Source organism: Rhizobium sp. S163, assembly GCF_030380805.1.
GTDB lineage: Bacteria > Pseudomonadota > Alphaproteobacteria > Rhizobiales > Rhizobiaceae > Rhizobium.
Map to the genome: position 1 here is coordinate 1 of NZ_JAUDSA010000015.1, position 97610 is coordinate 97610.

95 protein-coding genes and 9 pseudogenes are annotated in these 97610 nt (G+C 57.3%); 49 read left to right on the plus strand and 55 right to left on the minus strand.

The features are described from left to right. Positions 1–266 precede the first annotated feature (266 nt). Genes QTL96_RS14540 through gmd form a run of 3 tightly spaced genes read right to left on the minus strand, consistent with a single transcriptional unit; the run spans position 267 to position 3026 of the window. Positions 267–1007, minus strand: coding sequence for a glycosyltransferase family 2 protein (locus QTL96_RS14540; RefSeq protein WP_289728165.1), 741 nt, complete (start codon positions 1005–1007; stop codon positions 267–269). After that, positions 1007–1960 carry a GDP-L-fucose synthase gene (locus tag QTL96_RS14545; RefSeq protein WP_289728166.1) on the minus strand — a complete coding sequence of 318 codons (954 nt, stop codon included), beginning with the start codon at positions 1958–1960 and terminating at the stop codon, positions 1007–1009. Before QTL96_RS14545 ends, QTL96_RS14540 begins: the two co-directional genes overlap by 1 nt. After that, a complete protein-coding gene (gene gmd, locus QTL96_RS14550; protein WP_289728167.1) occupies positions 1944–3026 on the minus strand; it encodes a GDP-mannose 4,6-dehydratase in 1083 nt (360 codons plus the stop codon). The genes QTL96_RS14545 and gmd overlap by 17 nt, the downstream gene beginning before the upstream one ends. A 232-nt stretch (positions 3027–3258) precedes the next feature. Between gmd and QTL96_RS14555 the strand changes: the two are divergent. The 6 genes and pseudogenes from QTL96_RS14555 to QTL96_RS14580 form a co-directional block, all read left to right on the plus strand. After that, positions 3259–3548: pseudogene (locus QTL96_RS14555) on the plus strand (IS3 family transposase); the annotation flags it as partial. Between the two features lie 484 nt (positions 3549–4032). After that, the gene (locus QTL96_RS14560; RefSeq protein ID WP_289728168.1) at positions 4033–5031 is read left to right on the plus strand and encodes a GDP-L-fucose synthase; all 999 of its coding nucleotides are present in this window, start codon (positions 4033–4035) and stop codon (positions 5029–5031) included. Between the two features lie 62 nt (positions 5032–5093). Further along, positions 5094–7022 carry a hypothetical protein gene (locus QTL96_RS14565; protein WP_289728169.1) on the plus strand — a complete coding sequence of 643 codons (1929 nt, stop codon included), beginning with the start codon at positions 5094–5096 and terminating at the stop codon, positions 7020–7022. After that, the gene (locus QTL96_RS14570) at positions 7023–7853 is read left to right on the plus strand and encodes an ABC transporter permease (RefSeq protein ID WP_289728170.1); all 831 of its coding nucleotides are present in this window, start codon (positions 7023–7025) and stop codon (positions 7851–7853) included. After that, positions 7807–9162 carry an ABC transporter ATP-binding protein gene (locus tag QTL96_RS14575; RefSeq protein ID WP_289728171.1) on the plus strand — a complete coding sequence of 452 codons (1356 nt, stop codon included), beginning with the start codon at positions 7807–7809 and terminating at the stop codon, positions 9160–9162. Before QTL96_RS14570 ends, QTL96_RS14575 begins: the two co-directional genes overlap by 47 nt. Positions 9163–9286: 124 nt before the next feature. After that, positions 9287–10279, plus strand: coding sequence for a methyltransferase domain-containing protein (locus QTL96_RS14580; protein WP_289728172.1), 993 nt, complete (start codon positions 9287–9289; stop codon positions 10277–10279). A 491-nt stretch (positions 10280–10770) separates the two neighbouring features. Here the strand turns inward: QTL96_RS14580 and QTL96_RS14590 are convergent. Next, positions 10771–10926 (minus strand): annotated as a pseudogene (locus QTL96_RS14590) (IS630 family transposase); the annotation flags it as partial. Positions 10927–11004: 78 nt separating this feature from the next. Between QTL96_RS14590 and QTL96_RS14595 the strand changes: the two are divergent. From QTL96_RS14595 to QTL96_RS14610, 4 genes and pseudogenes are all read left to right on the plus strand, one after another. After that, a complete protein-coding gene (locus QTL96_RS14595) occupies positions 11005–11469 on the plus strand; it encodes a transposase (protein WP_289728174.1) in 465 nt (154 codons plus the stop codon). A 36-nt stretch (positions 11470–11505) separates the two neighbouring features. Beyond that, the gene (locus tag QTL96_RS14600; protein ID WP_289728175.1) at positions 11506–11889 is read left to right on the plus strand and encodes a transposase; all 384 of its coding nucleotides are present in this window, start codon (positions 11506–11508) and stop codon (positions 11887–11889) included. Then, positions 11886–12230 (plus strand): IS66 family insertion sequence element accessory protein TnpB, encoded by a 345-nt coding sequence (gene tnpB, locus QTL96_RS14605; RefSeq protein ID WP_003495066.1) that lies wholly within the window; start codon positions 11886–11888, stop codon positions 12228–12230. Before QTL96_RS14600 ends, tnpB begins: the two co-directional genes overlap by 4 nt. A 75-nt stretch (positions 12231–12305) precedes the next feature. After that, positions 12306–13909 (plus strand): annotated as a pseudogene (locus QTL96_RS14610) (IS66 family transposase). 135 nt (positions 13910–14044) lie between these two features. Here QTL96_RS14610 and QTL96_RS14615 read toward each other — a convergent pair. Continuing rightward, positions 14045–14188, minus strand: a pseudogene (locus tag QTL96_RS14615) (IS91 family transposase); the annotation flags it as partial. Between the two features lie 83 nt (positions 14189–14271). Continuing rightward, complete coding sequence (locus QTL96_RS14620) at positions 14272–15177, minus strand: LysR family transcriptional regulator (RefSeq protein WP_289728176.1); 906 nt, start codon at positions 15175–15177, stop codon at positions 14272–14274. Positions 15178–15262: 85 nt separating this feature from the next. Between QTL96_RS14620 and QTL96_RS14625 the strand changes: the two genes are divergently transcribed. Continuing rightward, positions 15263–15469, plus strand: a complete 207-nt coding sequence (locus tag QTL96_RS14625) for a helix-turn-helix transcriptional regulator (protein WP_289728177.1) — start codon at positions 15263–15265, stop codon at positions 15467–15469. 222 nt (positions 15470–15691) lie between these two features. Here the strand turns inward: QTL96_RS14625 and QTL96_RS14630 are convergent, their stop codons facing one another. Next, positions 15692–16417, minus strand: coding sequence for a TfuA-like protein (locus QTL96_RS14630; protein ID WP_289728178.1), 726 nt, complete (start codon positions 16415–16417; stop codon positions 15692–15694). Between the two features lie 215 nt (positions 16418–16632). Between QTL96_RS14630 and QTL96_RS14635 the strand changes: the two genes are divergently transcribed. From QTL96_RS14635 to QTL96_RS14655, 5 genes and pseudogenes are all read left to right on the plus strand, one after another. Continuing rightward, entirely contained in the window at positions 16633–18573 is a 1941-nt protein-coding gene (locus tag QTL96_RS14635) for a hypothetical protein (protein ID WP_289728179.1), read from the plus strand. A gap of 25 nt (positions 18574–18598) precedes the next feature. Then, positions 18599–18817, plus strand: a complete 219-nt coding sequence (locus QTL96_RS14640) for a hypothetical protein (RefSeq protein WP_112820222.1) — start codon at positions 18599–18601, stop codon at positions 18815–18817. Positions 18818–19159: 342 nt separating this feature from the next. Continuing rightward, positions 19160–20590, plus strand: a pseudogene (locus QTL96_RS14645) (aminotransferase class V-fold PLP-dependent enzyme); the annotation flags it as partial. Positions 20591–20804: 214 nt separating this feature from the next. Continuing rightward, positions 20805–21683, plus strand: coding sequence for an MBL fold metallo-hydrolase (locus QTL96_RS14650; RefSeq protein WP_289728245.1), 879 nt, complete (start codon positions 20805–20807; stop codon positions 21681–21683). A 4-nt stretch (positions 21684–21687) separates the two neighbouring features. Next, positions 21688–22470 carry a sulfite exporter TauE/SafE family protein gene (locus QTL96_RS14655; RefSeq protein ID WP_289728180.1) on the plus strand — a complete coding sequence of 261 codons (783 nt, stop codon included), beginning with the start codon at positions 21688–21690 and terminating at the stop codon, positions 22468–22470. Positions 22471–22617: 147 nt separating this feature from the next. On the opposite strand, the gene QTL96_RS14660 is transcribed toward QTL96_RS14655, so the two are convergent. Further along, positions 22618–23541, minus strand: coding sequence for a LysR family transcriptional regulator (locus QTL96_RS14660; protein ID WP_289728181.1), 924 nt, complete (start codon positions 23539–23541; stop codon positions 22618–22620). A gap of 139 nt (positions 23542–23680) precedes the next feature. On the opposite strand from QTL96_RS14660, the gene QTL96_RS14665 reads away from it, so the two are divergent. Further along, positions 23681–24010 (plus strand): nuclear transport factor 2 family protein, encoded by a 330-nt coding sequence (locus tag QTL96_RS14665; RefSeq protein ID WP_289728182.1) that lies wholly within the window; start codon positions 23681–23683, stop codon positions 24008–24010. Next, a complete protein-coding gene (locus tag QTL96_RS14670; RefSeq protein WP_289728183.1) occupies positions 24007–24786 on the plus strand; it encodes an SDR family oxidoreductase in 780 nt (259 codons plus the stop codon). The genes QTL96_RS14665 and QTL96_RS14670 overlap by 4 nt, the downstream gene beginning before the upstream one ends. A 137-nt stretch (positions 24787–24923) precedes the next feature. Here the strand turns inward: QTL96_RS14670 and QTL96_RS14675 are convergent, their stop codons facing one another. Next, entirely contained in the window at positions 24924–25295 is a 372-nt protein-coding gene (locus QTL96_RS14675; RefSeq protein ID WP_289728184.1) for a DUF1330 domain-containing protein, read from the minus strand. Between the two features lie 345 nt (positions 25296–25640). Continuing rightward, positions 25641–25961: a hypothetical protein gene (locus QTL96_RS14680; protein ID WP_289728254.1), complete on the minus strand. Its 321-nt coding sequence runs from the start codon at positions 25959–25961 to the stop codon at positions 25641–25643. On the opposite strand from QTL96_RS14680, the gene QTL96_RS14685 reads away from it, so the two are divergent. Together QTL96_RS14685 and QTL96_RS14690 are read left to right on the plus strand one after the other, a co-directional pair. Further along, positions 25866–26321 (plus strand): hydrolase, encoded by a 456-nt coding sequence (locus QTL96_RS14685; RefSeq protein ID WP_289728246.1) that lies wholly within the window; start codon positions 25866–25868, stop codon positions 26319–26321. The two genes, QTL96_RS14680 and QTL96_RS14685, sit on opposite strands and share 96 nt — an antisense overlap. 774 nt (positions 26322–27095) lie before the next feature. Then, positions 27096–27635 carry an acyloxyacyl hydrolase gene (locus QTL96_RS14690; RefSeq protein WP_289728247.1) on the plus strand — a complete coding sequence of 180 codons (540 nt, stop codon included), beginning with the start codon at positions 27096–27098 and terminating at the stop codon, positions 27633–27635. A 237-nt stretch (positions 27636–27872) separates the two neighbouring features. Here QTL96_RS14690 and QTL96_RS14695 read toward each other — a convergent pair whose 3' ends face one another. After that, complete coding sequence (locus tag QTL96_RS14695) at positions 27873–28160, minus strand: hypothetical protein (protein ID WP_289728185.1); 288 nt, start codon at positions 28158–28160, stop codon at positions 27873–27875. After that, on the minus strand, positions 28157–28333 hold the full coding sequence (locus QTL96_RS14700; protein WP_289728186.1) for a DUF3606 domain-containing protein: 177 nt from the start codon (positions 28331–28333) through the stop codon (positions 28157–28159). The genes QTL96_RS14695 and QTL96_RS14700 overlap by 4 nt, the downstream gene beginning before the upstream one ends. Before the next feature lie 278 nt (positions 28334–28611). On the opposite strand from QTL96_RS14700, the gene QTL96_RS14705 reads away from it, so the two are divergent. Beyond that, a complete protein-coding gene (locus tag QTL96_RS14705; protein ID WP_289728187.1) occupies positions 28612–28929 on the plus strand; it encodes a low affinity iron permease family protein in 318 nt (105 codons plus the stop codon). Positions 28930–29260: 331 nt separating this feature from the next. Here the strand turns inward: QTL96_RS14705 and QTL96_RS14710 are convergent, their stop codons facing one another. From QTL96_RS14710 to QTL96_RS14730, 4 genes and pseudogenes are all read right to left on the minus strand, one after another. Next, complete coding sequence (locus QTL96_RS14710; protein WP_289728248.1) at positions 29261–29677, minus strand: low affinity iron permease family protein; 417 nt, start codon at positions 29675–29677, stop codon at positions 29261–29263. A 464-nt stretch (positions 29678–30141) separates the two neighbouring features. Next, a pseudogene (locus QTL96_RS14720) lies at positions 30142–30486 on the minus strand (endonuclease/exonuclease/phosphatase family protein); the annotation flags it as partial. Between the two features lie 3 nt (positions 30487–30489). After that, on the minus strand, positions 30490–30663 hold the full coding sequence (locus QTL96_RS14725) for a DUF3606 domain-containing protein (RefSeq protein ID WP_289728188.1): 174 nt from the start codon (positions 30661–30663) through the stop codon (positions 30490–30492). Positions 30664–30726: 63 nt separating this feature from the next. Beyond that, entirely contained in the window at positions 30727–30897 is a 171-nt protein-coding gene (locus QTL96_RS14730) for a hypothetical protein (protein WP_289728189.1), read from the minus strand. 274 nt (positions 30898–31171) lie between these two features. Here QTL96_RS14730 and QTL96_RS14735 point away from each other — a divergent pair, with 274 nt between their 5' ends. Beyond that, positions 31172–31597: a helix-turn-helix domain-containing protein gene (locus QTL96_RS14735; protein WP_289728190.1), complete on the plus strand. Its 426-nt coding sequence runs from the start codon at positions 31172–31174 to the stop codon at positions 31595–31597. A gap of 145 nt (positions 31598–31742) precedes the next feature. Here the strand turns inward: QTL96_RS14735 and QTL96_RS14740 are convergent, their stop codons facing one another. Then, on the minus strand, positions 31743–32687 hold the full coding sequence (locus QTL96_RS14740; RefSeq protein ID WP_289728191.1) for an aromatic alcohol reductase: 945 nt from the start codon (positions 32685–32687) through the stop codon (positions 31743–31745). Positions 32688–32817: 130 nt separating this feature from the next. Between QTL96_RS14740 and QTL96_RS14745 the strand changes: the two genes are divergently transcribed. Together QTL96_RS14745 and QTL96_RS14750 are read left to right on the plus strand one after the other, a co-directional pair. Next, positions 32818–32973 (plus strand): hypothetical protein, encoded by a 156-nt coding sequence (locus tag QTL96_RS14745; protein ID WP_289728192.1) that lies wholly within the window; start codon positions 32818–32820, stop codon positions 32971–32973. Between the two features lie 290 nt (positions 32974–33263). Further along, on the plus strand, positions 33264–34910 hold the full coding sequence (locus tag QTL96_RS14750) for a Fic family protein (protein ID WP_289728193.1): 1647 nt from the start codon (positions 33264–33266) through the stop codon (positions 34908–34910). 1036 nt (positions 34911–35946) lie between these two features. On the opposite strand, the gene QTL96_RS14755 is transcribed toward QTL96_RS14750, so the two are convergent. After that, on the minus strand, positions 35947–37707 hold the full coding sequence (locus tag QTL96_RS14755) for a PAS domain S-box protein (protein WP_289728249.1): 1761 nt from the start codon (positions 37705–37707) through the stop codon (positions 35947–35949). A 392-nt stretch (positions 37708–38099) separates the two neighbouring features. Here QTL96_RS14755 and QTL96_RS14760 point away from each other — a divergent pair, with 392 nt between their 5' ends. Then, positions 38100–38255 carry a hypothetical protein gene (locus QTL96_RS14760; RefSeq protein ID WP_289728194.1) on the plus strand — a complete coding sequence of 52 codons (156 nt, stop codon included), beginning with the start codon at positions 38100–38102 and terminating at the stop codon, positions 38253–38255. A 795-nt stretch (positions 38256–39050) separates the two neighbouring features. On the opposite strand, the gene QTL96_RS14765 is transcribed toward QTL96_RS14760, so the two are convergent. From QTL96_RS14765 to paoA, 5 genes are all read right to left on the minus strand, one after another. Beyond that, entirely contained in the window at positions 39051–39431 is a 381-nt protein-coding gene (locus tag QTL96_RS14765) for a response regulator (protein WP_289728195.1), read from the minus strand. 803 nt (positions 39432–40234) lie between these two features. Further along, positions 40235–41167 carry an XdhC family protein gene (locus QTL96_RS14770; RefSeq protein ID WP_289728196.1) on the minus strand — a complete coding sequence of 311 codons (933 nt, stop codon included), beginning with the start codon at positions 41165–41167 and terminating at the stop codon, positions 40235–40237. Positions 41168–41189: 22 nt separating this feature from the next. Further along, on the minus strand, positions 41190–43394 hold the full coding sequence (gene paoC / locus QTL96_RS14775; RefSeq protein ID WP_289728197.1) for an aldehyde oxidoreductase molybdenum-binding subunit PaoC: 2205 nt from the start codon (positions 43392–43394) through the stop codon (positions 41190–41192). Between the two features lie 5 nt (positions 43395–43399). Further along, the gene (locus tag QTL96_RS14780; protein ID WP_289728198.1) at positions 43400–44350 is read right to left on the minus strand and encodes a xanthine dehydrogenase family protein subunit M; all 951 of its coding nucleotides are present in this window, start codon (positions 44348–44350) and stop codon (positions 43400–43402) included. After that, positions 44347–44994, minus strand: coding sequence for an aldehyde dehydrogenase iron-sulfur subunit PaoA (gene paoA / locus QTL96_RS14785; RefSeq protein WP_289728199.1), 648 nt, complete (start codon positions 44992–44994; stop codon positions 44347–44349). Before paoA ends, QTL96_RS14780 begins: the two co-directional genes overlap by 4 nt. A 234-nt stretch (positions 44995–45228) precedes the next feature. Here paoA and QTL96_RS14790 point away from each other — a divergent pair, with 234 nt between their 5' ends. From QTL96_RS14790 to QTL96_RS14800, 3 genes are all read left to right on the plus strand, one after another. Next, on the plus strand, positions 45229–45738 hold the full coding sequence (locus tag QTL96_RS14790; protein ID WP_289728200.1) for a lipocalin family protein: 510 nt from the start codon (positions 45229–45231) through the stop codon (positions 45736–45738). Positions 45739–46055: 317 nt separating this feature from the next. Further along, a complete protein-coding gene (locus QTL96_RS14795; protein WP_289728201.1) occupies positions 46056–46346 on the plus strand; it encodes a DUF3253 domain-containing protein in 291 nt (96 codons plus the stop codon). 709 nt (positions 46347–47055) lie between these two features. Next, a complete protein-coding gene (locus QTL96_RS14800; protein WP_289728202.1) occupies positions 47056–47916 on the plus strand; it encodes an HAD-IIA family hydrolase in 861 nt (286 codons plus the stop codon). A gap of 82 nt (positions 47917–47998) precedes the next feature. Here QTL96_RS14800 and QTL96_RS14805 read toward each other — a convergent pair whose 3' ends face one another. Both QTL96_RS14805 and QTL96_RS14810 read right to left on the minus strand, forming a co-directional pair. Continuing rightward, a complete protein-coding gene (locus tag QTL96_RS14805; RefSeq protein WP_289728203.1) occupies positions 47999–48298 on the minus strand; it encodes a DUF982 domain-containing protein in 300 nt (99 codons plus the stop codon). A gap of 73 nt (positions 48299–48371) precedes the next feature. Then, positions 48372–48851, minus strand: a complete 480-nt coding sequence (locus QTL96_RS14810) for an Hsp20 family protein (protein WP_289728204.1) — start codon at positions 48849–48851, stop codon at positions 48372–48374. 695 nt (positions 48852–49546) lie between these two features. On the opposite strand from QTL96_RS14810, the gene QTL96_RS14815 reads away from it, so the two are divergent. Further along, complete coding sequence (locus tag QTL96_RS14815; RefSeq protein WP_289728205.1) at positions 49547–50857, plus strand: diguanylate cyclase; 1311 nt, start codon at positions 49547–49549, stop codon at positions 50855–50857. Between the two features lie 150 nt (positions 50858–51007). Here QTL96_RS14815 and QTL96_RS14820 read toward each other — a convergent pair whose 3' ends face one another. The 5 genes from QTL96_RS14820 to QTL96_RS14840 form a co-directional block, all read right to left on the minus strand. Further along, complete coding sequence (locus QTL96_RS14820) at positions 51008–51421, minus strand: curlin (protein WP_289728206.1); 414 nt, start codon at positions 51419–51421, stop codon at positions 51008–51010. Positions 51422–51593: 172 nt separating this feature from the next. Beyond that, positions 51594–51992 carry a curli-like amyloid fiber formation chaperone CsgH gene (csgH, locus tag QTL96_RS14825; protein ID WP_289728207.1) on the minus strand — a complete coding sequence of 133 codons (399 nt, stop codon included), beginning with the start codon at positions 51990–51992 and terminating at the stop codon, positions 51594–51596. Positions 51993–52052: 60 nt separating this feature from the next. Further along, the gene (locus QTL96_RS14830) at positions 52053–52490 is read right to left on the minus strand and encodes a curlin (protein WP_289728208.1); all 438 of its coding nucleotides are present in this window, start codon (positions 52488–52490) and stop codon (positions 52053–52055) included. Between the two features lie 521 nt (positions 52491–53011). Further along, positions 53012–53326 carry a LysR substrate-binding domain-containing protein gene (locus tag QTL96_RS14835; RefSeq protein WP_289728209.1) on the minus strand — a complete coding sequence of 105 codons (315 nt, stop codon included), beginning with the start codon at positions 53324–53326 and terminating at the stop codon, positions 53012–53014. Continuing rightward, positions 53307–53921: a LysR substrate-binding domain-containing protein gene (locus QTL96_RS14840; protein ID WP_289728210.1), complete on the minus strand. Its 615-nt coding sequence runs from the start codon at positions 53919–53921 to the stop codon at positions 53307–53309. Before QTL96_RS14840 ends, QTL96_RS14835 begins: the two co-directional genes overlap by 20 nt. Positions 53922–54011: 90 nt before the next feature. Here QTL96_RS14840 and QTL96_RS14845 point away from each other — a divergent pair, with 90 nt between their 5' ends. Both QTL96_RS14845 and QTL96_RS14850 read left to right on the plus strand, forming a co-directional pair. Further along, the gene (locus QTL96_RS14845; protein ID WP_289728211.1) at positions 54012–54458 is read left to right on the plus strand and encodes an ester cyclase; all 447 of its coding nucleotides are present in this window, start codon (positions 54012–54014) and stop codon (positions 54456–54458) included. A gap of 10 nt (positions 54459–54468) precedes the next feature. Continuing rightward, positions 54469–55389 (plus strand): NADP-dependent oxidoreductase, encoded by a 921-nt coding sequence (locus tag QTL96_RS14850; protein WP_289728212.1) that lies wholly within the window; start codon positions 54469–54471, stop codon positions 55387–55389. 320 nt (positions 55390–55709) lie between these two features. Here QTL96_RS14850 and QTL96_RS14855 read toward each other — a convergent pair whose 3' ends face one another. Both QTL96_RS14855 and QTL96_RS14860 read right to left on the minus strand, forming a co-directional pair. Further along, complete coding sequence (locus QTL96_RS14855) at positions 55710–56414, minus strand: anti-sigma factor (protein WP_289728213.1); 705 nt, start codon at positions 56412–56414, stop codon at positions 55710–55712. After that, positions 56411–56956: a sigma-70 family RNA polymerase sigma factor gene (locus tag QTL96_RS14860; protein ID WP_289728250.1), complete on the minus strand. Its 546-nt coding sequence runs from the start codon at positions 56954–56956 to the stop codon at positions 56411–56413. The genes QTL96_RS14855 and QTL96_RS14860 overlap by 4 nt, the downstream gene beginning before the upstream one ends. 199 nt (positions 56957–57155) lie before the next feature. Between QTL96_RS14860 and QTL96_RS14865 the strand changes: the two genes are divergently transcribed. Together QTL96_RS14865 and QTL96_RS14870 are read left to right on the plus strand one after the other, a co-directional pair. Next, positions 57156–57944: a DUF4394 domain-containing protein gene (locus tag QTL96_RS14865; protein WP_289728214.1), complete on the plus strand. Its 789-nt coding sequence runs from the start codon at positions 57156–57158 to the stop codon at positions 57942–57944. Positions 57945–59913: 1969 nt separating this feature from the next. Further along, a complete protein-coding gene (locus tag QTL96_RS14870; protein ID WP_113198075.1) occupies positions 59914–60186 on the plus strand; it encodes a hypothetical protein in 273 nt (90 codons plus the stop codon). Positions 60187–60584: 398 nt separating this feature from the next. On the opposite strand, the pseudogene QTL96_RS14875 reads toward QTL96_RS14870, so the two are convergent. The 6 genes and pseudogenes from QTL96_RS14875 to QTL96_RS14900 form a co-directional block, all read right to left on the minus strand. Beyond that, positions 60585–61465 (minus strand): annotated as a pseudogene (locus QTL96_RS14875) (DMT family transporter). A gap of 192 nt (positions 61466–61657) precedes the next feature. Next, positions 61658–62419, minus strand: a complete 762-nt coding sequence (locus QTL96_RS14880) for an SDR family oxidoreductase (RefSeq protein ID WP_289728215.1) — start codon at positions 62417–62419, stop codon at positions 61658–61660. Continuing rightward, positions 62416–63243: an ABC transporter permease gene (locus QTL96_RS14885; RefSeq protein ID WP_289728216.1), complete on the minus strand. Its 828-nt coding sequence runs from the start codon at positions 63241–63243 to the stop codon at positions 62416–62418. Before QTL96_RS14885 ends, QTL96_RS14880 begins: the two co-directional genes overlap by 4 nt. Further along, positions 63243–64109 (minus strand): ABC transporter permease, encoded by an 867-nt coding sequence (locus QTL96_RS14890; RefSeq protein ID WP_289728217.1) that lies wholly within the window; start codon positions 64107–64109, stop codon positions 63243–63245. Before QTL96_RS14890 ends, QTL96_RS14885 begins: the two co-directional genes overlap by 1 nt. Before the next feature lie 89 nt (positions 64110–64198). Further along, a complete protein-coding gene (locus QTL96_RS14895) occupies positions 64199–65362 on the minus strand; it encodes a spermidine/putrescine ABC transporter substrate-binding protein (RefSeq protein WP_113198072.1) in 1164 nt (387 codons plus the stop codon). 21 nt (positions 65363–65383) lie between these two features. Next, the gene (locus QTL96_RS14900; protein WP_289728218.1) at positions 65384–66481 is read right to left on the minus strand and encodes an ABC transporter ATP-binding protein; all 1098 of its coding nucleotides are present in this window, start codon (positions 66479–66481) and stop codon (positions 65384–65386) included. 186 nt (positions 66482–66667) lie between these two features. On the opposite strand from QTL96_RS14900, the gene QTL96_RS14905 reads away from it, so the two are divergent. Beyond that, complete coding sequence (locus tag QTL96_RS14905; RefSeq protein ID WP_113198070.1) at positions 66668–67492, plus strand: LuxR family transcriptional regulator; 825 nt, start codon at positions 66668–66670, stop codon at positions 67490–67492. Positions 67493–67602: 110 nt separating this feature from the next. Next, a complete protein-coding gene (locus tag QTL96_RS14910) occupies positions 67603–68478 on the plus strand; it encodes a sugar phosphate isomerase/epimerase family protein (RefSeq protein ID WP_289728219.1) in 876 nt (291 codons plus the stop codon). A 60-nt stretch (positions 68479–68538) separates the two neighbouring features. Here QTL96_RS14910 and QTL96_RS14915 read toward each other — a convergent pair whose 3' ends face one another. Continuing rightward, the gene (locus QTL96_RS14915; protein WP_289728220.1) at positions 68539–69474 is read right to left on the minus strand and encodes a pirin family protein; all 936 of its coding nucleotides are present in this window, start codon (positions 69472–69474) and stop codon (positions 68539–68541) included. Between the two features lie 90 nt (positions 69475–69564). Continuing rightward, positions 69565–70224 carry a hydrolase gene (locus QTL96_RS14920; protein ID WP_289728221.1) on the minus strand — a complete coding sequence of 220 codons (660 nt, stop codon included), beginning with the start codon at positions 70222–70224 and terminating at the stop codon, positions 69565–69567. 136 nt (positions 70225–70360) lie between these two features. Between QTL96_RS14920 and QTL96_RS14925 the strand changes: the two genes are divergently transcribed. Next, the gene (locus QTL96_RS14925; RefSeq protein ID WP_289728222.1) at positions 70361–71233 is read left to right on the plus strand and encodes a LysR family transcriptional regulator; all 873 of its coding nucleotides are present in this window, start codon (positions 70361–70363) and stop codon (positions 71231–71233) included. Positions 71234–71549: 316 nt separating this feature from the next. Here the strand turns inward: QTL96_RS14925 and QTL96_RS14930 are convergent, their stop codons facing one another. Next, positions 71550–72506, minus strand: a complete 957-nt coding sequence (locus tag QTL96_RS14930; protein WP_289728251.1) for a zinc-binding alcohol dehydrogenase family protein — start codon at positions 72504–72506, stop codon at positions 71550–71552. Positions 72507–72775: 269 nt separating this feature from the next. Between QTL96_RS14930 and QTL96_RS14935 the strand changes: the two genes are divergently transcribed. Further along, complete coding sequence (locus QTL96_RS14935) at positions 72776–73516, plus strand: SDR family oxidoreductase (RefSeq protein WP_289728223.1); 741 nt, start codon at positions 72776–72778, stop codon at positions 73514–73516. A 738-nt stretch (positions 73517–74254) separates the two neighbouring features. Here the strand turns inward: QTL96_RS14935 and QTL96_RS14940 are convergent. Then, positions 74255–74668, minus strand: a complete 414-nt coding sequence (locus tag QTL96_RS14940) for a helix-turn-helix domain-containing protein (protein WP_289728224.1) — start codon at positions 74666–74668, stop codon at positions 74255–74257. Positions 74669–74767: 99 nt separating this feature from the next. Here QTL96_RS14940 and QTL96_RS14945 point away from each other — a divergent pair, with 99 nt between their 5' ends. Then, positions 74768–75682 carry an NmrA/HSCARG family protein gene (locus QTL96_RS14945; RefSeq protein ID WP_289728225.1) on the plus strand — a complete coding sequence of 305 codons (915 nt, stop codon included), beginning with the start codon at positions 74768–74770 and terminating at the stop codon, positions 75680–75682. Positions 75683–75768: 86 nt separating this feature from the next. Here the strand turns inward: QTL96_RS14945 and QTL96_RS14950 are convergent, their stop codons facing one another. Beyond that, positions 75769–76194, minus strand: coding sequence for a helix-turn-helix domain-containing protein (locus tag QTL96_RS14950; RefSeq protein ID WP_289728252.1), 426 nt, complete (start codon positions 76192–76194; stop codon positions 75769–75771). Between the two features lie 117 nt (positions 76195–76311). On the opposite strand from QTL96_RS14950, the gene QTL96_RS14955 reads away from it, so the two are divergent. The 3 genes from QTL96_RS14955 to QTL96_RS14965 all read left to right on the plus strand — a co-directional run bounded on the left by QTL96_RS14955 (position 76312) and on the right by QTL96_RS14965 (position 79425). Continuing rightward, complete coding sequence (locus QTL96_RS14955; RefSeq protein ID WP_289728226.1) at positions 76312–77025, plus strand: SDR family oxidoreductase; 714 nt, start codon at positions 76312–76314, stop codon at positions 77023–77025. A 425-nt stretch (positions 77026–77450) separates the two neighbouring features. After that, positions 77451–78980, plus strand: a complete 1530-nt coding sequence (locus QTL96_RS14960) for an aldehyde dehydrogenase (NADP(+)) (RefSeq protein ID WP_289728227.1) — start codon at positions 77451–77453, stop codon at positions 78978–78980. 328 nt (positions 78981–79308) lie between these two features. Beyond that, entirely contained in the window at positions 79309–79425 is a 117-nt protein-coding gene (locus QTL96_RS14965) for a hypothetical protein (RefSeq protein WP_289728253.1), read from the plus strand. 452 nt (positions 79426–79877) lie between these two features. Here the strand turns inward: QTL96_RS14965 and QTL96_RS14970 are convergent, their stop codons facing one another. Further along, the gene (locus tag QTL96_RS14970; protein ID WP_289728228.1) at positions 79878–80759 is read right to left on the minus strand and encodes a sugar phosphate isomerase/epimerase family protein; all 882 of its coding nucleotides are present in this window, start codon (positions 80757–80759) and stop codon (positions 79878–79880) included. 129 nt (positions 80760–80888) lie between these two features. Here QTL96_RS14970 and QTL96_RS14975 point away from each other — a divergent pair, with 129 nt between their 5' ends. From QTL96_RS14975 to QTL96_RS14985, 3 genes are all read left to right on the plus strand, one after another. After that, the gene (locus QTL96_RS14975) at positions 80889–82379 is read left to right on the plus strand and encodes a GMC oxidoreductase (protein WP_289728229.1); all 1491 of its coding nucleotides are present in this window, start codon (positions 80889–80891) and stop codon (positions 82377–82379) included. Positions 82380–82396: 17 nt separating this feature from the next. Beyond that, on the plus strand, positions 82397–83455 hold the full coding sequence (locus QTL96_RS14980; protein ID WP_289728230.1) for a Gfo/Idh/MocA family oxidoreductase: 1059 nt from the start codon (positions 82397–82399) through the stop codon (positions 83453–83455). 373 nt (positions 83456–83828) lie between these two features. Further along, the gene (locus QTL96_RS14985) at positions 83829–84059 is read left to right on the plus strand and encodes a hypothetical protein (protein WP_289728231.1); all 231 of its coding nucleotides are present in this window, start codon (positions 83829–83831) and stop codon (positions 84057–84059) included. Positions 84060–84449: 390 nt separating this feature from the next. Here QTL96_RS14985 and QTL96_RS14990 read toward each other — a convergent pair whose 3' ends face one another. From QTL96_RS14990 to QTL96_RS15015, 6 genes are all read right to left on the minus strand, one after another. Beyond that, positions 84450–85697 carry an FAD-dependent monooxygenase gene (locus tag QTL96_RS14990; RefSeq protein ID WP_289728232.1) on the minus strand — a complete coding sequence of 416 codons (1248 nt, stop codon included), beginning with the start codon at positions 85695–85697 and terminating at the stop codon, positions 84450–84452. A gap of 78 nt (positions 85698–85775) precedes the next feature. Beyond that, complete coding sequence (locus tag QTL96_RS14995; protein WP_289728233.1) at positions 85776–85943, minus strand: hypothetical protein; 168 nt, start codon at positions 85941–85943, stop codon at positions 85776–85778. A gap of 318 nt (positions 85944–86261) precedes the next feature. Continuing rightward, positions 86262–87623 carry a sensor domain-containing diguanylate cyclase gene (locus tag QTL96_RS15000; RefSeq protein WP_289728234.1) on the minus strand — a complete coding sequence of 454 codons (1362 nt, stop codon included), beginning with the start codon at positions 87621–87623 and terminating at the stop codon, positions 86262–86264. Positions 87624–87946: 323 nt separating this feature from the next. After that, positions 87947–88153 (minus strand): hypothetical protein, encoded by a 207-nt coding sequence (locus QTL96_RS15005; RefSeq protein WP_289728235.1) that lies wholly within the window; start codon positions 88151–88153, stop codon positions 87947–87949. 1 nt (position 88154) lies between these two features. Then, positions 88155–88355 carry a hypothetical protein gene (locus QTL96_RS15010; protein WP_289728236.1) on the minus strand — a complete coding sequence of 67 codons (201 nt, stop codon included), beginning with the start codon at positions 88353–88355 and terminating at the stop codon, positions 88155–88157. 575 nt (positions 88356–88930) lie between these two features. Continuing rightward, positions 88931–89137, minus strand: a complete 207-nt coding sequence (locus QTL96_RS15015; protein WP_289728237.1) for a hypothetical protein — start codon at positions 89135–89137, stop codon at positions 88931–88933. Positions 89138–89351: 214 nt separating this feature from the next. Between QTL96_RS15015 and QTL96_RS15020 the strand changes: the two genes are divergently transcribed. From QTL96_RS15020 to QTL96_RS15030, 3 genes are read left to right on the plus strand one after another with little or no spacing between them, the layout of a single operon-like run. After that, complete coding sequence (locus QTL96_RS15020) at positions 89352–89531, plus strand: hypothetical protein (RefSeq protein WP_289728238.1); 180 nt, start codon at positions 89352–89354, stop codon at positions 89529–89531. A 44-nt stretch (positions 89532–89575) separates the two neighbouring features. Beyond that, entirely contained in the window at positions 89576–89758 is a 183-nt protein-coding gene (locus tag QTL96_RS15025; protein WP_289728239.1) for a hypothetical protein, read from the plus strand. A gap of 48 nt (positions 89759–89806) precedes the next feature. After that, on the plus strand, positions 89807–90106 hold the full coding sequence (locus QTL96_RS15030) for a DUF2934 domain-containing protein (RefSeq protein ID WP_289728240.1): 300 nt from the start codon (positions 89807–89809) through the stop codon (positions 90104–90106). A 699-nt stretch (positions 90107–90805) separates the two neighbouring features. Here the strand turns inward: QTL96_RS15030 and QTL96_RS31285 are convergent. Together QTL96_RS31285 and QTL96_RS15035 are read right to left on the minus strand one after the other, a co-directional pair. Continuing rightward, entirely contained in the window at positions 90806–91060 is a 255-nt protein-coding gene (locus QTL96_RS31285) for an isochorismatase family protein (RefSeq protein WP_354669139.1), read from the minus strand. A gap of 291 nt (positions 91061–91351) precedes the next feature. Further along, on the minus strand, positions 91352–91594 hold the full coding sequence (locus tag QTL96_RS15035) for a DUF982 domain-containing protein (RefSeq protein WP_112819128.1): 243 nt from the start codon (positions 91592–91594) through the stop codon (positions 91352–91354). 255 nt (positions 91595–91849) lie between these two features. Here QTL96_RS15035 and QTL96_RS15040 point away from each other — a divergent pair. After that, positions 91850–92012, plus strand: a pseudogene (locus QTL96_RS15040) (integrase); the annotation flags it as partial. A gap of 296 nt (positions 92013–92308) precedes the next feature. Here QTL96_RS15040 and QTL96_RS15045 read toward each other — a convergent pair. Next, on the minus strand, positions 92309–93037 hold the full coding sequence (locus QTL96_RS15045; protein ID WP_289728241.1) for an IS110 family transposase: 729 nt from the start codon (positions 93035–93037) through the stop codon (positions 92309–92311). A 102-nt stretch (positions 93038–93139) separates the two neighbouring features. On the opposite strand from QTL96_RS15045, the gene QTL96_RS15050 reads away from it, so the two are divergent. After that, complete coding sequence (locus tag QTL96_RS15050; protein WP_289728242.1) at positions 93140–95983, plus strand: autotransporter outer membrane beta-barrel domain-containing protein; 2844 nt, start codon at positions 93140–93142, stop codon at positions 95981–95983. Positions 95984–96102: 119 nt separating this feature from the next. Here the strand turns inward: QTL96_RS15050 and QTL96_RS15055 are convergent, their stop codons facing one another. Next, positions 96103–96525, minus strand: a complete 423-nt coding sequence (locus QTL96_RS15055) for a hypothetical protein (protein ID WP_289728243.1) — start codon at positions 96523–96525, stop codon at positions 96103–96105. Positions 96526–96987: 462 nt separating this feature from the next. Next, positions 96988–97503 (minus strand): annotated as a pseudogene (locus QTL96_RS15060) (LysR substrate-binding domain-containing protein); the annotation flags it as partial. Between the last annotated feature and the right edge of the window lie 107 nt (positions 97504–97610).

Consider the following 97610-nt stretch of genomic DNA (forward strand, 5'->3'; position numbering starts at 1 on the left):
GGCCGGTAAGACCTCAATGGGGGAAATGACTGTAGCGCATGACATAAGGCATGGACTTAAAGCCAATCAGCAAATCACAACAGACGGCCTTCGGCGGAGGGGTACGCCTGTTGCTCACACCGCACCACTTGGCGTATTCAAGACCGCCGGGGCTCCAATCGCCACCGGATGAAAGTTCAGTGGCAGGTCAATGCACTTGCCATGCATGACCTCCGAATCATGGACACCTATAGATCCAGACTATAGCTAGTTACGCAACTGTAATGCTAGGGGACCAAGGTTTTGAACCAAACAGCGTATGGCTGTGCCAGCCACCACTTATAAGGCACTCGGCCGTAATGCTTGCGAACAGTAGCTATTGCTTCGCGATAGTGGCGGCGCCTGAGCGTTTTCGTTTTCGTGTCGCCATGTTCACGATTTACAGCAACGGTAGAGTCGATGTAGGTCAGCGCACCGCCAAACTTGTACAGTCGCCACCAGAGATCATAGTCCATGACCATGTGAAGATTGGGGTCCACCCCGGAGACCGCATCCCAAGCGGATCGCCGGATCAACGTAGCGGGCTGTGAAATAATGCATCGTATTGCCAGCCGATCGATATCGAAGTCTTCCACCCAAACAGGGTGACTTTTACCTGAACCTTGGACATAATTTAAACATCCACCGTATACTGCTGGCGCTTTGCATTCGGCAAAGGCATCGACAAGCGTCCTGAGCCCACCTTCGATGAAGTAGTCATCGCTGTTAAGCCAACAAACATATGGCGCTGTTCCTAAGGCCACGCCCTCGTTAATCGCGGCGGCCTGACCATCGTCCGGTCGACTGCGCCACCCAGCAAGCTTATGCTGCCACTTATGAATGACGCTTAGCGTCTCGTCGGTAGAGCCTCCGTCCAAAACAAAGACTTCGACAGGGAGGTTTTGGTTAAAAATAGAGGAAAGCGCCTCGTCTAGGAACCGGCCCTGGTTGAAGGAGGGGACTGCGATTGTGATCAGCGGCTCGACCATCAGTCGATGTATCCCGTTCGAAAACTGTTGTAGGCTTTCCTAATGCCCTCTCTTAAGGACGTCTTGGCTTCCCATCCCAATGCCCGCATCCGTCCCACGTTCAGTAGCTTGCGCGGAGTGCCATCGGGTTTGCTATAGTCAAATGCAATGTCACCGTCAAATCCGACGATCTCCATCACGGTTTCGGCCAATTCGCGAATCGAAACATCCGAACCCGTACCTACATTATAGACACCATCCGGCATTCCTTTCTCCATCAAGAACACGCAGGCGTCAGCGAGATCGTCGACGTACATGAACTCTCGCTTCGGATTCCCTGACCCCCAAACAAGCAGATGATCATCGCCATTCTCCTTCGCCTCATGCGCCTTCCGTATAAGCGCCGGCAATACATGTCCCGAACTCAGGTCATAGTTATCGTTCGGTCCATAGAGATTGGTTGGCATAACAGAGACGTAATTAGTCCCGTACTGTCGGTTGTAGCTTTCGCATAACTTCAAGCCAGCAATCTTTGCAATCGCGTATGGTTCGTTTGTCGGCTCAAGCGGCCCAGTCAGAAGCTCCTCCTCCCTTATAGGTTGCGCGCAGTCGCGGGGATAGATGCAGCTCGATCCAAGGAAAAGTAACTGTTGAACTCCACTCGCATGCGCTGAATGAATCACGTTCGCCTCCATCACCAAATTTTGATAGATGAAATCCGCGCGGTAGGTATTATTTGCCTGGATTCCGCCAGTGAGAGCGGCGGCCATGAAAATAAAATCTACCTTCTCTCTGTGGAGGAACTCAGAGGTTTGGGCTTGATTCAATAGATCAAGCTCAGCATGGCTCCGTGTTATAATATTATGGTAACCAGCATCGGACAATCGGCGGACAAGAGCCGATCCAACCATTCCACGATGTCCAGCTACAAATATCTTGGATGAACGCTCCGAGTACTTACTCGTGGTAGTCATACGCCGAATATCCGCTCTTCTTTACGAGTTCATCGCGTTCAGCATTCCGGAGGTCCTCCCGCACCATCTCAATAACGAGCTGATTAAAGCTCGTTCTTGGCGTCCACCCAAGTTTCGTTTTTGCCTTGGTCGGATCGCCGAGCAACGTTTCCACTTCCGTTGGACGGAAATATCTTGGGTCAACACGGACGACCACCTTTCCATCCTGATCTTTAGCGATTTCTCCGACACCCTCGCCCTCCCAAGACAAGTGGATGCCAAGTTCAGTTGCAGCGGCGACCACAAACTGTCGAACGCTGTATTGGACGCCTGTGGCAATAACGAAGTCCTCAGGCTCTTCTTGCTGCATCATCATCCACTGCATCTCGACATAGTCGCGTGCATGACCCCAATCTCGCAGCGCGTCCATGTTCCCAAGATACAAGCAATCTTGCAACCCCAGCTTGATGCGCGCCAAGGCTCGAGTAATCTTTCGCGTCACGAACGTTTCCCCCCGTAAGGGCGACTCGTGATTGAAGAGGATTCCGTTACAGGCATAGATGCCGTAGGCTTCGCGGTAGTTGACCGTTATCCAGTAAGCGTACATTTTTGCGACCGCATATGGGCTTCTGGGGTAAAAGGGGGTTTTCTCTGTCTGAGGTGTTTCTTGAACTAAGCCATAAAGCTCCGACGTAGAGGCCTGATAAAACCGTGTTTTCTTTTCCATTCCGAGTATCCGAATGGCTTCTAAGATACGCAGCGTACCAATTCCATCGGCGTTTGCGGTATACTCGGGCGTTTCAAAACTTACGGCGACATGGCTCATTGCCGCGAGATTGTAAATCTCGTCGGGCTGAACGCGCTGAATGATACGGATTAGATTTGTAGAATCTGTAAGATCGCCATAATGCAATATAAAGTTAGCATTGTTAACGTGAGGATCTTGATAAAGGTGGTCGATTCGGTCTGTATTAAAGAGCGATGAGCGCCTTTTGATGCCATGGACCTGATAACCCTTTTGTAGCAAGAGCTCCGCTAGATAAGCGCCATCTTGGCCGGTAACGCCCGTGATCAGTGCAACTTTCATAAATCAGTCCTCTGGGATTGGGATCGGTAGTAGTGGCATAGCAGCCGGCGCAGCTGACGTTGATCCGCGCACGTCACAAAATGCTTTACCTCGAATACATCACTATCGGCGATTTATAGATCTTACGTCTGCCGGTCAATCGCCCAAAAAACTCACTGGCTACGCCCATAGAGCTGGCTCGGGAAATCTGCACAGCGGGGATAAGTGGAATTTCTGCTTGATTCCGGCTTAGATGCCAGGAACCGGAGATACCATGACAAGACGACCGAGCCGGAACCATAGCCCGGCTTTCAAGGCAATTAACGCTCGCCGCCATTCGAGGCGAGGAGACGCTGGTGGAACTGTTCCAGCAGTTTGACGTGCACGCCAACCGGATCAAGCAGTGGAAAGACCAGCTCCTTGATGGGTGCGACAGGCGTTTTCGGCGGTGAAGCGAAGGCGGAACCGGCGGGTGCAACCGTCGATGTCAAAATGCCGCACGACCAGATCGGGGAGCTGACCCTGGAGAATGATTATTTATCCTGAGCGCTCGGGAAGGGGCGAGAGAACGGGATGACCGATGCAGGATCATCATGTTGTTGACGAACCGAGGCGAAACCCGGAAATGCCGAGCGGCTTCTCGGTTGCTATCCCTTCATTTACAAACACAACGACACGCTCACGCAACTGATCGGATGCGGCTTGCCCATGATGTGGGGCTCCCTTACATGGCCACAAGGAATCACCGATCGGCTGATTTGAAAATCCCGAATCTGGTGTGGCGCGACATGCTTCAACAAAAAAGCGCGCTTGATCATATGTCACCGGCATAGTAGCAACGACGACGCAATCTTGGATCATGGCACGCATTTGATCAGACTGACTCGTGGTCTAGCTTTAGTCAAGGGACCAATAGCTTCAATGTGCTACCCAAGACATATGTGCGACACGGCATGTATGTGCTATGGGGCCGGTCACGCAATCTTGGATGCTTGCATTCCTACAAAGCAGGGATTTTACAATCGAAATGATTCAGAGACACACAGCAGCTTCTTCCGGTTCTGGTCCATCTTTTTTCGGACGTCGGGTTTGGGTAACCGGACACAGGGGAATGTTGGGTTCCGCGATGGTGCGGAGCTTTGAGAATGAAAACGCCGATCTTCTACTTACTGCTCGCTCTGAGCTCGATCTGACAGATAAAACAGCCGTGATGAGCTGGATGCGTGCAAATCGCCCGGAGTTAGTTTTTCACATTGGCGCGAAAGTCGGAGGAATTCACGCAAATTCGACCTTGCCGGCTAATTTTCTTTATGAAAATCTTATGATTCAGTCGAACGTCATTGACGGAGCCTATCAATTTGGCGTTGAAAAGTTGGTGTTTGTTGCCTCGAACTGCACCTACCCTACGAACGCTGAGCAGCCGATTCAGGAGGAGGCATTACTAACTGGGCCGCTCGATGATAACATTCGAGCGTATGCAGTTAGCAAAATTGCCGGCATCGAAATGTGCCGCGCGTATCGGAAGCAGCATGGATGCAATTTTGTCTCCATCATACCGCCCAATCTCTATGGACCGGGCGACAACTATCATCCTCAACATAGCCACGTTGTCGCTGGAATTCTGCGGCGCGCCCATGAAGCGAAGATTGCGTCAGCACCAGAGTTCAGTGTCTGGGGAGACGGAACGCCGCGCAGGGAGCTCCTGCATGTGGACGATTTAGCGAGTGCTCTTAAATATGTCATGCTCGCCCCAACTACACATGATCTCTACAATATCGGAAGCGGTCACGATCTTCAAATATCGCAGATTGCAACGATCCTTGCAGAGGTGACAGGATTCGAGGGTCGCATTGTCTATGACACCTCAAAGCCCAATGGCACAATGCGAAAGTTGCTTGATAGCAGCCGAATTCGCTCACTTGGATGGGCGCCGAGAATCGATGAGAAATCTGGTTTAAGAGGCGCTTACGCTGACTTTCTTAGCCGTCATCCGGAACTCGCTCGGAATGGCCTTGCGTCGCAATGACCAGTGTCAGTGGGTTTCCACTAAATAACTCCCTCCACCAAGGTTAAATAGGATTGGTTTTAATGCCTCCGAATTCGTTGCTGCCGGCGAATGTGCTAAAACGTTTTGCGGTCGTCAAGCTGTGGCCTGAACTTAAGACGGCCGAAGACGAGTGCATTGCGCGGCTAAAAATTGCGGCTAAGGCTATTGGCGCTGAGTGCGTGGAAATCCACGCTGACGGGCGCCTGATCATGGATCCAAGTATCATTGTGTCAAAAGCAACCGTGGATTTTGTGATTCACTTACACTACGACACGCCAAAACTTTACGATGCATTCTCGTTTGTTGCGCTCTGGAACCCTATGCGATTTTATCATGAATGGGGTTACCATCGTTGCTCCCGCAATTTGGTGACACACGATGACTTTATTAGTTGCAGCTCCGATACGGCTGACGATCATGTGAAGCGTATGATACGCCATGAGGGCACTCACCGCTCTCCGCGTTTCTATCTCTACCATTCCACACCGGATATTGTTCATCCGCCCTCTTTGGGCGACGGCAAACTTGTATATGCAGGGATTAATTGGGACGCGTTGAAAGGAGGACATTCAAGGCACCAGGAGCTTCTGCAACACCTGGATAAGACGGGGCTTCTACGGATCTACGGACCAACGATTTTTCACGGAGTCAAGGTTTGGGACGGCTACGCGAGCTACGTGAAAGAGGTTCCTTTCGATGGCGTATCCATGATCGATGAGATCTCTAAAGCCGGCGTGTCACTCGTTCTCTCCTCGCAAGCACATAAAGAATCCGGATTGATGTCCAATCGATTGTTCGAAAGTATCGCAGCAGGCGCATTGGTGATCTGTGACGAAAACCAGTTTGCGAAAAAATTTTTTGGCGACTCTCTCCTCTATATCGACACCCGAGCGACAGTAGCGCAGACCTTTGAAGCGATTGTTGGCCATATGGACTGGGCAGCAAAAAACCCAGGCTTAGCTCTGAAGAAGATTCAAAGCGCTCAGGATCTTTTTCGCGAGAAATTCACTCTGATCCGCAATCTCACCGATTTGTACACTGGTTTGCCGGAGCGCAAGCAAGAACTCACCGGCACATTTTGCAAGCCAATAAAAATTCGTCTAGACTGTCTGATGCCACAATTCTCAGAGGAGGTCCTGGCCGCCCACATCAAGAGCGTTTGCGCTCAGGAATATACTCATTTTCATGCGACTTTGTGGACTGACGCTGCCACGGTCAAAACTTATGGCTCGAAGATTCAGGATGCACTGAAAGCATCACCAGTACCAATAGAACTACGCCAAGCTGAGTTCACACGCGTTGGAATCTATCCGGAGATCCAAAGCACGCTCCCGCTGGGGAGCGCGATCCTGGAGATTGTCGACGCTGCGAAAGCCTCCGACGCTCTCGTGATTGTCGCACCGAATGAACGCCTCTTTTCGAACCACCTTGATATTTTGGCCGCGGCTTTACAGCGTGATGTTGATGCTTCTTGCGCGGCAACGGCTGTGATAGTGAAAAACGGCGGAGACCCCATTCATTCCGTCGATGAAATTATCGATTTCGGACACACGGACAGGGTTAGACCAACCGGATACGGCCGATTTATCTTCAGATCAAGCGCGCTACCCGCCGATATTGATATGGCATTGCCTTACCTGCATGGACGGCCACTCGCCGTATTACGGGGGAATAGTAAAGTCACACAGCTGCTGCCCGCGACCATTGTTCTCGACGCGGAACGACCATTTCCAGACGGACAATGCGATGATGCGGCGGAAACAGAGGTAATTCGGTCCTTCAGCGCCAAGGCGATGAACGTTTTAGTCGGAACGATCCCTGTAAGTTCGTCCGGGCAAGTTCTTCGACCCGCTCGTCCGCGTTTGCGCAAATTGTTGGTGAGCCGCAATTGGTGGGTTGCTCAGGTCTACGCAATTCGAAAGAGCGGGCTTCGGGCGCGTCTCAAGGTGCTGAAGCAGAGGCTTTCTTAGATGGACCCACATTCGCCGGCACCTTTTTCATTTGTCTCGCTATTAACTAGCATTTGGCATAATCGTTGGCTTGTTGCGCAAATGGTTAGGCGTGAGATTGTAGGGCGATACAAAGGCTCAGTCATAGGCATTTTCTGGGCATTTATTAACCCATTGATATTGCTCGTGATCTACACGTTCGTATTCTCTGTTGTCTTTAAGGCTAGGTGGGGCAGCACACAGCCAGACGGCCAACCAGAGTTCGCTGTCATTCTTTTCTCCGGAATGATTGTTCACGGCCTGTTCGCAGAGACAATGACGCGCGCTCCAACTCTGATCGTAAGTAACGTGAACTACGTGAAGAAGGTGATTTTTCCACTCGAGATTCTTCCTGTAGTTGCGATGGGCACGTCGATATTTCATTCACTCATCAGCTTTTTGATCCTAACAATAGCAATTTGGCTGGTGAAAGGTTTTGTGCCGTGGACCGCAGTATTCTTTCCGATAGTTTTGTTGCCACTTATCGGAGTCGCACTGGGGCTTGCTTGGGCTTTGGCAGCGATTGGCGTGTTCTTGCGTGATGTTGCCCAGCCAATCGGTCTGCTGATGACAATCTTGCTGTTTTTGTCACCGGTATTTTATCCTGTCTCTGCGCTTCCCCAGCAGCTACAGCCTTGGCTCTTTTTAAATCCCTTGACGTTCATTATTGAGCAAATGCGTACCGTCATGATTGTTGGCACCTTCCCAAATGCTATAGGGATAGTAAGCTATGGAGTTATCTCTCTCGGATTCTCGTGGCTAGGTTATGCGTGGTTTCAGAAGACACGAAAAGGCTTTGCCAATGTGCTCTGACAAAATTGCAATCCGCGTCGACAACGTATCCAAACGATACGAACTCTACGACAGGCCAAGCGATCAACTAAAACAGTACCTGATGCCTCGGTTGAAGCGACTGGCGGGTGGCGAAGCCAAACCGTATTTTCGCGAGTTTTGGGCGTTGCGGGATATCGATTTAGAGGTTGAGCGAGGGGAGGCTTTCGGCATTGTAGGCAGAAATGGAAGCGGCAAGAGTACGCTGTTGCAAATTATTACCGGGACGCTATCGCCTACAAGCGGTAGTGTTGCTACGCATGGTCGTATAGGCGCATTGTTGGAGCTCGGATCGGGTTTCGATCCAGAATTCACTGGGCGAGAAAATGTGTACCTTAACGCCGCGTTGCTCGGATTCTCGCGAGCGGAGACTGACGAAAAATTTGACGCAATCGCTTCATTTGCCGATATCGGTGCTCACCTTGATCAGCCTGTGCGATCCTACTCGAGCGGGATGTTAGTAAGGCTAGCAATCGCTGTGCAGATGCAGGTTGAGCCTGACATTCTCATCATTGATGAGGCGCTGGCTGTGGGAGACGCTCTTTTCCAAAAACGGTGCTTCCGCCAGCTCGATCGACTTAAAGACAATGGCTGCACGCTGCTCTTTGTCTCACATGACCAAGAAATCGTGCGGAGCTTAACATCTCGGGCCATATTCTTAAATGCTGGTCGAGCGCAGAGTTCCGGCCCTACGACCGAGGTTTTGTTTGCTTACCGCGAATTTCTCCAACAGGAGGAAGAGGCTGCATTTGATGCCCTCCAAAAACGCCTCGCCGAGAACGCTCCACGGAAAGCCTCAAAGACTGAGTATGGCAACTTTGACGTGCAAATTCTGTCCGTTAAAGTTGCGGATGGTGATGGCCGTCCGACGAGCGCTCTATACACCGGAGACGCGATGTCGATTACAATTGAATGTCAATGTAACACCGATATCGAGAATCTCAACGTAGCTTTCCGCATTCGCACTAAAGAAGGCGTCAAGATCACCACATGGGGAACATTGAACGAAGACATGGCTTTGTTTCGCGTTTCGGAAAGTGAGACTTTTTGGAGCAGAAAATTTTCGAAAGGACAAACTTTCTCGGTGACCTTTCGCGGCGATTGCAGACTCGGGGCAAACCTATATGAAGTGGAGGCGATCGTTGCATTGGAATACGATCGTTACTACGCCAATCAGCGAATTCTCCATTGGACGGATGATGCAGCACATTTTACGGTCCTGCTCCGAAATAAGGAGTACGTTTTTGACGGTGTCGTAGACATGGGTTTGCGGTCTACAAGGTTGGAGTAATTTCCGTATCGTAGAGATCCGTTAATCGGCTGCGAATTGAAGCTTTGGCGCTGAAGATATGAAACGGAGCCGGACATAATATGAATCATTTTTTTAGCACAAACACCAGCGTGGTTTGCAGGCAATGAGCAGAAATATATGGCGCCTTCTTTTCCCGTCGAGGATTGCGGAGCAGCGTTCGCGGGCGCTTGAAAGAAAACTGGATGATGCCCTCACGCTTTTGGTTATGATCGAAGAACGCTCACGAGTAACCGAGCGTACAATTGCTGACACTATGTCTTTGCTTTCAATTGTCGAAGCGCGAAGCAGAACATTGGTATACCAAGCCAGTCAAAATCATTATATTGGCGACTACCAGATTGACGTAATACAGAAATGGTACACCGAATATGTGCAAAGATCCCGGGTTCTGTTGGATAGTCGCGCGGTGCGGGCAACTGAGAATATTATCCTGGAGACGGAGCACCCGATTGCCTACGAGAGCAACGACCATCTCAAGCCGGATTCCACCGCTGAGGGAGTTTTTCGGCCAACCCGGTTCGTGCGCAATTGCATAGACGTGCTTGGTCCCGGCATTCGATGCTTAGATTTGGGAACAGGCGCTGCAGGACTTCCTTATGAATGGTTGATGAACGGTGTTCCCGCTGTCGGTGTGGACGGATCGGACTATTGCCGTCGCAGCGCAATCGGGTATTGGCCAATTCTGCCGAAGAACCTGTTTACATGCGACATAACAAAGCCGTTTCAGTTCTTGGACGACGGATCTGCAGTCGAGTTTGAGATCATTACTATGTGGGAAGTGTTCGAACATCTCGCGGAAGTGGATCTGGAAAGTGTTTTGAAGAACATCAGAGCTCATCTGACTGCAGATGGCTATGTTCTTGGCTCAATTTCGCTGATGGAATACAATGATGACAATGGCAACCCGTACCACGTGACGTTGAGGCCTAAAACATGGTGGGCTAACAAGTTTAGAGAAAATGGCCTCCTAATGATCGATGATCATCCATTTAGTGAGCGCTTGTTCTGCCGAGGCAATGGTCCGCGGTTCCAAGATTTCCATAATTACTTCTCCAACCCGGCGGACGGGTTTCACTTTGTCGCGAAGCACTGCTGATCGTTCGTCCAACCACCAGATTGTGTGGCTACGCGCCTTTCGGTAATATGACCTGATTTGTTGGTTTCCACGCAGAACTGAGCCTGTTAGGCGCATAATTTCCATTGAGAATTCAGCCATGTGAATCTTCCCCAATGCGGCGAGCGGCGGGGGCAACGGAGTGATCTACAGTATCGCGCCGGCGTGGACCGCCTTGCGAGTTTTTAGCGATTCGGTGATTTTGTGCAATCCATTGTAAGCGCGTAGGCCACCCCACGTATCTTTCGGACTGCCGATCGGCGATTTTCTGCGTGAATCATGCGGAGAACCTATGAGCGACAGTGTGAATCACCCTCGAACCTTTGAGGTTTTGACCGCGGAGCCGGTGCGAAGACGGCGCAAGCCGCGTGAGTGGTCGGACGACGAAAAGGCGCGAATCCTGGCAATGGCGCTGCAGGCTGGGGCGAACGTCTCGGCGGTCGCCCGGTCGGAAGGCTTAAAGCGTGTCGCATCTATTCAGCCTCATATCCTGCTGCCTTGAAGAAGTTTCGGCATTCGGTGACGGAGAAGAGGGTGATGATGTCGCCGAGCGCTTTGGTGATTGTATCGAAGCTTCGAGCGGCCCGCTTTCGCAGGAGTGACTTGAGTTTCGAGAATGCCATTTCGATGGTAAGCGCGTAGGCCACCCCATGTATCTTTCGGACTGCTGATCGGCGATTTTCTGCGTGAATCATGCGGAGAATCCTATGAGCGACAGTGTGAATCACCCTCGAACCTTTGAGGTTTTGGCTGCAGAGCCGGTGCGAAGACGACGCAAGCCTCGTGAGTGGTCGGACGACGAAAAGGCGCGGATCCTGGCCATGGCGCTGCAGCCAGGGGCGAACGTCTCGGCGGTCGCCCGGTCTGAAGGCTTAGATCCGTCACAGCTTTATGGATGGCGTCGCATGGCACTGGCATCGGGCGCTGTTGCGCCCCTGACTGATGGAACGGGCAAGCAGAAGTTCGCACGCGTTGAAACGGTAAGCAGCGGCTCGGTCGATATTGCCATTGGCGATATGGTGGTGCGCGTCTGCGGCGCGTTCAATCCTGATCACCNACCTGCCACTGCGAATTTCCTCCAGAATGGATTAGAGTCCGGCCTATTAAAGGACGGACGCATGAAGAAGCAGCGTAAGCGCGTAGGCCACCCCATGTATCTTTCGGACTGCTGATAGGCGATTTTCTGCATGAGTCATGCGGAGAATCCTATGAACGACAGTGTGAATCAGCCTCGGACCTTCGAGGTTTTGACCGCAGAGCCGGTGCGAAGAAGACGCAAGCCTCGTGAGTGGTCGGACGACGAAAAGGCGCGGATCCTGGCCATGGCGCTGCAGCCTGGGGCGAACGTCTCGGCGGTCGCCCGGTCTGAAGGCTTAGATCCGTCACAGCTTTATGGATGGCGTCGCACGGCACTGGCATCGGGCGCTGTTGCGCCCCTGACTGATGGAACGGGCAAGCAGAAGTTCGCACGCGTTGAAACGGTAAGCAGCGGCTCGGTCGATATTGCCATTGGCGATATGGTGGTGCGCGTCTGCGGCGCGTTCAATCCTGATCACCTGGTGAAGGTTCTGCGGGCGGTTCGCAAGGCATGATCGCGTCTGGTGTGGTGGTTTATGTGTCGTGCCAGCCGGTCGACTTCCGCAAAGGAGCCGCGTCGTTGATGGCGCTGGTGCGGGATGGCGGTCTCGATCCCTTCAATGGCGCGCTTTACGTCTTCCGGTCGAAACGGGCCGATCGTATTCGTATTGTCTGGTGGGATGGCAGCGGTGTCTGCCTCTATTCGAAAACCTTGGAAGATCAAGGCTTCTGCTGGCCGGGTATATCGGCGGCACGGATACGTCTAGACCATTCTCAGCTGATGGCGTTGCTGGCCGGAATGGATTGGAAAAAGATCCGCCCGACGAAGGTCAGGCGACCTTTGTTGACGGGCTGACAGCGCCTGCGACAAGATGAATCATGCCGCTGTAATGGTTGGGAAAACGGCTGTTTTTGTGCTCTACTCATTGCCATGGATTTGCCCCCTCAAGACCTGCCGGACGACGTTGACGCGCTGAAAGCGATGGTCCTCGCGATGGCGCGCGAGCAGGCTGCAAAAGAAGTTCGGCTGAAAGCTGCTGAAGTTGAGATCGCCCGGCTGGAGGCGGTGGAGAAGAGCGCCAACGAGCGGATTGCCAACCTCACATCGATCCTGAAGGTTCTCCAGCGCACCCAACATGGCACACGTTCCGAGCGATTGCGCCTTGGCGTCAATGACGAACAGGTGTCCTTTGCCTTCGAAGAAGTCGAGACTGGCCTTTCGGCAATCCAGAGCGAGCTTGATCATGCGGCCAAGGACAAGCCGAAACGAGCACCACGTCCGCGCAAGGGTTTTGCCGCTCATCTCGAACGCATCGAGGAAGTGATCGAGCCAGAGATCCCGGCCGGCTGCGAGGGGTTGGAAAAGGTCCTGATTGGTGAGGATCGCTCGGAACGACTGGATGTCGTGCCGCCGAAGTTCCGGGTCATCGTGACGCGTCGCCCCAAATATGCCTTCCGGGGCAACGATGGCGTGCTCCAGGCTTTGGCACCGGCACACATTATCGAAAGCGGCCTGCCGACGGAGCGGCTGCTCGCCTATATCGCCGTCTCCAAATACGCCGACGGCCTTCCGCTCTACCGGCAGGAGGCAATCTATCTACGCGACGGTGTCGAGATCAGCCGATCGTTGATGGCTAAGTGGATGGGGCATCTGGGCTTTGAACTGCAGATATGCGCCGATTACATCCTTGAGCGCGTCAAGGAGGGCGAAAGGGTCTTCGCCGACGAAACGACCTTGCCCACACTTGCGCCCGGTTCGGGGAAAACGACGAAGGCCTGGCTTTGGGCCTATGCTCGCGATGATAGACCCTATGGCGGAACCAGTCCGCCGATGGTGGCCTATCGTTTTGAGGACAGCAGGGGCGGTCATCTCGCCGGATTCAGCGGCATCCTGCAAGTCGACGGCTACTCGGCCTATACCAGTCTCGCCAAGACGCGTGCCAAAGACGGCAGCAATGAAACGGTCCACCTCGCAGGCTGCTGGGCGCATCTACGCCGCAAGTTTTACGACCTTCACATTAGCGGCGTCTCGAAGGCTGCAACGGACACGATCATCGCGATGACCGAGCTCTGGCGCATCGAGGATGAGGTCCGCGGTCACAATGCCGACAGCCATTCCGTGCTGCGTCAGGAAAAATCTGCAACCATCGTCACCCGCCTCCTTGATCTTTGGGAGAAAGAGCTGGGCAAGGTCTCTGGCAAGTCCAAGACCGCCGAAGCGATCCGTTACGCGCTCACCCGGCGCGAAGCACTGGAGCGCTTCCTGACGGACGGACGCATCGAAATTGACTCCAATATCGTCGAGCGCGCAATCAGGCCCCAAACAATTACGAGAAAGAACAGTCTATTCGCCGGCAGCGAAGGCGGTGGACGGACTTGGGCGACTCTGGCCACCCTCTTGCAGACAGCCAAGATGAACAACGTCGATCCGCTCGACTGGCTCTCACAGACATTTACCCGCATTGCTCAAGGCTGGCCTGTCTCTGAATCGAGGCGCTTATGCCCTGGAACTTCAAGCCCCACGCCCTCGGCTAACCGCTTACAAACCATTGAGAGCCAGCGCAGGATTCCATCCCTACGATCGCTGGCGCTGCTCGCTCGAAGGCCCAAAGAATTGCGGCAGCGTGTCGCGTCGGAAACGAACCTTCTGGACTGGCACGCAGATGCCGTATTCCGGGGATCGGCAGGAAGCCTGCGCAGCGTCTCGGCGACGGCGCGAAACAGGATAGTGTAAACGGCATTTTTGTTCTGGAGGGCGATTGCGGCGGTCTATTGCGGTAGGGTGTAGACAAAGTGGAAATAGGCGACACGCAAATGCCGCGAAAGCGGCTTCGTTCAATCCCAGCCGATTCTGAAAAATGGGAAAGGCTCTAAGATTAGAATTTTGGTTCCGTTTGTCACTCAAGGCGGTGGTAATCCCCCCGCCGCACCATCGATTTCGCGATCTCGACGATATCATCCCTTGATGCCGTCGGATCCTCCTTCGACCAGGCAATGCCAAGCCCGATCTTGAAATCAATCCCCCTCACCTTCTTGAGCACGAAGCTACGGTTCGGGATATCGGTCGTCCACTCCGGTGCAAAGCCGATGCCGAGCCCGGCAGAGACGAGAGAGACCAGCGAATAGGTGTCGTCACAGCTATAGGCGACGTTCTTGGTCAGATCGTATTCCTCGAACTGCTCATTGAAGTACCGCTCGGTGAAGGAGAGGTTCTGCCGATTAAAGGCGATGATCTTCTGATCACGTAGATCTTCGATCGAAATCTCGTTGAGCGAAGCCAGAGGATTGCTCTCGGCAACAGCTAGCAGATAGCGTTCATGGGCAACGGAGAAGAAGCGCAGCGATCCGATGTTTTCGACAGGCCTGATGAAGCCAAGGTTGAGCTGTCCGGTCTCCAGCCCGCGAATGATGTCTCCGGTGTTGCCTGAGGCGATATGAATGCGGACGTCGGGAAACTTGCGGACGATCTTGCCAAGGAACAGGGGCAGTATGCCCATGGTAGCTGGATAGACAGTACCGATCTTGATCTGGCGAATGCGGCTGCCGCCCGCCGCCCGTGTCAGCTCGGTCGTCAGTTCCATCTCGCTGAGGATGCGAACAGCACGATCGTAGAAGGTCTCCCCTGCCCTCGTCAGCTCAACCCGCCGGGTCGATCGGATGAACAACGGGCAGCCGAGCTCCCTCTCCAGCGCCATGACGTGATTGCTGAGCGCCGGCTGGGCGATGTTCATCTTGATGGCCGCCCGACCGAAGTGCAGTTCCTCGGCGACCGCTCTGAAAAGCGACAGTTGGCGTAGCTCCACTTTCACCCCCAAAGAAAACAAATCAGAAGCTCGTTTGTAGAGTATACTCCGTGGAGAAATACTCCACAAGAATTTTCCTGTTAAAATGGAAATCCGGGAGATATTCGCGCGAAATTTGAGGCGGGCACGTCAGGCTCAAGGTCTGTCACAGGAGGATCTTGCGCATAAAGCTGAAATCGATCGGACGTATGTCAGCTCACTTGAGCGCGGGATCTATAGTCCAACAATCGAGGTCGTTGAACGACTCGCGATCGCGCTGGGTATTGAAACAGCTGACCTCATTCGGCGATAAACCAAGCGCTATCCGCTCAAGGTCATTCGATGCAGACCAGACGCGACCGCGCGCACCGGCAGTGAGATCACCGATCCAACTCGTTTCGACATTGCATCCGTAACGCATCGCTCGAGCATTACGGAGACGCCGACTCTCCTACCAACGCCTCGATCCACCCAAGCTCTGTAGAAGTCGAATGCGAGCCAGCAGAACCCTTCTGATCTTCTAGGCGAACTCGGCTTAGCCGACCTCGCCCGGCTTCCAATCCGGAAACTCAGCCTTCCAAAAGTCCGTCGCCTGAAACGTCCACGCCATATCCGGCGTAAACCGCTGATCCGGCGTCCTTACGACCGCTTCGATCAGCAGCCTGGCATCCCGGAGCTTCAGATTGACGGTGTTCTGGCGCAGTATCGCAAGAACTTGCTCTGCCCGCTCGCCATCGCCGATCGCTTGCCGCGCCAGCTGCCGATAGGTGCGCTCCTTGAAAAACGTATCCTGGGCAACTGCCTGCAGGGCGTCATGCTCCTCACGACTGATGAGAGTTAGTTCCAGACACCGCGATATGGTCGCCCGGACATTCACCAGCGGTTCGCTGAGCGGGAGATAGCCCATCTCGGCCGGCGCATGCGCCTGCGCGACATCGGAATCGTCCTCGAGCCGATTGGATGCAAATCCCTCGTAAATTTCGCCAATGCCGATCATTCCGAAGGCCGCACACTCTGCGGCACGCAAGGCGCCCATGCTGGCTGCGCCCAACATATGGACGCCCTGTGACAGCCCGAACAGGATCTCCTTGTGCCACACCGCGGGCACATGCTCATAGATCCCGTCGATCAGGCCGATGACATTCGCGCCGTCGACAATTGCCCTATAGACGTCGCCCTGCCTTGCAGGCGGGCGGATCTCAAAATCAGGGGAGGACACCTCTGCCCCATAAAGAGTCGGTCCCGCGAAAATCACCCGCATAAAAACACCGCCATCCTCATGCGAGCATCCAATGCCTTTCCACTGTCGACGATCGGAACAGCGGGCTCTCATGCCGCCGATCTCGCGGCCGCAGAATAATGCAACCCCTGCGTCTCGCAACTGCAAATGCAGCTGTTGAATGTCCGCCGGTGTCGTGCCAGACTGGGAGACCGGACGAGCCAGTGCTCAATGGAATCGGGCTAATCAGGGGTGAGATGACGTTCGTTCTAGAGACCTTCGGAAAGCTGCGCCTGGCCGGCGGGGATGGCAAAGCTATTCCCCTGCCCGAAAAGGGACTGCTGCTCCTTGCCTATCTCCTGACTCTGGACGATGGGGCGGCCTATCGCACGACGATAGCCCGGTTTCTCTGGGGCGAAACGGATAATGGCGCATCCGATACGACGCTTAGAAAGCTGCTCTCCCGGCTGAAGGCCTACCAGAGCGAACTCGGATCGAGCTTCCTATCCTTCGAGGGCAGTACCATCTCGATTGACCGGGACTTGTTGACCTCGGACTTCCAGCTTCTACGGGACGATGAAGCTTCAGCACCCTTCGCCAGGCTGCGGCAGCTCGTCAAGCTTCTCGACCAGCCGTTCCTCGGGCCTGTAAAATTTCAGAGCCGGGACCTCAAAAGCTGGGTCGTCGACCAGACAAACCGGCATGTCGCGCTTCTGGAGCGGATACTTCGCCAGGCCCATGGCGACGCGCAGACACGCGACGACGCCGAGGTGCTGCGCAAGGCAGCCATCATTCTGTTCCGTTCGGAACCGCAGGATCCGGAGACGCTGCAGCTTCTCCTGAAGATCTTCAATGCCGAGCAGGACGTAGCATCGCTTCAGAACTACTTTGCAAATCGTCGTAGCTCGATCGAGCTCGGCGGCAAATTTGCAGCGTCCGATGCGACTGAAGCAAATCCCAAGGCGCCTGCTGAACCAAAAGCACCCTCGCGCAACGGCGCGGTCAGCGGCTTGCCGGTCGAAGCCGGAAGCATCGTCCATGCGATCCCGCGCCTTGTGCTGCTTCCGCCGAGCAATCAATCGCTGAGCCCGGAAGCAGGCCTGATGGCCTCCTCGCTGATCGAGGATATCACGATCGGCTTTTGTGCTTTCAACAGTTTACGGGTGATCGCGCCCTACTCAGCAGTCCAGGTCGGCCATAATGTCGAGACCCAGGCCGCCTTCTTCGAGCGGCAGTCCGTCAATTATGTGCTTGAGACCCGCATTAGCGGGAGCAGTGACGATGTCACGCTTTTCGCCCAGCTCATCTTCGTCGACGACGCGCAGGTTTTGTGGGCCGAGCGGTTCAGCCTGAGGCGTCTCGATCTATTGCGCGACAGGCGCGCGATCTCCAGGCAGGTTGCCTTGTCCGTCTCGCGGGAGATTGCCCGCCACGAGGAACAACGCGCCGATATCGAGCTAAATCCCGAGGCTTATCACCGGTATCTGGCCGGCAAGCGCGACATGGCCCGGATGACGCTTCCGAACCTGCGTCGCGCCCGCAAGGAGATGAAGGCGGCACTCGCCGCCAGCCCGGATTTCGCGCCGGCATTGAGCGCCATGGGCCGCACCTATTCGAAGGAGTGGCTGTTGACCGCGCGCGGCGACATCGAACTTCTGAAGCAGGCCGAAAGTCTCTCCAGGCAGGCGATCGAGAAGCGCTCGGATTTCGCGGACGGTTATCGCGAGTTCGGTGTTGCCAAGCTGCTGCAGGGCGACTTCGACGAGAGTGCAGAGGCAATGGAGGTGGCCGAGGCACTGGCGCCACAATATGCCGATGTGATTGCCGATCACGCCGACACACTGGTGCATTGCTCGCGCCCGAGCATGGCGTTGCAGAAGATCGAACGTGCGATCGAATTGAACCCGCTGGCTCCAGATGTCTATCTATGGACGGCCGCAGGCGCCAATTATGCGCTCGGGGAGTTTGCATCATCGATCGATTACATCGGCCAGATGGCCGATCCAAGCCTTGCTGATCGCCTGGCGGCTGCCAGCTGGGCAATGATGGGGCGTGCCGACAAGGCACGCGTGCTGGTGCGCCGCGTGCGCGAGGCAAACCCGAATTTCGACGTCGATACCTGGCTGGCGGCAGTCCCCAGCAAGGAGCAGTGGCATAAGGACCTCTATCGTGAGGGCCTCAAGAAGGCAGGCTTTTAACTGTTTATCCTGGAGGGATAGTCACATGAGCGCAGTCGTTGTCATCAGCATCACCGGCGAAGAAGGTCTTTGGGTCGCAGATCTTACCGCAGGAACCGTCATCCCGCTTGACCCGCCCAAAGGCAGCAAGCTGAGGGAGGTTGCAGACCTCAGAAAAAGCGGCACTTCGATCTCGAAGGGCGTGGACCTTGCCGTCGTGGTGAAATCAGCCAGGGAAGCGGCATCCGGACACTACGAAGGCTAGCAGACCAGAAACCATCTCCATGAGTTGGCCGGCGCCTTGTCATCGCCAAGGCGTCGGCTTTGCTGTGCGTTGTCTCTGGAAGGTCGATCAAACGCTCCAAGCCGGTGCCATGCCCGACTCAGGACCGAACGATGCATGTCCACACCATGAGAGACAGCCGGACCATATCAAAATTCATTCTGGAAGTGCGTAGCGCGATCATTTGATCTAACTTTGATCATTCCGACCAAAAAACAGGTGAGTTTGCTCGGGCCAAACCAGATTACAATCCACGTCGTTACTCAAGGTAGGAGAACGACCGTGGAAAGCCCCCGCCCCGCGCAAAAGCCCACAGCAACAGTATTGTCGAAATTCCGCGACAGTCTGGCGAGAGGCGATACCATCGCGGCCCTTCGTGATGGGCTTGTCGGGGCAAGTGCGACGATCTCCGGCCCCTATGGCGATAAGCCCCTCGTCTATGCCGACTACGTCGCCTCGGGGCGAGCACTGCACCAGGTCGAACGTTTCATCCTCGAAGAAGTCCTTCCCTACTACGCAAACAGTCACACGGAGGCCTCTTATTGCGGAGGCTTCATGACGCGTATGCGCCGGGAGGCGCGTGGATTGATCGCTAACTTCTGCGGCGCCACGGCCGACCATGCCGTCATCTTCACCGGTTCCGGCGCGACCTCAGGCATCAACAGGCTGGTTTCGCTGTTCGGCGTGACCCAAGCGATTGCAGCCGGCCGAAAGGTCCGCGTCGTCATCGGTCCTTACGAGCATCACTCCAACATCTTGCCCTGGCGCGAAAGCGGCGCGGAGATCGTGGAGATTGCCGAGCAGGCGTCCGGCGGTCCCGATCTTGCGCTCCTTCAGGCGGCATTGGATGAGAGTTCTGACGCCCTGACGATCTGCACGCTGTCTGCCGCATCGAATATCACCGGAATTGTCAGCGACGTCCCGACGATCACCGGGATCGTCAAGGCTGCCGGAGCAAAGATGGTCTGGGATTATGCTGGAGCCGGCCCCTATGTACCGATCGCCATGTCCCCAGCACCTTATGCCAGCAACGACGCCCAGATAGATGCGATCGTCGTTTCTCCGCACAAGTTCATCGGTGGACCCGGCGCCTCCGGCATCCTGATCGTGCGTCGCGACGCGGTCGTTGCGACTAAGCCCTCCTGGCCTGGTGGCGGGACCGTTAAGTTCGTCTCGCCCACGGCCCACGACTACAGCGATAGCCTCGAGGCGCGCGAAGAAGCGGGCACACCGAATGTCGTCGGCGACATCAGGGCAGCGCTTGCTTTCATCGTCAAGGATGCGATCGGCGAGCAGTCGATGGCCGAGCGCAATCATGCTCTCACAAAGCGGGCCTTCAGCGCCTGGGAAGACGTCGAGCAGCTGGAAATCCTGGGGCTCACCGGCCCTCACCGACTGCCGATCTTCTCCTTCCGCGTAAAAGACGGCAAAGGCGGCTACGTTCACCAGCAATTGGTCACCCGGATGCTGAGCGACCGCTTCGGCATTCAGGCGCGCGGCGGATGCGCTTGCGCTGGTCCTTATGTCCACCGTCTGCTGTCAATCGACGACGATCAGTCCGAGGCGATCAGAACAGCCATTCTCTCTGGCGACGAGATTATGAAGCCCGGCTTCATCAGGTTGAACTTCAGCGTTCTTCTGAGCGACGACAAGGTCGGTTTCATTCTCGACAGCGTCGCCCAGATCGCAGCCGACGCAACCAACTTCGAGCCAGATTACGATTTCGATCCGAGCCGAGCGATCTTCTTCCCACGCGCGACCGCCGGCGAAGGAGCCCTCGATCACGGCAATGCTGGGCGACTTGAGCCGGAGCCATTTCGTCAGAGTCAAACGGATCAGGGCCACGCTGACCAAGACGAGGCAGACGAGCACCACGCAGAAAAAGCTCGAACGGAGCATGGCCCAGCGCGACAAGGTCCAGCCCTTCGAGACGGTGTCGATCAGGACCAAGTCGATCAAGGACCCGTCGATGCAGCAGCCTGAGGTCACAGGTTTTCACGATGCGCGAACGGGCAGCATCCAGTATGTCGTCTCCTGCCCGACGACGCGTAAATGCGCCATCATCGACCCAGTCCTTGATTTCGACGAAAAGTCGGGTTCGACCGCAACGACCTGTGCCGATCGGCTGCTCGGACACATTGCCATCCATGATCTGACGCTCGAATGGATCCTCGATACCCATCCGCACGCCGACCATTTCTCCGCGGCCTCATACCTTAAGGCACGCACCGGCGCGCCAACCGCAATCGGCGAGCATGTCAAAGAGGTCCAGCGGATCTGGAAAGAAATCTACAATTGGCCAGACCTTGCCTGCGACGGATCGCAATGGGACCGGCTGTTTTCGGATGGCGACACATTCAGGATCGGTGATCTCGAGGCCCGCGTGATGCATTCGCCAGGACATACGCCGGCCTCGATCAGCTATATCGTCGGCGATGCCGCCTTCATCCACGACACACTCTTCATGCCCGATAGTGGATCGGCGCGTGCCGATTTCCCTGGCGGTAGCGCCGATAGTCTCTGGTCGTCTATCGAACGCATTTTGAGCCTGCCTGACCAGACCAGGCTGTTTACCGGGCACGACTATATGCCTGATGGACGCGAGGCCTTGTGGGAAAGCACCGTGGCCGAGCAGCGCCGTGACAACCCACATGTCGCCGGTCGATCGCGCGCCGAATTCGTCGAGATCAGGCAGACCCGTGACAAGACGCTTCCGATGCCGAAGCTCATCCTGCATGCCTTGCAGGTCAATATCCGCGGTGGCGCACTGCCAGAACCCGAGACAGACGGCCGGCGCTACCTGAAGATCCCGCTCGACGCCCTGCCCGGATCTGTCTGGGGGAGATGACGCTGTGGATGGGGCACTCCAGCATGTCCTTTTCGCGCTCGGCTCCGGCTCGCTGGTCGGATGCACGCTGGGCCTGATCGGCGGCGGCGGTTCGATCCTTGCAACTCCTCTACTGATCTATGCCGTGGGCATGCGCGACCCGCATACGGCGATCGGAACCGGCGCGCTTGCGGTCTCTGCCAATGCGTACCTCAATCTGGCAGGCCACGCCGCCAAGGGCCATGTCTGGTGGCGTTGCGCACTGATCTTTGCCGCCGCCGGTGCTTTCGGCGCCTATCTCGGATCAAGCCTTGGCAAGCTCGTCGATGGTCAGAAGCTGCTTTTCATGTTCGGCCTCTTGATGATGTTTGTGAGCTTTGCGATGCGAAAGACGCGCACCGCCCCTGACATCGACGCCCGCTCGCTGACAATGGCCGCACACGGCAAAACGACGGCGATCGCGCTGGTAACGGGGCTTTTCTCAGGCTTCTTCGGGATCGGTGGTGGCTTTCTCATCGTGCCGGCGCTGCTTCTGGCAACCGGAATGCCCCTCATTAACGCCGTTGGCACGTCGCTCATGGCCGTTGGCACCTTCGGTCTGACGACTGCGGCCAACTATGCGACGTCGGGCCTGGTTGATTGGGCAACGGCGGGCTACTTCATTGCTGGCGGCATTGGCGGCGGCATCATTGGCACGATCGCGGCAACCCGCCTTGCCGGGAACCGCAACACGCTGGCGACGATTTTCCGCGCCGTCATCTTCACGGTCAGCCTCTATGTCTTGTGGAAGAGTTATCTTGCGCTTTAGGGCGCGCCTCTTTCCATCAAGAGTCTCTTGAATTGGTATAGTCGATATTTTCGGCTTCAATTGGATCGGCCCCGAACCGGACAACACCTCCCCCAACCGAACTTTCTCCGACTAATTCGCTGAAAGACACAACGGAAGAACGGCAGCTCAGTCTCGCCCCACGCGGCGCGTTGGTTCGCCGTGAGCAAAATCGCGGGCGGCCCGAATGAACGCACTGAACGCAGCGGGAGGGTTCTTCCGCCCCGGATAGTAGAGCGCCAGTGGGGCCAACGGCGGGGTCCAATCCTCCAGCACGCGAACCAATCGCCCGGCCGCGATGTCTTCGCGCACATCTGCTTCCATGACGTATCCAAGGCCGATACCGTTCTGAGCGGCTATTCTGACGAGGCTGGACTCGTCGAGGGTGATGGCGCCCTGAACATCGATCTGGACGGCAATCCCGTCCTTTTCAAATTTCCACCGGAACAGGGCGTGGTTTGGAAGACGTGCCCGGATGCACCGAAACCGATAAAGGTCAGCCGGAATAGTTGGCATGCCATGGGAGCGCAGGAAGTCGGGTGATGCCACGACGGCGTTACTACGCTGCAATCCCAGTGGCACGGCGATCATATCGTCCGGCACGAGGTCCGATGGCCTCAGGCCGAGGTCGAATCCAGCCGCGACGATGTCTACGAGCCGCCCCTCCGTGACCAGGTCGATATGCACCTGCGGATAGCGCTGCAGGAACGACAGGATAAGAGGCTCCATCACTTCCCGAGCTGCAGTGGCGAATGCGTTGATACGCAGCGTCCCGGACGGAACCTCCTGCAGCGACTGGGCCGCCAACATGGCGTCGTGGATGTCGGTCATCGCCGGCCCGACCCGCTCGACAAATGTTTTGCCGGCATCCGTCAGCGAGACGCTCCGCGTCGTTCGGTTGAAGAGGCGGATGCCAAGCCGCTGCTCAAGCTTCCCGATGGAATTGCTCAAAGACGTCGTGGATATGCCGAGGTCCAGCGCGGCGGCCCGAAACGAACCGAGACGAGCGATGCTGAGAACGGCATCGAGTTCAGCAAAAACGGATCGCGTCATTGTCCCTCTTTTCGCAACGTCTCATCCTCCTTTATCCCGCTTATGGCGTCAATGAGTGCGATCTATCTTTGAGGCAGTCGAACTCGAACGAAGCTCGGCACCGCGGCCGATGAGGCTTATCCAGGATTGGAGAAAACGAATGACGATCAAACTGCCGCAAGCCATCAAGGACTACTTCGATGCAGACCGCACAGGCAGTCCGGATGCCATCGCAGCCGCTTTCACCGAAACCGGCATCGTGAAGGACAAGGGCAAGACGCATCGCGGACGCGATGCGATCCGAGAGTGGATGGTAGAAGCCGGACAGCTCTACACCTACACGGCTGAACCCTTCTTTATCGCTACGGAGAACGGCAAGACCCAGGTGACCGCTCATGTCGTCGGCACCTTCCCCGGCAGCCCGATCGATCTGCGGTTTTTCTTTGTGCTGGCGGGCGACAAGGTAGCAGAACTGGAGATTACAGTATGAAACCGTTTCTGACGCTTGAGGGCCGCAGGGCACTGATCACCGGCGGCACCTCGGGAGCGGGCGCGGCGACGGTTGCGCTCTTCAGGGAGCTTGGAGCCCGCGTACTTACTACTGCCCGTTCGAAGCCGGTGAACTTCTCTGGCGCGGCGTTCGTCGAGGCCGACCTGACGACCAAAGCCGGTGTTCGAACGGTCGTCGATGCGGTCAATCGAGAGCTCGGCGGGCTCGACATCCTCGTGAACGTTCTGGGCGGCTCTTCCGCTCCTTCAGGTGGCTTTACCGCGCTCACCGATGAGGAATGGGACAAGGAGTTCAACCTCAACTTCTTTCCGGCGGTCCGGTTGGATCGTGCCCTCATTCCCGGAATGATCTCGCAGGGACACGGCGTTATCATCCACGTCACATCGATCCAGAACCGACTGCCTCTGCCGCAGGCGACCACGGGGTATGCGTCGGCCAAGGCGGCCCTCAACACCTACAGCAAAAGCCTCTCGAAAGAGGTTTCGCCGAAGGGTGTGCGCGTGGTGCGAGTATCTCCCGGCTGGATCGCCGATCCAGGAACCAATGGCTTGGCTTCGCGCATTGCCGAGGAAGCCGGCATTGACTACGACGCCGCGGTGCAGGTGATCATGAATTCGCTCGGCGGCATACCGCTCGGACGGCCGGCCGCGCCCGAAGAGGTCGCCGACCTGATCGCGTTCCTTGCGTCGGATCGAGCAACCTCCATAACGGGGACGGAGCATGTGATAGACGGTGGGACTATTCCGACTGCTTGACCATCCGGAGATCGCTCATTCACTGGTAGAACACCGACCCACGCGGCAGGCGTCGTTTCGCCTGCTGCGTGTCAGAAGCGTTAAACGCTGAACTCCCCACGTCTTCTTGGTGGTTGGACCGACGATCAGTCCTCGCGTCAGGCGAGAGCCTCTGAATGTTTCAGGGGTTGCAGCACAATATCCACCAACGCGGATTTCCCGATCTCGAACGCGACCTGATAGTCCGGATCATCGATCATCGCCTTGAAGGCGGATCTACGCGGGTACTGCACAAGCAAAACGGCATCCCATCCTTCTACCTCTCCCTCGGTGAGCACCGGCAGACCATCGCCGCGGAAGAGTATTTTTGCGCCGAAGCGAGCCAGAATGGGTTCTGCGATTTTCAGATATTCGACATGCCTTTCCCGGCCGCCATCGCGATCGAACCGCAGGAGGTTCAGCATTACGATGGGAGAATCATCGGTGGCAGCTAAAAAGTCGGCGAATGCGGTTTGTGAAAACGAAACCATTCATTTTTCCTTTGATATTCCGTCAGGAGCGAGTGCGCCATCCATGGTATCTTACCTGCGCGTCAGAAACTGTCAGGAGGGAACACCAGTCGCGATCCCGGTCTCGCCAACGCTTTACGAGTGAAAAGCGTGGGACAGCGGAATGCCCTCCGAAGACGGCCCAGAGGTGCTGTGGTCCAACAGACTGAGAGCAATGTCCGCGACGATATTGTGGTATCTTGCCCGTCATCGCACGCGTGTGGATTTGTCAGTCTCGTCATTGTCGGGCGCGCAGTCTCATTGACGACTGTGCGCCACTTGGATGGATCGAGGATTGGTCGAGGGGTCGCTTTGACCATCTTCGGTTTAAAGGGAAGCCTCGTCATGCGCTATAAGGAGCCAGTCACTCGGGCCTGATAACGATGACCTGCTTGACGCGTCGAACTTCGGCAGGTTCCGCTTCGCGCCTTTCGGAATCAAGGTCACCTTTCCTTCCGCGCATCCACTTGGCGCGCAGCCTATCAACTCCATCTCTTCCTTATGATATACTTCACAAGCGACACTCATTTCGGTGACACTCGTGTCCTCAGGATCGACCGCCGCCCGTTCCCCAATATGGTTGCCCATGATGCCGCGTTGATTGAGAGCTGGAACAGGATAATCGGGCCAGATGACGATGTCTGGCATCTTGGGGACGTTATGTCGGCACGTGCCGGAGATTGCAGTGAATTGCTGTCGCGCTTGAAAGGTCGCAAGCACCTGATCATCGGCAACAACGATCCAGGCACGACGACGACTTCCATGGGTTGGGCCAGCGTCCAGCATTACGCCGAGATCAAAGCGGACGGTCACCGCCTAATCCTCTGCCACTATGCCTTCAGGACCTGGAACCAGATGGGCAAAAAATCGATCAATCTGCACGGACACTCACATGGACGCCTGAAACCACTGCCTAGGCAGTTCGACGTCGGCGTCGACGCACAGGAACTCCGCCCGGTGACGCTACAGCAGATTCTGGCCCGAAAACGTTCACCGGAAGGGCGATAGGGCGGCCGACTAAACCTTGCAGACTGCAGCTTCACTACTTCGAAATGATCCGAAAACCATGCGCTCGTACTAGGCTTGGGCGACATCGTTTTCGGTACAGGATTCAATATTCTAAAGCCCCGGCTTCGATTGCGGCCGCTCGGTGACCTGAAAGCCCGTCCGCCCGACACCAACTTCTTGCTGCGTCCGGATTGACATGCGTGCCGATGATGCCCCAATCACCGGGGGTGTCGATGGATTTCCATCAGTCGCATAGATCAGCGACTGCAATCCGAGCGGCTTGCCGTTATCGTCCGCGGTGAGCGAGCACCACATAGATGACGGGTGAGAGATATAGGCTTCCCGCATAATGCCGACGTCCGCCCTCGCCGTTCGCCTTCCGGCCGCAAAGAGCCTCTCGAGCATCCTGCTCATTCCCGCAGCGTCCTGATCGACAGCAGTTCGCACGCTCATTCGTGCCACTTCGTACGGTCGTTTTGTATGCCCGGCGTTAGCTATATCGCGGCATCGTGCATGGCAACGTCATTGGTTGCCTGCCCCAGAAGATCAGCATCATCACATCTATCTTCGAGCTCACGTGCCGCCACCGAAGTCGACCGCTTGATGGCCTAGCTCGGTCAAGATTGTTGCAAAATCGCAGCACCGCCAACAATCCGCCTTTTTAGTCGATCTCCCCGCTTTATGGGATCGATTTGGATGCTACCAATCTCGTAGGTGATTTGCGATGGGGCTGTGGCTGTGGCATCGAATAATATGGGATTAAGTTGCAGCGCGATGTTATTGGCGGCAGGGGTTGCCAGCATCTTCGCCACATCTGGGGCGGCGCGTGCAGATGAACAGATTTTCGACGAATTGCGCTTTGGCGCTTCTGCATCCGTACAGGGCGGCCACAGCCATGAAGATGGCGTCTTCCCCGAAGTCACGGTCTTCTTCGACCCGTTTGGCCAGGATGCGGCAACCGACTGGAAGCAGACGCTGGCACGCCCGCGCATCAACCTCGGCACGTCCATAGGGACCGCGGGTGAAGCAACGCAGATCTTCGGCGGTCTAGTGTGGACCGTTAATTTCAACGAAAAGGTGTTTGCCGAAGCAGGTTTCGGCGGCGTCTGGCACAATGGCAACCTTGACTATGCAAAGGACGGCCCAGAGCTCGGCTGTCGTTTCATGTTCCATGAGTATGTCGGTGCGGGTTATCGCTTCGACGCGCATTGGAATGTCATGGCCCAGGTCGCTCACTCCTCGCACGCCAATCTGTGCGATGGTCCCAATAGCGGCATGACGCGCGCCGGGATCCAGGTCGGTTACAAGTTTTAAGCCTTAGGCTTTGATCAACCGATATTGAGCAATGACCCCGCGCGATCATCATCCGCCTTCGGCAGGGCGTATGAGTGCAGACCAGCCTCCGGTTTTGGACGACTTTTGCAACGACTACGTCTTGCTGTCAGTCGCCGTTGAGTTAGCATAGGCCGTCGCTTGGGAGTTTCTGAATGCGCTTGAGTGACAGGTGAAGGGCGTGTCTCCAGGTTCGCCCTTCGCCACCTTGCTTGCCACTCAGTGTAGCGTCGGCTCCGAGAGCAAATTGGGATGCCTGGCATGGAATGTCATAATCAGGCTCATCGCGCGCACAGCAATATCCTCGGCAAGAGCGACGTCAGAAGCAGCTAAGTCGTCTGCCGCCTCCCGCAACGCCAATCCAACCGAACGCATGACCATCTCAAGCGCGTCCTCGCCCTCGGAAGCCGCCAGTTCCGCGGTATCCGCGAGCGTAACCGCGAGCCCTTCCAGGACAGCACGCCTTTCGAGCAGTGGAAGCCTGCTGAAGTCCGAAATGTCTCTCATTTTCTACCGAGTTCGGTTTCGACCTTCTTGCGTGAGTTGCCCGCCTTCTTGACTGCACCTTTCACGGCCTCCTTGGAGACCCCTTCCTTCTTGGCCTCGTATTTCACTTCGTGGTCCTGGCCAGCGGCGACGCGAGCGCGATCCTGCGTGCGGCCTCTTGATGTCGTTGCCATCTCTTTTCTCCCATTTTAATCACCGTGAAACTCGCAAGGATTCAATAGGTTCCGGGAGGACATGGAAGTTCAAAGGAAGCTGCGATCAGTATTAGCCTCAACTCAAGTAGCAGTTGCGACTTTACTGCCACGTGATATCCTCGATTTGTGCACGACCACTAACCTCTAACCCGGCTTCTGCCGGGTTCTCTTTGAGAGCCCGAATGCTTCCGGCTTCGGAACTCTTGCCCACCGGAACCATTTTATGGGCATGAAGATGGGAGCAGCATTCACTCAATGTGTCGGAGACCGCCGTTTGGCTGGCGGGACATCGGCTTGTCCTTGCGGGAGCCGCCGCTCTCGTCGTCGTGTGGTGTGCAGTCGGGTTTATTCTTGGATGGCCGATTGAATGGCATTTTGTCTCGGCGATGACCGGCACGCTTGTGACGCTCTTCCTTCTTCTTATCATGCAACACAGCCAGAACCGGGACATGGCGGCCCTCCAGGTCAAAGTCGATGAACTCATCCGGTCCAGCGAGGCAGGAAACCACATGATTGGTGTCGAGCGCCTGGAGGCTGAAGAACTCGCGCGACTGGCGTATAACAAGACGCCCTGACGATCACAGCGCCATGACACAAACGCGATCGATCCCATGCAAAACGTCGCGAGATGCCAAACCAATGGCACGGCCCGGCCGTATCACGTCCAACATCGTTGCCGGGTGTACCTATGCTCAAGGAAATCGCTACAGCAGCTGCATGCGCCATACTCTTACTGGAGGCCATGATTACCCTCCAACTATACGGTTTGAATGCGATCTCAGGCGTGCTGGCGGGAGCAACAGTCGGCACGCTTGGCGTTATATTCGCGCGGTTGCGACGAAGAGCGTTCCGCAATAAACAGCGTCGTCCAAAAGGCCGGCGATAGTTGCTGGTACCGGGATGGAATCAGGCAGACTTGCGCTCCCGCTCATCCGCCTTCTCCTGCGCGACCTCTTCGACGCATTCGGCCTTTTCCGCGAGCTTCCTGCTCATCTCGCGAAGCTCCTGCTCGTCAAGCTTCTCAATGCCGACGAACTTGTTCTGGGCCTGCGAACTCAAGATCAATTCGTCGAGCTTTGCCTGTAGCGCCTTGCCATCGCGATTCTGCGAATTCTGGAGGACAAAGACCATCAGGAAGGTGATGATTGTAGTGCTCGTATTGATCACCAGCTGCCAGTTTTCACTGTAGTCGAAGACTGGACCCGACGCAGCCCATGCAATGACGAGCGCGACCGCAAATACGAAGGTCGCGGGCTTTCCGGAAAGATCCGCGATGGTGGTGGCAAACTTGGAAAAACCTTTGGATACGACGTTGTCGCTCATTTGAACCTCACTGTTGCCCGGCCAAAGAAAACGCGAGCCTGCGCACTGCGGTTCCTGGCATGGGACTTCAGTCTGAGGGCGTACAGGTAGCTCTTTCCTGTTATCTGTGCCCATTGGTTACGATCAAGGATCAAATTTCCAGGGCTACGCGTCTGGAGTTGGTCGCTATACGGACGACGTCTGAGGGCTGCCCGAAGAGGGAGAGCCCTACCGGATTTCAATGGATCGAGCTGGACGATCGGGCATTTATCCGCGTCCAAGTTATCCCGACGTAGTTCGAGATCAATGCGGCGGCCATCAATTCCGCAGAGCGGCATCCTTTTTCGTAGAGTTCGATTGCCGCGTCGCACAGGAATGAGGACGCATGGTCGTCCCACCCGACGCCATAGTGGCGGTTACCACGCACTGACTGCTCTCGACATGAGGAGATGGTCCTCGTGAGCCTTGGACATGGATGCCTCGGTGAACTGCGGACCTGGATAAGGATTACCGTTTGGTAGGTATAGGCCGCCTATGACGATGCCATCGACGATCGCTTCGATATAGCGGCTGTGCTCGTCTTCGGGTTCGGCCGGAAGCCCTTTCCGTGTGAGAAGAGGCTCCTGCCCTTTGGCAAGGATCGCGACGCCGTTCCAGGCCTTCTGCCCCTGCCATACCGCGCCGAAGCCCGCAGCCTTGATCGGAAACTTCTGCTGCGGTGCCTTCAGCTCCTGCAGACAAACGACGTCCGGCTCGGCCTCCCCCAGCCATCGTAGGAGGATTTCGAGCCGGCCATTGGCGCCGTTTACGTTGTAGCTCGCAAGCTTCACTGGCTAGTGCCGGATTTCCGCCTCGACCTTCTTGCGCGAATTCCCGGCACTCTTCACGGCCTTCTTGACCGTATCTTTCGAGACGCCTTCCTTCTTGGACTCGTATCGGACTTCGTGGTCCTGGCCGGCTGCGACCTTCGCGCGATCCTGCGCTCTGCCTCGGGACGTGGTAGCCATGCGAATTCCTCCTGATGTTTTCGATCATCGGAAAACGGGCGTCGAATCAGGAAGTTCCATGTCCTATGGCGAGAGGCATTCTTCGCAGATGCCGCATCCGTCGTCGTCCAGGAAGGTTTGCGAGCGCCCACAACAGAGATAGCTACGCGGGCAATAATGATGAGTGTCGTCATGCACCGGCGGCAGGATTTCGATTTCGGGGGTATTGATCATTTCAAGGGCGTCGTCTTCCATCTAGAGTGCGCCAGGTTCGAGGATTCCTTTGAGGTGGTCAGGCTTCAGACCGAAACAAGAAGCCCTTCTTCTCGTCCGGCCATTGCCGTTATGCCGGCCCGACTGACCGGATCGTGGCGATCCTGCAGATCGACGAAGACGATACCGGGACGGCGGAACATGCGTTGGCGCATGCGCGGAAGTTATGAGGCAGACGGCTTCAGAATGCGGTCGATAGGTGAAATGCCCGGCGAAGGCTGGTAAAGCAAGAGGGTTGATGCCCGAGGCGAGACTGATGACCAGAGAAGAAATGCTGAGCTATTCTCAAGCTGTTTGCGACGGCCTTCGCGAGGATGCAGACGGGGTACGACGCGAGGTTCTCGCCCACGCAGGAAACAGGTGGTCGCTCGGCGTCGTACACACGCTCGGCGTCTATGGGAGACTTCGGCACGCGGAAATTGGTAGGCGAATGCACGGAGTGACGCAGCGGATGCTCACTCGGACGCTCCGCCAGCTTGAAAGAGATGGCCTCGTCTCGCGCCACGATCTCGTCGAGATGCCGCCTCGCGTAGAATACGAACTGACTGAAATGGGAATGGAGCTTCTCGTTCGCATGATTCCCTTGTGGACGTGGGTCGTGGAGAATTCCGACAAATTTCGAAAGTCACGCGAGGAATTTGATTCCCGGCAGCCCGAAACGCCTTCCTGGCAGACCTTTTAAGGGGTCAGATCGCGACGCTTCGCTGGTGTTGTCGCGACCCTGACCGTATGGAGAACAGGAGAAGCGGACGAACACGGGAGAGCGAGCACATCGCGCTCTCCCATGTCTCATCACAGCAAGGCGGCTTCGCCCCGAAGCGAAGGCATTACCGTGCGATCAGGTTCTCGTCGATCCAATCGGACACGTCGGTCACCTTGATGTTTTCCCGTACGTTGAACGTGCTCGCTTTGTCCCATGCCATGCCGCGCCCGATACCGAAGGCTGCCCGGTACTTGCGCATCATGTTCTGGGGGTCTTCTGCCAGTTCGTCCATTAGGACGGGCACGGTCCATTCTGATCGGCCAAAGGGTCGGTTGAAGCCCTCTTCCAGCTTGTCCGCAAGTTCGCCATAGGTGACGGTGTCGCCCGCCAGGAAGACGATCTCGTTGCTAATGGTCGGCTCGTAGAAGACGATTTCTGCCGTGAGTACGCCGATGTCTTCGGGCGTCGTTACCGTAACCGCCGTGTCGTAGCTTCCGAGCGCGTTGACCTTGTTCTTCTCCAGATCGACGACGCCGAATTCTGGTTCGAAGAGATAGCTCATGAACATGCCGGTGGAGATGATGACCCATTCGGTCTTGATTTGAGAGCGCAGGAGTTCACGTACATCGAGCTGGGCGTCGAAGATGTCCTGCGGACCACCTCGGCCGATAGCCTCGAAATCGACACCGAACTGCCAGGGGAAATAGCGCGGAATGCCCGACTGGAGTGCCGCCTTGGCGAGCGTCATCGGAGTATTGATTCCCGCCGCGTAGCCAGTGCAGCCGATTACGGTGTCGTACTGCGAGAAGACGGACGCCAGCTCGTCGATCGAACTTTTCACCAGATCGCCCAGGACGATTGCGATACCCAATTCACGGATTTCGGCGATGTCGCGCTGCTTGGCCGGGTCATCGGATTCCACGGCACTGGCGCGCAGCAACACGCTGATCTTCGCCCCTTCGAAATCCTTGGCGCGACGGGCCAGGTTGCGTAGCACCGGCATCCCGAGTTCACCGGCACCAAGCACTAGAATGTTCCGTGACTTCACGTTGGAGATTGCGTTGTTCATCGATTTCAATCCTTCGAAATTCCGTTGTCGCCGCTATCTGGCAAAGCGAAGAGGCGAAGAAAAGAAGGTACACGGATGATACTGCAGCGAAATCGAAGGACGAACGTCCCTCCGTGATCGGTCTTCCGGGATGACCGACAAGGTTCTGCAGTTGGCGGCTGAGATCGAGAAGCTGACCGAGATCGTCCCCGCCGTGGAGGCGAAGGCCTTTCTGAAGGCGCGCTTCAATCTCCTGGTAAGCGAACTATCGACCTATCTGGGATTCGCGCAGACCTTGAAGGGATAGGAAGAAGTCCTTCGAAAGACGAGGCCAACGAGCTTTCACCACCCGGCGCGCGAAATATGGCTTTTAACGGGTGTACTGGGTTATCGGCCGGAACGTTCCATCTGGGTTGGGAGAGCTGCAGCCGTTTTGGTTGGCCCGAATATAATCGTTTATCGGCATAGCGCGAATTTTTTAATCGTTTTACGACCTGAATAAATGGTTTTCGACTTTTTTGACGAAAGTATTTAATCATTTTGCGACTTTTTGCGCGCTAAATAACTGTTTTACGACCTTCATAATTGATATTTGCGATGGAGGCCGCATATAATCGATCGGTGATATCTGCACGGGAGCGAAAAATGACAAGCAACACTGCCAGCCCGCGCGTCTTCCAGGATCGGATTGCACCTCGAGATACTGAACTCGTGGGATATGCAGCACTGATTGAAATGTACGGGATCGAGGCTCCCATCCGAGAGCCGTCCGCGGTCGCCAACGCTTCGGTGAAAGGCGGGCGAAAAACTCAGGACGGATGGACGGTCTTCGACAAACGGTACATGCCCGACCAGACACTGGCGGCCCAGCTCGGTTTTGCTCTAAGGCACGAGCAGATCGATCTCCTCATTCTCAAGAGGCTGTTCCAGAAGGTCTCTCCAAACGACATCGCGTCTATCGTCCAGGCGGAGCCGACCGGTGCGTCGGCACGCAGGATCTGGTTCTTCTACGAGTGGCTCATGCAAGAGCGCATCCAAGTTCCCGACGCGGAGCAGGGCAACTACGTGGAGGCTCTAGATCAGAGGGAATACTTCACCTCGCAGCCCATGAACTCGTCGCGACACCGGGTTCGCGACAATCTTCTCGGAAATCCGTCCTTCTGTCCGATGCTGCGACGAAGCGAGTTCCTGTCGAATACGATTGCCCATCGCTGGAGCGACGCTGCGAAGGAGCTCGTCGGCACTATAGACAGGCAGGTCGTCGCGCGTGCGGCGAGCTTCCTTCTGCTGGCAGACAGTCAGGCATCGTACCAGATCGAGGGCGAGCGCCCGCCACGCAACCGTCTGGAACTCTGGATGCGCGCGGTCGCGCAGGCGGGTCGCAGGCGCCTGTCCATCGACGAACTCGTACGTCTTCAGCACATCGTCATCGAGGAGGACCGGTTCATAAAGCGTGGCCTTCGCGACGCCGGCGGGTTCATCGGAGGCCGTGACTGGAACAACGATCCCAGCCCGGAACATGTGAGCGCCCGTCACGAGGACATCGCCGATCTTCTTCAGGGAATAATCGAATGCGGGCAGCGGATGGCGAAGAGCGACGTCGATGCTGTCCTACAGGCTTCGGTCATGGCGTTCGCGTTCGTCTTCATTCATCCCTTCGAAGACGGAAACGGGCGACTTCATCGGTACATGATCCATCACGTTCTTGCAGAACGAGGCTATACGCCGACGGGCATGATATTCCCGGTTTCGTCGGTACTCTTGAAACGTCAGGCGGAGTACGGGGAGGAACTCCGGGCCTTCACGGGGCCGCTGCTGCCGTTCGTCGAGTGGGTGCCTACGGGAAAACAGAACGTTCGCGTGCTCAACGAGACCGCCGATCTATATAGGTTCGGAGACTACACCGAAATCACGGAGTTCCTGTACGAGTGCGTCGTGACGACGATCGAGCACGACCTGCCGAGGCAGATCGAATATCTCGCCCGCTTCGACGAGGCGAAGGGCCGGATACAGAGCTTCATGGAGATGCCGGACGAGATGATCTCTTCGCTGATCAACTTCATCTCGCAGAACAACGGCGTCCTGTCGAAGAAGCGCCGCCGCCGTGAATTCGAAAAGATGACCGACATCGAAGTCGAGGCGGCGGAAGCGATGGTGAGGGACGTGTTTGATATGGATGTTCCCGGAGACGCTCTGGAACAGTCGGACGACGACGACCCCGCGGCGTTGCCGGGCCGGCGATGACGGACCGGGTGCTCTGCTACGAAAAGACAGGGCAGCGTCCTGCTGCATCTTCAGCGGCGTCCCTACCCTCCTGAAACGCCGTCCGCAGTTCGCTCAATACAGGGTTCGGGAAAGCCGACTTTTCCGCGTAAGGCCGCCACCCGAAGAAGATCCACGCTTCATCCGATATCTGATCCCGTATTGATTCGATTTCTTCGACAACGGGAGTAACCTCCCGCAGGAACGGCAGATTTCTCGACATCCGGTTCAGAATTCTTGTGGCATCAGGTCAGATCCGGCCGGAAGATGGCGAATTGCCGAAGGGAGCGATCTTCATCGGCAAGCCGTTCAGTGCGGGCGTGGTCCATTCGCGGCTACAGGAATTGCTTCCGGACGACATGAAACCGGAACCATTGAAGAAAGCCGTTCGGGACTGAGGGTCCCTCCAGCGCATCTGCCGCTCGTCCTGTCGCCGACAGCTCGAGCGCCCCCTCTGCCACTATCCAACTTCAGCTGAACGGTCAGTCGTTGGACGGCTATTCAACGGTGACGCTCGAAGCGTCCGCGGCAGGATCTGGACCGCGTTCGCATGCCGTCTCTAGCGCGTCGATCTCGCGCTTGATCGCCTTGGCCCCTTGTACGACCAAACTGTCCACGAAGTCTTCAAGCTTGAGCCGAAGGTTTTCACGCCAATGCTCGCTTATGACAAAGCCTCCGTTTGGATGCGCGCGCCGTGGCACAGCAGTCCCCACGTCGGTCAGTTAGCTGCCGTACGGGTCATCGGATCCAGTGGTTCATCGGGTTGCGGATCGGGTGGGGGCTCTTCACCAGGAATACGGCCGGGATCGCTTGGATTCCCGTCTCCAGGCACGGGCAACGGGGGCGGGACAATTGGTTCGTTGGGAACGGACATTGGAACTCCTCCTCGCTGCTCAAACGTTGGGCCGAGTAGCAAGTTCCGATAAAGCTACAAACATGTTTCTCATTAAAGGGAGGTTGCCACTCCTCGCGCTAGGGATTGGTTCGCAGGTCGGCGTGCCAGACTGCTATTTGGACGCTACACGTCTTGTGCAAGAACCGCTTCGATCTCGCAAACGACGCCCTTGGGATCGTATGAGATGGAAGACTGACCGCTGATCTCGGCGGCGAGAAGCCGCTCGATGAGGCGGCTCCCGAACCCTTTTCGGGTCGGAAGTTCCACAGCAGGGCCGTCCCGCTCCACCCACTTGAATTGCAGCCGACCACTGCCTTGCGAATACGTCCAGGAGATCGAGACCCTACCTTGTGGTACAGACAGGGCCCCATATTTTGCTGCATTCGTGGCAAGCTCGTGGATTGCGAGCGAGAACGACACCACGGCTTTCTGCGGGAGAAGCACGGGGCAACCTTCGACCTCGAACTTCTCACGAGGATAGGGGTTCAAGACCTGCTCTACCAGGTCGGCGAGATCGGCACGCTGCCAATCGTTGTGTGTCAGAAGGTCATGCGCATGGGCCATCGACATCAGTCGCGCGTTGAACGAGGCTACACTGTCGCGTCCGTCCCCATCGCGATCCAGGGTCTGCTTCGAGATTGCCATGACCGTCGCGAAGACGTTCTTAACCCGATGGTTGAGTTCACCGATGAGCACGCGCTGCAAGCGCTCAGCCTCTTTCCGCGCCTTGATGTCCTGAGACATCTTCGATGCACCGATTGCACGGCCGCTGCTGTCGTAGATCGGCGACACGCTGAGCTGAACGTCGACCGGACGCCCACCCTTACGAAGTCGCTGCGTCTCGTAGCGATGGATAGTCTCGCCTGCGCGGATCTTGCTGAGAATTTCGGATTCCTCGTTTCGCCTGTCTTCTGGAACGAGCATGAGAACAGATTGACCGATCGCCTCCTCACGCGAGTATCCGTACAACTTTTCTGCGGCAGCGTTCCAGTTCGTGATCTTCATGTCCATGTCGATGCTAAGAATTGCATCGTTTGACGACGCGACTATCGAAGCGAGTTGTCGTTCGGACTCCTGCGCGGTCTTGCTAGCCGATATGTCGATAGCAATAAAGCCGACCTGCCGGACCGCTCCTTGCTCGTCTTTGAGAGCCGAGACCGAGATAGCCGTCCAAACGAGATCACCATTCTTGCAAATGCACCGCTTCTCCATGTCAAAGCTTGCGCCCTCCGAGATCAGCTGCTCGAACCGTCGTTCAGCCTCGGGCAGATCGTCAGGATGCGTAATGTCCTGAAATCTGATGCCGACCAGCTCGTCGCCTTCATAGCCGAGCATTTCGGTAAAGCGCCTGTTGACGAAAACCATTCGACCTGAGAGATCGGTCTGTCCGATCCCAGCGGCCGATTGAGAGAAGAGAGCTCGGAGACGCTCTTCGCTATCCTTCAGGGCAAGCTGCGATCGAACGCGGTCGGTTGTCTCACTTACAATGCAGAAGACACCGCGAACTTTGCCGCCTTCATCCCTGATAGGCGAATAGGAGATGTCGAAATAGACGTTCTCTGGGTGGCCGTGTCGTTCGATGTAGAACGGCCGATCTTTGGCGGATACAGTTTCGCCTGTGTGCAGCACCCGACTGAGCAAGGGCTCCAGATCATGCCAGAGCTCGGACCAATTCTCCTGTGCAGGCCGCCCGAAAGCTCTTGGATGGCGCATGCCGATGCTGGGTGCATAAGCGTCATTGTAGAGCGCAACATACTGCTCGCCCCAAAACATCACGATCTGCGCGTGCGACGGGAGCATGATATCGACTGCGGATCGCAGGCAGGCAGGCCATTCACTTTGCGGCCCCAGGATGGAGTCGTCCCATGCGCCGCTCTCGATCATGCGAGCGATGCCGCCTTCCACACTTTGCCTTTCTAGCCTTACGTCCGACACCCCTGCTCTTCCGACGTTTGAGCAAATTCACCTGCGCACAAAAAGTAAGTCTTTTCTGATAGATCGCAAGAGGTGGCCTCCAAAAGAAAGGCGGTTTTATGCGTTAGAAACAGGTGCCTCTGCGGTGGGACCTACACGTAGAGCCACATTCATCAATCATGGATATTGGGAGCGGGCCTCCTAGCAACGACGCCAGGGCCGAAAGGCGGCTACCGCCTCACAAGAAAATCGGGCGCAACAAGCTTGCTTGACCTCGTCCTCGCCGTCAAAGTCCCTGCGCCCGCCTTCCGATGGGCGTAGATCCGCCAGCGTGCCCCCCCGTGCGGTGCCAAAACTTCACGATGCTGCCGGATGAAGCGGCTTTGCTTCGCGCCGAGTTAGCCAAGGTAGCCATTGCCGATGTCGTCGCCGAGATCACCACACCCAATGAGGAAGATTTGCCGATGCGGCCGTGCTTGCTTGCCATTGAGAAGAGGGGCAATCGTGCCTCGTCGTAGGAGGGGACCACGATGAGTTCCTCCAACAAGTCCGTCGTAAGCGGCTGCACGGGCCTGGTTGTCTCAAAGGCACTCAAGATACTCACGACGCCGACGATAAGACATCTCTTCGCCAGCTCCAGGCAGGGCGTCGATGCTAACACGGGCGAAGAACTGGCTATTGGGCTGAACCGGCGGATGAAGTCATTGATGTGTCGAACGTGATGTTTCGACGAGGCGGCCACCAAGTTTTTTGCGAAAAGAACGGTTCCCACCTTTCAACCGCGACGATAAAAGCCGGCAACGGTAAAACGAACGCGGTCTTACGCAATGCGAGCTGTATGCGTCAAGGCGACGGGAATGTGGAGAGCCAACCAGCGTTGAGGGACTTTAGGCTCTCCACCTGCCGAGCAAGACTTTGGGAGACCATCTCGGCAAGGATAAGAATTCACGCCGCTGCAAAATGTTCCAGCGTCAAGAAATGACAGCGGCGAAGGATGCACGGAGAGTGTAGGGTGATCCTTCGCCTAGCCGATGCGGTCAGATACGCAACTCGCACGAGCTAGCAAGACAACATGAAGATGCCTCTTTAGTTCCAGCACCGCTCCCTTTGCTCTTCAAGAGGGACGGCTGAAGCCAATCGGTCAGGGCGCTCGATGCCGCGCTGGCGCAAGCGTCTACGCCGCCATGAAGGGCTCCCAACAACTCGTTTTAACAGCATGAGTGTTTGCATAGCAAAGAAATGTGCTGTCCGGTGATCAGCTAGGACAGCGAACCGGAATCGGTCTACCAGCCCGGGAAGGTGTGAGACCTTGTCTAGGCAGTCATCCGAAACTCGCTTCGCGCGGTCAGTTCGCCGACCTTTGCGGCCATAACGTCAAGCCCATAGGGCTTTGGGATAAAAATGGCGTCGTTTGGCAACTCGTCGGCAGATAATCTATGTCCGCCCGAAGCAATGATGACTGGCACGTCCATGTGAGTGGATGAAATCATCCATGCTAGATCGAGACCGTTTAGCGCTCCGGGCATGTCTACGTCCGTAACGACCGCGTCGACCTTACGCTGCCCCAGGACAGCCACGGCCTCCAGGACGCTTCCAGCTTCGACGACCTCATAGCCTTCGTCGGCCAGGGTGTCGGCGAGTACCATTCTGATCAGAAATTCGTCTTCGACGACGAGAACCGTACGCTGATACATGGCAGTCTCCTTCGTTGGCACGAGACTAACTCGCTTGTCCAAGATTTCGATCGCCCCTCGAGACCGAGTATTTGCCAACATATTTAATAAAATGCGGACGATCGTCACCCACCTTCCTTGGAGGGGAAACCGATGACCATCCCAAGTCGACATGTACTAACTCGGGGGTCTTCGCCTCGACGAGACGATGCCTGCTCAGACCTCCAGCCACCGAAAGCATCGGCCGCCAGACATCGGCCGGATGACAGGAAAGCCGACTATCCTCTTTTTTCGAGCGCTAGCCTCCCATTCGGAGGATGGGCATATCTCGTGTCCACAAACGTCGCCCGTCCAAACCATAATAGCGTGCAGGGCATGCCGAGGAAACATGGCCTGATGACCGGGAGCCCCACCATTCCGGAACCCGAATGAGCATCTCCCTCATCTAGGAACAGTTTCGAAAGACCGTGAGATGATCTCTCGTCAGGCGGGGCATGTCGGCAAGACAGATCATCAGACCTGACGCTCCGACACCAATCGCTTTCCCGACGCCCGCGACGATCGAAGTCTACATCCCGCAGGCATAGTGAGGGGTTAGGACGACTTGTACGGGAAGATCGGTCCTCTTTGTAAATCTGCTCTTCTAGATGCGCTGCGGCGACGAACACCGGATGCATCCCGATCCGTTAGTATGAAGCGTCGACCAGCGAGCCATTGAGACCTCATTGAATTCTGCGGGGAGCTTACGAGCATCTTTGGTTCGGCTCGAACTTCCCGCGGAAAGAACGAATGCGGCGCGGGGGCGTTGACCGTTGGCCGCGACGTCATGCATAGGCGGCAAGTCTTGAGGCGGCGATGTCGGCCAGTATGGACAGGGCTAGCGATGTCGAATCCTTGGTCGGCCCGAAGATTCCGATCGGCGCCTTTATGCGGTCTATCTGGGCGTTGACAAATCCCGCATGTCTCAGACGCTCGACGCGACTTCGATGCGTGTGTGTGCTGCCGAGCGCGCCTATGTAGAACGCACTCGATTGCAACGCCATGCCAAGGACGCTCTCTTCGGCGTCCAGGTCGTGATGCAATAGTACCACCGCAGAATGCTGATCGAAATCGGATGGGCGCAGATCGCGGCCAGATGCTCCCAAGACCACGACGTCATGTCCGGCCGCTTCGGCAATCCGTTCCAGCGCGACCGCCTCGGAAGACTGCCCCGAAATGACAACGCGTGTCCGCGGCCGGTAGACCGTTTCGAAGCTCCCGTTCCCCCACCCGCATCGCGAAGGCGGCACGATGCGATCGATCGCTTCCTGGGTCGGTGAGTATGAAAGCCCGGCCGTTCGACGGTCCCGCACCGCGGTGACGACGGCTTCCAACTTCTCGACGTCGACGTCGCGCAGGACATGAATTGCGATCGTGATGCCGCCTCCACAAGGAAGGACGACATCGAAAAAGGGCGAACCGTCGCCGAAGAAAACGGTTCGATCTTGGCCCGCCTCCATAGCCAGCAGCGCCTCAGAAGCCACCGCCGCCTCGACGCATCCGCCTGAGACGTAGCCGAAGAAGCTGCCATCGGCCGCGATGGCGAGATGTGAACCAAGGGCGCGGGCCGCGCCGCCGCGGATATCGACAAGGGTTGCGAGCGTCGCCCCGCCGTTCTTGAAGGAAGCGATGGCGAACTGCAGAATGTCCAAAGGGTCGTCGCTGGTGGACGACCGTCTCGGCACGTTCAGCTCCATCGTGTTGAGCACCAGATTCATGCGTCTTGTCCTGTTGGAACCATCATGCGACCTCTGGAAGCCCACTGATGAGCTTGTCGAGGGTCATGGGATAGTTCCGAAGACGGATGCCAGTTGCATTATGGATCGCGTTGGCAATCGCCGCCGAGACTCCGCACAATCCTAACTCGCCAATCCCCTTCGCTTTCATCGGTGAGGAAATGGGATCGGTCTCGTCCATGAAGATGACCTCCTGATGCGGAATGTCGGCGTGCACCGGCACCTCGTATCCGGCAAGGTCGTGGTTGACGAAGAAGCCGCGGCGGCTGTCGACGGCGAGCTCTTCTGTAAGCGCGAGCCCCGCTCCCATCGTCATGGCACCGATCACCTGGCTTCGGGCTGTGATCGGGTTGAGGATCCGCCCGGCCGCGCAAACCGCCAGCATGCGGCGAATACGGGTTTCACCGGTCGCCACATCGACGCCGACCTCGACGAAGTGCGCGCCGAAGGTCGACTGCTGATGGCTATCGGAAAGCTTCTCCCATTCGACCTTGTCCTCGGCCACAAGTCCTTGGGCGCCTGCCACTTCGGCAAGGGGAACCGAGCGCGTGCCTGAGCGAACCTGACCATCTTCGAAGACGACGTCCTGCGCATTGAAACCGAGTTTCTGCACAATAGCCTCGCGGAGCTTGACGCAAGCGGCGTAGACGCCCGTCGTCGAACAGTTGGCGCCGAACTGGCCACCCGAGCCTGCCGATACGGGAAAGCGGGAATCTCCGAGCTGTACAGCGACCTTGTCGATAGGCAGCCCCATCATCTCTGCCGCGGTCTGCGCGATAATCGTATAGCTGCCCGTTCCAATATCCGTCATGTCAGTCTCGACGGTAACGACGCCTTCATTGTCAAGGCGGACGCGCGCGCCCGACGGGATCAGCAGATTGTTACGGAAAGCGGCTGCAACGCCGAGGCCGATCAACCAGTTTCCTTCTCGACGCGATGCGGGGCGAGTTCGCCCATCCCAGCCGAAGCGTTCCGCCCCGAGCTTGAGGCAACCGACGAAGTCGCGATGCGAAAAGGGCCTTTCTGGCTTTTCGGGATCAACCTGGGTGTCGTTCAGGATTCGAAATTGTACGGGGTCGATGCCGAGCTTATCCGCCATCTCGTCCATCGCTATCTCAAGCGCCATCAGCCCCGGCGCTTCTCCCGGCGCACGCATGGCGTTGCCTTCGGGAAGATGGAGCGTTGCCAGCCGCATCGCGGTCATCCGGTTCTCGCCCGCATAGAGAAGCCGCGTTTGCATTGCCGCCGTTTCGAGCTGACCATCGGGCTGGTCGCCCGACCAGCTCTCGTGAGCGATCGCCGTGATCTTGCCGTCACGGCTGGCGCCGATCCGAATTCGCTGAATGGTTGCCGGACGGTGCGTCGTGTTGTTGACCAGAAACGGCCTCGGCAGTGCCACTTTGACGGGACGGTTGGCGGTCTTTGCTCCAAAAGCCGCAAGGACCGCGTCGGCACGCAGAAAGAGCTTGCCTCCAAAGCCCCCGCCGATGAAGGGAGACATGAGGTGGATATTCTCCTTGTCGACGCCAAGCGTCGTCGCGAGGTCTGAGCGCCACCAATCGATCATCTGGCTTGATGTCCAAACGGTTAGTTCATCGTCGTCCCAAGCGGCAATGGACGCATGCGGTTCCATCATCGAATGCGACTGATCCGGGGTCGTATACGTCTCGTCCAACGTCACTTCGGCGGACTTAAACGCCCCCTCGAAATCGCCGACAGCGGTGTCTGGCGGCGCGCCGCCAGCATCCTTCGGCTTCACGGCGGTGTCCTTCGCGTCGGCGAGGTCATAGACGCCCTTTTCCTCAGCGTAGTTGACCTCCACGAGAGCGGCGGCGGCGCGAGCCTGCTCGAACGTCTCGGCCACAACCACGGCAATCGCCTGATGATAATGCGCAATCTCATCGCCACCAAAGAGGTTTGCGGTATTGAACTTGCCCTTCTCCCGCTTGCCGACGTCTAGCGTGGTGACCACGGCAAGAACGCCAGGTGCACGCTTGGCGGCGTCGACATTCATCGACGATATGCGCCCTTTGGCAATGGCAGAACCCACAGGATAGCCGTAGGCGTAAGGTATCTTGGGATCATGCCATTCGTAGGCATACATCGCCCGGCCCGTAGTCTTGAGCTGGCCGTCAATGCGATGGATCGGCTGGCCGACCACCTTGAGCTGGTCGATCGGATTGGTGGTTGCTGGAGTGTCGAACTTCATGACGGTCAGCCTCTCGCTTCGACGATCACTGCGCCGAGCGTACGCTCGACGAGATCGACCTTGAATTTGTTCTGCTCGGTCGGACGGGCATCGGCAAGGAGAGCTCCCGCCGCGGCTTTCGCCCCTTTGGACAGCTCGGTGTCGGCGGCTTCGACGCGCCATGGTTTGTGCGCGATACCGCCGACTGCCACTCTACCCGTTCCGTCCGGCTGAATCACCGCTCCGACGGAGACCAGGGCGAAGGCGTAGGACGCCCGGTCACGGACCTTGCGATAGATATGCGTGCCGCCAATGGGAGGCGGTAGCAGGACGGAAACAATGATCTCGCCCTTTTCGAGGGCTGTTTCGATTTCAGGAGTGTCGCCCGGCAGGCGATGGAAATCGGCGATCTGGATCGAGCGGCGGCTCCCATCCGGCTTGACGGTCTCGACAACCGCATCGAGGGCCCGCATGGCAATCGCCATGTCGCTTGGATGGGTCGCGATGCAGGCGTCGCTAACACCGACTACAGCATGCTGACGGCTGAAGCCCCTAATGGCCGAACAGCCGCTTCCGGGCACCCGTTTGTTGCAGGGTTGAGCCGTGTCATAGAAATACGGACAGCGCGTTCGTTGAAGCAGATTTCCCCCGGTCGTCGCCTTGTTACGAAGCTGGCCGGAAGCGCCTGCCAGCAGGGCTCGTGACAAGAGCCCGTAATCACGCCGGACGGTTGCGTGCGCTGCAAGGTCGGTGTTGCGGACCAGCGCTCCAATCCGAAGACCACCCTCGGACGTCTTCTCGATCTTGTCGAGGCCGAGCCCATTGACATCAATCAAGTGCGTCGGTGTTTCAATTTCGAGCTTCATCAGGTCCAGCAGATTGGTACCGCCGGCAATGAACTTTGCGCCAGCGTTCGCAACGTTTGCCTTGGCTGCAGCCTCTATCGAGGAGGCTTTCTCGTATGTAAAGGCCTTCATGATTTTGTCCCCGCGACTTCAACGATTGCCTCGACGATGTTGGAATAGGCTCCGCAGCGACAGATGTTGCCGCTCATGCGTTCGCGGATTTCAGCCTCGCTGAGCAACGTCTGTGCGTTGAGGTCGCCGGTGACGTGGCTCGGGATGTTGGCCTTGATTTCTTCGAGCACCGCCACGGAGGAACAGATCTGTCCCGGCGTACAGTATCCGCACTGGAAGCCATCATGCTTGACGAAAGCGGCCTGCATAGGATGAAGCGCGCCAGGCTGGCCTAGGCCTTCGATGGTCGTCACGGCTTCGCCGTCGTGCATGACGGCCAAAGAAAGACACGAATTGATGCGGCGTCCATCGACCAGGACCGTGCACGCTCCACATTGACCGTGATCGCACCCCTTCTTGGTGCCTGTCAGGTGAAGATGCTCGCGCAGAGCGTCGAGAAGCGTCGTTCGATTATCGACGTCAAGGTCTCGAACCTGTCCGTTAACCTTTAATGACAGGGTTGAAGCTTGGGTCATGAGGTCTCCTGTAGATTGCGCTGTCGCGTCGCCGGCGACAGTGGTGGCCGCAAGTGTCGCGGCTGAGGAGATAAGTAAGTTGCGGCGTGAAAGTTCAAATTGATTGATGCTTGGCATGATCGCCTCCACGGTTGGTCACCGCCTCCTCTCAGTGAGGATCGGCGCTTGGTCCTAAACCTAGCGCCTGCTACCGATAAGGTTAGGGGCATCCGATTATTCAGGAGATCGACGCAGCGGGAAGGAAGCGCGCTTCCGCGGTTGGATCAAGTTTGGGGGCCGCCGATCGGGGCTTCTGGAGTCGCGTCGGTTTTGGGAACTGAATCACGTGACGTCCGTTGCGAGTGTTCACTGAAGGAGGAAATAATGAGCGACGTCAAAGCAATCTCGAGCCTCGACCTGAACCGCTATCTCGGACGCTGGTATGAAATTGCTCGACTCCCGATCAAATACGAGGACGAACATGCTTCCGACGTCACCGCGAATTATTCCATCAATCCCAATGGAAAAGTTCGTGTCGACAATAGGTGCTTCGACGAACATGACAAGCCGACCAACGCGGTTGGCGAAGCAGATCCTGTCGACGGAACCAAGGCTAAATTGAAGGTTAGCTTTCTACCCGCTGCTCTTCGCTGGATCCCATTCACTGATGGCGATTATTGGGTGCTCAAAATCGACCCTGACTATCAGACCGCTCTGGTAGGCACTCCGGACCATAAGTTTCTGTGGGTCCTCGCGAGAGAGAGCTCTATCTCCGAAAGCTCGCTCGACGACTATCTGGCTGAGGCTCGTCGACAGGGCTTCGACCTTCAAGCGCTTATTAGAACGCCACACACTGGTCGTGAAGTAAGCGACACGATGCTGGAGAGCGGTTGACCGGCGTCTTCCTCTGGCGATGAATCAGGTGTTGAAGATCCCTCTCTGTTCTGGCCCGCCAGTGCAAGATATCCGTTAGTCTTGGCCCGGAGCTCCGCCCCTTGCGTAGCAAGACTGCTTGGCTACGACCTCGAGATAGTGGGAGCGACACTTGGCAAGCTCCGCGGGATCGGCAATAGGCGGGAAGCTTTAAAATGCCGCTCACTGCTCGGATGCAACGCCGCCTTTCTTAAGCTGCACACGCTTTGAACAAACCTAAAGCTCCGCGAAGCATGCTGGGGCAAAACTAGAAGCCGTCCTCGGGGAAAGCGCATTCAATGACGAACGTGAGAGGAGAAAAAAGTCGCACAATGATCGAAAATGCTGAATCGACGATTTTGAAGTGCGTTGCAAGCCGACATGCTGGCACAACGTGTCCGAGCGAAGCGGCGCGCATCCTAGCGACGGGTCACAACATCCCACGCGAATGGCGTAAATTCATGCCGATGGTCCATGAAGCCGTGGATGTCTTGATAGCACGTGGCGAAATTACTTTGACCTGGAAATCTGTTGTAATGAGCAAGCGCGGGGGCCCCTATCGAATAAGCGGCCTCAAGGATAAAAGCTGAAGATTGGAGCTATCGCGCTGATGCGTCGCCGCGCATCGGGCCGCATTTCAATGGTTGAGCGCGGCCAGCCATCAGTCTCCGCAGGCTCTTCAAAAGCCCGTCTTAGAAGGTTCGCAGGCCCTACCGGGTAAGAGAGTTGCTATACAGAGCAATCGTTTCGACGAGGCAGGTTGCCTCGGCAGGCCTTCTTTCGGCCAATGTCCAGCACTCCAGAACGACGCGCACGGAACGTCAAATGTAAGAAGTGAACACTTCGCTATTTTTACCGAGGCTGAGAAGCCTTTATTATCCAGCCACTCAAGAATGCTAGGGCGGCAACGCCGATGACAAGACCCGTGGTCGCGCGAGGATAATCTCGAGCCGCTGCTAGCGCCATTTCAGCATCGTTGCGCCATTGCTGCATCGTTGTCGGGTCGCGGCTGCGATCGTTATTTAGGGAATGGTCGCGTCGGAACATCAGCTTCTCCTTTGGTCGGATAAGTCGTCGATGCGGTAAAGGTTCCCAGCGTGAGATCTGCCTTAGGTGTTGCATCTGTCTACGAGACCTCCACAGTTGGGTCATTGAACGCGACATCCCAAGACCGGCCGTTGGCACCCTAAGATTGGCCATTGCTTCGCTCTTCAGCTGAGGGACCGCGACCGAAATCGGCGTTCCTTCGCCTCGTCGATAGCCCAGTATTAGACTTGAAACTGACGCGCGAAGGTCAATATGGGCAGACTTGACTACCCTTTAGTGGTCTTTGTCGCCGCCGATTTCGACGGGCCCGCACCGCACAGACCAAATCCGCGAGGGATTGAATTGAGCACGAACAATATAAGATCCTGGCTGACGGATATGGACGGAGTTTTGGTCCATGAGAATAAGGCGCTGCCAGGCGCCGTCGAACTCATCCAGCGATGGCAAGCACGCAATACGCCTTTTCTGGTCCTGACCAATAACTCAATTTACACGCCTCGCGATCTTAGCGCTCGGCTGCGCAACAGCGGTCTCGAAGTCCCCGAGGACCGAATTTGGACCTCGGCGTTGGCGACGGCTGCCTTCCTTAAGGACCAGACCCCAGCTGGAAAGGCATTTGTGATTGGCGAGGCAGGCCTCACCACAGCCATACACGAGGCTGGCTTCATCATGACGGATGCCGACCCCGATTATGTCGTGCTCGGAGAGACCCGCTCCTATTCGTTCGATGCCATTACCAGAGCCATTAGGCTGATTGGAAAAGGCGCCCGGTTCATCGCGACCAATCCAGACGCAACCGGCCCTAGCGCAGAAGGTCCGCTACCCGCAACAGGTGCCGTTGCCGCGCTGATTATGCGCGCGACTAACCGCGAGCCTTATATCGTCGGCAAACCGAACCCGATGATGTTCCGCTCAGCGCTCAACAAACTTGGGGTACACTCGGAAGGCACGGGAATGATTGGCGACCGCATGGACACCGATATCGTGGCGGGAATTGAAGCAGGTTTGCATACAGTACTGGTGCTCAGCGGCATTGCCGACCGTGCCGAAATCGAGCGCTACCCCTTCCGACCAAAGACGGTGATCGATTCAGTCGCCGATCTGCTTGAATAGGCGCTGTACTCAACGCGAACACCGGGCAGCGGCAACGATCTCGGCCCTGCTGGCGGCTGTAGCACCATCTCGCGCATCGTCATCAACGAATATGGGGACCCCTATCCCGGCGGCGGCGAGATGCGAGCAATATCTCGGCATCCGACGCAAGCAGATCGTGTTTTTCGGCGAAGGCGACAAACAGCCCGCGCACGGTTTCCGCTTCGATTTCGCCGCGCAATGCCGCACCACATGCCTTCAACGCAATAGAATGGGCGGTGTCCCTCGATGCAGCGGGCCACTCGCACAAGTGCCGATAGGCATCGAGCACGCAACGGATTTCAGCCGGGAAACCCAGGCCGACCAGGATGGAAACTGGCTCTTTGAACATATCGGGTTTCATGACGCTCTCCTTTCCAACTCCGAATGTAACAGGGCGCCGTCGCGACGGCGCCCTCCACCATTACAGCCGAGGACTATGCAGCGTTCTTCTGCGCCTCGATCTGCACCGGGCCGGCCGGCTGCTCCAGAGCCGGGTTGGTCTGGATGTCGATCTTCCGCGGTTTAAGGGCCTCGGGGATCTCGCGAACCAGATCAATCGACAGCAGTCCGTTCTTCAGATCCGCTCCGTTGACCCGAACATGGTCGGCGAGCTCGAAACGATGTTCGAAGGGCCGGCCGGCGATGCCACGATGCAGATAGCCGTCGTTGGCCGTCTCCTGCTTCTTGCCGGTGACGGTTAGAAGATTGGACTGAAAGGTGATGTCGAGATCGGCCTGTTCGAAGCCAGCCACCGCTATCGAGATGCGATAACCGTCGTTGCCCGTCTTGGCGATGTCATAGGGCGGCCAGTCGCTGATAGAGCGGGCGCGCTGCGCGTTTTCTAAAAGACTGAAGACGCGGTCAAAACCGACACTCGAACGGAAGAGTGGTGTATAGTCGTAAGATGTTGCCATAGCCATATCCTCCTTGAAGCAACATGGGTACGGAAGCGCCAAAAGATGACGCTCCCTGCAAGTCCAGCCCTGGTATTTAGCGGCTGGCGGCAAACGATTTGGTTTTGGCGCTGTCGGGATTCAAGATCGAGAAGAAAGAATCTTCCGATGCCTTTACGCGGCGGCCATCGAGCGCCTGCGTTCGATATATCGCTGCGAAGACGACAGCTGCCAGCCAACGCAGTCAGTTCTGCTGAGGGAGCCTGATCGACACTGAGATCGGCTTGATGAGGCCGTGGCTACACTGGTTTCGAGACCGCGGTGAATGCCAGGGCGGACAATCGACGATCGGAGACCTGCAGATACCTGCTTTGATCGCCTGCGTCGTCTGGCGATATCGGCTTCATCCAGCACTTGGCGCAGAACTGTTGCTCGACGTCTTTGGCCTCAGGACTGTTGCTGTGATTCCAGGCCAACATGGACAGACAGAAAGAGCTTGCCCCCAAAGCCCGATTTAAAAAGCGAACTTCGCAATCCTCGTTGAATTAAACCTTTTAGCGTGAAGCGATCCAATTACCTACTTGCTTGTATTCCGCCGCCGCGGCTGGTCTCAGTGCGGGTTCATAACGCCCGATACGATCTGTATTTTCGTTAGAAATCAAATAATAACTTAATTGATCTAGGAAACCCGGATTTGCTAAATATGGAACGCCGGAATGAACTTACGCTCGGGGAATAACGCTGGTGTGGAAGCAGTAGAAGGCGCCAACCATATTCTGCTTATCGAAGATTCAGTCGCACTTTCGACCTTGCTGACGAAGCGTCTCGAGCAGGAGACCGGTGCAATTATCACGCGTTGCGGAAGCTTGGCAAAGGCCCGCGAGGCGTTGACGCTTCATAACTTTACGCTGGCTTTGACGGGGCTCAATCTCCCGGATGCGCCGGCTGGTGAGATCATGCCGTTCCTAACGGAGCACCAAGTTCCGACAATCGTCTTCACAGCAAAATTCGACCCAAATGCCGGCAAGCGCTACGCTGAGCACAAGATTATCGACTATATCGTCAAGGACGGACAGCGCACTGTGGATACAGTCGTTCGGATCGTTGGCCGCATACTGACAAACCGTCAGTTCAAGGTGCTCGTCGTGGACGATGCCCGTGCCGCTCGCTCGGGGCTAGTCGATATTCTGAAGCGTCAGAACTTCAGGGTCTTTGAGGCGCATTCAGGCAAGCAGGCCCTGGAAATTCTGGCGGTCAACCCGGGCATCGAGCTCGTCATTACCGACCATCACATGGCGGACATGGATGGGTACGAATTGACCCGCCGGATTCGCGGATCCCGAAACTCTGAGGAGATCCGTATCATTGGAATATCGTCGTCGAGTGACCGGCTGCTTTCAGCGAGCTTCCTCAAGGCCGGTGCGTCGGACTTTATATACCGCCCGTTCGTGCCTGAGGAGCTTCAATGCCGCATCGACAACAATATCGAGACGCTCATCCAGCTAAAGCGGCTACGGCGGCTCGCTGAAGAAGATCACCTCACGGGGTTGGCAAACCGCCGCCATTTCTTCGAGCAAATGAACCTTCGCGACGAGAGGAAACTCGCGGGTGCCGTTGCCCTTTTGGATATTGATCATTTCAAGGTCGTTAACGACACCTTTGGGCACGACACGGGCGATCGTGTCCTGCAGGCCGTCTCCAGGCTAATGATCGAGATGTGTGTCGCTGACGGATACCTGGCAGCCCGGTTGGGAGGCGAAGAATTTGTCATCTATCTTCAAAACGCAAACGGGTTCCAAGCGCATTCATTTTCCGAGGCACTACGCAAGGCCGTCGAAGAGCTGGTTATTCCCGGCTCCAGCAGCGAGATCAAGGTCACCATATCGATTGGCGTCGTTGAGATCGAAGCGGATGAGCCCTTCGCAAACCAACTGCAGGCAGCCGACCAGCTACTTTATCTCGCCAAAGCGAATGGACGTAATCGCGTTTATTCGGACCTCACGATACCGGAGGCCGTCGGCGCCTGATTGCAGGCCGCTTCATGGCCGGCGAAGAACTTTCAGACTACAGCGCCGCCAACGCTCCATTTGATAAGCACCCTATCAACAAAACGATACTCGAGTGGCTCAGAAGTTCCACGTGGCAAGGTGACATCGTCAGTTGATATAGCGAACGGCCTACCAGCCGTAGCTAAAGGTAGCTCCACTACTATTGTCTCCATTCTGAACCACGTCGGTTTCCGTGTTTCGCCCATACTGGAAAATGCCATAGGCATTGTTCCTGCCATTCTGTTGCAAGGTTGCAGAATGACCGTTACCGCGCTGCTGAATGAAACCAAGATTGCTGCCGTCAGTCTGAGCGACGCCAGCCGTGTTGGCCCGGCCTAACTGCCGAATATTCGCATTTTTTAGACCGCGGTATAGCGAATAGACGCGAAGGCCGGTTGAAAAAAGACCCGCATCCTCGGCATTGTCCGGCGCCAGATTAAACGAGATCCTGCCCCCGGCATAAGCCGGAACGGATAAGACGCCCAGACTAAAGCTACCGGCAAGAAGAGTGACTGTAAAAATCTTGAGAATGTTGCGGGTCATCTTCATCTCCATTTTGCCGGCTGCCTCAGCCGATGACCAACATTCGCATCTCTCGGCTGAACCAGAGGGAAATTAGATGTTCAGCTATTGTTCAGTTATTTCAGGCTGTTAAAACGCAACAAGGGCGCCAGCAGCTGGCGCCCTCGATGTATCTGCAAGGCGCTTAGGTCATCTATTTGCCGTCGACCTTCTTCGCGCAACTAAATCTCTTCCCGGCGATCACGACATCCAATGTCGCCTCGTAGCTGCCCCCTTTGGCGTCAAGCGAGACAGAGCTCAGGGTCGTCGTGCGTCCGGCTGTGGCATCAAAATCACCGCTCTGGTTCACACTCGAGCTTCCCGATTGCCCCAACTTAACGACGTGGAAAGTGTAGTTTCCGCCGAGATTGTGGTCCGCGTGGATGAGCGCATCCAGTCTCACCTCTGACACTCCAGGCGTTGCCTTGATTTCGCAAAGCTGCACCCCGTCGTGTTGGCTGGCGGTCTTCATGGCCGAAACGGTGCCCACAGGAACCAGAACCACCGCAAGAACGGCAAGCAAGCGGTGTCGAAGCCTAAAGATGTTTTGCATGGCCCATCTCCCAGTTGACTGCTGCTGCGATCTAGAGAATTCGCGTCAGTGAGCAGTGGCTCACGGGCAAGTCTGGACGAAGGCCGCGACATTTCCGTTTCCACCCTGACTAACGCTTGCGCTGCAACCATGGCCGACTTGAACACCCGCCGCGATGTTGCCATTGCCGTCCTGGGTTAGTATCGAGGTGTGATTGGAGCCAAACTGGCCGATGCCAGCGACGTTGCGGTTGCCAGTTTGATAGGTCGCGCCGAAGTTGTCATTGCCTTCTTGGCCTACAGCCGAGAGATTATGGCGGCCGTATTGATGGCCGACAATCCGATTATAGCCGCCATTCTGGTAGGTTCTGATGCGGTTTCCATATCCTTCTTGCGCACCGCCAGCTGAGTTCGACCAACCATACTGTTCGATACGCACGTCGTTGGACATGGCAGGGGCTGCGGCCGTGAGGCCAACAAGAGCGACGAGTGCGGCTGCGGTGAAAGATTTAGGGATCATAACTGTGTCTCCTCAAGCGGAAAGAACCGCGGTTGAACGCCCTTTTCTTACGCTTGCCCTTTGCAACGGCAGCTGAAAGCACCATTCAGTTTTAGTTCATTCAGAGGGACCACTAGCTCAAGGGATCGTCGGGCAACTTCATAGGCTTAATCGAGAGTAAGGAGGCGTGTTTCCTCCTGCAACTTACTCAATGCCAGCGGCTTAAATCTTTCGCAGATTCGACGGCACCGCCCGGTGCTGCCCAGTATGTTTGACCAGGCAAAGGACCCGAGGCATGGGAAAATTAGAAACGCACGCTATCGAATTGATCGTTGATCGCTGTTCGGCCGGATGGCAGGGACCGCTACAATCCTTTAGAGAGTCAAAATATGGGTTGGCATGGCTGATTGGTGACTGGAATTACCGCCGTTGCCTTGCCGCGGAAGTCCGCCACCGGCCGCCCACTGCGGTCATTTCCGTGGACGTCAGTGATCGAGCCAACTTGGCGCTTAGATCGCATCGTAATCCAACAACGTGGCCAATCACTTCGTTGTACCGAGAGAAGCGATAAAGCTCCTAAACCACTTCTGCGCTGGATGAACGTCGTTTCGTCGATGCCAAGCCATATTGAATTGAACACTGGGCAGGTCCACAGGGGGATCGATCACGCGCAACTCCGCTTCACGTCCTGACGCTTCTACAACCCCTTGCATGAGTGTTGCGATCAGATCCGACGACGCGACCAGAGCGGGAGCTGCATACATCTGCGGCAGGGTGAGAGCGAGCCGGCGGCGCAGGCCTTGCTTCGAAAGTGCCGCATCCACCAATCCGAAACTGTCATTTTTCGGGCGATACAAGAAGATGTGACATTTCCAGAAACGTGTCCAAGGTCATCGGTTGGTTGGCTTGAGGGTGGCCGCTTCTGACCACGCAGACAAATCGCTCGGCAAATAGAGGCTGGCTTAAGATTCGGCCTGCCGGCGAATGCGGTACGCCGATCGTCACATCGGCTTCTCCGTCGTCGAGCAACTTCACCGCGTCGTCGCGATGCAGAAAGCTGCGAACCAACAGGATCACTCCAGGCGCATCCTGCCTAAGCCTCGCCACCAGTCTTGGTAGGATCAGGTGGGCAGGATGCTCAGCTAAACCGATAGCGAAAGTCGCCGTCGACTGTGCGGGATCGAAGTCCTGCCGGAACTCGAGGGTTCTTTGGATATCGGTCAAAGCGCGGTTGATCGGCTCCGCCAGTTCAAGAGCCCGCATGGTTGGAAGCAGGCCATCGGGGCCTCGCACAAACAGCTCATCGTTCAATAGCGAGCGCAATCGGCTCAAAGCGGCACTCATGGCCGGCTGTGTGCGGCCTATACGGATGCCGGCACGCGTGACGCTGCGCTCTGCAATAAGGGCGTCGAACGCGACAAGGAGATTGAGATCGATACCGTGCAAATCCATTTCATGGATGATACCCCATATGTATTATCAATTTCAATAATGTTTCTCGTTGGGTTACCTCCGTTCCATCAAATGAACACGGAGCCGACAATGACCAATGAAATCGAAATTCGGAGCAGCGGGATCAGCGCAGCGGATCTGCAGATGCTGAAGACCTTTTACCGCGCCTTCGCCGGCCAGCCCGCGCTTCTCGACGATTGCGTTACCGCCGACTGGCAGGACATTCCTCTGGCGCCGGGCCAGGCCACTGGCCGCGATGGCGCAAAGCCTTTGATTGAAGGCTTCGCGACAGTGTTTGCGGAGCTACGTATCGAGATCCTCGAAGTTATCGGCGGACCGAACCGCGCCGCTGTCCGGGCGGTGATGAAGGGGCGCCATGTCGGCAAACTGTTTGGGGTTGCCCCGACCCAAAAGGAATTTGCGCTGCCGATCCACGAATTCCATGCCTTCGATAACGGCCGACTGACCCGCACCCATCACATGGAGGACTGGATGAGCTGGTTTACACAGATGGGCGCAGCCCCGAACGCGGCCTGAGGATATTCAGATGAAAAGCATGATCCTTTCCGCATATGGCAGCATGCCGCAGTTGCAAGAGATTGAAGCCCCTGTTCCTGAGGATGGCGAGGTCCTCGTCCGCATAGTCGCTGCCTCGCTCAATCCACTTGACGTGAAGCTGCAGCGCGGCCTGGCGCATGACTACTTCCCTCTCAACTTCCCCTCTGCAATCGGAACAGATCTTTCCGGTGTAATCGAGAAGACAGGGTCATTGACATCGCGTTGGCGCGCCGGCGACAAGGTCATCGCTCGGCTCGATCCGACACGGGGCGGAGCCTTTGCCGACTTCGCAATCGTGCCGGAAAATCAACTGGTTCTGATACCGGAGCGGATAGCAATGGAGACCGCGGCGGGCATTCCGACTGCGGCTGGAACTTCATGGCAGGCACTGGTGGAATATGCGGGTGTCATCAGTGGGCAGACGGTTCTCATCCACGCCGGTGCAGGTGGCGTCGGGAGTTTTGCGATCCAGTTCGCCCGTGGATTTGGCGCTCGCGTCATCGCAACCGCCTCTGGCGACGGTATCGACGTCGCGCGCAGGCTTGGCGCAGATCTCGTGATCGACTATCGCCACGAAGATTTTGCCGACAAGATTGCTGACATCGATTTCGTTCTCGACACCATCGGCGGCGAAACCCAGCAAGAATCCTACAAGGTTCTGCGTCGTGGCGGCAAGATCGCCTCCATCGTGGCGCCGCCGGACGACACCATGGCGAAAGCCTACAGCGTGGACGCAGGGTTCATCTTTCACAGTTCGAACGGCGCTCGCCTGAGCGAAGCCGTGAAGGCAATCCAGTCCTTCGATGTCGCGGTACTCGTCGACAGTGTGTTGCCGTTGAGCCATTTCGATCAGGCCTTCGCGCGCCAGGCATCCGGTCGCGCCCGTGGAAAAATTATCCTGACGATCTGACCGAGCGACGACGCGGCGACGCATCTAAGGGAATGGGGAGGCAGACGAACTGATTGAGCGACGTCTTTGAAGTTCCACCTTCTCACGTCGAAGATGCGATGCCCCGCCGCGGACCGGCACTCATTACAGAGCTCATGGCCATGCGCGACTTTTCGCAGATTGATAATGACGGCAATTGGCGCTTTGTTGCCGTCAAGTTCACGCGACAGCTTCGGAACGGTCGACCGCGCTTCGTGATCGTGCGGAGAAACAGACAAGGCAGGAGCCCGACTGTGCTGGTGTCAAGCAATCCAAAAGAGGCGACATCCACCAAGATTCTGCTAGCGGGGCAGCTTCGCCAGGCCCTTGGCAAGAATTGGTCCTGTCGGCCTCCCGGTTGGGGAGCCCCCTGCCTGTTCGAGCGTCAATTCATAGAGCTGATCAGGTTGTGGGGCTGGAAGTGCCGGACCGGAAAGTCGAGCCGAGCGCACTCCCTTCAAGAGGCCAAGGGATATGGGCCCCATCTCGCGCGACGGCAACGTCCAGACCTGGATCGTCTTGTCGTTTGGAACATCGAGATCGGAAAGCACGCGCACGGCTGCGTTTTCGTTGCCAAAATCCTCGACGATCGCCCGCATTTCACCCGTCTCGCTGACGAGAACCGCGACAGCCACGGGCTCTACGGTTCGCATCAAGCTGTATGCTAGTCCAATGGCAAGCACGAAGGTCGCGGCGAGCGCCCCCACTGCTGTGTTTCGCCAAATATTCGGGCGGTTCTCATTGGCAGGCCGCCTTAGGGCCGGAGGGTCAAGCTTTTCATGGTCAGGCAAGGCGGATTCGATACGCTGCCAGAGCGCTTGCCCGACGACTGCGGGTTCAAGCGCCATGTCGAGCGGGAGAAGACGATCACGGCTGATTGCCACGGCTGCACGTAGGTTTGCATCGCGGTCCATCGCTTCCTCGACCTCAGCCATATCGCCTGGCTCAAGAAGACCCAGCACGTATTCGTCGGCGATCCGAGATATGTCTGTTTGCTCATATCTCATCCCATGCACTCCCGGAGCGCCGTGAGGCCGCGCCTAATCCAGGATTTGACGGTACCGAGTGGCATGCGCATCCGACCGGCGATCTCCCCATGTGTGTAGCCGTTGACATAGGCCATCAAAATGCCGCGCCGCTTGGTTTCGTCGAGAGTTCCAAGGCACTCATAAAGCCGCGAGTTGCGATCCAATGACTGCCAGGCCGCGATCAGCTCGCTGGCGTCTTCTTCATCGCGGAGCACGCCGACGTCTTCGACCGTCAGTTCGCGCTTCCCATCACGAAGGAGATTGAGAGCACGGTTGCGGACAATCGCGAAAATCCACCCTCGGGCAGAGCCGCAGGCCGGATTATATTGATGAGCATGGGTCCAGATGCGGATGAACGCTTCCTGTACGACCTCTTCGGCGAGGTCGCGCCGCCGCACGATACGTTCGGCAATCGCGACAAGTCGGCCCGCCTCCTGATCGTAAATGCTCCGCAGCGCGTTGCGATCGCCTTTCGCGCATGCTGCAAGCGCTCCTCCAAGATCATCCGGCCTGACGCCCATCAGCATGCAAAAGGTCCCCCATATCGGCTGTGTCGAAGGACACGATCAACTGCCTATACCCACGGCGAGGTGGAATGGATGCGTCCGACAACATTTTTTTTCGCAGCCTGCATCCAAATTGCCTGCTGTCGTGTCCTGATAGTGGGAGCATCTCAGGCAGAACCCTGATCGCCCCGAAGACCAACAACGGGAGAAAGACATGTCCATCATTCGTGCCACACTGATCACCTCCTCCGTATTCGCCATGACCGCAAGCGCCGCCCTTGCCGCACCGGTCCTCGCTCTGACCGGCGACAAGACGCTCGTTATGTTCGACACGGACAAGCCCGCGGTCTCCAAGACAATGGAGGTCACAGGTGTCGACAAGCTCTTGGGTGTCGATTTTCGCCCAGGCACCAAGACCGTCATCGGCGTGACAGCCGATCATCGCATCGTCTCGATCAATCTCGAAACCGGGGCTGCTAGTGAGGTCGCCAAGATGGACAAGACGCTGAGCCTCACCGAAGCGCCTGTAGTCGTCGACTTCAACCCAATGGCAGACCGGCTTCGCTTCATGACCGGGACGACCAACCATCGCGTCCATCCCGATACGGGTGCGGTCACCGTTGACGGTGTCTTGGCTTACGAGGATGGTGACATGCATAAGGGAGAAACGCCGAACATCGTCGCCGCTGCTTATACCAATTCGTTTGGCAAGCCCGAGAAGACGGCAATGTACAATATCGATGCCACGATCGGTGCGCTGATCCAGCAGACCAAGCCAAACGACGGCACGCTGAAAGCGATCGGAAAGCTCGGCATCAAGGACGGCGCTGCGACATATGCCTTCGACATTCAGACAACGGAAGACGGCAAGAACACAGCCTATCTTGCTGCGAGCAAGATGCTCTACACAGTCAACCTCGAGACAGGTGCTGCGACTGAAGTCGGTTCGATCGAGGGGCTTGACGGTGAGGTGCGCGACATCGCCGTATTGACCGCGGGCTGATAATCGTTTCGTTTTGGGCGCGGAGACCGGCGAGCAGCTGGCCTTCGCGCCCGCGCGTCGATCCAAAACCAAGTTCCAGCATCGCCCAAAAAGCAAGTCAACGCGCGCTACGCCTTAAAAGACCAGGAGTGATCGACCACCAGAAACAACGACTCTGTTCTGAAGGCAACCAAATTGAGCCGAGGAGATCGACCAAGGCACTTCAAGAACTGACATCACGGACGGAAGACCATCAAACGTCGAGTGGGAGCGGCATCGTTCTGTCGATCAGGACAAAAGGGCCGCGGGCGACCTATTCCCGAAGCGACACCCAAGCTCTGTGGCTGGTCATGACGCTCGCTTGAACCAAGACGGAAGGCGATCTCTACGGCCTAACTTCTTCATATAGACCAAGTCCACGCCTGCGCTGCCAGCATGCCCCGGCCTGAGCGCCGTCGTTTGTAATAGCGTCAGATGCGGCGTTCTTTGAACTACAGACTGCCGCGGAAAAGCATCCGGCCCTTCTCGTGTTTAATCATTAGGTCATTTGCATAAGTAAGCGTACTGTCGCTCGTCGGCCTATTCTTTGCAGGCGATGCCGATTGGGAGATTATATGCGCTCTTGCCTGACGGTAGGAGTAGCTATCATGACGTACAGAACTTTCAGCGACGTGACGCCCACACTCATTGTTCTCAAGACCACCGCAGACCACCCGAAAAACCCCAATCCTCCATTAGCACAGAGCAAGCTCCACCGGTTCGCGATTAGTGGGCTTCCGGCGCGCGAACGCGTCCACACCAAAGTCTACTCGATGCGCGATTTACGCCGTAGAATACAAGCAGGTTTTGCTTGTCCGGCTCCCACAAATGATCTTGGGACGAGTTTGTGAAAGCGCCCCTGCCATTCGAAACGATGCCTCTCGCCGAGAGAGTGGCCATCCTCCGGGCACTCGCTCAAAAGCTTCAGATTTTCGCGCGTATCGCTAAGCATGATGACGATCCGATTTGGCAGTCACTTCTGGGTCTTAGCGTTCGGCTTGAAACATGCACTGAGGAAGTGGCCGCGGATCCATGCCGTGGCGACGATGTAGTCGAAAAGTCGCTCAGGTTGCTCAGGAGATTCGAGCTTTGTCGATCGCAAGAAACTTTCCCAGAGTTCGCAGTGACGTCGCGACATTGAAGCTTCCGGCATCGAACGACGTTTAGTCGGACAATGCCAAGCCGTCCCACCCTTACTTTTTGAGTCCCGCGCTGATTGAGGAGGAGAAAAAATATGACGAAATCTCCCGAGAATGGCACACGGGGCAAGCCAGGCTTACCGGGCAAGCCGGGCTTACCTGGTAAGCCTGGCAATGGGCATAACCCTGGCAAAGGTGGTTCAGGAGGCAAACCTGGCGCGGGCGGAAAGGACAACCAGAGCCTCGAAGCGGACGACGAGGGTAAACAGTGAGGTAGTTTGCTCGTGGCTGCGAAACGCTGGGGTCAGTTTAGCATTTTGATGGCTTCGGTCAGCTGTCACGAGTTTTGTTCCAGCCGTTCCGGCTAGACGAAGGTCACCCATTCACCTTGCAGCCCTTCGCCGCTGGCATCTTTAGCCCCCTCGAATATTGCAGTGTCCCGCGTATCTCTTCACGGCTGGGATGTATACCCCTTAGTCTTCTCGGCCCGAGCGCGTGTACCTATCGACGGTAACTGACGGGTTGTGAGCGGACTTGCTTCGCGCCTGTCAAGCTCCCCCGGGATTTTTGGGTAGAACGACTAGCCGTGCCGCTCAGCTCGCCTTCTATAGGAGAGCCACGTCGTTTTGTAGGACATTCAATCTACCCATGGCAGCAGCATGGACGAACAGAGCGTGGAGCGCCTGATAAGATCGTCCGCCTACCATTGCCCTTTGTCGGAATTGACCTATCTTAGCTCTAGCTCTTCGAAGGATGGTTGTCACCTATATCCTCGGTCAGTTTTCGGACAGCGCACCCCTGGGGAGCGAACCATGTCTGGAATCGTCGAATTTTCTAAAATGTCCATCAAACAGCGCGAAGCCTATCTTGAGACGTTAGCAAATCGCCTGCACGTATCTGCATCAATCGCTCAGCATGATGGCGAGGAACTGTGGATGTTGCTCGACGAGTTGGCGGACCAGCTTGATCTAAATCTGTTTGCTATAGCCGAAGACTACTCGGCTTCAGCGAACGCTGTCGTTGAGAAAGCTACACTGCTGCTGGCTAAGTTCGAGTGGGACATCCCCAGCGACACATTACATTGACATATACACCGCGGCGGGATTCGTTGTTTCCTCCGTGCCCATCGATTGCCTCACTTTCCGTTCGGTGACGATCGCTCATTGGCAGGGGGATCTCCTGAAATCAGACCCGCCACCGACATTGCTGGACATGAGTAAGAATGCGGGGCTTTGTAACACGCTGCGCCTCGGAGCGGAGAAGCTTCTCAGGGTTTGAACGTTCAAGCGCGCGAAATGCACGAAGTGTGCAGCCGCTTTCGCCCCAAGCTTGGCGGATGACTGGTTCTTCAGCCATGGGGAGCGCCCGAGAGGCGCTGCGCCGGTTCAATCCAGCAAAGCCGCTCGCGCATGTCGCGGATTTGAATTCTAGTGGTCGGAGCTGCAAGCCGAACGATGATTGCAAAGCGTGGCCACGACTGACCTCAAGTGCGCTCCGTGAGCGGGGTGCCAGAGGCAGGACTGTTCTTCGACTGCGCGCGGTGTTCCCGCCACATTGTGAACAGACCAGCGCCAACGACGATCACGGAGCCGATAAGCATGTTCCAGCTCAAGGTTTCGCCAAAGAACATCACCGCAAGCAGGCCCCGACGACCAGCTGCAAATAGGCGAGTGGCTGCACCTCGGAGGCTTGCAGTGAATCGTAGGCCCGGATCAGGCAATAATGGCTGACCGTGCCGCAGACGCACAGGGCTGCAACCATCGGCCAGTCGGAGACAGCAATTGGCGTCCAGTAGAAAGGCCCAAGCAGAGAGATGGCGATCGCGCCGCCGACGGCGGTGTAGGCCAGGCTGGTAAAGCTTGGATCCTTGCGGCTGACGGCCTTCGTGGCGACGCTATAAAGCGCAAACATGGTGGCGCAGGCAAGCGGCAGGAGAAGATAAAGACTGAACGTCCCACCTGTCGGGTTGATGATCAAAAGTACGCCGAACAAGCCGGCGATAACGGCTATCCAACGTCGCCAGCCGACATGTTCTCCGAGGAACGGGATCGACAGGATGGTTACGATCAGCGGCGTCGACTGGAAGATGGCTTGCGTGATCGCAAGCCCGGTATGCGCCAGGCCAAACACGAAGAGCGCGATTTCCGCGACCAGAAGCACGCCGCGCATCACTTGGATGAGCGGATGTTTCGTGGTGAAGGCACCGCGTACGCCGTCTGGCTTGCGCATGGCAAGCAGCATCACGAAGGCTGCAAAGGCCCAGAAGCGGATCATGGTGATGAGGATCGGAGAGTATCGCTCGCCAAGATATTTCGAGAAGCTGTCCTGGACCGCAAAGATGAACACTGCCGCCAAGGTGAACATGTAGCCCTGCAGCTTGGGGCTGATATTGCTGGGAATTGTCGTGCTCTCCGCTGTCACTTAGGCCAAGGGACTAGTCCAGCGAGCCCGATTGCTCAAGCCACGGAATCGTTTGAATCCGATCTATTTCGACGTATTTTATGAGCGGCAGGGAAAAACGGATCAGATCCGAGCGCGACCTCTTTCAGTTCATCGTCAAACGACGGTCTCGCCGCCGTCGACGACGAGGATCTGGCCGGTCATGTAAGATGAGCGGTCAGAGACGAGAAACAGGATGGGCTCGGCGATTTCGGAGACATCGGCCCAACGCCCGAGCGGTACCTTCTCGGCGATATAGCTTTCGATCGCGTCCCTGCCCCCCATCTGGGCGATGAACGGCTCGTTGAACGGGGTGTCGACCCAACCGGGGCACACCGCATTGACCCGAACACCGAACTTCGCATAGTCCCCGGCCATCTGCCGGGTCATCGCGATGACCGCGTGTTTCGTCGTAGTGTAGGCAATCATCTCGCGGTCATAGAGCACGCCTGACGACGACGATGTGTTGAGAATGACGCCTTTGCCGGCACGTTTCATCAGCGGCATGACGAGCCGGGCTGCCATAAAATGGGCGCGCACGTTCAAGGCCCAGGACTTGTCGAAGCCATCGACTGCGACCCCTTCGAGATCACCCGCGACCTGTGCACCGGCATGGTTATGCAGGATATCTATGCGTCCGTGTCTGGCTGCGATTGCGGCAATGCCATCCTCGAGCGCCCTGTCATCGGTGACATCGAGCACCTGGGCCTCGGCGCTGCCGCCGGCAGCAATGATCTGCCTGACACTCTCCTCGGCGTTTTCGGAATTGAAGTCAGCGACAACAACATGGGCGCCTTCGCGCGCCATGATCATTGCCCCTGCCCGGCCGATGCCAGAGCCGGCGCCGGTGACGATTGCAACGCGATTGGCGAGAATCATGGTGTTTCCCCTAAGGTCTTTTGTTGTTTTTCTCGCATCAGGAACCGAGCGATGAGGATCAGTACGAGTGACGCGACCAGCACCATGGTGGCGATTGCGTTGATCTCGGGCGTCACGCCGCGGCGGATCGATGCAAAGACATAGATCGGCAGCGTGGTGTTTGAGCCGGCAACGAAGAAGGCGATGATGAAGTCGTCGAACGAGAAGGTGAAGGCAAGCAAGAACCCGGCCAGGATGGATGGCAGGATCTGCGGCAAAACGATCTCGCGAAACGTCGTGAACGGCGTCGCGTAAAGATCGTTTGACGCCTCGACGATATCACGGCCAAGGCTGGCGATCCGGGCTTTGACGATCATCGTCACAAGCGCCATCGTAAAAAGCCCGTGCGCGGCGATGATCGAGCCGAAGCCGAGCTGGAGCCGGGGCGGCTGTTCGCCCGGCCAGACGGCGGCAAGCAGTGGGTTGAGGATACCGAAGACCTCGACCAGCGCGACCAGCGTCGCAATACCGATTACCACACCAGGAACAACGATCGCTGCGGCAAACAGGCCATCAAATACTGCGCGTGCCCTCGGCCCCAGCCGCTCCATTCCAAGGGCGGCCATCGTCCCGAAGATCGCAGCCAACGTCGCGCTGGTGAAGGCAATGATCAGGCTGTTTCCAAGTGCCTGCATCAGGAAGGTGTTGGAGAGCGCCTTGCCGTACCACTGTGTGGAAAAGCCTGTGAAATCAGAGGCATTGCGCCCGGCGTTAAAGGAAAACAGCACGACCAGCGCGATCGGGGTATACAAGAACAGATAGACGGTGGTGACGAGGCTGCGCATCAGACGAGATCCACCTGGCGGGTTCCGGCAACACGCCATGCAATGCGCATAGCGACAAGCAGCACGATGACGACCACGACAACAAGCGTGACTGCGATCGCCGACCCGAATGGCCAGTTGCGAGACTGCAAGAAGAGATCGACGAGCGCATTGCCGATGAAGAACACCTTGCCGCCGCCAAGCAGCTGCGGGATCAGGTATTCGCCAAGCAGAAGAATCGTGACCAGTGCCACGCCGGTCATGACACCGGGCAGTGACAACGGCAAAGTGATGCCGAAGAAGGTTGAAAGCGGCCGGGCACCGAGATCGGCGGAGGCTTCCAGCAGACGGCGGTCGAGCTTTTCCAGGCTCACATAGATCGGCATGATCATCAGAGGCAGATAGCCGTAGACAATGCCGAGGAGCACGGCGCCCGGCGTGTTCAAGAGCCTGACATTCTCGATACCGACGAATTCCAACAGATGCGGGATGCCGCGCGCACCCAGAATATACATCCAGGCATAGGTCCGCACCAAAAGACTGGTCCAGAACGGCACCACAACCAGCGACACAAGAAGCAGGCGATGCTGCGGGCTTGCCTTGACGGCCAGGTAATAGGCTACGGGATAGGCAACGAGCAGGCAGGCGAAGGCACCGATCGGAGCCAGCACCAACGTATTCTTGAACGCGGCTGCCCGCGAGCCGAGATTGGCGAACTGCGCGAAGGTGAACGCTGCCTGGTAGCCGCCTTCCGGCGCCCGTTCGCCGAAGGAAAAGACGACGATGGCGATGAACGGTAGGACCAGGAAGACGAACAACCATGCGCTCGCCGGCGCGACCAGCGCGGCGGTGACCAGGCGTTTCTTGGTATCCGGTGTCAGGGTCATCTTGGTCCAGACGAGCGTTTGCGCAAAGAACGGTCGAGATCCCGCAAAGAGCACGCCTCCCCTTCTGGCGGCGTGCTCCTCACGAGCGATCAGGCGGACTTGAAACGCGCCATCAATTCGGCACGGCTTGGGTCGGTGAGCGTGACGGCAGCACCGAACTCGAGCGGCGTCAGCGATGCCTCTTCGGGATAGACGATCCTGTTGGAGGTGATCTCTTGCGGCAACAGCGCGATGACGCGGCTGTCGGTTGCCGGCGCGCCGTTGGCGATATGCTCCTTGGCGGCGTTGGCCGGGTCCATAAGGAAGTTGAGGAGCGCATAACCGGCAGCCTTGTTCGGCGCGTCCTTGGGGATCGCATAGTAATCCGTCCAGATCTCGCCGCCATCCTTGCCGAGCACGAAGGCAAGTTCCGGCATGTCGCGGTTAAGCTGGGCGCCGTCATTGGTCCAGCACATGGTCATCCAGGCGTCGCCTGCGCGCATGCCGGGCTGGTAGTCGCTGTTGATCGCGAAGAGATGCGGCTTGACCTTGATCAGGAGCTCCTCTGCCTTGGCGAGCTCGTCGGCCTTGATCGAGTTGAAATCGTAGCCGAGCGACACGAGTGCACTACCGATCGTCGTCAGCTGGTAGTCGTGGACCATGGCGCGACCATCGGCCTCGGTCTGGGCGATCTCGAAGAAATCCTTCCAGCTGGCAAGCTTGGTCTTGACCTTTGACGTATTGACCGAGAACCCGGTCGTGCCCCAGTTCTTCGGCACGGCATAGGTCTTGCCGTCGATCTGCCCTTCCTTGGTAAAGCGCGGGTTCTCGGTCGCCTGGCTGAAGTTCGGGATCTTGGAGAGATCGAGCTCATCGATCAGGCCGAGCTTGTGATGGGTCGAGATCGTGTAGTTGGTCGGCACGAAGAGCGACCAGCCAGAGGCGCCTGCCTGCAGCTTGGCGAGCATTTCTTCGTTGGAGCCGAAGACATTGACTTCGACATCGACGCCGGTGGCAGCCTTGAAATTTTCGAATGTCGCGGGGTCGTGATAGTTCGGCCAGGTGGCGATCGACATCTGCGTGCCGAGTTCACCGGCAGCATAGGCGGGTGTCGAAAGTGCGCCCGGGAAGCGCGACATGACGGCTGTCGCAAGACCGAGACCGGTAATACCGAGGAAATGACGGCGGCTGACGGAGCCGCGCTTCAGGCGCATGAACTCGTCCATGAAGCCTTGGGCGGAAATGGGGAGATTATCCTTGTAGTCCTTGCTCATGATGCTGTTCCCTTGTTGTGGTTATGCTGCATTGGAAGCTGGAAAGACATGGGCGCCTGCCGGATCGAAGCCGAGGAAGACCGTTTCGCCGGGTTCGACGAGATCGCTTTGGCTGTCACGCCGATCCGCGGTGACCAGGAAGTCGCCGAGACCGGGGACCGAAACGGCATATTCTGCCGAAGACCCCAGGAAGATGCGGTGCGTGACCGTGCCCTTGAAGCTTGCGCCATTGCCCGCCTGAACGCGCGTGAGCCTGATCGCTTCGGGGCGGATTGCGACAATCGCCTTGCCGGACAGGACGCCCTCACCCTTTACGACCGGGATGGCCGATCCGTCGCCCAACCGAAGTGTGCGGCCGTCGGTCTCGACGGTCGCATCGACCCGGTTGGTCTTTCCGACGAAATCGGCGACGAAAAGATCGGCCGGTCGGTCGTAGACTTCCTGCGGTGAGCCGAGCTGGCGGATGCGGCCGGCGCTCATCACGCAGACGATATCGGCCATGGAGAGCGCTTCTTCCTGATCGTGCGTGACCAGAACAAAGGTAATGCCGAGTTCGCGCTGCAGCGTCTGCAACTCGATCTGCATGGCCGAGCGCAGCTTCTTGTCGAGTGCTGCGAGCGGCTCGTCGAGGAGCAGCACCGAGGGGCGGTTGACGATGGCGCGCGCCAGCGCCACGCGTTGTTGCTGGCCACCGGACATCTCGTGGATCCGCCGTTTTGCAAAGCCGCCGAGACGCACCATCTCGAGCGCTTCGCCGACACGGCGATTGACCTCGCTAGCCGCGATCTTCGGTCGCATCTGCCGCAATCCGTAGGCGACGTTCTGCTCGACATTGAAGTGGGGAAACAGCGCATACTGCTGAAACACCATGTTGACCGGCCGCCTGTAGGCCGGCACGCCGTTCATCTCGCGTCCGTCGATCAGCACGGTGCCTTCGCTCGGCTGCTCGAAGCCGCCGATCATGCGCAGGCATGTCGTCTTGCCACAGCCCGACGGACCGAGCAGCGCCAGGAAAGCGCCTTTTGGCACGTTGAGGTTGATGTCCGTTACGGCGGTCACGAAGCCGTATTTCTTGGTGACCGAACGGAATTCGATATCGTTCGTCGAAGCGGATGCCACGTCTGTTCCCTGCGGTTGGTTTGGCGGCAGTCTACGCTGCCTTTTGCCACCGTCGTTGCAAAAAGACTAAGCCCGCCCGTCGCCCACGGTATATACCCCGAGAGTGGTATTTCAGCCTTTCCGGGTTCGTGGAAGGTATATACAGGGGTAGGACGATATCCGTGGCCTGATTGGGAGATTTTTGCCATGAGCATGGATCTGGAGGCTCTCCTGCAGGCCTTCAAAACCACCGTCGGCAAGCCTGTTATGAGCGATGCTGAGTTTGGCGAAACATTTCGCCAGATGATGGCGGCACTGGTGCGTTTCGACTATGTAGTCGCCTTTGCCTATCGCGGCAAAGAGCGCCCGATCGATCTCTACAGCACCTTCGACCCGAAGGAGCACATCATCTTTGTCACGCTCTACCAGGCTGGTCCGTATCTGCTCGACCCCTTCTACCACACCGCCCGTGCGCGCCGCAGCGGGTTTTTCCGTATGCGCGAACTGGTGCCGGACCGCTTTTTCTCCAGCGAGTACTACCGAACCTATTACGTGCAGACGGGACTGGCCGAAGAGATCGGCTTCTTTGTCGAACAGGATGACGATATCACCGTCGTTTTGTCTTTGATGCGCCGGGAGGCGACAGGTGTCTTTCCGCCGGCCGAAATCGCACTTTTGAAGAAGGCGGAGCCTCTCGTGACCCGGTTGACCCAGCACTACCTCTCGGGGCTTGCCGAGCGCTTCGATGGCCAGGCGCAATCGAAGAGGCGCACGCGCAAGCGCGGTGAGCAAAAGATAGATGTTCAGCCAGCTGATGCCGTGTGGCAGGATCTCAACCTTACCAGCCGTGAAACGGCAATCGTCGATCTGGTGCTGCAGGGTCACTCGTCGGAATCGGTTGGCCTGAAACTGAATATCTCCACCGGAACCGTGAAGGTGCATCGTCGGAACGTCTACCGCAAACTGGGGATCTCCTCGCAGACGCAGTTGCTGGCGATTTATCTCAAGGCATTTGGGGGGCTTAGCCAGTAGAGAGCTGGAGCCGGAGACGGGAGTGTATCTACACTGACAGGCGTTGATGGCTAGCGACTTCAATGACATAGTGCGCGCCGCACACCCATTTTCTGAGCAGAGACATGAGCATGACCAATTCTCCCGCCTCGCCTTCCCAGCCTGCCTCGAAGCCCTCGCGCCCTCTGGCCAAAATCAGCCTGAAATGGTCGATGATCGAGGAGGATGGTCTCTCCATCCTTGAAAAGTTTCAGCTGCTGCGGGACCTCGGCTTCGATGGTGTCGAACTCGATTCTCCAGGCGACCTGCCTTCACGCGAAGTGCTGGATGCGCGCGATAAGACCGGCGTGGCCATTCCGGGTCTTGTGAACTCCATGCACTGGAAGAGCCCGCTCACCGATGCTGATCCGGCGGTCCGTCAGGCCTGCGTGGCGTCGATGATCACGGCGCTGAACGACGCCAAGCTTTACGGCGCCGATACCGTGCTTCTGGTTCCCGGCGTTGTTCGAAACAGCCCGACGACCTACAAGACCGCCTATAGCCGCGCTCTGGAGGAAATCGCCAAGATCACCCCCTACGCCGAAGAGACGGGTGTCTCGATCGCGCTTGAAAACGTGTGGAACGACTTTCTTTTGAGCCCGCTGGAAGCTGCAGGTTTCGTCGATGCATGCAACCATCCGAAGGTCGGCTGGTATTTCGATGTCGGCAATGTGCTTCGCTACGGGCGGCCTGTCGACTGGATCGAAGCACTCGGCACCCGGATCTTGAAGATCGACGTCAAGGAATACAGCCTCGACAAGATGAACAGCGAGGGTCCATGGAAAGGCTTTGAAGTCGAAATCGGTGATGGAGACTGCGATTGGCCGGCGGTCAACCGCGCGCTCTCCGAGATCGGCTATTCGGGCTGGGCTTCCGTCGAGGTACCCGGGGGCGATCGCCACCGGCTGGCGGCGATCAAGGAGCGCGTGGATCGCATTGCTGCAGCCCGCACTACGCTTTCGAATTGATCTCGCTCGTGCGCCTGGCTGCCGACTTGTCAGGAATTCGCCGCGGAGGCTGGCAAGCGGTCAATCGGGCAAGGGTATGAACTCTCCACGGTCGTTTGAAGGAAGGTCAAAACGTCCCTCGCCCCATTTTCCAGCGCGCCATTCGGCCTTCGCTTCTTCGATACGTTCCATTGATGATGCAACGAAATTCCACCAGATATACCTTGGCCCGGAGAACGTCGCGCCCCCGAGGATCATGATCCGAGCACCCCGTTCCCCGGCCGCGACGGTTATACTGTCTCCGGGACGGAACACCATCATCTGCATCGTGCCGAACTCCTTCCCGGCGACCGAGATCGAACCTTCAACGACGTAGATTGCACGATCCTCGTGCTCGTCCGGCATCGGCAGACGAGCGGCAGGCTCCAGCTTGACGTCGGCGTAGAATGTCTCCGAGAGCATTCTCGCGGGGGCGTTCTCGCCGTAGGCGTTCCCAAGAATCAACCGCGCAGAGACACCCTTGTCTTCGATCAAGGGAAGCGCGTGCTTGCCATAATGCTCAAAGGAAGGCGTCATGTCCTCGTGGCTATCAGGCAGGGCAAGCCACGTCTGTATTCCGAACAGGCTGCTTGGGCCGCTTCTTGCCGCCGCGCTGGTACGCTCCGAGTGCGATACGCCTTTGCCCGCGACCATCCAGTTCAACTCACCTGGCCTTATGATCTGGTCCGCACCGGTGCTGTCCCGATGGTGAAAATCGCCTCGGTACAGGTAAGTGACTGTGCCAAGGCCGATATGCGGATGGGGTCGAACGTCGACGCCCTGCCCGGTCAGGAATTCGGCAGGACCTGCCTGGTCGAAGAAGATGAACGGGCCGACCATCTGTCGGTTCGGCGCAGGCAGCGCGCGTCGGACTTCGAAACCACCGAGATCGCGGGCGCGCGGAACGATCAACGTCTCGATCGCCTCCACGCCGACCTGATCAGGGCAGCCTGGTTCGATCGTGGGGTTCCAGCTCATTTGTGACGTCCTCTTCTTTGGCCAATGATCATTCATTCATTGCGAGGAGCAGGAAACGCATGGCGCCCCTGCTCCTCAGTTTAGGCCTGCTTACGCTCCAGCACCAGCCTTAGGTGGATTGGTGTTCAGCAACTGCTGCTCCCAAAGATAGGCGATGCCGCTGCCGCCAGAATGCTGGACGATGACATCGGTGAGTTTTGCAGCCTGTTCGGCACGCGCCCAATCACGCTGCCATTCGGCCGCGAGCGCGAGCCAGGTCATCATGTTGACCCCGGCTGCGATCATGCGCTGGATTGCGACCTGATGCGCCTCGGACGAGACTGCTCCCGAAGCGTCTGTAATGACTGTAACATCCCAGCCTTCGCCCGCGGCTTGAATTGCCGGCATGGCAACACAAACCTCCGTCCAGAGGCCCGCGATTACCAGTTGCTTGCGGCCTGTGTCCTTCACCACATCGACGACCTTCGGATCCTGCCAGGTGTTGATCAGCGTCCGGTCGATGATTTCCTGGCCTGGGAAGACGTCGGCGATCTGCGAGAACAGGTTGCCTCCGCGCTCCGCGATCACCGTGGTGAGGATGGTGGGAACGCTAAAGGCCTTGGCCACCTTTGCAAGGCCAACCGTGTTGTTGACCACCATCGTCGGTTCGTGACTGTTCACGTTCGCAAGCTGATACGGCTGATGGTCGATGAGGACAAGAACCGAATCTTCGGGGCGGAGAAGCGAGGCGAGGCCGTTACGAAAGGTCATGAAATATCCTTTTGATGGTTCGTCGAAAGATGTGAACGCGTCCGTGGGACGGCGATCCACGAAAAGCTTGTCATTGACATCCTTGATGCGGTAGCCCTCGAAAACGAGAGCTGTGTTGCAAAAAGGGGAACGCCAGATGGAATTCGACGATCTCAGGACCTTCACGGAAGTCGCTGACGCAGGAGGGGTCACACCAGCTGCGCAACGGCTAGGCATCTCCAAATCAATGGTCAGCCGGCGCATCGCTCGTCTCGAGGCGGAACTTGGCGTACAGCTCGTCTCGCGAACAACGCGCGGCATCGCACTGACTGAAGAAGGCGCGACGTTTCGCGATTACGCGGCAAGGATCTCGGCGGAGATCGATGCAGCGCGCGAGACGATCCTGCCTGCGGGCGAGTTGCGCGGGCGACTTAGGGTTGCTGCACCTCTGTCGTTCGGGCCGACGCACTTTGCTCCCGTCCTTTCTCAAATGGCGCGCCGACACCCGCAGCTACACATCTACTCGTGTTACACCGACCGCTTTGTCGATCTGATCACGGAGGGTTTCGACTGCGCTATACGGATTGGATACCTGCCCGATTCCAATCTCGTTGCCAGGCGCGTCGGGCCGCTCTGCGGAAGGTTCGTCGCAAGCCCGGACTATATCGCAGGGAATGGTTCGCCCGAGACGCCAGACGAACTCCTAAAGCATGAGGCGCTCATGCAGGGAACGGAGATTTGGCAGGTGACCGACGGCGACGCGGTGCTCAACATCCGACCACAAGGCCGGTTCAAAGCCGACAATGGAGTGGCGCTGCTCGCAGCCGCTTTGGAAGGGCTAGGCATTGCCAGACTTCCCAACGGGCTTACGGACCCGCACGTTGCATCAGGAGCTCTCGTCGAGGTGATGGCGAAGCACCCACCGCCTACCGCCGGCATCTTCGTTGTCAGGCCCCCAGGGCAGCATCCTGCCAAGAAGGTCCGTGTGCTGACGGAGATGCTGATCGAATGCTTTGACGCCGGCTCTTAGGAGCGCGTCGACCGCTCCGGCGCAAGGTACTGCGAAAAGAAATCAGGCCGGATCTTCGAGATCGCGTGGCCCTCCGCCGCTCTCGCCCTGATGTGAAGGGTCGAAGGTAAGTGCTATGAAGCCCTGTGCGGAGAGCCTCTCGGCGTAGAGCGCTCCGATCTGTTCCTTGACGCTGCTGCCCGGCGTCGAAAGGACGATCGCTGGATATCTGCCACCCTCGTCAAACTCCCGCGGCAGGTAGACATTGCCGACGACCTCGATATCTCTGTTCCTGAACGAAACCTACTTGTTCATACGGTGGCCCTTCTTTCTCTGTTCATGGGGTCATCACGACCCGCCCCAGGGGCCTGGCCGTCTCGGCGTACTCGTGCGCGTGCGCAGCGTCTTCGAGCGCGAAAGATCGGTCGATCACGACGTCGATCTTTCCGGCTGCGGAGGCAGCAAGGAGATCATCGACGCTGCCGTGCACCGAAGGCCGTTCCAAGATGGATCCCATGAATACCCCGTGCAGCGTCTGATTGTTCTGCATCGGCTGCCATAGATCGACATCGAGCTTTCCGCCGCCGGCATTTCCGAGAAAGACGAGACGCCCTTCCGGTGCGAGTGCGCAAAGTGAAGCTTGCAATGTGGAGCCGACTGGGTCGATGACCAGATCGACGCCCTTCCCATTGGTCAGTCGGTGCGCTTCTCCTACGACGTCATTGTGAAGGCGATCGACGACGAAGGCGGCGCCGAGTTCGAATAGGCGAGCCTGCCTTTCGCTCCCGCTTGCCACCGCGATCACGGTCGCTCCTGCCCGCTTGGCGAGCTGTACCGCCGCCAGCCCCACGCCTCCAGCCGCGGCGTGGATGAGGACGGTTTCGCCGTCCCCGACACCTCCTCGGGTGACCACGCTGTGATAGGCGGAGCCGAAGGAGATAGGCAGCACGGCGGCTTTTGCGATATCGAGGCCCGCAGGAACCAGCCACGTTCGTGAAGCAGCGACGGCCCAGAGTTCAGCATGCGATCCCTGCATGCTGAAGGCAGCGACCTTTTCGCCAACGGCACGGGTGGTCACGCCCTTGCCCACGCTCACGACCGTTCCAGCCGCTGCATATCCGACCACCCACCGGGGTACTTGGGACGTCGATCTGCGATTGATCAGATCTCCGCCTTCGATGGAGATCGCTTCCACCCTTATGAGGACTTCGTCCGGCCCGCAGACCGGATCAGGCACGTCGACGTATTTCAGCACTGACGGTGGTCCCGGATTGTCGTAGACGGCGGCCTTCATCTTCACTCCATTCTCAAGAAACGTATTGAGACATGTAGGTAGTCCACAGTCGTGAGAAAGGGCTCCCTGTCGGGAACGCCGTGTTGCGCGACTTGCAACGGGCAGGATGCAAAGCGGTCGCTGTTCCCCGTCGTGCAACAAGCTGTCGCATTCACCGCCACTTCAACCGCTGCGCTGGAGCCACGAAATAGGCCGGACACCCTGTCGGGCGCATCCGCAGAGCCGCGGACCTCCCGAATTCACGGCTACGAAGAAAGGAACCGAATCCTATGATCGATTTGAGTGGAAAGCGCGCCTTGGTCACGGGCGGCTCGCGCGGCATCGGTGCCGCCATCGTGGAAGCGCTTGCGGAGAATGGTGCCGATGTGGCGTTCACCTACCAACGTGCGGCCGAAAAGGCTGCGGCGATTGCCCGGTCCGTCGAAAGCCACGGCCGCCGAGCCGTCGCCGTCCAGGCCGACAGCGCAGACCCGCAGGCAATCGCGCGGGCTGTCGGAGACGCCGTAGCTCGGCTGGGAGGGCTGGACATCCTCGTCAACAGTGCAGCGATCGGCCATTCGGGAAACATCGCCGATCTGGACCTGGACGAATATCAAACCCTCATGGACGTCAACGTTCGGGCACCGGTGCTGTTTGCAAAGGCGGTCATCCCGCATCTGCGAGACGGCGGCCGTATCATCACGATCGGTTCTGCGCTCGGCGAGCGGGTACCCTTTAAGGGTCTAACTCCTTACGCCATGTCGAAGGCGGCACTGACCTCCTTCACGCGCGGCCTTTCGCGTGAGCTTGGGCCGTCCGGCATCACCGTGAACCTGGTGCAGCCTGGGGCGACGGACACGGATGCTAACCCGGCCGACGGCGCGGCAGCAGACTTCCAGCGAAGCCTGACGTCGCTGGGACGCTTTGGCGAGCCGAAGGAGATCGCAAACGCCGTTGTATTCCTGGCAAGTTCCGCCGCGAGCGTCATCACAGGCGCGACGCTCACCGCAGATGGCGGCGCGATCGCCTAAGCCACGTCCCGCTCAAGCACGACCTTTCTTAACGAAGGGCCGTGCCGATCGCGACGTCCGAAGGAGCGCGCGCGATAGAGAGGCGGCCCGAACGGGCTTGCTGACGGGCCTCGTCACGAGACGTTCCGCCTCATCACTCCAAGCAAGCCAGTCAGGCCCGGAGCAGACTTTCTTCCTCGACATTCGCCGCCACGACGTGGGTCCTTGGCCGGCCGGCATGTCTCAAGGCGCTGGGGTCAGGGCTCTGAGCGGATACAGCCACGACAATAAATAACATTCAATGGCGTTATTGTTCGATCATCGCGACGCGCTCACCGCCATTGTCGGCTACCGTAGCCACCTGTTGAAGCTTTGCTCTCCTGAGCTTCAAAAGATGTTGTCCAATCATGAGCAGTAGGCACGTCATGATCGTCAAGGTTACAACAATGTATCCTACCATCAGCCACCACAACATTCGATTTCCCTTCGCCTACCATTCGTTCGTTATAGGCGCTACTTGGAGCGGGAAATTAAAGCGACTATCGGACGAAGGTCCTATGCTGGATCCGCAAAAAGATCGATCTGGATTAGGGTTCCACGCGAAGGTGGCATCGCCTCGCAAGCCGAAGAGCGTCTTCTTTCAGCTGCAAAATTAGATATGCCTCTACCGTCTATCATCGGCCGTCACAGAGACTGAACCCGAACTGTTGCTTCAGTCATGATCGAGATTTGTTCATCGAGATGCCGAAAGCGTCGCTGTCATTCTCGACCTCCTCCTGCTGCATCATATGCCTTCCTGAACTGTTCGATGCGCGGCCAATTCTCGCGGATCCATGACGTGAAGCCTTCCAGCGCCGGAAGCATTCCCGCGCCCATCTCCGTCAACTGGTACTCGACACGTGGGGGAACCTCGGGAAAGTAATGCCTGACGAGCAGCCCGTCTCGCTCCAGGTTTCTCAGTGTGAGCGTCAGCATCCGTTGCGTGATGCCCTCAATACCCTTCTTCAACTCAGAAAAGCGCAGCCGATGGCCGTCAGCGACAGCCAGATGCGACATGACGAGAATGGTCCACTTGTCGCCGAGGCGTGCCAGCACGCTGTTTGGTGCGCATGGCCGAAAGTAGGGCTTGCTGTTTCTTTCCTCGTACGGCCGACCGTGTATCTGCTTTTCCAAAAGTATCACTCCTGTGCCCAAGGCTGAAAAATGTGCCGTCTTCCGGGCTTTTCACAAAGGTATATATGAGTAACCCTTGTTCAACACGTGGGTAATCAAATGATCGACAAGAGCCTTCCTATTTTGGTGTTCGGAGCGACTGGTCAACAGGGTGGATCGGTTGTGACCGCCTTGCTGCGACGAGGATGGTCGGTGCGGGCACTGGTTCGCGATGCGTCTTCTGCCAGAGCGCGTCTACTCGCCGATGCAGGCGTGGAGCTGAAGCACGGCTCATTCGATGACACTCTTTCCATCAAGGCAGCAATGATCGGCGCCTATGGGGTCTTCAGCGTTCAACCGAGCTCTCCTGGGGGTGCGGTAACCGACGAGGAAGAGGTTCGCTACGGCATGACCATCGCCGACCTCACGGCAGAATGTGGCATCGGTCATCTCGTGTACACGTCTGGCGGCGCGGTACGTGACGAGCCATCCGGGGTGGCCCATTTCGACACGAAAATGCAGATCGAGAAACATATGCGCGCGCTTGCGATCAGATCGACCATTGTGCGTCCCGCGACCTTCATGGAACTCCTGACAATGCCGGGCTTTGGATTGAACGAAGGCAGGTTTGAATTCTTCATGCGTGACGACCAGAAAATGCAGTTGATCGCGGTCGACGATATTGGAAAGATCGTCTCGGAGATTTTCGAGCAGCCGGAGAAATTCGCCGGCCAGACCTTCGAGATTGCTGGCGACGCGGTCACAGGGCACGACCTGCAACGGTTGTTTTCCAACGCAGCCGGCCGACAAATTCCCTACGCACGGTTCGGCGAGGCCCGCCTCTGCGAGAGCCCGTTTTTGAAAAAGCTGACGGAGATGATGGACGAAGGCAGGCTAGCAGGAGGCGCAGACCTCGCCGTAATGCGCAAACTCAATCCAGAGCTTCAGTCGTTCAAAGACTGGCTGGGCGGGCCCGGGCGTTCATCGTTCGAGCAGGCGCTGGCTTCCGCAAAACCCTGGGACTTCGAGAAATGATTATCCGCCGAACGGATGGCATCATCCGTGGATCGGTCGTAATGCCCTGGATTGCGCCAACGGATGGGTCGGCGGGCGCAGTCGTGTCAGGACGACTGCGCCATCGAAATAGCCCCCTTGCGATCGTACTCTTCCTGAGAGCGCTCCATGGCGGCAGCGTTATCCGTCGCCCACTGGTAAAGCGCTGCAAACGGCTCGCGCAGGGTTTCGGCCATTGGCGTGATTGAATACTCGACCCCGACAGGGGCTGTCGGCAACACATGTCTTCGAACCAATCCGTTTCTCTCGAGACGCTTGAGAGCGTCCGAAAGCGCCTTATGCGTGATACCGTCGAGCCGACGCATGATCTCGTTGAACCGTGACGGCTTCGTGCACAGTACGCTGAGGATCAGGATCGACCATTTGTTGCCCACCTGTTCGAGAACGGGCCTTGCCCGTCTTGCGTCGATCAGTGCCTCATCGATGCGCCTCTTGGTCGATTTCCCGGATCCTGCAACGGCAGCGCTCGGCATCTTGGTTTGATCGGGCACCGGTATACTCTCCTATATCTGCTTTACGATCGGTGCGTATTCTGCACTAGATATAAGGCATATATCTAACTCCTCGTGTTCAATCGCAAGGAGTTCACGATGAAACTCGAAGACAAGATTTCAGTGGTTATTGGCGGTGGAAGCGGGATCGGAGCTGCGATCGTATCGCGCTTTGCAGCCGAGGGTTCGACGGTATACGCCACCAGCCGCAAGGCAATCGAGGCAGCCCATCCGGAGCGCGTAGTCCCGATCGTTGCGGATGCCGGCCAGGCGTCTAGCGTCAGGGATGTCTACGAAAGGGTACGTAAGGAAAGCGGGCGTATCGACGTCCTCGTTCTCAACGCCGGTATCTCGGAATATGCCGAGCTTGGCGACATCTCCGAAGACATCTACGACAGAATATTCGGCTTGAACGTGCGGTCGCTTCTTTTCGCTGCACAAGACGCGCTGAACCTCATGCAGGAAGGCGGCTCGATCGTCTTGGTTGGATCTATAGCCGACGCAATCGGTCCGAAAGGCTATGGCGTCTACAGTGCCAGCAAGTCTGCCGTTCGATCTTTCGCCCGCACCTGGGCCAACGAACTTGCGCCGAAGGGGATCCGCGTCAACGTCGTCAGCCCGGGTCCAACCGACACGGCGATGATGGCCGCGACGACAGATGAGGTTCGCGCCGCGCTGACCGCAATGATCCCACTTGGCCGCCTCGGTAGGCCGGAAGAGGTCGCCTCGGCTGCGCTTTTTCTAGCGAGCAGCGAAAGCAGCTTCACGACTGGGACAGAACTGTGTGTGGACGGCGGCGCAACACAGGTATGACGATCTTCGGCGTGGACAGTAGCTTGGTGAGTTCCAGCGTGACAGACACTCCCAGACGGCTCGGCTAGAACCACCCTCCCCGACCATGAAGCCGTTATCATTTGCTGGAGGTAGCAGTGGTGGCGGATGTCATGGTCGATCGTCTCTTGACAGGCGTTTCTGGTTTGCGATGTCGGTTGTCAGCCATCCGGCTTTCTCCAAACCAGTCCTGGAAATCGACGACTTCGACAATCTGCAGACGATGTTCACAGGCGCAATAGAGTTGCGCCTGTGATCGCAGCTTTTGCGGTCCACCGCGACGCAACTATGCCGCCGCCAAATGAGCGCCGCAGAAAGAAATCTATGATTTTAGGCGGCGGTCGGTCGAAATCTCCGTGAGAAGCCCTTATATCGAAAAGTAATACTTTTCAGCAGAGGACCATCCCATGACAATCAACGGCAGCCTTTTGATCGCCGGTACAGAAAAACGCGGCCGGAACGGCGAGTTTTTTGGCGTGGAGGCGGTGACAGGCGCCGCACTGCCGGTTTCTTTTGGCGGAGCCTCTCACGACGACGTGGAAGAGGCCACCCAGCTGGCTTGGCAGGCGTTCGACATTTACCGCGAAACGGGTCTAGAGACGCGAGCCGGATTCCTCGAAGCAATCGCCTTGGAAATAGAAGCCATCGGTGACGAGCTTGTCGTGCGAGCAATGGCAGAAACTGGTCTGCCGCGTGGCAGGCTGGAAGGCGAACGCGCCCGCACGACCGGCCAGCTTCGACTGTTTGCAAAGGAAGTCCGGGAGGGTCGTTTCCAGGAACTGCGTTTTGACGCGGGAGATCCATCGCGCAAGCCAGTGCCAAAGCCGGACCTTCGTTTGCGCAATATCCCGGTCGGCCCGGTTGCGGTTTTTGGTGCTTCGAACTTCCCGCTGGCCTTTTCCGTTGCGGGCGGAGACACGGCTTCGGCGCTTGCCGCAGGCTGCCCAGTTGTCGTCAAGGCGCACTCGGCTCATCCAGGAACGTCCGAGCTTGTCGGTCGCGCGGTCCAGCGAGCCGTCGAAAAGATCGGCCTTCCCTCGGGCACGTTTGCGCTGTTGTTCGACACCGGCTTCGAAGTCGGCCAACAGCTTGTTGCCGACCCTAAAATTCGAGCAGTCGGATTTACGGGTTCCCGCCGAGGGGGGACGGCACTGATGAAGATCGCTTCTGAGAGGAAGCAGCCGATCCCGGTTTACGCAGAAATGAGCAGCATCAACCCGGTCATTCTCTTTGAGAATGCACTGGCCAATCGGGGCGAGCAGATTGCAGCTTCCTTTGTTTCGTCGCTCGCACTGGGCGCCGGGCAGTTCTGCACGAACCCCGGCCTGATCCTGGCAATAGATAGCGAAGGGCTCGACGCGTTCATCTCCAAAGCCCGTGAACTGCTCCCAGAGACTGGAGCACAGACAATGCTGACGCCGTCGATCGCCAAGGCGTTCCGTGAGGGCGTTGGCCGCCTCGAGCAACATGCGCAAGTGCGTATGCTCGCAAAAGGAAAGTCCGGCGGCGAGTATGATGGCGTCGCTGCGCTTTTTGAGACGTCCGCCGCCGCCTTCCTTGCACACCATGAACTTCAGGACGAAGTCTTCGGCGCGGCCGGCCTTGTCGTGCGATGCAAGGATCCTGCAGAGCTCGAGCAGGTCATCGGCGCTCTGGAGGGTCAGCTTACCGTTGCTCTCCATATCGACGAAAAGGATGTTGAAGCGGCGCGCAGGTTGGTTCCGAAGCTCGAGATGCTTGCTGGTCGGCTTTTGGTAAACGGCTTCGGCACAGGCGTCGAGGTATCGCCTGCAATGGTACATGGCGGCCCATATCCCGCAACTGCCGACGGCAGGTCCACCTCTGTTGGTACGCTCGCCATCTACCGCTTTCTGCGGCCCGTTTCGTACCAGGACTTTGCAGACAGCCTGCTTCCTGCAGCCTTGCGAGCGAAATGACAATATGAACGGGCTGCCCAACGGTACCGGGCGGCTTGTTCCCATAGAAGGATATACTGCGGCAATCAAAGAGGCCGGTCCCTCGAGAAGACGAATTGTAGCTTACTCGCGGGCCGTAAACCTCAACCCGCCATTAGTTACGAGCCCTCCAGAGAAGTTTGCTGGACAAAGGATCGATGGGCCTAGACGGAATGCGCGCAGGCCGCTGAAGCCCGCGCGCTCCACCGAGGTGATCGGAACCATAGTAGCGCCGCCTTCCCGCTGGCTAAGACGGGTCAGTACACCGCAATTGCACAATTAGGCCATCGAAGACGGCCTAACGACTATGATGCGGTGCGAGGCCACGAAAGAAACCGAAGATGGCCTTGTCGATGCCAGACTTAGAGGCTTCCAGCGGAAGAAGCATATCGGTGCTCCGGGTCGTGGCAAGTCGGGAAGCGACTAGACGATCGTTGGTCATCGACAAGCCAACCGACCTATTTTCGTGGAGGGTTTCGCTGAGAATGAGGCTGAGAACATCAAGAAAGCCGAAAGGGCCGCCCTTAGTAAATTGCGATGTCTACATGCGTGCTGACAACAAAAAGCTCGCCGAGATGATCGGTAGAAAGCACAATACTGGAGATCGATGTGATGGGCCGGATACAGAAGAACGTACATGCATCTGCTGAGCGACTGCACGAAGCAGGTCTCGTCGACGAGCTCACAATGAGAGAGTTTGACGCGCTTTGCCGCACTCCTTTGCGTGATTGCTCTTTCGATGAGGTCAAGCAGGTCCAAGCACGAACGAAGTCGAGTCAGGACATAGAGCCGCTTCCAAACTCCACCTCTCGGCTCTCGTGAACCTCACAGCGCCGTCCGCACACCGCCCTTCACTGCCTGACATACCATCCAGCAATCTCAGTTCTTCAAGTCAGTGAACAACTTGCGAGCATTGGAAAGACCGGTTGCACAGCCGTACAGCGTCGGCTCGTTGCCTTCGTACTCCAGCGAGATGAAGCCATCATAGCCGGAATCCACGATGGTTTTCACGAGCGACTTCACCGGCAGGTCGCCGAAGCCGAACACCGAACCGCGGATAAATTGCCCGTTGAGCGTCTCCAGCCAGCCGGGTCCCGGGGTTTCGGCGCGCACGTAAAAATCCTTGATATGGACAAAGCTCGCATGCGCGATCGACGCGCGTGTGCCGGTCACTGGGTTTTCATCGACGCAAAGGAAGTTGCCGACATCGAGCGTCATCTTGAAGTTCGGACTATTAACGGCATTCAGCAGGCGTTTGACGCGCTCGCTGGAGTTCATGAAGAAACCGTGGTCCTCGACGCTGGCGGTCACACCGAGGCGCTCCGCATGGTCCGCCACCTCCCGGCAAGCATCGACGATCATCGGAAAGGCTGCTTCGAACTGCGCGGTGGTCGTCGCACGAAGCGACCACGGCACGACATCGTGGCGCAGGAAGCGGACGTCGAGACGGTCGCAGAGCTCGACATAGCGTTTTACCCGGTCGATCTGTGCACGTCGGTCGTCGCCGATAAAATTCCCGGCAATGCAGAGGCCGGAGAGCGGGATAGCGGTCTCGGCTGAGGCTTTGCGCAGGCGCCCGACGCTGTCTTCGTCTTTGATCAGCTCGTAGTTGAGGTCGTCACCACCTGGAGCGATAGACAGCGTTGCAAGCTCTAGGTGTTCGCCGCCATTGTCCCTGATCCAGGTGAAGAGATCTTCTATCTGCATCGAGCCGTCCAACATCAAAGGGCGGAAACTGTAGGAACTCAAGCCAAACTTCATGGGTACTCTCCTCGCTATCAGAACGCCACCATCGGAAACGCGGTTGAGACTGTCAACATCGAGATTGACAATCACCGCGATACATCCTTGTTTGTTATCAAAGAGATGAAGTGCTTGGAGCATGCAGGAATGGTAATAAAGTCCGCGGACGTCGTGATTGTGGGAAGTGGTCCAACCGGCTCGGCCTATGCCAGGATCATTCGCGACAACTGGCCAGAAGCTCGCATCGTGATGGTGGAGGCCGGGCCTCAGATCCTCCCCAAGACCGGCGCGCACCTTGACAATGTTGCCGATCTCGACGAGCGAGGCGCGCTTGAAGTCCTGGCCCAGGGCGGCGATCGCAGCCCTCGCATGCCGATTAACAAGGAAGAATGGGAAGCGCGCCGCGCCGGTGGCTTCGACGGTTCGCTTCTGCGCCGGTCGGGCCTCTTCATCGCCAATGAAGGCGACCCCCAGGATGAAAACCTGTTTGCCGGCTTTTCTGCTGCCAATGTCGGCGGCATGGGCACCAAATGGTCGACCGGCACGCCGGTACCATCGCAAATAGAGCTCGTACCATTCATCCCCTCCAGTGAGATGCAGGCCGCACTTGCCACTTCGGCCAAGCTTCTCGGCACCAACACAGATCCGAATGCCGGCGACCCCGCCGCGACTGCGCTTCGCGAACGTCTGGGCAAAGTCTTCAACCCCGGCCGCACGCCCGACCGCTTCGTCCAGCCGATGCCGCTTGCCGCCACGCCGGGGCCTGAGGGTCTCCATTATCATGGAACCGACGTTGTGCTTGGCGATCTGGTCGCGGAGCCTGCTGAACGCTTCACCATTTTGACGGAGACGGCCTGCCGCCGCATCATTCACGATGGCCAGACCGTTACCGGCGTCGAGCTGGCCAGCACGGGCTCGGGGGAAACCTACGTCGTGAATGCCGGCACGGTCGTCGTCGCCTGCGACGCGCTTCATTCGCCGCAGCTTCTTTACGCGTCAGGCATTCGCCCGGAGGCACTCGGCCGCAACCTCAATGACCACTACATCGTCTCGCAGATTTCCGAGATGGACACCGATGTGCCGATGAAAGCCATGAACTGGATCCCGGCCACAAAGGAATTTCCATATTCGGTGACCATCGCGCCCGCCAGCCTGCATAGCATGCCGCGTTCGGGCGATATCGTCGGGCAGCCGATCGGAATGGGCGTCTTCGTGTCCTCAGACATCAGCCCCGACAACCGTGTGACTTTTGACGATAAGCGCACCGACTGGCTCGGTCTGCCCGCCATCTCGATCAAGTGGCATCAGTCGGAAGGCGACAAGGCGCGCCTTGAAGAGGCCAAGGGACAGGCGCTGAAGATTTCCCATATTATTGGCCGGCCGGCGCCGGGCTTTGCCACCTTCATACAGCCGGTCGGCTCCTCGCTGCATTTTCAGGGCACAATCCGCATGGGTGAGGCAGACGATGGCACAAGCGTCTGCGACAAGACCTCGAAAGTCTGGGGTTTCGACAATCTTTATGTCGCCGGCAACGGCGTCATTCCCACGGCAACCGCGACCAATCCCACCCTGTTTTCGGTCGCGCTTGCCAGCATCGGCGCCAAGGCGATTGCTGATGCCCGCCGTACAGCGGCCTGAACAACGAGGCGAATGTCATGACTAATCAAAAACTCAAAGTGCTCGTGGTCGGCCTTGGCCAGATGGGCAAGAGCCATGCACTTGCTTACCACACGCATCCCGGCTTCGAGATTGTCGGTCTCGTCAACCGCTCGACACCAACGCTTCCGCAAGAGCTCTCCGGCTATCCTCTGCGCACCGATTTTGCCGCAGCACTTTCCGAATTTTCACCTGATGTCGTCGCTGTCGCAACGCACACCAATACCCATGCCGACATGGCGGTTGCAGCGCTTGAAAGCGGCGCCCACGTCTTCGTCGAAAAGCCACTGGCGGCCAATGTTGCAGATGCCGAGCGCGTCGTTGCTGCGGCCAAGGCAAATGGCCGTAAGCTCGTCATCGGCTACATCCTGCGCCATCATCCATCCTGGATGCGGATGATTGCAGAATCGCGCGATCTCGGCGGTCCTTATGTGTTTCGAATGAACCTCAACCAGCAATCGAGTGGTGCTGCCTGGGACATCCATCGTTCCATCATGCAGACGACTTCGCCGATCGTTGATTGCGGCGTGCATTATGTCGACGTCATGTGCCAGATCACCGATGCCAAGCCGGTCGAAGTTCGTGGTATGGGCGTCGGAATGGCCCAGGGCCTGCCCAAGGGCATGTATAATTACGGCCACTTCCAGGTGCTGTTCGATGATGGCAGCGTCGGCTGGTATGAGGCCGGATGGGGGCCGATGATGTCGGAGACGGCGTTTTTCGTCAAAGACGTGATCTCTCCCAACGGCTCGGTCTCGATCGTGATGGACGAAGGCGCCAACTCCGCAAGCCTTGATGCCCACACCAAAACCTCGCGCCTGCGAGTACACTACGCAGCAACCGATGCGGCGGGCGGCTTTACACGATCCGACGACTGGCTCGACATGCACGATGAGCCAGACCATCAGATGCTGTGCGACCGCGAGCAGGATTTCGTTTATCGAGCCATAACGGACGACCTCGACCTCACTCGCCATATGGACGACGCCGTCACCTCGTTGAAGATCTGCCTTGCGGCAGACGAAAGTGTGCGCACCGGTCAGGCCGTTAAGCTCTAGCGCCAAGGATGGCGTTGTTTGTCCGTCGATAGCCCTCGCCACTCAGGGCATCGTTGCAAGGCGCGATCGTCTTTCTAATGCGCGTACCGGACGGCTCATTTGAGCCGGTCGGCGGGCAAGCCATTTCGGACGTCCGGTAACACTGCCGCTATCGGCGTTCGAGCCGCTCTGGTTTTGCGATCCGCGCCTGCCCGATGGCACTCAATGCCAGTCTCTCCGTCACATCCGAAACAAAAGATGTGCCTTCGAATGACTTGGTTTTCTTCGTTGCGACACCGAAACCGGCCCTATTCGTTGCGATCCGCGGCCGGAGACCAGGCCGAATGGAACCCATACTGATCTGCGAGGTTTCCTTTCCAGAAGGAGATCAATCATGTCGAACGATGCCACCCCCAATTCCGCCAAGCTTCCCCCCAAGTCCTTGAACGAGGACACTCAGGATGATGAGCTTCCTGAAACCAACGTCGACGAGCAGCGCGCCCCACCGGTCAACATGGGCAACAGCCGAGAGGCTGGCGATGGCGTTACGGACACCGACCCGCGGACAGGCAGGGCCGATGCCAAGGATCACATCCCGGCTCCTCAGACTGCGAACCGGACGTGACAAGATGGATGACCGCAAAGGCTACGTGGAACCAGACAAACTCCAGGCGGATGACGAGATCTCCCCTCGGCCGACCAATGATGGAAAGACCGCCGGACGCCCCGAAAAGAATGAGGACTGCGCCAGAAGCGAAGCGCCTCGCCCGGCCACCTCGCAATAGCCAGCTATCCCAGAACATTTGCATAGATCTGCCCCCTGCACTCAAATTCGATGAACGCCAAGACTCGATTGAGATCTGGGAAACCACTATCGACGACGCTCAGCGATCAGCGTCGATAAGACGAAGAGACTTTTCAAAGATCGCCCCACGGATAATCGAGTGGATAAGGCAAAAGCCCGTGCGGGCACGCTCGCCGTGAAATGCGAAGCGATCTACCATCGGTCAGTAAGTCACACCGGGAGCACTCGCGACCACGCGTTGGCGGACGCGGGATAGTCTGGGAGCTCGATATCGTCCGCACTGGGCATCAAAAGCTTGGCCGCTACCTGCTTGACACCTGGCGTCGAGACTATCCTAAGTATGGCGTGCTGAAGAGCGACGCCAACACGCGTTTGCGGCTGAAGCATCTTCGGGGCGAACTTCGGGACACCCTGCCCCTTCTCCACGAAAGGCCGCATGATTTCCTCATATCGCTTCAGTGCTGCCCCAATATCGTCGGTATTCGACAACTCCCCGGCAAGCACATAGGCCCCGACGATGGCAAGTGTCGTGCCAATCCCGGCGATCGGCGTCGCACACCAGGCCGCATCGCCAGTGAGCACAACTCGTCCTTTCGACCAGCGGTCCATCTTCACCTGCCGAAGCACGTCGAAGTAAAGGTCATCCGAAGCATCGAGCCCGTTTAAGACGCGCGGCGCTTCCCATTCCACGCCATCAAAGTGCGCCCTCAGGAAGTTCTTCTGACCCGGACCGTCCAGGTCTTCCTCACCGTCTGCCTCTTTCTGGACCACGAGGATTGCCCGCGTCGTGCCCTTGTTGTCCGGCCGAAGCCAGATGCTAAGGCCTTCACTGGCGGTATAGATCCGACAAAGATCGCTATCGTCTGGGGCTTTCGGGATGGTGAAATAGCCCATTGTGACGTCGAGCCACCGCGGCGAATTCTCACCTTGAAACACCAATTCTCGGGTTGACGATCCGACACCTTCCGCGATCACGATAAGATCGTAGCGCTCGACAACGCCGCTCTCAAACTCAACGGAGACCGTCTCGCTGTCCTGTCTGACGGAACGGATCGCGTCGTCGAAGCGGAACTTCACGTGCTCACCGCACGCCTCGAACAGGATCCGCGCCAAATCTCCTCTCAGGATTTCAAGCTCAGCCGTCGGCCCATTCGCGCCGATTTCGTTCAAGCCGAACTGCGCTACCGTATCGTTTTTGTCGTCGACAAACCGAATGCCGGTCTCGCCCGTGCCAGCTTCTTTCACGGCATCCTCTATTCCCATTTTCGCGAGGACTTTTCGGCCCGCGCCGCGAACGTCGATGTTTTGACCTCCGTCTCGAAACTCGGGGTGTCGCTCGACGACAGTAACCTCGGAGCCCCTTTGCGACATCCACCAGGCAAACGTATTGCCAGCAACGCTCGCACCGGTAATCAGTACCCGATGCACCTTGGGCGTCTCGCTCAGCTCATCGTCCATAGTGTCGTCTCCCTGCAAAGCGGCAAAGCCAGATCGATCGTGTGGGCGACAACGAGTTTTACGTGCGGAAGTTCCGGCTCATGGCGCCAGGCATTCTTCGCAGATACCGCAGCCGTCCTCTTCCAGAAATGATCGCCGTCCGCAACACAGGCACGTCGTCGTACCCTCAGCTGAAGGGCATTCCCGTTCCGGCGGCAGGATTTCTATTTCGGTCGTGGCATTCAGTTCGAAGATTTCGTTTTCCATCTCGAGTGCTCCAGGTTCGAGAACGCATTTGAGATGGTGAACCCATGGCACGAAGCAAGATCGCCGAAGGTTTGGATCGGCAAATGATCATGGATAGGTCGACCGTATGACGACGGATCTGGCGAACCCGGTATCTGTGGACGATCGAGCGCTCCCGGCGAGAAACGGGGAGCAGCCTCGACAGCTTGGACGATCTCGTGTCCTCACTTCTGAAGGCCTTCCCAGAGCCATGGACGGCGCGGTGCCGCATATGCCGGGATAAGGTGGGTTGCGGCATCGCGGACACAGGATTTGCCGGGGCTCGACCTAGCCGATCGCTTACGACAGCTCGCGCACGACCGCATTCTTCTTGCCAAGCGCCTTAGCCTTGTAGAGGCACCGATCAGCCTCGAGTGCCAAGTCTTCAAGCGATGCGCCAGGCGAGCGCGTCCACGCAGCTCCGACGCTCCCTTCGGCTAGCACGACGCCCTCGGCAAGATCGATCGGCATGGCGAGCGCGTCGACGATGCGCCTTGCGACGACATCCGCGATGCTCCCGTCTCCACTCATGACGACCAGGAATTCGTCCCCGCCGAGCCGGCTCACAGCATCGTGGGGTCTAACGGCAGCCTTGAGGCGCTCGGCGGTCTCGATCAGTACAAGATCGCCCGCTGAATGACCGAACGCATCGTTGATTTCCTTGAAGCCGTCCAGGTCGATGGTCACCACAAGGACACCATTGGCCCGGTCAAGCCTCTGGAACTTCTTCAAAATCCCACGCCGGTTATATAGCGTCGTCAATTGATCCGTGTCGGCGTCCATCTCAAGCGTCTGCCGACGGAGATGCTCTTCGGTAAAATCGATAACGACACCGATGATGCGCATCGGGCTCCCGACGTCGTCGCGCAGCAGGCGACGGTCGCAACGCATCCAGCGCTCGCCCGCCACGGTGTGTAGTCGATATTCTGCAACGGACTTGTCGACCTCACCCTCGAGCAACGGCGTAAGATCGGTTGCGCGATAGTCCTCAGGGTTCACTTTCGCCAGATAGGCCTCGAGGTCCATTCGTGCTGCCTCCGGGCCGCCGATAAAGCGCGCGAGCCGTTCAGAGGTCTGGAACGCTCGTGTCGGAACGTCCATGTCCCAGAAGCCGCCCCGCAGCGCTTCCATTGCAAGTTCGAGCTGTGTTGCCCTTTCTGTGAGGGCTCGCTCGACTTTCCGAAGCTCGGTGACATCCTCGATCTGGCAAAGGATACGGACCAGTTCGCCGCTTTCGCGACGCATTGCAGTGACCGTCAGTACGGTCTCTACAACTGACCTATCTGGTCGCACGTACCGCTTGTCAGTCCGATAGCCGTCGCGGCGACCGGTCAGGACGTCATCAAACAACGACAAGCTGGGAGCTACGTCTCCGGGATGTGTGAGTTCCGAGAAAGACATGCCTTCAAGCGAGCACTGGTCACGTCCCACAAGTTCGGCAAATCTTCTGTTCGCTTTGACTATCCGGCCGTCGGGTAAGATCATAGTGAGCCCGAAGATCGCAGTTTCGAATGCATTGTCGAACAGCCTTACACGCTCCTCCGGCGGTGTTTCCGAAGCGCCTTGGAGCGGAGCTATTTCGTCCGGTCTTGTCATTAGGGCGTCTCCTGTAGACGAAGAACAACGTTTAGGAGACGAAGGTCGTTCCGGCAGCGCCGGCATCAAAGGCTATCCCTGTGCGGATCGTGACGGAGCAGGCAGGAATGTGAGCGCAAATGCTCACAATCCCGCCGGAACGCGCGGAGTTTTCCCGCGTTTGACCATTCGGAATCGGCATGGACACCGAAGCAGACGTCGACGCGGGGTTATCTGCAAGGATCGATAACTATCGCCAGATCCGATGATGGCAGGACAATCTCATTGGATCGATCTCCTCCCGTTTGGATACGTCTGCCTCGTAGTGCCGATCTTTGGTCAGCATCCGCTTAGCCGCAAACATCAATGGCACAGAGCCGCGTGGGTGTGCGCGGCTTCGCCACGCCGCCCTACCGCATCCTGCCTTCGTTCTCGTCTGCGGGATCGAAGTTCATATCCCAGTCCTTGACGGGCTTTCCGCCCGGAGGCACCTTATGTATCGTCGCGTCCTCAGAGCCGGTAATGACGGTCGGCTTGGCGCTGTGAACGCCGGTCGATTTCCGATCAGCTACCGACTTGGCAAACTGGCCTTCGGCATCCTTCTCGACTTTAGACATGTCACTCGCCTTTTTGCTTGAATCCATCTGAGATCTTCTTGACCCCCGGATCGCTGTTGGTTTCTCCGTTGGCGTCCCGAGCGCTGTCGGGATCGTCTTTCGCCGGCATGTAGCCCGGCGGAGTATTTTCCTGCGAGCCCTCCCATCTAGGCGATTGGTCCGTGGTGCCGGGCGCACCATCCTTTGGCTTGTTCATTCCCATGACATTCCTCCTTCCTGTATAACAAGTAACCTTCGGAATTGACGGTAGTTCCTAGACGTCGCTAAAGCGGCTGTAGAAATCACCTCGCGCGGTCATAATTTTCTTCTGACGACGTTACAGGGTGGCAAACATCTTGGTCCCGCTAATTTCCCGTAATTTGCATGAGACAGGATGGACGTGTGCTGCCGAGAGCTGGTTTTCCTACTTGTACACGGCAATTTGCCAGACAACGGCAACTCATGTCGCGCTCGATGAGAGGCTCTGGTAAAGGTGCGATAGTCTATCACCGCACCTGCTCGTCGAACATTTAGCTGAAACGCTTCTTGGACAGTCAACGTCAGCTCATCGTACGATAACGTACTCTAATAATAGCTTGATCATCAATGTTTTGCACATAAAAGTCAAAGTGGCTTAACAAGCCGCTTCGATTTCATGGTTCAGTTTTTTGCCCCGCTTTCCAGCGGGGCACTTTTCGTTCTGAAAGTGCGAGAAAGGTTTCCGCTTCTGGTGATGGTCTGAGAGGAACCTCGCAAACCCTCGCTAGGGCTGTGTCTTCAGGAACATCATTGAACAAGTCACGATGCGCCTGGCCAGTCATTAGACGGTTCCTCTACGACGTGAGGATCGTCGGCCGGATCCGGGTCGCGCGCATAAAGCACCTTCATATCTCCAATTTCAGCTTCGATGATGGCTAGCACTTCCGGTGCTGCTAAACCGGCTAAGACGAACTCATCGACCAGTTGCTCCAGCTTAAGCCGCAGTCTTCCAGTCTCCTCGGTCATGAAAATCTCCTCTCATCTTCTCCTGCATCCGAAACGCTGGGGCGCGGAAATAGATGCATTATGCATGCTTGCCCCTTTAACAGCGGTTCAACTGTGCAGTTTAGATCATCGCCTCGCAAACTGGACTAAGCCGTTGAAAATGATTCGCTTCGGGTCGGAACGAATTACCTCCTCAGTGCTTGAGTCGTCATCAAAAGGATTCGGAGTATACGTCATGGCAACAATCGCCAGAGATGGTGAGGGACCCGATACAGCAGGCTTTGCTGCGGCTGATCGCGGACAAGTGCTCAAGCCGGGGAAATCGGCAAAAAGCAAGAGCGCCGCTGCCGCGTCCAACGTCGTCAATATGATGGACGCACTTCGTAAGAGCGTTGACGCTGAGATCGAAGACTGAAAGGCCGGATAGCTTCGAACACGGCATTTGCATGGAGGAACACGATGGAACGCGACAAGAGTATTTCGGATCGAACCATATCCCGGGAGCAAAGGCCCATCCCGCAGGCTCATAAGCCCTCGCAGGGAACTGAAGCAAACCCACTGCGGGGCGAAGCTGAACTTGCCGAGGAAGCGAAGGAAGGCTTCAAGGATGCTTCCGGAAAGCTGCCTGCTGGTGAGGTTTAGATCGTCCCTCCGGACAAAGCCCTGCTCGAGCCAAAAGGGAAGCCAGACATGGGAAAAGACTTGCAAGAACATATTAGGACGCGCGCCTATGAAATCTGGCTTGACGAAGGACAGCCGGAAGGGGCGGATTTGCGGCACTGGCTCCAGGCCGCCGACGAACTTTCTGGTGATGAAACTCACGAAACGCTTCAAGAGCTACTAGACGAGGATGACCGCGAAGACGAGGTCAAACAGCGGCGCGAGCGCGAGCCGATTGTATCGGAGGCTGCAACGACGGTGCCTGTCGTGGAGATAACGACTGGCCGGGAGCCGGCTCGGAGAAAAATTCGACAGACTGAAGGACCGTGACGGAGTTCCATCGGCCTCTCATCGCAAAAGCCCCTGCCCGCCATCGATCCAGATCGGCGATCCGGTGATGTGGCGCGACTTGTAGAGATGGTCTTGTTCCATTCCTCCAGCGTTATAGATCATCTATGGGGGCCCCAAGCGCCGTTGATCCCGGCGTTTCAACGACGACGTCAAGTCGACCGTATCGGTGGACGAGTTCGCGTGACGCTTCTTCCATCTGCCTTAGATCGGCTATATCGGCATTCAAGACGCAAGAGTTGCCACCTCTCTTTGCGATTTCAAGCATGACTTCTTCAAGATCGTCCTGGCTGTGCCCCGAGCAAACCGACGCAGTATCTTTCCAACGCAAGTGATCGGGCCGTGGCCCTGCCAATTCCCGAACCTGCAGCCGTGGTTAGCGCAACCTTGCTCATGTGACCCCATACACTTCTTGTTCAAAGACGCGCTTGTTAACTCGGCTCAGCTGATACGGTTCCTCATATCGCCTCACAGCCACAATGCGGTATTTGATAAGGTTGCAGGCAACGGTTGGCGGGACGCCGCCGGGCACTCAGCCGATCCTCGCAAGGATCTCTTCCGTGGAAGTCATCTCCACCTGCACCGAAAACCTCGCCCCGTGGAGCTGCAAGGTGAAATCTTGTGTGGCATCCGCTCCACTACAAACCGTCTCACAAGGAATGATAGCACTGTAACCGAGGTTCACTGCACCGATGAAATTCGCGAGGCACAAACATCTGTTTCTCCTCCCTTAAAGATAAGGGTATCGACGCCATCTCGAGTTAGAAGTTGGTGAAGGCGACCGTCAATCCACGGTGAGATGGTCCGTCTATCAAATAGTCGCGCCGGCGAGACAAATCGGGCTAGCGATGCCAAAAGGTCGACCAGATCGCATGGTATGTGATCCAGTGTCATTTGACCCCATTTTTCGCAATCAGCCTTCCGTGCGCCGAGCATCTCTGCATTACCGGCCCTAGTGTCGACTAACACTACGCGACCGTCAGGGGTACCAAGGTTGTCTACGATCGGAGACTTCCCAGAGCATGGACGGTCTTTCACTCGGCTGGAGCAGACATATCCTTATTGCGCTTGAAAAAGCGGATGCCGTAGACACCAAGTTCTTCAATGAGCCAAAGAACGCGCTGAGAGCGGCAGTTGTGGAGGCGAGAAGCTCACGCGCGATCCCACCGACGCGAGCGGTCTCAATCGCGACCCGATCCAAATGGCACTCTTATCAAGGAGTATGGTTTAGTGCGCTTTGCCGCCTGCTTCGCCAACCGCCTCGACAAAGATCACCCGCGCGTCGTCCGCACTAAGGCGACCGTCCAGAGCGGCTTTGCATGCCATACGCGCTCGTAAAAACTTAAGACCGCTCATATTTGGCCATCTGTCAGTAAGGCAGGTCATGGCTTCAAACGGACCGCCAACAAGCTTCTGTTCCTGATGCGGAAAATTAACGGCTACTGGTGCGTTCCAATCATTATTCGGCATTCTATCCTCCCGACGACGCGAAATACTCGTCTGCGACAATATCTAGGGAGCAGCACCCATTAGCAAAGGCCCCAATTCCGTTGGTACGGTTACAGACGAAAAACTTTACCCAAGGGCGCTGGCTAGGCGAACACTACTATTCCGGACAATATGGAGATCACGGGGAGGACCAGATTGGTGACGGGAGACGGGTGACAGATACACCGTGCCGGCAGTCTCACCGCCACGTAGGATCAAGCATGCGGTGGATGGGGGTATGGCACGCACTCAATGAGGAGAATGATGGTGGCGCAGATTTCTCCGGGCTGTCCAGATACTGCTTGGTCACGAAAAGCTAGAAAGCACCGTCCGCTACTTTGGCGTCGAGGTGATCGACGTGCTCAGGACCGCCGAGCAGATCGAGCTGGAAGGCAGATGACCACCGGCAATAGCCAGTGGTCTCCCTCGCGCCATGTGTGGACGGCTCCGGTTTGGCAAGAGTTTTGTCGACTTTTTTGCACATTGCTGGTCGGAGCTGCCATGTGTCCGGCCTTTGGATGCGGCACAGAACGAGGCCGCTGGCCATAATGCTCTCCGCGGATTGGGTCCCGGTCAATAGCCCGCGCTCGAAGCGCCTGGCGCGAAATGGGTTGTCCCTCTCCTTGGGCCGACTGGCGTAGGTGCGTTATAGTCTCCTGCTCTTACCAACGACGTTCACGGCGCATGCGCCGTGTATCAATTCCCGGCGACGACCGGCAGTGCTCTATAGGGTTCGTTTCGGGTCATGATTGCCCAAGCAACCCGCGCCATTTTGTTGGCGAGCGCTACGGCGGCGACCTTCGTAGATCGGCGCTCCATCAATGAGACCAGCCAAGGATGGCGGGCATAACCCAATAACTTGGCTCGCTTGATCACCGCCATTGCTCCGACCACCAGTAACTGCCGTAGATATCGGTTCCCAGCCTTGCTGATCCCTCCGAGTTTCTCCTTGCCGCCGCTAGAGTTTTGCTTCGGGACCAAGCCAATCCAGGCACTCAAATCACGACCGGAACGGAAGACGCTAGGGTCGGGAACGCTGGCAGCCAGTGCTGTTGCTACCAATGGACCAACACCTGGAATCCCTTCGAGCTTGCGGCTGAGATCATGGGCACGGTGCCACTTCATGATCTGCCGATCCAGTTCCAGTATTCGCTGCTTCAAGAGATCGACCTGGTCGGCCAAGGCGGCAAGACATAAACATGCTTCGGCTGGTATCTCAGGTTTTTCACCTTCGCGAATGAGATGTAGAAGCTCAATCAGTCCGTTACGACCGATCCCCGCAACGATTCCGAACTCGGCGAGATGGGCACGTACAGCGTTGATGGTCAATAGCAGCCGTCCGTAAGCCCTCTGTCTGGCCTTCTCCCTTTGGCTAGCGCAGCGTCGTGAGATTAAGATTTCATCAACCACAGCGACAATCCGCATGACGCCGCTTATCTAATTAAGTACCTGCAAAAACTTACAATTATCAAAAATTCAGATCGCCTATAGGTAGCAAATTCAGTGGCATTTGCATGAGGATAGGCGATGGGCTCGGGCTTTGGGACGCGGGGTTTTGTCAGAGAAGCAAACCGCAAGCTTGGATTTCTCTCGGGGGTCTCAATAGGAGCTCTTGCCCTCGGATTTAGCGTACATGCCGCTTCGGCCGCCACCTTTTTCGTATCGACCGAAGCCCAACTCTATCAAGCGATCGCCGATGCGCAGGCGAGCCCGGATGCGTCTTCAACTATCACGCTTACGAGCAGTTTCTCACTCGCCAGCCCGTTCCCGACCGTCGCGGCCAAGAACATTACGGTCGAGACCAGCGGCTACATTCTCACCTTTTCTGGCAGCAGTGCCTTCAATATTGCTGCTGGTGCTACGCTCACCTTTTCTGGCGTCGCCGCGAATTCCGCTTCGGTTCTGACAAAGACCGGTGATGGAACGCTCTACCTCCAAGACACGGCAACTGGAATTACCCGAGTGACTTTGAGCGATGGCTCAACCGTCATTGCGGGTGGCGCAAACGTCACCTACGGAACATCCTCCGGTGGCACACTGGCCCAGCTTGACCTCGCTGGAACAACCGGATCGGAAGCATCCCTTACTATCTCCGGTGCGGGCACGCGCGTCCAAGCCACTGGTACCGATGCCAATCAACTCAGTGGCGGAGTCGGAAGTGTCTCGACATTTACCATCCAGGACGGCGCTAGGTTCACATCGGCAGGGGGCGTCACGCTTCACAAGACGTCCTCGCTCGGCACTGCAACCGTAAACGTCCTTGGCGCTGGCTCTACGTTGGCGGCAGCCTCTTTCGCCTCTGTTGCCGGTATCTCCTACATCAACGTGCTTGACGGCGGTGTCGTCAACATTACCGGACAAACCTCGTTCGGTAGTATCGGAAATCTCGGATACGCCGGAGCGAACGCCATGGTCGTAGTGTCGGGGGATGGCTCCGAATGGACAACCGGGACAACGCTCGCGATGCAAAGCGGCTCGTTGTCAGTTCTGGACGGCGGCGTTGTAACCGCCACGACTGTCAACGTTGCGACGACGACGAATGCGGTCACTCCAAACTTCAATGTGCTAGTCTCCGGCGACGGATCGGAACTACGAGCAACCACAATGACAGTGGGGACAAGAGGCACCGGTATCGTAACCATTGCCAACGACGGTCAGGTGATCATCAACGGCGGCACGTCCGCAATTGTTTTAGGTGGGCCTCTTGCGAGCAGCAACGCCTCGCTGAACATCGGTGGCGTCGTAGGTGCTGCGGCGACTGCGGCAGGCACGCTTGCCGCTTCGGCGATCACGCTCGCGGCCAGCGCAGAGATCAATTTCAATCACACCGAAACCGGCTACGTTTTCGACACGCCAATCAACGGCAGCGGCGCGATCAACCAATATGCAGGACGTACCATCTTCAATGCCGACCAAACGGGATTTTCCGGCCTGGCAAGCATCTATGGCGGTATGCTGGAGGTGAACGGCATCCTTGGCGGCACTGTCGAGACCAACGGCGGAACGCTCGGCGGCGTTGGCACTGTTGGCGATACGACAAACAATTCGGGCGGCTCCATCGCCCCGGGCATCATCGGGATCGGCACACTGACGATCGGCGGCAACTACACGAGCAATGGGGGCGCCCTTCTGATCGAGGCGGCACTCTACGACGACGCCTCGCCCGCCGATCTTCTAACCGTGACTGGCGACACCATCCTCGGGACCGACGCGACGAGGGTGTTCGTGACCAACCTTAGCGGTTATGGCGGCGAGACGACCGGCGATGGTATCAAGATCGTCGACGTTGCAGGCGTATCGGCCTCCGATGTCTTCGTGCTCGGGGCGCCGGCGATCGGGGGAGCCTATCGCTACGGTCTCTTCCAGAACGGCATCACGGACCCAGCTGACGGCGACTGGTATCTGCGGACTGTCAGCCTTGCGCCGACCGTGCCCGTCTATGAGAGCTATCCGATCGTTCTGCTTGGGATGACCGACCTGCCGACGCTCAGGCAGCGCGTGGGCGACCGTTATTGGTCGGAGCAGGACGACACTGTCGGCTCGCCAGATGGCTTTACAGGGCCGCGCAATTTCTGGACCCGCATCGAAGGCGCGCATGACCACGCCGAGGGCAATTCTACGACGGACATGTCTTATGACAGCAACCGCTATTTGGTGCAGGTCGGCATCGACGGGTTGCTTGAAGAAACATTCAAGGGCATGCTGATCGCCGGCCTCAATGTCCAGTACGGCCAGACCCACGCCAACATCGCTTCGCCCCTCGGCAACGGCGAAAACAACACGGATAGCTACAGCATCGGCGCGACGCTGAGCTGGATTGGCAGCGACGGCTCCTATGTGGATGGTCAGGCACAGGTCGCCCACCTGTCGACCAATCTCTCGGCTAGCGAAGTCGGCAAGCTGGTGGATCGCAATGATGGCAATGGCTATGCGTTGAGCATCGAAGCTGGTCGCAAGATGGCCATCGACAACAATTGGTCGATCATTCCGCAGGCGCAGTTCTCCTACAACGCCGTCAACTTCGACAGCTTTACCGATCCCTTCAACGCGCATGTCAGCCTTGATCGCGCTGATACCGCCAAGGGCCGGATCGGCTTGGCCGTGGACTATGATGACAGTGCCGGAGCAAGCCGCAACCACGTCTATGCGATCGCCAATCTGACCTACGATTTCCGCAATGGCACGTCGGTGAATGTTTCTGAGGTCAACGTGAAGTTCGAACCGGAGAAGTTCGGCGCCGAATTCGGCGTCGGTGGCACCTACCGCTGGGCCGATGGCAAATACAACCTTTATGGGGAGGCACTGACCGCCACGCGCTTCGATGGCAGCTATGGCTTGAAGGGAACGGTCGGCTTTAGCACGGCCTTCTAAGCCGCGTTCTTGAACCAACGCGCCGATCGCTTCGCGGCGCGTTGATTATCCGCTATCGAGCCCGGATGTCGCCTTAGGGGTCGGTTGCGATTGTACAGCAGAAGCGCCGATAGCTACCGTCAGGCGTGCCCGCTGAAAGCATCGGCCTCGTTCTGAGTAGTGAATGTGAACGTGACTAGCTCACTCTCATCGTCCTGACGGATGCCGATTGCAGTCACGATCAATCGAGCGATCTCGTCCTGTGCCTCATGTCCTGACCGGTATGATTTCACAGCCTTCTCGATGGCCGCTGCAAAGACTTCGCTGATCAGGCCAAGCCGCATATTGTGTTTCATGATGATGTCCCGGTCCTCGATGATCGCCGCCTGTTCTTCCTTCGGGATTGCGGCATTGTCCATCGCGGTGATCGTGGCATTGGTTGCGAGCTTGATCGGACCTTCCTGAAGCCACCGCTCGACCATCTGGTGGAACTGATGCATTCGCGCAGCGGGAATTGTTTTCTGGACAGTGATCGACATTTGCATTCCTTCGTCAGCTTCCATTCAAACCGATACACGCTCCAAGGACACAGGATCGGCTGTCGCAATTAAAAATTCTGTCCCAGCAGGGTTTATGTGGCCGAGCCACAAGCTTCAATGCATTTATGCTGGAGATCCACCAGTCGCGAGACATTGGGGGCGATCGCGTGGGCAGTTTGATGGCAGCTTCAGCCAATGGGTCTCCTGGCGCAGAAGCGCCAAGAGCATGCGTAATCGGGCGGTACCACAAACGGCAAGCTCCTAGTACAATCCCGGTGAAACCGGGATGAAGGGAGATGACGATGTTCTACGCTGCTTTAGACGTGTCACTGCGCTCTGTGGCAATTTGAATCATCGACGAGGCCGGAAAAGTCAGGCTCGAACGGTCCGTACCATCAGACGTGCCGGATATTGTTCGTTGCTTCAACGAGTTCGGCGAGCCTATCCACCAGGTCGGGCTCGAAGAGGTGTCCAAGCCCTGAACCATCAGGGTTGCCGGAGTGCATCGACGATGATCCTGAACGCAGGCGAGTTCTGACGTCTGCTGGGATAATATAGGTAATAGCCGGGGAGCATCGGCGACCAGTCACCGAGAACCTGGACAAGACGTCCCAAGGCAATTTCGCGAGCAACGACGTCTTCCGGAACATAGGCAATGCCATAACCATTCGCCGCAGCATCGATCAAAGCATACGACGTATTGAAGATCAGTTGTCCCTCAACCCTGACACGGACCTCGCGGCCCTCCTTCTCGAACTCCCAACCGTACAGACCTCCGGAACGCGATTGCCTGTGATTGATGCAGTTGTGCCCCACCAGGTCCTGAGGTGACTGGGGTATTGAATGGGCGGCCAGATACTCCGGGGATGCCACGGCGACGAGACGCCAGTCAGGTCCGATCCGCACCGCGATCATGTCCTTGTCGAGGATCTCGCCGAGACGGACACCAGCGTCGACGAAATTGCGGAAACCATTGTCGCTGTTCAGTTCGAGGCTGATGTCGGTGCAGCGCGACAACCAAGATGAGACGAAGCGTCAATCAAGATGAGACGTTGCAGCAGCGGTGGAACGAAGAGAGGGCGTAGCCCGAACGGAGTTCTACCGCTGCT

Coding starts and splice junctions, on each gene's coding strand:
- QTL96_RS14540 (WP_289728165.1), bottom strand. CDS start 1,007: ATGGTCGAGCCGCTGATCACAATCGCAGTCCCCTCCTTCAACCAGGGC.
- QTL96_RS14545 (WP_289728166.1), bottom strand. CDS start 1,960: ATGACTACCACGAGTAAGTACTCGGAGCGTTCATCCAAGATATTTGTA.
- gmd (WP_289728167.1), bottom strand. CDS start 3,026: ATGAAAGTTGCACTGATCACGGGCGTTACCGGCCAAGATGGCGCTTAT.
- QTL96_RS14560 (WP_289728168.1), top strand. CDS start 4,033: ATGATTCAGAGACACACAGCAGCTTCTTCCGGTTCTGGTCCATCTTTT.
- QTL96_RS14565 (WP_289728169.1), top strand. CDS start 5,094: ATGCCTCCGAATTCGTTGCTGCCGGCGAATGTGCTAAAACGTTTTGCG.
- QTL96_RS14570 (WP_289728170.1), top strand. CDS start 7,023: ATGGACCCACATTCGCCGGCACCTTTTTCATTTGTCTCGCTATTAACT.
- QTL96_RS14575 (WP_289728171.1), top strand. CDS start 7,807: ATGCGTGGTTTCAGAAGACACGAAAAGGCTTTGCCAATGTGCTCTGAC.
- QTL96_RS14580 (WP_289728172.1), top strand. CDS start 9,287: ATGAGCAGAAATATATGGCGCCTTCTTTTCCCGTCGAGGATTGCGGAG.
- QTL96_RS14600 (WP_289728175.1), top strand. CDS start 11,506: ATGAACGACAGTGTGAATCAGCCTCGGACCTTCGAGGTTTTGACCGCA.
- tnpB (WP_003495066.1), top strand. CDS start 11,886: ATGATCGCGTCTGGTGTGGTGGTTTATGTGTCGTGCCAGCCGGTCGAC.
- QTL96_RS14625 (WP_289728177.1), top strand. CDS start 15,263: ATGGAAATCCGGGAGATATTCGCGCGAAATTTGAGGCGGGCACGTCAG.
- QTL96_RS14630 (WP_289728178.1), bottom strand. CDS start 16,417: ATGCGGGTGATTTTCGCGGGACCGACTCTTTATGGGGCAGAGGTGTCC.
- QTL96_RS14635 (WP_289728179.1), top strand. CDS start 16,633: ATGACGTTCGTTCTAGAGACCTTCGGAAAGCTGCGCCTGGCCGGCGGG.
- QTL96_RS14640 (WP_112820222.1), top strand. CDS start 18,599: ATGAGCGCAGTCGTTGTCATCAGCATCACCGGCGAAGAAGGTCTTTGG.
- QTL96_RS14650 (WP_289728245.1), top strand. CDS start 20,805: ATGCAGCAGCCTGAGGTCACAGGTTTTCACGATGCGCGAACGGGCAGC.
- QTL96_RS14660 (WP_289728181.1), bottom strand. CDS start 23,541: ATGACGCGATCCGTTTTTGCTGAACTCGATGCCGTTCTCAGCATCGCT.
- QTL96_RS14665 (WP_289728182.1), top strand. CDS start 23,681: ATGACGATCAAACTGCCGCAAGCCATCAAGGACTACTTCGATGCAGAC.
- QTL96_RS14670 (WP_289728183.1), top strand. CDS start 24,007: ATGAAACCGTTTCTGACGCTTGAGGGCCGCAGGGCACTGATCACCGGC.
- QTL96_RS14675 (WP_289728184.1), bottom strand. CDS start 25,295: ATGGTTTCGTTTTCACAAACCGCATTCGCCGACTTTTTAGCTGCCACC.
- QTL96_RS14680 (WP_289728254.1), bottom strand. CDS start 25,961: ATGCCAGACATCGTCATCTGGCCCGATTATCCTGTTCCAGCTCTCAAT.
- QTL96_RS14690 (WP_289728247.1), top strand. CDS start 27,096: ATGTTATTGGCGGCAGGGGTTGCCAGCATCTTCGCCACATCTGGGGCG.
- QTL96_RS14695 (WP_289728185.1), bottom strand. CDS start 28,160: ATGAGAGACATTTCGGACTTCAGCAGGCTTCCACTGCTCGAAAGGCGT.
- QTL96_RS14700 (WP_289728186.1), bottom strand. CDS start 28,333: ATGGCAACGACATCAAGAGGCCGCACGCAGGATCGCGCTCGCGTCGCC.
- QTL96_RS14710 (WP_289728248.1), bottom strand. CDS start 29,677: ATGAGCGACAACGTCGTATCCAAAGGTTTTTCCAAGTTTGCCACCACC.
- QTL96_RS14725 (WP_289728188.1), bottom strand. CDS start 30,663: ATGGCTACCACGTCCCGAGGCAGAGCGCAGGATCGCGCGAAGGTCGCA.
- QTL96_RS14730 (WP_289728189.1), bottom strand. CDS start 30,897: ATGGAAGACGACGCCCTTGAAATGATCAATACCCCCGAAATCGAAATC.
- QTL96_RS14735 (WP_289728190.1), top strand. CDS start 31,172: ATGACCAGAGAAGAAATGCTGAGCTATTCTCAAGCTGTTTGCGACGGC.
- QTL96_RS14740 (WP_289728191.1), bottom strand. CDS start 32,687: ATGAACAACGCAATCTCCAACGTGAAGTCACGGAACATTCTAGTGCTT.
- QTL96_RS14745 (WP_289728192.1), top strand. CDS start 32,818: ATGACCGACAAGGTTCTGCAGTTGGCGGCTGAGATCGAGAAGCTGACC.
- QTL96_RS14750 (WP_289728193.1), top strand. CDS start 33,264: ATGGAGGCCGCATATAATCGATCGGTGATATCTGCACGGGAGCGAAAA.
- QTL96_RS14755 (WP_289728249.1), bottom strand. CDS start 37,707: ATGATCGAGAGCGGCGCATGGGACGACTCCATCCTGGGGCCGCAAAGT.
- QTL96_RS14760 (WP_289728194.1), top strand. CDS start 38,100: ATGCTGCCGGATGAAGCGGCTTTGCTTCGCGCCGAGTTAGCCAAGGTA.
- QTL96_RS14765 (WP_289728195.1), bottom strand. CDS start 39,431: ATGTATCAGCGTACGGTTCTCGTCGTCGAAGACGAATTTCTGATCAGA.
- QTL96_RS14770 (WP_289728196.1), bottom strand. CDS start 41,167: ATGAATCTGGTGCTCAACACGATGGAGCTGAACGTGCCGAGACGGTCG.
- paoC (WP_289728197.1), bottom strand. CDS start 43,394: ATGAAGTTCGACACTCCAGCAACCACCAATCCGATCGACCAGCTCAAG.
- QTL96_RS14780 (WP_289728198.1), bottom strand. CDS start 44,350: ATGAAGGCCTTTACATACGAGAAAGCCTCCTCGATAGAGGCTGCAGCC.
- QTL96_RS14790 (WP_289728200.1), top strand. CDS start 45,229: ATGAGCGACGTCAAAGCAATCTCGAGCCTCGACCTGAACCGCTATCTC.
- QTL96_RS14795 (WP_289728201.1), top strand. CDS start 46,056: ATGACGAACGTGAGAGGAGAAAAAAGTCGCACAATGATCGAAAATGCT.
- QTL96_RS14800 (WP_289728202.1), top strand. CDS start 47,056: ATGGGCAGACTTGACTACCCTTTAGTGGTCTTTGTCGCCGCCGATTTC.
- QTL96_RS14805 (WP_289728203.1), bottom strand. CDS start 48,298: ATGAAACCCGATATGTTCAAAGAGCCAGTTTCCATCCTGGTCGGCCTG.
- QTL96_RS14810 (WP_289728204.1), bottom strand. CDS start 48,851: ATGGCAACATCTTACGACTATACACCACTCTTCCGTTCGAGTGTCGGT.
- QTL96_RS14815 (WP_289728205.1), top strand. CDS start 49,547: ATGAACTTACGCTCGGGGAATAACGCTGGTGTGGAAGCAGTAGAAGGC.
- QTL96_RS14820 (WP_289728206.1), bottom strand. CDS start 51,421: ATGACCCGCAACATTCTCAAGATTTTTACAGTCACTCTTCTTGCCGGT.
- csgH (WP_289728207.1), bottom strand. CDS start 51,992: ATGCAAAACATCTTTAGGCTTCGACACCGCTTGCTTGCCGTTCTTGCG.
- QTL96_RS14830 (WP_289728208.1), bottom strand. CDS start 52,490: ATGATCCCTAAATCTTTCACCGCAGCCGCACTCGTCGCTCTTGTTGGC.
- QTL96_RS14840 (WP_289728210.1), bottom strand. CDS start 53,921: ATGGATTTGCACGGTATCGATCTCAATCTCCTTGTCGCGTTCGACGCC.
- QTL96_RS14845 (WP_289728211.1), top strand. CDS start 54,012: ATGACCAATGAAATCGAAATTCGGAGCAGCGGGATCAGCGCAGCGGAT.
- QTL96_RS14850 (WP_289728212.1), top strand. CDS start 54,469: ATGAAAAGCATGATCCTTTCCGCATATGGCAGCATGCCGCAGTTGCAA.
- QTL96_RS14855 (WP_289728213.1), bottom strand. CDS start 56,414: ATGAGATATGAGCAAACAGACATATCTCGGATCGCCGACGAATACGTG.
- QTL96_RS14860 (WP_289728250.1), bottom strand. CDS start 56,956: ATGGGCGTCAGGCCGGATGATCTTGGAGGAGCGCTTGCAGCATGCGCG.
- QTL96_RS14865 (WP_289728214.1), top strand. CDS start 57,156: ATGTCCATCATTCGTGCCACACTGATCACCTCCTCCGTATTCGCCATG.
- QTL96_RS14870 (WP_113198075.1), top strand. CDS start 59,914: ATGTCTGGAATCGTCGAATTTTCTAAAATGTCCATCAAACAGCGCGAA.
- QTL96_RS14880 (WP_289728215.1), bottom strand. CDS start 62,419: ATGATTCTCGCCAATCGCGTTGCAATCGTCACCGGCGCCGGCTCTGGC.
- QTL96_RS14885 (WP_289728216.1), bottom strand. CDS start 63,243: ATGCGCAGCCTCGTCACCACCGTCTATCTGTTCTTGTATACCCCGATC.
- QTL96_RS14890 (WP_289728217.1), bottom strand. CDS start 64,109: ATGACCCTGACACCGGATACCAAGAAACGCCTGGTCACCGCCGCGCTG.
- QTL96_RS14895 (WP_113198072.1), bottom strand. CDS start 65,362: ATGAGCAAGGACTACAAGGATAATCTCCCCATTTCCGCCCAAGGCTTC.
- QTL96_RS14905 (WP_113198070.1), top strand. CDS start 66,668: ATGAGCATGGATCTGGAGGCTCTCCTGCAGGCCTTCAAAACCACCGTC.
- QTL96_RS14910 (WP_289728219.1), top strand. CDS start 67,603: ATGACCAATTCTCCCGCCTCGCCTTCCCAGCCTGCCTCGAAGCCCTCG.
- QTL96_RS14915 (WP_289728220.1), bottom strand. CDS start 69,474: ATGAGCTGGAACCCCACGATCGAACCAGGCTGCCCTGATCAGGTCGGC.
- QTL96_RS14920 (WP_289728221.1), bottom strand. CDS start 70,224: ATGACCTTTCGTAACGGCCTCGCCTCGCTTCTCCGCCCCGAAGATTCG.
- QTL96_RS14925 (WP_289728222.1), top strand. CDS start 70,361: ATGGAATTCGACGATCTCAGGACCTTCACGGAAGTCGCTGACGCAGGA.
- QTL96_RS14930 (WP_289728251.1), bottom strand. CDS start 72,506: ATGAAGGCCGCCGTCTACGACAATCCGGGACCACCGTCAGTGCTGAAA.
- QTL96_RS14935 (WP_289728223.1), top strand. CDS start 72,776: ATGATCGATTTGAGTGGAAAGCGCGCCTTGGTCACGGGCGGCTCGCGC.
- QTL96_RS14945 (WP_289728225.1), top strand. CDS start 74,768: ATGATCGACAAGAGCCTTCCTATTTTGGTGTTCGGAGCGACTGGTCAA.
- QTL96_RS14950 (WP_289728252.1), bottom strand. CDS start 76,194: ATGCCGAGCGCTGCCGTTGCAGGATCCGGGAAATCGACCAAGAGGCGC.
- QTL96_RS14955 (WP_289728226.1), top strand. CDS start 76,312: ATGAAACTCGAAGACAAGATTTCAGTGGTTATTGGCGGTGGAAGCGGG.
- QTL96_RS14960 (WP_289728227.1), top strand. CDS start 77,451: ATGACAATCAACGGCAGCCTTTTGATCGCCGGTACAGAAAAACGCGGC.
- QTL96_RS14965 (WP_289728253.1), top strand. CDS start 79,309: ATGCGGTGCGAGGCCACGAAAGAAACCGAAGATGGCCTTGTCGATGCC.
- QTL96_RS14970 (WP_289728228.1), bottom strand. CDS start 80,759: ATGAAGTTTGGCTTGAGTTCCTACAGTTTCCGCCCTTTGATGTTGGAC.
- QTL96_RS14975 (WP_289728229.1), top strand. CDS start 80,889: ATGGTAATAAAGTCCGCGGACGTCGTGATTGTGGGAAGTGGTCCAACC.
- QTL96_RS14980 (WP_289728230.1), top strand. CDS start 82,397: ATGACTAATCAAAAACTCAAAGTGCTCGTGGTCGGCCTTGGCCAGATG.
- QTL96_RS14985 (WP_289728231.1), top strand. CDS start 83,829: ATGTCGAACGATGCCACCCCCAATTCCGCCAAGCTTCCCCCCAAGTCC.
- QTL96_RS14990 (WP_289728232.1), bottom strand. CDS start 85,697: ATGGACGATGAGCTGAGCGAGACGCCCAAGGTGCATCGGGTACTGATT.
- QTL96_RS14995 (WP_289728233.1), bottom strand. CDS start 85,943: ATGGAAAACGAAATCTTCGAACTGAATGCCACGACCGAAATAGAAATC.
- QTL96_RS15000 (WP_289728234.1), bottom strand. CDS start 87,623: ATGCCGGCGCTGCCGGAACGACCTTCGTCTCCTAAACGTTGTTCTTCG.
- QTL96_RS15005 (WP_289728235.1), bottom strand. CDS start 88,153: ATGTCTAAAGTCGAGAAGGATGCCGAAGGCCAGTTTGCCAAGTCGGTA.
- QTL96_RS15010 (WP_289728236.1), bottom strand. CDS start 88,355: ATGGGAATGAACAAGCCAAAGGATGGTGCGCCCGGCACCACGGACCAA.
- QTL96_RS15015 (WP_289728237.1), bottom strand. CDS start 89,137: ATGACCGAGGAGACTGGAAGACTGCGGCTTAAGCTGGAGCAACTGGTC.
- QTL96_RS15020 (WP_289728238.1), top strand. CDS start 89,352: ATGGCAACAATCGCCAGAGATGGTGAGGGACCCGATACAGCAGGCTTT.
- QTL96_RS15025 (WP_289728239.1), top strand. CDS start 89,576: ATGGAACGCGACAAGAGTATTTCGGATCGAACCATATCCCGGGAGCAA.
- QTL96_RS15030 (WP_289728240.1), top strand. CDS start 89,807: ATGGGAAAAGACTTGCAAGAACATATTAGGACGCGCGCCTATGAAATC.
- QTL96_RS31285 (WP_354669139.1), bottom strand. CDS start 91,060: ATGCTCGGCGCACGGAAGGCTGATTGCGAAAAATGGGGTCAAATGACA.
- QTL96_RS15035 (WP_112819128.1), bottom strand. CDS start 91,594: ATGCCGAATAATGATTGGAACGCACCAGTAGCCGTTAATTTTCCGCAT.
- QTL96_RS15045 (WP_289728241.1), bottom strand. CDS start 93,037: ATGCGGATTGTCGCTGTGGTTGATGAAATCTTAATCTCACGACGCTGC.
- QTL96_RS15050 (WP_289728242.1), top strand. CDS start 93,140: ATGGGCTCGGGCTTTGGGACGCGGGGTTTTGTCAGAGAAGCAAACCGC.
- QTL96_RS15055 (WP_289728243.1), bottom strand. CDS start 96,525: ATGGAAGCTGACGAAGGAATGCAAATGTCGATCACTGTCCAGAAAACA.